Here is an 82,172-nt window from a genome sequence, read left to right on the forward strand (position 1 = left end):
GGACCGGCTGTCAGGCGTGGCCGCCCGGCTCGCCCTCGGCGCGCCACCCGAGCACTGCTGGGAGCAACTGGCCGTCGAATGCCCGCCGATGGCGCCGCTCGCCCGCTGCCTGGTGCGCACCACCCTCAGCGGCGCCCCACCGGCCACTGCGCTGGCCGGCCTCGCCCACTCCCAGCGGGCGGCGGCCGCCCGGGCCGCCCACGCCAGGGTGCGCCGGGCCGGAGTCCTGGCCACCGCGCCGCTCGGACTCTGCTTCCTGCCCGCGTTCGTGCTGATCGGAGTCGTCCCGGTGGTGATGGGGCTGACCTCCACGTTCTCCCAACGCCTGTGACCAGCCCGCGCGTTGGAACCGACCCAGTTGTCCGAACCGCTTTCGAGAAAGGGATTTCCGACCATGACGATCTCCGTGCTGACCCGCCCGTTCCACCCCGCGCTCGCCGTCCGACGCCTGGGTAGCCGGTTGCGCCGCAGGTACCGGGAGGTGACGGCCGGTCAGCGGGATGCCGGGATGAGCACCGCCGAGTACGCGATCGGCACCGTGGCGGCCTGCGCCTTCGCGGCGGTGCTCTACAAGGTGGTGACCAGCGGGACGGTCTCCGGTGCGCTGTCCGAACTGCTCGATCGGGCGCTGCATGTGGTGTGACCGGTGGATCCGCCGTCGTCCGGTGGCCCGGGCCGGGCGGGTGGACGGCGGGATGGTGACGGCCGAGACGGCGGTCGGACTCCCCGCGCTGGTGCTGCTCGCGGCGATGCTGGTGTGGGGCGTGGTGGCGGCCGGTGCGCAGATCCGCTGCGTGGACGCGGCCCGGGTGGGCGCCCGGGCCGCTGCCAGGGGTGACGCCGGTGCGGCGGCGCTGGCAGCAGCCGCGGCGCCGCGCGGGGCCACCGTCTCGGTCTCGCTGGAGGCCGAGGTGGCCCGGGTGACGGTGCAGGCACCGTGCCCCGGCCCCGGGCGTCTCGGCGCCCTGCTGTCGGTGCGGCTCTCCGCGACGGCGGTGGGTGCCCGGGAGGACGTGCTCAGCGCGACCGGGGGAGTGGAGGTGTGAGGTGCGCGGACCGGTCGGGGCCCGGCGGCGCGGACCGGACGGTGGCTCGGCGACGGTCTGGCTGGTGGCGCTGATGATGTTGGGTGTCGCGGTCTTCACCGCCTGTCTGCTGCTCGGCTCGGTGGTCGCGGCCCGGCACCGGGCGGAGTCGGCGGCGGACCTCGCCGCCCTCGCTGCGGCCGACCGGCTGCTGCTGGACGCCGACGGCGGCTGCGGACGTGCGGCACGGCTGACGCAGGCTCAGGGCTCCGCCACGCTGGTGTCCTGCACGGTGTTGCCCGGTCAGGACGCCGTCGAGGTGGTCGTCCAGGTCCCGGTCCACGGCCTGCCCGTCCCCGTCGGCCCGGCCCGGGCACGCGCCCGGGCGGGTCCGATCTGGGCTTGGGGTGAAGGCGAGGTGACGGATGGTCAATTCGCCTGAGGTGATGCGCCGTCGGGTGTCTCGCCTTCGACGGTCGGCTCGCCGTCTGCGTCCGCGTTCCCGGCTGCGGTCGGCGCGGCGGCGAGCAGCACCGTCAGGAGGCGGATGGCGGCGGCCTTGTCGAGGGGGTCGTTGCCGTTGCCGCACTTCGGGGACTGGACGCAGGACGGGCAGCCGCGGTCGCACTCGCAGGCGGCGATCGCGTCGCGGGTGGCGGTCAGCCATTCGGCGGCTCGGCGGAAGCCGCGCTCGGCGAAGCCGGCGCCGCCGGAGTGGCCGTCGTAGACGAAGACGGTGGGCAGGCCGGTGTCGGGATGGAGCGGGACGGAGACACCGCCGATGTCCCAGCGGTCACAGGTGGCGAAGAGTGGGAGGAGTCCGATGGAGGCGTGCTCGGCGGCGTGGGCCGCGCCGGGGAGCTGGTCGAACGGGATGTCGGCGTCGAGGAGTTGGTCCTCGGTGACGGACCACCAGACGGCCCGGGTGCGCAGCGTGCGGGGCGGCAGGTCGAGCTTGCTCTCGCCGAGGATCTCGCCGGTGGCGATCCGCTTGCGCAGGTACCCGACGACCTGGTTGACCACCTCCACCGAACCGAAGCTGAGCCGGGCCTCGCCCCACTCCTCGGTGGTGTCGGTGGCGAGGATCGAGATGGAGGTGACGTCCCGGGCGGAGGTGGTGTACGGCGGGTTGGCGGCGGAGACCAGGGCGACCGAGGAGTCCAGGTCGAAGTCGCGGACCAGGTAGGTGCGGCCCTGGTGGAGGTGGACCGCGCCGGTGTGCACGGTGGTGTGGGCGGCCTCGGCGTCCACGGTGCCGAGCAGTCGCCCGGTGTCCGCCTCGACGATCTGCACGGGGCTGCCGCCGCTGCCGCGCAGGTCGACGCCGTCCACGGCGCGTTCCCGGCGGGTCCAGTACCAGGAGCCGTCCGGTCGGCGGCGCAGCAGTCCGCGCCGCTCCAGCACCGGGAGCAGCGGCGCGGCGGACGGGCCGAACAGCTCCAGGTCGGAGTCGGTGAGCGGGAGTTCGGCCGCGGCGGCGCACAGGTGCGGGGCGAGCACGTGCGGGTTGTCGGGGTCCAGGACGGTGGCCTCGACCGGGGTGGCGAACAGCGCGTCGGGATGGTGGACGAGGTACGTGTCCAGCGGGTCGTCGCGGGCGATCAGGACGGCGAGCGCGCCCTGGCCCTCGCGTCCGGCGCGTCCGGCCTGCTGCCAGAGCGAGGCCCGGGTGCCGGGGTAGCCGGCCAGCAGGACGGCGTCCAGGCCGGAGACGTCGACGCCGAGTTCCAGGGCGGAGGTGGAGGCGACACCGAGCAGCCGGCCGGTCTGCAGGTCGCGTTCGAGGGCGCGGCGCTCCTCGGCCAGGTAGCCGCCGCGGTAGGCGGCGACCCGGGCGGCCAGCGGCTGGCCGAGTTGCTCCTGGGCCTGCAGGGCGACCAGTTCGGCGGCCCGCCGCGAGCGGACGAAGACCACGGTGCGGGTGCCGCCGTGCACCAGGTCGGTGAGCAGGTAGCCGGCCTCGGCGGTGGCGGTGCGGCGGACCGGCGCGCCGTGTTCGCCGACGTTCTCGGTCAACGGTGGCTCCCACAGCGCGAAGACCAGCGGGCCGCGCGGCGAGGAGTCCTCGGTGACCGCGTCCGCGGGCAGGCCGGTGAGCCGGTGCGCGGTGACGGCCGGTTCCGCGGTGGTGGCCGAGGCCAGCACGAAGGTCGGCGACGCGCCGTAGCGGGCGCACAGCCGCCGCAGCCGGCGCAGCACCTGGGCGACGTGCGAGCCGAACACCCCGCGGTAGGTGTGGCACTCGTCGATCACCACGTACGTCAGCGCCTTGAGGAAGGAGGCCCAGCGCGGATGGGCGGGGAGTATGCCGCGGTGCAGCATGTCCGGGTTGGTCAGCACGTACGAGGCGTACTGGCGGACCCACTCGCGTTCCTCGGGCGGGGTGTCGCCGTCGTAGAGCGCCACCCGGACCCGGTCGGGGACGAGTTCGGCGGCGCGCCGGCGCTGGTCGGCGGCGAGCGCCTTGGTCGGGGCGAGGTACAGCGCGGTCGCGCCACGCCCGTTGCGGGCCTCGGTTCCGGTCAGGAGTTCGCTCAGCACCGGGGCCAGATAGCCGAGCGACTTGCCCGAGGCGGTGCCGGTGGCGATCACCGTGGTCCGCCCCGCGGCGGCCAGGTCCATCGCCTCGGCCTGGTGCGCCCAGGGCAGCACCACGCCGAGCTTGGACGCCGCCGCCACCACCTCCTGGCGGATTCCTTCAGGCCAGGGGGCATAGCGGGCCTCACGCGCGGGCAAGTGCTCCGTATGGGTGAGGCGGTCCAACCGGCCGCGCTCGGTGGAAAGGGTCGCGAGCAGGGCCTCGGGCTGGTGTTGACGGGGCGGCATGAAGACCCAGTGTGTCACCGGCGTGACGGAGAATCGCTGTTAACCATCGTGCGGCCATGGTCGCAGGTGGTTGAATGAGCGCGTGACGGCCGCACGGCCGAGGGCCCCGACGCTGAGGCTCCGACCTGCCGGTTTGCCGCGCCCTGGCCCTGCGACCATGCGGTGGCAGCCGCCGGGCTGATGATCGCAATGACGTAGCAAGGCAAGGTGCTGGAGGTTCCGTGGACCTGTCCCTGTCGACCCGTACTGTCGGCGATCGCACGGTCGTCGAGGTTGGCGGCGAGATCGATGTGTACACCGCCCCCAAGCTGCGCGAGCAGCTGGTCGAGCTCGTCAACGACGGCAACTACCACCTGGTCGTTGACATGGAGGGCGTCGACTTCCTCGACTCCACCGGGCTGGGCGTGCTGGTCGGCGGCTTGAAGCGGGTGCGTGCCCACGAGGGTTCGCTGCGCCTGGTCTGCAACCAGGAGCGCATCCTCAAGATCTTCCGCATCACCGGCCTCACCAAGGTGTTCCCGATCCACAACTCGGTGGACGAGGCCGTCGCGGCGACCGACTGACGTCGTCCGATCCGACGTCGGTCCGACCGGTTCGGCCGGACTGACGTCGTCGTACCGAACCGCCTTTCTCGATCGACCGGCTGCCGGTCGGCTCGGCCCCGTGCCCGCCGTCCGGTGGATCGGTGTTCCCGCCTCCGCCGTCCGGAGCGTGTCTCCGGTGGTGGGGAGCAACCCCGGAGGGGAGACATGGCAACCGTCGAACTTCGATTCAGCGCGCTTCCCGAGCACGTGCGCACCGCCCGGCTGGTGGCCGCCGCGGTGGCCAGAAGGGCCGGGGTGGACGAGTCGGTGCTCGACGAGGTCCGGCTCGCGGTGGGCGAGGCGTGCTCCCGCGCGGTGGCGCTGCACCAGCGCAACGCCGTGGACGGAGCGGTCCGGGTCGCGCTGATCGAGCAGGAGAAGCGTTTTCTCATCGAGGTCGAGGACGAGGCCGGCCCGGCGCACCCCGGCGGAGCGGCCGCGGGCGGCGACCCGGAGGACGAGGACGCGCTCGGCCTGGCGGTGATCACCGGCCTGGTGGAGGACGTCGAGGTGGGCAACGGCAACGAGGGTGGCGTGATCCGCATGAGCTGGCCCGTCACTCCCGCCTCGGTCGCGGTCTGACACCACCGTCCGTCGCCCATTGACAGATTGTTGAAGTTCCGGGTTCCCTGCTCTCCGGCGCGACCGGTTGGAATCGAGTAGGGACGGAACTTCCCATGCGGATACGCATCCTGTGGCCCGCCGGCCAGGCCACCGCCGAACTGCGCGCGACCCCGACCGCCGAGGCGCTCTGGGCCGCGCTGCCGATCTCCTCGCAGGCCAGTACCTGGGGCGAGGAGGTGTACTTCGGCACGCCGGTGAGCGTGCCGCGCGAGGCCGACGCCCGGCAGGTGGTGGAGCCCGGGACGGTCGCCTTCTGGACCGACGGGGACAGCCTGGCGCTGCCGTACGGCGAGACGCCGATCTCCCGGGCCGGGGAGTGCCGGCTGGCGAGCCCGTGCAACCTGCTGGGCCGCCTCGACCAGGACCCGCAGGTGCTGCGGACGGTGCGTCCGGGCGACGCGATCCGGGTCGAGCGGGTGGTCGAGCGGGCCGTCGACCGGGTCTGAGGGAGCCCGCGCCGAGTCGTTGCTGAGCTGCGCGGATGGTGCCGGGTCCGGGCTTCGGGTTCGGCGCGTCCGGGCGGGCGTGTAGGTTCGCTGGTCGGCGCCCGGTACCGGGTGTCAGCGACCGAAAGGGCCCCGATGAAGAAGCGACTCGTGACCGTCTCCGCGCTCGGCGCGCTGCTCGCGCTCGCCGCAGTCGGCTGCTCCGCCGACGACTCGGCGAAGCTCGACGGCTGGGCGAAGAACGTCTGCGACGCCGTCCGGGACCCGATCGCGCAGTCCCGGGCGGCGCTCGCGGACACCGGCAACGTCAAGGACGGCGAGGCCCCGGCGGAGCTGCAGAAGCGGCTGTCGGCGGACCTCGCCGCGCTCGCCACCACCAACCAGCAGCTGGCCGACGCGGTGCAGAAGGCCGGCGCGCCGAAGATCGACAACGGTCCGAAGGTCTCCCAGGACGCCGTCAACGAGCTGAAGCAGGTGGCCAAGGGCTACCAGGACGCGCAGAAGAAGCTGGACGGGCTGTCCAGCGCGGACCAGGCCAAGTTCGCGGACGGGCTGCGCAGCGTCGGCGACCAGGTGCAGCAGCTCGCCCAGGTGTCGACGGGCGCGATGGCGATCCTGCAGAGCGGCGACCTCGGCGATGCGATCAAGAAGCAGCCCGGCTGCAAGGCGTCCGGCCCCGCCGCGGCGCCCTCGGCCGGTGCCTCCGCCGGCGCCTCCGCGGGGGGTGACGCGGCCCCGTCGGCCCCCGCGTCCGGCGCGCCGTCGGCTCCCGCGTCCGGTGCTCCGGCATCCACGCCCGCCGCCGGTTCGCCCGCCGCCGGTTCGCCCTCGCCCAAGAAGAGCTGACGCGAGAACGGACGCGAGAGCCGACGTCAGGGCGCTTGCGCGGGCCTGGGGAGCGTCGGACCGGGCCCTGACGGCCCGTCGGCTCGCCGGGTGGCGGCGCTGCGTCGAGGCGGGCCCGCCGGGCGGGGGAGAATGGCGGGGTGACGAGTAGCCCCGTTCTTGATTCTGGCCGGATGGTGGAGCTGCGGGAGGCGCTGCTCAAGGCGTCCTTCACCGCGGACGGCTGCCTGGACCTGCTCGGGCCGACGGCGTACGCCGCCCTGGCGCGCAGCGAGGCGGTCCCGGCGCTGCGGGCGACCCGTGGCGGGTCGCCGTTGGAGACGCTGGTGCGGCTGTTCCTGCTGCAGCAGCCGGTGCCGCGAGCGGCCGCCGCGGCGGCGCTGCCGATCGAGGGGCTGCTGGCGGACGGCTGGCTGCAGCCGGACGGCGAGCAGGTGCGCGCCACCGTGGACGTGCGGCCGTACGCCGACGAGGTGGCGGGCCAGCCCAGCGCGGACGCCTGGGTGGTGTCGGACCTGGGCTGCGCGGTCGGCGGGGCCGGCGGGATCGGCTCCGGGCAGACCGCGGCCGGGGTCGCCCGGCGCGACCTGGTGCTCGGGGTGGGCGGCGCGTCCACCACGCTCGCCAACCTGACGGTGCGTCGGCCGGTGCGCGAGGTGCTGGACCTGGGCTCCGGTTCCGGGGTGCAGTCGCTGCACGCGGCCCGGCACGCCCAGCGGGTGACCGCCACCGACCTCAACCCGCGCGCCCTGCACTTCACCCGGCTGACCGCGGCGCTCTCCGGCTTCGACAACGTGGCCACCGCCGAGGGCAGCCTGTACGAGCCGATCGGCGACCGCCGGTTCGACCTGATCGTCTCCAACCCGCCGTTCGTGATCTCCCCGGCGGGCCGGTTCACCTACCGGGACGGCGGGATGGCCGGGGACGAGCTGTGCCGCAGCGTGGTCCGCGGCGCCGCCGCGCACCTGGAACCCGGCGGCTACTGCCAGCTGCTGGCGAACTGGCAGCACGTCAAGGGCGAGGACTGGCACGAGCGGCTGACCGGCTGGGTGGCCGGCACCGGGCTGGACGCCTGGGTGGTGCAGCGCGAGGTGCAGGACGTCGCGCAGTACGCCGAGCTGTGGCTGCGGGACGGCGGCGACCACCTGGGCGAGGACTACCTGGCCCGGTACGAGCAGTGGCTGGACGGCTTCGAGGAGGCCGGGGTGGAGGGCATCGGCTTCGGCTGGATCACCCTGCGGGCGTCCGGCGCGACCGACCCCGTGGTGCGGATCGAGGACTGGCCGCACCCCGTGGAGCAGCCGCTCGGCCCGCACATCGACGAGTGGTTCGCCCGGCAGGACTTCCTGCGCAGCCGGGACGACGCGGACCTGCTGGCCGCCCGCTTCCTGCTCGCCGACGAGGTGGTCCAGGAGCAGGTCGGCGAGCCCGGCTCGGAGGACCCGGAACACGTGATCCTCCGTCACAACCGGGGCATGCGACGGGCCACCAAGGTGGACACCGTCGGCGCGGGCTTCGTCGGCGTCTGCGACGGCACCCTCGCGGCGGGCGAGATCGTCGACGCGATCGCCCAACTGCTCGGTGAGGACCGGGTGGCGCTGCGCGACCGGGTTCCGGAGTCGCTGCGGCTGCTCACCGAGCAGGGCTTCATCGAGCCGGTGCGCTGAACGCACCGACAGGTCACGGGTGGTAGAGCTCGGTGATCGCGGTGATCTTGCCGGAGGCGTCGGTGGTGATGTCGTACATCCCGCCGAAGCAGGAGTACGGCGCGGCGGGCTCGTGGTGCGCCGCGCAGTCGTTGACGTGCTGGACCAGCGCGGCGACGGAGACCGGGCCGGTGCCCACCGCCCCCGAGACGGTGACCAGTTGGGCGGTCGCACCGGAGGCGAACGAGTAGCTGGAAGCGGCGCCGGTCGCCTGGTAGTAGCCGTCGTTGTCGATGTCCGGGCCGCAGATGAACGTGGTCGCGGTGGCGGTCAGCTTGTCGGCCGTTCCGGCGGTGACGTTGATCACGCGGTGACCGGGCCGCTGGGCCGCGGTGGTGCAGTTCGCCGGCGCGGCACCGGTGTGGCTCGCGGAGGGCTTCGCAGCGGACGGCTTGGCGCTGGTGCTCGCGGTCGGCTTGACGGACGCGGTGGGGGCGGTCGAGGGGGTGGCGCCCGCGGTGGCACTCGCGGTGGCCGAGGCGGTGGCGCCCGGCGCGGCGGGGGCGTCGGAGGGGTCGCAGGCGGTCAGCGTGGCGACGGCGGCGGTCAGCAGGGCGGCGGTGCCGAGCAGGCGACGGGTGTTCATGGCGGTTACCTCTCGTGGGGGCGGTGCCGGTGGTGTCCTTCGGTGGTGGACACGTGCGCACCCCGCCCCGCGGTTTGGTCGGTTTCCCGGCTGTGACGCGGGTTGCCGGACCGTGACGCTCGCGCCCGGACGGTGACATGCCGTCAGGACCCGTCCCCGTCGCGTTCACTGCGAGGTCGCCGTCGGGTCGCCCCCCGTATGCCGGAAGTCCACCGCGGGTTGTCCACCGGATGCCAGGCTGGTCGTCCACAGGCTGTGGACAGCGCGGGGGAGGGCCGGGTGGAGACGCCGACGACGCTGGTGGGCGGGGCGGTCCTGACGATCTTCGGGAGCGCACTGCTGCTGTGGTGCGCCGTGGAACTGCGACTTCGCCACCGGCTGCGTAGGCACGGGGTGGCCGCCACCGCACAGGTGGTGGCCGACCGGGAGCCCGCGGAGGCCCTCGACGGCAGCCCGCTGCTCTCCTACCTGACCGACCCGCACTCCGCCGACCCGCCCGGCGGCCGGCTCGCCGCGGTGCACGAGCTGCGCCCCGCCGGCGCGTTCGCCGAGGACGGCCGGCTGGTGCTGGCCCGCCCGCGCGGACACACCCCGTTGCGCCGTCCGCCGCGGCTGGTGCCGGGCGCCGCCGTCCAGGTCGCCTACGACCCGCGGCGCCCGGACCGGGTGGTGCTGGCCGCCCACCAGGACCTGTCGACCCTGCCCGCCGACCTGTTCTGGGCGGTGCTCGGCAGCTCGGCGCTGGCCGGCGGGCTGACCCTGTTCGCCGTCGCGTTCCGCTGACGAAACGACCCCGCCGCGCTGCTCCGGCCTTCTCCGCACGTGCCGACCCGGCCTGCCCGGGGTCCGGTTCCGGCCGTCCCCCACACCCGCCGCACCGCCCGCCGCCCTGGCCCGCTTGCCGGGGAAAGACATGCCCGAACGCGTCTCATCGGGTTACCGTTCGAGTGGCGTCGGTCGGCCTTGCCGGTGAAAAAGCGGTATCCGTCCGTTTGACAAGGGTGGCCAGGGTACGGTCACACTCCGCTGGTGGGGCCGTCGCGCTGCGGCAGCCCAAGGGCTTAGGTAAACGGCCAGAGCTCAGGTAAACGACCGGGAGAGAAGAGCGAAGGTGTCCCCGAGCAGCGAGACCGCCCACGGCAAGCGACTCGTCATCGTCGAGTCGCCGGCCAAGGCCAAGACGATCAAGGGCTACCTCGGGCCCGGCTACATCGTCGAGGCCAGCGTCGGTCACATCCGCGACCTGCCCGGCACGGCCGCCGAGGTCCCGGACGAGTACACCGGCGAGGTGCGCCGCCTCGGAGTCGACGTGGACCACGACTTCGCTCCCATCTACGTGGTCAACCCGGACAAGAAGTCCCAGGTCACGAAGCTGAAGTCGCTGCTCAAGGAGTCCGACGAGCTCTACCTCGCCACCGATGAGGACCGCGAGGGCGAGGCCATCGCGTGGCACCTGCAGGAAGTGCTGAAGCCCAAGGTGCCGGTGCACCGGATGGTCTTCCACGAGATCACCAAGGACGCGATCCAGGAGGCCGTGCGCAACCCGCGCGACCTCAACCAGCGCCTGGTCGACGCGCAGGAGACCCGCCGCATCCTGGACCGCCTCTACGGCTACGAGGTCTCCCCGGTGCTGTGGAAGAAGGTCATGCCGAAGCTTTCGGCGGGCCGCGTCCAGTCGGTGGCCACCCGCCTGGTGGTCGAGCGCGAGCGCGAGCGGATGGCCTTCACCTCCGCCTCGTACTGGGACCTGGTCGCCACCTTCGGCACCGGCCGCACGGCCGCCGACGCGGCGAGCCCGGAGACCTTCGGCGCCCGCCTGATCACCGTCGACGGCAAGCGCGTCGCCACCGGCCGCGACTTCGGCTCCGACGGGCAGCTCAAGAACGCCGCGAACACCCTGCAGCTCGACGAGCAGGCCGCCCGCACGCTCGCCGCCGCGCTGGAGCAGTCCGCGTTCAGCGTCCGCAGCGTCGAGTCCAAGCCGTACCGCCGCTCCCCGTACGCGCCGTTCCGCACCACCACGCTGCAGCAGGAGGCCAGCCGCAAGCTGGGCTTCGGTGCCAAGCGGACCATGCAGGTGGCGCAGAAGCTGTACGAGAACGGCTTCATCACCTACATGCGTACCGACTCCACCACGCTGTCGGACACCGCGATCAACGCCGCCCGCGCCCAGGTCACCCAGCTGTACGGGGCCGACTACCTGCCGGACGCGCCGCGCACCTACGCGTCCAAGGTGAAGAACGCGCAGGAGGCGCACGAGGCGATCCGCCCGTCCGGCGACCGGTTCCGCACGCCCGCCGAGACCAGCCTCTCCGGCGACGACTTCCGGCTGTACGAGCTGATCTGGATGCGCACCGTCGCCTCGCAGATGAAGGACGCGGTCGGTCAGTCCGTCACCGTCAAGGTCGGCGGGCGCTCCGCGGACGGCCGGGACGCCGAGTTCTCCGCCTCCGGCAAGATCATCACCTTCCACGGCTTCCTGAAGGCCTACGTGGAGGGCGCCGACGACCCCAACGCCGAGCTGGACGACCGCGAGCGCCGGCTGCCCCAGGTCACCGAGGGCGACCCGCTGGCGGCCGAGCGGATCACCCCCGAGGGCCACGCCACCAAGCCGCCGGCCCGCTACACCGAGGCGTCGCTGGTCAAGGAGCTGGAGGACCGGGAGATCGGCCGCCCGTCCACCTACGCCTCGATCATCGACACGATCATCAACCGGAAGTACGTCTTCAAGAAGGGCACCGCCCTGGTGCCGTCCTTCCTGTCCTTCGCCGTGGTCAACCTGCTGGAGAAGCACTTCGGCCGGCTCGTCGACTACGACTTCACGGCGCGGATGGAGGACGACCTCGACCGGATCGCGGCCGGCCAGGCCGAGTCCGTGCCGTGGCTGAAGCGCTTCTACTTCGGTGAGGGCGACGGCGCCGGTACCGCCGCCGAGGCCGGCAACGGCGACGGCGACCACCTCGGCGGACTGAAGGAGCTGGTCACCGACCTCGGCGCGATCGACGCCCGGGAGATCAGCTCCTTCCCGATCGGCGAGGGCCTGGTGCTCCGGGTCGGCCGCTACGGCCCGTACGTGGAGCGCCCCTCCACGGTCGAGGGCGAGCCCGGCCAGCGCGCCGACATCCCCGACGAGCTGCCGCCGGACGAGCTCACCGTCGACCTCGCCGAGGAACTGCTGGCCAAGCCCAGCGGCGAGCGCAGCCTCGGCACCGACCCGGTGAGCGGCAACCCGCTGGTCGCCAAGGACGGCCGGTACGGCCCGTACGTCACCGAGGTGCTGCCCGAGGGCACCCCGAAGACCGGCAAGAACGCCGTCAAGCCGCGCACCGCCTCGCTGTTCAAGACCATGGACCTGGACTCCGTCACGCTCGAGGACGCGCTGCGGCTGCTGTCGCTGCCCCGGGTGGTCGGCGCCGACGCCGAGGGCAACGAGATCACCGCGCAGAACGGCCGCTACGGCCCGTACCTCAAGCGCGGCACCGACTCCCGCTCGCTGACCAGCGAGGACCAGCTGCTCAGCATCACGCTGGAGGAGGCGCTGGCGATCTACGCCCAGCCCAAGCAGCGCGGGCGGGCCGCGGCCGCCGCGCCGCTCAAGGAACTCGGCAACGACCCGGTCAGCGAGAAGCCGGTGGTGGTCAAGGACGGCCGGTTCGGTCCCTACGTCACCGACGGGGAGACCAACGCGACGCTCCGCAAGGACGACGAGGTCGAGACCATCACCCCCGAGCGGGCCTTCGAGCTGCTCGCCGAGAAGCGGGCCCGCGGACCGGTGAAGAAGACCGCCAAGAAGGCCCCGGCGAAGAAGGCCCCCGCCAAGAAGGCCACCACCGCGACCAAGACGGCGGCGAAGAAGACCGCGGCCAAGAAGACCACGGCGGCCACCAAGAAGACCGCGGCGGCGAAGAAGACCACCGCCGCGAAGAAGACCACGGCCGCCAAGGGCTCCGAGGAGAGCTGACGGACACTCCGTAACGGGCCTGTTCGAATCCGGGCGGGCCCGTTAATCTCCGTGCCCGGCACTCGCTACGCTGACCGTATGACGTCCGAGGAGCTGCCCCCCACCGCACGCACCGCCGCACCCGGCCTCCCCGAGGTCGCTCCCGCCGGGACACCCGGCGAGCGGGCCCGTGCGCTGCTGAGGCTGCGGCCCTACCGGAAGCTGTGGACCACCCAGCTGCTCGGCGGGACCGCGGACCGGCTGGGCGTACTGCTGCTCGTCCCGCTGGTGGTGGTCGCCGCCGCGCTCGGCGAGCAGTTCGGGCACGGCTACCGGGCCCTCGCGCTCGCCGTCGCCGCGCTCTTCGCCGCCCGGCTGCTGGCCACCGGCCTGATCGGCGCGGCGCTGCTCGGCCCGGTGCACGCACTGGTCGGCGGCCGGATCGACCGGCGCTGGGCGCTGCTCGGCTCCGACCTGGCCCGGGCCGTGCTGATCGGCCTCGCCCCCTGGTGGGCGATCTGGGCGCCGGGCTCCGCCACCTGGGTGCTGCTCGGCACCGCGTTCCTGGCCGGTGCCGCCGAGCGGATCTGGACCATCGGCAAGGCCGCCGCCGTCCCCGCCCTGCTGGCCGTCCCCGAGCAGCCCGGACCGCCGTCCGCCGCCTCGCTGGACGCCGTCCGCACCCTCGACGCCCGCACCGGCTGGGCCGCGCTGCCGCTCGCCGCCACCGGGTTGGTCGCCTTCACCCTGCTCAGCAACGTGCTCGCCGCGCTCGGCCTGGACTGGCTGCGCGACCACCAGGTCACCTGCGCCGCGCTCGGCGCGGCCGCACTGTTCGTCACCAACGCCGCGCTGCTGTACCTCCAGGAGCTGCCCGCCGGGGCCGACACCCGGCCGCGCTCCCCGCTGCAGGGCCTGCGCGCGCCCACCGACGCGACCCCCGGACCGTCCCTGAAGAAGGGCCGCACCGGCTCCGCCCCGTACTTCACCTTCTCGATCGCCGCCGCGTACGCCACGATGGCCGGCGTCGCCTCACTCGGCCTGCTCACCGCCGTCGAGCACCGCGCCGGGCCGATCGGCTACGGCCTGCTGGTACTGGCCGCCGCCGGCTCGCCCGCGCTCGGCATCCGGCTCAGCCGGGCCACCCTCCCGGGCCTGTCCCGCCGCCGGCTGCTCGCGCTCGGCCTGGTCACCGAGGGCGTGGCGCTGATCCTCGCCGGCCTGGTGCTGGACTTCGTCCTGGTGCTGCTGCTCACCGTGCTGGCCGGCCTCGCCGCCGGCGTGGTGATCGCCACCGGCCGCGGCCTGCTCGCCCAGGAGATCGAGGAGATCCGCCTCGGCAAGGTCACCGAGCACCTGTACGCGGTGCTGCGCACCGTGGTCGGCGCCTCGCTGGTCGCCATGCCGCTGCTGGCCGCCGCCTACGGCGAGGTCGCCTTCGGCCAGGAGCGCACCGGCAGCTTCACCTTCATCCACGGAGGGGCCGCGCTGGCCGTCTCCACCGCCGGACTGCTCACCCTGGTGCTCGCCGCCGTCGTCCTGCTGAAGACCGACGACCAGCGCGGCGTGGTCCCGTTCGGCCGGGAGCTGGCCCAGGCGGTCCGCGGCAACGCCGAGATCGCGCCGCACCGGGCGGCCGGCCAGGGCTACTTCATCGCCCTGGAGGGCGGCGACGGCGCCGGCAAGTCCACCCAGGCGCAGGCCCTCGCGGAGTGGATCCGCGCCAAGGGCCACGAGGTGGTGCTCACCCGCGAGCCCGGCGGCAGCCCGATCGGGCAGCGGCTGCGCGCGCTGGTGCTGGACGTCGGCAACACCGGCCTGTCGCACCGTGCCGAGGCGCTGATCTACGCCGCCGACCGCGCCGAGCACGTCGAGAACGTGATCCGGCCCGCGCTGGAGCGCGGCGCCGTGGTCATCACCGACCGGTACATGGACTCCTCGATCGCCTACCAGGGCGCCGGCCGGGACCTCGCCGCCACCGAGGTCGCGCGGATCTCCCGCTGGGCGACCGGCGGGCTGGTGCCGGACCTGACCGTCGTGCTGGACGTCGACCCGGACGCCGCGCGGGATCGTTTCACCGAGGCCCTGGACCGGCTGGAGTCCGAGCCCACCGAGTTCCACCAGCGGGTCCGGTCCGGCTTCCTGGCGCTCGCCGCCGCCGACCCCGCCCGGTACCTGGTGGTCGACGGCTCGCAGGCCGCCGCCGCCGTCACCACCTCGATCCGCCACCGCCTCGACCGCGAGCTGCCGCTCTCCGACCACGAGAAGGCCGCCAAGACCGAGCAGGAGCGGGTGGCCCGCGAGGCTGCCGCCCGCCGCGCCGCCGAGGCGGAGGCCGCGAAGAAGGCCGCCGAGGAGGCCGAGCGCAAGCGGGTCGCCCTGCTGGAGGACCTGCGGCGCGAGCAGGCCGAGAAGGACCGGCTGGCCGCGGAGGAAGCCGCCCGGGTCGCCGAGGAGGCGCGGCTGCGGGCCGAGGCCGACGCCCGGCGCGCCGCGGAGGCGGAGGCCGCGAAGAAGGCTGCCGAGGAGGCCGAGCGCCGGGCCGCGGACGAGAAGCGCCGGGCTGCCGAGGCTGAGGCCGCACGGCTGGCCGCCGCGGAGGAGGCCGCACGGGCCGAGTTCCAGCGGCAGCGGGAGCTGCAGCGCGAGGAGCAGCGGCGCCGCGCCGAGGAGGCGCTGCAGCGCGCGGAGACGGCGCGGCTGGCTGCGGAGGCTGCTGCGGTGGGTGCTGCAACCGGTGCTGCGGCCGAGTCCGGTGACGCGGTGACGGCGGAGCTGCCGCAGGTGGCGGCGGGCGGCGGTGCGGGCGACAAGGCCGACGGCGAGGTGACCCGGGAGATTCCGGAGGCCGAGCGGAAGGCCGCGGTCGAGGCGGCGAAGCGGGCTGACGCCTCGCCGGCTGACGGTGCGTCGGCTGACGGTGCGTCGGGCGGGTCGACGGCGGTGCTGCCCGTGGTGCCTGCGGTGCCGGCGGCCGACGAGACGGCCGTGCTTCCTGCGGTGCCGGGGACGGAGGAGACCGCGGTGCTGCCTGCGGTGCCGGCCGCCGACGAGACTGCGGTCCTGCCCAAGGCGGAGCCGAAGGCATCGCCGAAGCCCGAGGACGGCGCGGCGGACCGGGTGCCGCCGGGGCTGTTCCGCGACGAGGACGACTCGACCCGTACCCGGGAGCTGCGACCGCGTCCGGACTGGGCGGAGGAGACCCCGATGGACGACCTGCCGAGCCTGACCGACTCGCTGCTCGGCTCGCGCGAGGAGTGGGCCCGCTGGGAGGTCGACGCGCCGGAGCCGGAGCAGGACGAGCAGCCGCGCCGTGGGTGGCGCCGCCGCAAGGACTGACGTCCGAGGCTCAGCGGTGGAGTGCTTGGCGACGGGGGCCTTCCGGGGCCCCCGTTCCCGTTGTCCGGGCGGCCGTGTCCGTCGGCGGCGTTAGGCTCGGTGCCGGTGGACGGCGAGTAGGAGCGCGGCGTGAGTGTGTGGGACGACCTGGTCGGGCAGGACCGGGTGGTCGAGCAGCTGGAGGCCGCTGCTCGGGCCGCACGGGCGACGGTGTCGGCCGGGCGCGGCCAGGTGGCGGGGATCCCGGGTGGGAACGCCTCGCTGATGACGCACGCCTGGCTGTTCACCGGCCCGCCCGGGGCGGGGCAGGTGACGGCGGCGCGGGCGTTCGCGGCGGCGCTGCAGTGCACCAGCCCGGACCTGGAGCTGGGCGGCACGCCGGGCTGCGGGTTCTGCGACGGCTGCCACACCGTGCTGTCCGGGAGCCACGCCGACGTGAAGCAGGTGCGGACCGACGGCCTGTCGATCGGCGTCGGTGACATGCGCGCCCTGGTGCTACGGGCCGCCAGCTACCCGACCGGCGGTCGTTGGTCGGTGATCCTGATCGACGCCGCGCACCGGCTGACCGAAGCCGCGGCGAACGCGCTGCTGAAGGGCGTCGAGGAGCCCTCGCCGCGGACGGTGTGGCTGCTGTGCGCGCCGTCCGTGCAGGACGTCCTGCCGACCATCCGGTCACGCTGCCGACTGCTGGTGCTGCGGACGCCCGAGGCGGAGGCGGTGGCGGACATGCTGGTCCGCCGGGACGGCGTGGAGCCCGGGACGGCCCGGCTGGCCGCGCTGGCCGCGCAGGGCGACATCGACCGCTCGCGCCGCCTGGCGGTGGACGAGCAGGCCAGGTCGCGGCGGTCGGAGGTGCTGCGGATCCCGCTGGAGGTCGCCGACCTGGGCGGCTGCCTGGCCGCCGCGCAGCGGCTGGTGGACACCGCGAAGGCGGACGCCGAGGCGCTCGCCGAGACGCAGGACGCCAAGGAGACCGACGACCTGCGGGCCGCGTACGGCGCCGCCGAGGGCAGCCGGGCGCCGCGCGGGATGGCCGGTGCGGTGAAGGAGCTGGAGAAGCGTCAGAAGAGCCGGGCCACCCGGACCCGCCGCGAGACCCTGAACGTGGCCCTCGGCGACCTGCTCGGCTTCTACCGCGACGTGCTCGCCCTGCAGTTCGGCGCGGGCGGCGCCCTGGCCAACGAGGACCAGCGCCCCGCGCTGCAACGGGTCGCCGAGGACGGCCGCCCGGAGAACACGCTGCGCCGGATCGAGGCGGTGCTGGCCTGCCGGGAGGCGCTGGACCGCAACGTCGACCCGCTGCTCGCGGTGGAGGCGATGACGGTGGCGCTGCGCGCGGGCTAGCGGTGCGGGGGGCTTGGTCTGTGTGCGGGGCGTGCTGGGCCGGTCGCTGACGGGTCGTCGGCTGATGCCGCGTCAGGTCGCTCGTTCGAGTGAACGTCGGGAGTCGCCCGTACCGCCCGGGGGCCTCGGGGCGTGACGTCTTGCACCCTGTGCACTGACCACGCCGTTGCGTCCGGCAGCCGGTCCTTTCCCGAGGTGGTGCGCCCATGCCCCGTCCGCTCCTCGTTCTGTTGTTGCTGGTGGCCGCGGTGACGGGCGGGTGGCTGGCCCGGTCGGCGATGGTGCGGTGGCGGGACCTGCGGGCCGCGCAGCGGTACGAGCTGGCGGCGGAGGTCCGGCCGGTGCTGGTGCGGGCGGGCGCGGCGGCGCTGTGCCTGATGGGCGTGAGCGCGCTGGCGGTGGCGGTGCTGCTGGGCCGCCCGTCCGTGGGCGGGGCGCTGCGCGATGCGGCGGCCACCGTCGGTGCGGAGGAACAGCCGGTGGCGGGCAGCGTGGACCGGGCCATGGAGGTGTCCGGCGGGCCGTCGCCCGGGACCTCGGCACCTTCCGCGTCCGCGTCCCCGTCCGTGGCTGTTTCGGTGACGGCGTTCGGGGTGGTCGGGCAGGTGGCCGGCGGGGAGCTTCGGCAGGGGACGGTGGCCGGTCCGGACGGGCGGCCGCGGACGGTGCGGGTGTGGCTGCCGGCCCAGTACCAGCAGGACACGGCGGCGCGGTTCCCGGTGATCGTGCTGCACTCCGGTACGGCCGGGCGGACCGCCGACGCCGATCTGCCGGACGTCTTCGACGGGGTGGCGTCCGCGGTGAAGCTCGGCAAGGCGCGGCCGTTCGTGGTGGTCGCCCCCGAGGCGCCAAGCGGTACCGGCCACCCGTGCGACCTGGTGGCCGCCGCGCCGCAGGCGGTCGCCGATGACGCGGCGCTGCGGACGGCGGTCGGCGCGGCGTTCCGCACCCTGCCGGCCGGTCCGGGCGGCTGGAGCGTGCTCGGCGTGGACGGAGGCGCCCCGTGCGCGGCCGCCGCCGGGCTGGCCCGCCCCGACCTGTACGGCGCCGCCGCCGCGGTCTCCGGCCGGTACGACGCCGCCGCGCTCACCGCGGCCGCGGCCGAGGCCCCGGAGTCGGCGACCGCGAAGCTGCTGCTGGCCGCGGCGAAGAACGACGCCGACGGGCTGGCCGCCGCGCACAAGCTGCAGACGGCTCTGCGCGGCGGCACCGGTCGGGCGGCGAAGGCCGAGGTGAGGATCTCCGACATCGTGCAGGACTACACGGCGGACCGGGAGCGGCTGCGGCTGGTCCGGGTCGCGGTGCAGTACCTGGCGGAGGGGCTGGCCAAGCAGTGACGGGTCCGCGGGGGTTGTCGGGGTCCGGGCGATGGGGGTAGCGCCGGGCGGGTCAATTCCGGTCGGATGATCGGCCAGGCGGGGGTGGGCGGCCGGGTCGGGTACCGGGTGGCGGCGGGGCGGGCCGCTAGGCTCGGGGTTCCGGCGTCGAGTCGGAGTCAAGGGGAGAGGACCCATCCATGCGAGCTGCCCGGTCCCGTCGGGTCGCGTCGGCTGCCGTGTTGTCCGCTGCCGTGCTGCTGTCCGGCTGCACCTCGGGCTCCGCGGTGTCGCCGACGGGTGTGTCGAGTGACGGCCTGCCGGGTGGGGCGGTCGCGCCGGCGGCCGGGGCCACGCCGCTGGAGCCGCTGCCCGCGGAGATCCCGGCCGGCCTCGCCCCTTACTACGCGCAGCAGTTGAGCTGGCAGTCGTGCAACGGCGACTTCGAGTGCACCACCTTCAAGGTGCCGCTGGACTACGCGCACCCCGGTGACGGCCACGACCTGACGCTGGCCGCGATCCGCCGGCCCGCCACCGACCCGGCGCATCGCCTGGGGTCGCTGCTGCTCAACCCGGGCGGGCCGGGCGGTTCGGCGGTCGACTACGTGCGCGCGGTCGCGCCGGGCTACGACGCCGGGGTGCGCTCCACCTACGACCTGGTGGGCTTCGATCCGCGCGGGGCTGGCCAGTCCGCGCCGGTGACCTGTTTGAGCGGCGACCGGATGGACGCGTACACCGCCACCGACATCACTCCTGACAACCAGTCGGAGATCGACACGCTGGTCGCCGCCGACAAGGAGTTCGCGGCGGCCTGCGCGCAGAAGTCCGGCGACGTGCTCGGCCACGTCTCCACCGTGGAGGCGGCCCGCGACATGGACGTGCTGCGGGCGCTGGTCGGCGACCAGAAGCTCAGCTACGTCGGCAAGTCGTACGGCACCTTCCTCGGCTCCACGTACGCGGGCCTGTTCCCCAGCCGGGTGGGCAAGATGGTGCTCGACGGAGCGGTCGACCCGTCCCTCGACTCCCGGGCCGGGAACCGTACCCAGGCGGGTGGTTTCGAGACGGCCTGGGCGGCGTTCGCGAAGGACTGCGCCAAGCGCGAGGACTGCCCGCTCGGCCACAGCGAACAGGAGGTCGGCGACCGACTCAACGCCCTGTTCACGAAGATCGACGCCCAGCCGCTGCCCGCCGAGTCGGGCCGCAAGCTCACCGAGGCGCTGGCCACCACCGGCGTGATCCAGGCGATGTACACCGAGGCGCTCTGGCCCACCCTGCGCGACGCGCTCACCGCCGCCGAGGCCGGCGACGGCGGGGCCCTGCTCGACCTGTCCGACCAGTACTACGAGCGCAGCGCGGAGGGCCGCTACCCCAACCTGATGTTCGCCAACATGGCCGTGAACTGCCTCGACCTGCCCGCTCCGTTCGCCGACCCGACCGCGGTGCAGACCGCCGTGCCCGACTTCCAGCAGGCGTCCGGGCACTTCGGCCGCGACATGGCCTGGATGGCCCTCGGCTGTGCCTACTGGCCGGTCAAGGCCACCGGCGCCCCGCACACCATCCGCGCCGCGGGCGCCGCCCCGATCGTCGTGGTCGGCACCACCCGCGACCCCGCCACCCCGTACGCCTGGGCCAAGTCCCTGGCCGGGCAGCTCGAGTCGGGGCGCCTGCTCACCTACGACGGCGACGGCCACACCGCCTACGGCCGGCGCAACACCTGCATCGACACCGCGGTCAACCGCTACCTGCTCGGCGGCGAGGCCCCGACCACCGGGACGATCTGCTCCTCCTGAGCGGGCCTCCTCCGGTGGCTGTTCATCCTGGCAGGCCTCGGCCGGTGGCTGTTCCTCGGGCTGTCAGGAGTGTTAACGGGTGACGGGGCTGGCGGATAGCATGGCGCAGCCCCTCCCCGTTTCTGAGCCCTGGAGCCCGCCGTGCTCGGAGTCCACGACCTGACCACGTACGTCATCGGCGCGCTGGTCATCGTCCTGCTGCCCGGACCCAACTCGCTGTACGTGCTGTCCGTCGCCGCCCGCAAGGGCATACGCACCGGCTACCGCGCCGCGTGCGGCGTCTTCCTCGGCGACCTCACCCTGATCAGCCTCACCTCGATCGGCGCGGCCTCCCTGCTGCGGGCCAACCCGGCGGTGTTCGCCGTCGTGAAGTTCGGCGGTGCGGGCTACCTGCTGTGGATCGGCTTCGGCATGCTGCGGGCCGCCCGGCAGTTGTGGCGCGAGCGGCACGTGATCTCCGACTCCGCGACGGAGGAGGACGCCGCCACCGACGCCGAGCGGCCGTTCCGCCGGGCCCTGGTGGTCAGCCTGCTCAACCCGAAGGCGATCCTCTTCCTGCTCTCCTTCTTCACCCAGTTCGTCGACACCGGCTACGGCGCCCCCGCCCTGTCCTTCATCCTCCTCGGCGGCATCCTCCAGACCTTCTCCTTCCTCTACCTCTCCCTGGTGATCTTCACCGGCACCAACCTCGCCAACGCCTTCCGCCGCCGCAAGCGCCTCTCCGCCGGCCTCACCAGCAGCGTCGCCCTCGTCTTCGCCGGCTTCGCCGCCAAGCTCGCCGTCTCCTCCGCCTGATCCACCCGTGATCCACCCGCCGACCCGCCGGTACGGATCACCCCCCGAAACTGTGTAGACTGGCCCGCGTTGCCGATGCGACCCTTGACCCCACCAGGCCAGGGCAAACGTCCGGGCAGCGGTGCCGCCTTAGCTCAGTTGGCCAGAGCAACGCACTCGTAATGCGTAGGTCATGGGTTCGAATCCCATAGGCGGCTCATCGAGGCCCAGGTCAGATACTCTCTGACCTGGGCTTTTTCGTGTACATGATCAATTGTGTGGTCTAGACCATGGCGCGTACATGCCAGGAAATTGCCCGAAAATTGCCCGGAGCTCCAGAGTGCCGTCAAGGCGGACTCGGCGGGGCCTCGGCCGCCGAGCCTCGCGGCATCCATCGCACCCCCGCTGCTCGGTGACGGAGCGTGAAATTTTGCACCGATGCAGCCTCCTGGAACGACAGCGCCCGCCAGGAAGAATCTCCTGGCGGGCGCTGTCGGTGGAGGGTCAGGCGACGACGATGCCGGGCCGAGGGTAGACCGCCTTGCGGCGGGGGACGAGCTTCACGACGGCCTCGGCCGCCTCCCGCGCGATGTCGTCCAGGACGGTCTGGTAGATGTCGCGGGTGATGGCCGTGTCGCTGTGGCCGAGCATCTCCGAGACGACCTTGGGGTCGATGCCCGCCACCAGAGCGAGCGTGGCGGCCAGGTGCCGAAGGTCGTGCAGCCGGACCGGCGGGAGGCCGGCCTCCTCCACCAGGCGGCCGAAGAGGTCGCTGACCTTGCCCGGGTGGAGCCAGGTGCCGTCCTCCTCCACGAACATGCGGCCCGTGTCGGCCCATCCGGGGCCGAAGCGGAGCCGCTCCGCCTTCTGCAGCGCCCGGTGGTGTACCAGGACGCTGGTGGTGTCCAGGTCCAGGGCGACGATGCGAACACCGCTGGCGGTCTTCGGCTCGCCCTCCAAGACGCTCCAGCCCAGCTGCACGAGCTGGGTCTCCACCGACAGGGACCGGTTGTCCTCGTCGAAGTCGACCCAGCGGGCGCCGACGCCCTCGCCCCGGCGCGGGCCCCGGAAGCAGAACAGGTGCCACAGCGCATAGAGCCGGTGGTCGGAGACGTGGTCGAGGAACACGCCGGCCTGGTCCGGAGTCCAGACCATAACCGGGGACGGCCTCTTCCCGGTCCGCTCCCACTCGGCGATGCGGGCCGCCGTCCAGACCAGGGCCTTGGGCTTCGGCGCGGTCGTCAGCTCGACGTGCTGCGCGGGATTGAAGGTGATCAACTGCCGGGTGATCGCGGCGTTCAGCGCAACCCGCAGCGTGGCCTTGATGTGGTGCTGTGAGGACAGCCCCGTGACCCGGCGGAAGGGCGGCATGGCGGCGATGGCCTCGCGGGCGGTCCGGCGCGCCGCCCGGCCCTGGATCAGCTTGAGGTCCGCGAGGGCCTGCCGCCGCTGAGCGTTCTGCTCCAGGATCTCCGCGTTGGTCGCGTCGATTCCCTCGAACATCTCGTCGAGGTGCTCAATGGTCAGCTGGTCCAGTCGCTTGTCGCCGATGCGCGGCTTGAGGTGGCAGCGGATATCAACGTCATAGCGCGTCGATCCCGTAGGCCGGAGCTTCTTCTTGCCCTTGAGCCAGAAATCCAGCCACTCGCCGACCGTGATGCGGCTGGTCAGCTTGACCTTTGCCCGCAGCAGCCGGGCAGTGTTCTCCGGGGTCGGGAGCGGCGAGCGCTCCTTCTGGCACAGCATGATCAGGTCGCTGACGCGGGTCAGCGCATCGGGATCGTCCTCGTCCGCCAGGGCGAGGAGCGCCCGGACCCGGTCCAGCTCCTTCTGCGCCTCCTTCGACGTCTCGAAGCCGGTGCGGCGGAACTGTCGGCGCTTGCCCTCGGCGTCCGGGGCGACCTCCTGGCGCACGGACCACTTGCCGTGCGTGGGAGCCCTGAGCTTGGGGCAGGGGTTTGACGCGGTGTAGAGAGCGCCGGTCTTCGAGTCCCGGCAGTAGCACGTGCGGGTTATGGAGCCCTTCAGTTGGGCACCTCCTCTTCCTGGGCGACAAATGCAAGGTGCTCCGGCAGCGGTGCCGGGTGCAGGCCGAGGTCGCGCATTCGTTGACGGGTATCCAGTAGGCGGCGGCAGTCCTCGCGGGCGATGCGCTCCATCTCGGCCGCCTGGCGGGTCAGCTGGTCGTATCTGTCCGACCCGACGGAGGACCTGCCTGCCTGCTCCCGCCACTCGCGGGCGGCTGTAGTGGAGATCGTCGCCGTCTGCACGTCGACCTCGTGCTCGCGGAACATCGCGAGCGTGAAGCGCGGGCTGCCCTCCGGCTCGTTGCCCGCGCCGCCCTCGCCGGTGATCAGCTGAACGGCCTCCCAGCTGGAGAGGTGCAGGTTCGGCAGCAGGTCGGTGGCGGCCTCCGTCCCGAGCGGCACCAGGAGGGAAGCGACAGGCAGGTTCAGCGCTACGGCGAGCGCGAGAACCTCCTCGATCTTCAGGCTGCCGCGCCCGGCCGTCTCGATCTTGTTGATCGCGGTGGGCGGGATCGGCACGCCGAGGTCGGCGCAGCGCCTGGCGACCTCGGGCGCGGAGAGCCCCAGGCGGGTGCGCGCCTCGCGGACGGCTTCGCCCACACGGCGCGTGAGTGGAGTGGGGACCGGCTTGTTCGTCATGGGAAGCAGCATAACTTGGCTTTGCACTGCTCCGCGAGCAAGTGTGGTAGAAGTTTCTCCGACAGAGAACATCCCGCACGGGGGAGCGCTGCTTTGAACGACATGATTGCGAAGGCGCGGGCCAAGCGCTTCTCCCGCGAGGCCCTGGCGCAGCTTCCCCCCGCGCTGCTCGTGGCCGACGCCAACAGGCTGCTGGACCTCACCCGCAGCACCGGGTACCGCATGATCCAGGAGGGCACCTACCCTTGTGCCGTCCTCAAGGTCGGCGACCAGCACCGCGTCGCCACCGCCGACCTTCTCCGGGTGCTGGAGCTGCCCGACCTGTCGCTCCGCAGGCGGATGGCCAGCCTCCCGCCGGCCATCCGCCTGACTGACGCGAACGAACTGCTCAGCCTGAGCCGCACCACCGGCTACAGGCTCGCCCGGACAGGCCAGTACCCGTGCGCCGTGCTGCGGGTGGGATCCGAGTACCGCGTCCGCAAGCATGAGCTGCAACGGTTCCTGCAGGTGCGTGACCTGCCTGCCGAGGTCGCCGCCTGATGAGCCCTGCGAGTGCGACTGCAATGCGGGCCCATCGCGACGATGCGCGGCCAGGCCCGGGTCGGACAGTAGTACGAACTCGTCGCCTGGGCCGACCCCTCGGACGACTACTGGTCCTGGTCGGCCATGCGGGCCAGGACGAGCCGACCCCGGTCGATGAGCACGGAGTCGTTCTTGATGAGGCCGCTGTTCAGGTACGAGATGCCGAGCCGGGTGGTTAGCAGGTGCAGCAGCCGGTCCTCCTCGGCGGTCAGCGGGCGGCCGTACCCGTCGAAGAACGCTGTCTTGAGGTCGGGGCGCTCCACCCACACCGCGGCGTACAGCCACATGTACTCCTCGGCGGCGAGCCCGGGGGCGGCCATCTCGAAGTCGATCAGCCCGAGGATGCCGCTGGGGCTGTCCCAGAGCCAGTTGCGGGTGGCGAAGTCGCCGTGCCGGTAGACCACAGGCACTTGGCGGCCCAGCTGCGGCAGCTCGTCGGCCACGCATCGCACCAGTGCGCGCTGGGCGGCGTCCAGCTGGTCGCCGACGCTGTCCAGGCACGCGGCGGCCTCGTCGGCCTGCTGCGTCATGGACGCACCGATCGCGTCGCGCTCTCGGTCTGTGGCCGGGGCGGAGGCGTCGTGCCAGCGGCGCAGCGAGCGCCCGGCGAGCTCGTACACCCGCTGCTCGTCCTGGAGGTCCAGGGGCAGGGCGCGCACGACGAGGCCGGGCTGCGGCGAGCTCAGGATGGCCTGCAGGCCGGTGTCGGCGGCCAGGAGCTGAGGCGCACCGTCGGGGTCGAGGGCGTGTTCGGCGTGCTGGTAGCCGGTGATCTCGCGCTGGTAGTCCAGGGCGCTCGGGCTGATCTTCACGTACGCGGCCTGGTCGCCGGCGCTGACGCGCCAGACCTGAGACTTCGCCTTGGGCCAGGACACGTCCGCGACCAGGTCCACGCCTGCCAGGTGCTCGTTGACCCACCGCCGCAGGTCGGAGGGGATGGGGGTGTTCTGGGTCATGTTGAGGTGCTCTCCCATTCGCATGGGTGCAGCGGTGGCCCGGCGGGCGGGTCGCTGCGCGGCGGGTAGCGGCGGTTCACCGACGATACCGCCGTCTGGGCGGGATGCGGACGATCGGGCGGCTGATGCTGGTGCACCGCCGGGATCTGCCGGGTTGCTCTCTGTGGAGGCGATGCGAGTCAGCGGATATCGGCGCCACCCAGTCGGGGTCGCTTAGCGGGCGAGTCAGCCTGCGGGAAGGAAGCCGGGCCCCGGGCCCGGCGGGGGCAGCGGGCCAGGGGCCAGGCGCTCCGGCAGCCGGTCGACGCTTCCGTCGGGCCGGTAGTGCGTGCGGTAGGCGTAGGGGTGCCGTCCACCGGGCAGTGTGGCGACGCCTTCGTCGGTCATGGTGCGGCCTTGGATGATGCTGAGCAGCCGCAGGTCGACGTCGGCGGGCAGGGCTGCTTGCTCGCCGGTGGGCGGGCGGCGGTGGCGGCTGGCCATCTCAGGCCCCGACCAGGGCGCGCAGATCCTCCGAGGCATTCCAGCCGTAGGTGGAGAATCCCCGCCCGTCGCCAGCTAGGTAGGCGGTGAGGGCGGCGTGCGAAGTGGGGAACATGGGGGCGGGCAGCGCCGAGGTGTCCATCCACAGGACGGCGAGGTGCTTGTCCGGCTCGGCGTTCGTGAGCTCGCCCCGCCATGAGGTCGCGGCGAAGACCGAGAGCAGGAATGGGCCTTTGCCGTCCCACCCAGCCTTGACCTGGATGGTGTGGACCAGGCGCAGCTCATCGGCAGTGACGATCAGTCCCGCCTCCTCACGCAGTTCGCGGGCGGCTGCTTCGTCGAGTCGTTCGCCCTCCTCGGCCTTACCGCCGGGGATGGTCCAGGCGGGGACCGTGGACCAGGAGTCGTTGGCGTAGAGGACGCAGGCGACCTTGCCTGCCTTCTCGTCGTGGACGATGACGCAGACGGCCTGACGCAGGGACTGCATGGCGCTCCAACCGATAGAGGAAGAACAGGTGTTCACGCGACGGGGTTCGGGTCGCGCAGCAGATCAAGGACGGTGCGGGCGTAGCCGATGACCTCCTCGTCCCTGTGGTGGTCCAGGGCCCAGCGCAGGGCGGCGGGGCAGTCGATCGCGGCCCACGCCCGGCAAGCGGCCTGCTCCTGCGATGTGAGGTCGCGCCCGTACCCGACGGTGAACGCGGTTCGCAGGTCGGCTCGATGGGGTGTGAGCTGGAGGGTGATGCGCATCAGGTCGCGCCGGGCTGGGGCTTCGACGTGGCTGCGTTCGAAGTCGATCAGCCCGAGAGTCAGCCGGTCGTCGTCGCGGCGCACGAGCCAGTTCCGCGGGCCGTAGTCGCCGTGGCAGTAGGCGAGCACGGTGGCCGGCGGCTCGGTGCGGGTGGCCTCGGCCAGGACCTCGATGTCCTCGTCGGTCAGGCGGGCGTCGCGAGCGCGGGCCAGCGCCCGTGCGCGCTCGTCGGCCCAGGGTAGGTACTTGCCGACGGGCGCTCCGGTCGTCGGCTGAGCGTGAATCGCGGCCAGGAGTCGTCCGGCCTGCTGGTACACCTCCTGCTCCTCGGTGGTGGTGAGGGCGGTGCTGATGACCGGGGTTCCAGGAAGCGCAGAGGTGACGATAAGCAGCGACCGAGGGGCCTCGGCAAGCAGAGCAGGCGCTCGCCCTTCGCCGAGCACCGGCGTGAGCAGCCGGTAGGCCGCAGTTTCCCGCTCGTGCATGAGCGCGTTCTTGTGGCGTTTGGCGAACAGGCGGCGCCCGCTGCCGTCGATGACCTCCCAGACGCTCGGGTGCCCGGCGCGGTCGTGGGAGGGCACGCCCAGCAACTCGTAGCGTCTTGCCGTCTTGCGCAGCAGCCGGTCCACGTCGTGGGGGACGGTGGGGGCGCTCATGCCGGCCAGCCGACGGTGGACAGGGCGCTGCCGCGGGTGATCTGGCCGAGTGCGTGGGCGGTGTAGGGCACGGTGTTGGCAGGGAGTTGGTCGAGCGGCCAGAAGCGCAGAGCGCTGCACTTGTGCGGCTCGACGTTCTGGACCTGGCCGTCGTAGCGGGCGGCCCGGAAGAACAGTTGGAGGCGGCTGCGGCCGTCGTCGGCGTCGAGGTGGTGCAGTGTGTGGACGAGCACGAGGTCCTCCTCGGCGATGAGGATCCCGAGTTCCTCCTTGGCCTCGCGCGTCATCGAGCGGGTCACCGGTTCGCCGGGCTCCATGTGGCCGGAGGGCACGTGCCACAGGCCGTTCGCGTAGCCGGTGTTATGACGACGGCCGAGGAGCACGGTGTCGCCTTCGAACAGGACGAGATGGACGCCGACGACCAGGGTCAGCGGATCCGTCCTAGTGGTGATGCCGGCGGCCTGGCCGGTGTCGTTGTTCACGAAGAGCTCCAGACGTAGCTGGTGTTCGAGTATGCGGAGCCGTTCCAGTCGATGAAGGCGGCGCCAAGGGCGCACTCATGAAACGGAGTTGGACGGGTTCGCGAGAGCTGAGGTGACTGATGATGGTGCTGTTCGAACGCGGCACTCAAGCGGATTCCCTCCGGGCGAGCCCGGGTCGAACGGGGACTTTTCGAGCACCCCACGCGCGTGCTCCAACGCCTCCTCCAACCGGCTCCGCAGGGCCTCCGGCAGGGCGGCGGAGCCCAGTGCGCAGGCGGCGAGAGCCCGTTCGAGTGCCGCGTCCTGGATCGGATCGAGACGGCGGCGGACGCCCTCGTGGGTGAGGAGGTCACGCAGTGCGTAGTCGTCGCCGGATTCACCCGTTCGGCGGTCCCGGGGCGGGGAGGTTCACCCGGCGGGCGTATCGGGGGCGCGAAGCATGGCAGTGACGCGCGCCGGAGTCAGATGCGGGGCCGCGGCCGAAGGGCCGAGCGCGCTGAGAGCGGCTGCGAAGAAGCCGCCGGGGGAGGTGCCCTGGCGACGGGTGGGTGCTGAGGACGTCGGCTCTCTGTGGTCGAAAGGGTGCGGCCCTGGCCCGAACGGCCGCCATGGGGTGAAACGCGGTGGGACTCAGCGGGACCGGCGCGTGCCGGTGCGGTACGAGTCGCGTGGGGGTAGGCGGCGGCTGACCACGCGGTCGACGACTCCGAGGGCGGTCAGGGCAGCCGCGGCGAAGATACCGACGTAGATGGGGCGGCCAACCTCGGTGAGGTGCTCCAGCACGTAGATCGCGGAGCCGCCGAGGAAGACGCCGAGTACGAAGCACACTCCCGTGATCCCCAAGCCTCTGGCTCGGCACTGACGATTCACCGGGCCGCACCTCCTAGCGGCAAGGCGAGCGGTTCGGCCGGCCAGGTGGGTTTGATGTCGCTCAGCAGCACCAGCTGAGCCAGGACGCCGACGACGACGGCCTGGGACTGGGAGTCGGTGTTCAGCTCGGACAGCAGCTCCTTGCAGTAACCGCGCATTGTGGGAAGGGAGATACCGAAGTCCGCGGTCAGCTCAGGTGTGCTCCGGCCTCCCGACCAGCCGCGAAGGATCTGCAGCCGCCTAGGGGAGAGGGTGGGCTTGATGCTCAGTGCGCCGCTGGGGTGCACAGGCTGGGTGACGATTCGGTGGGCGACCGCCCAGGCAGCGAGCTGCAGCGTCGTGCGGGTGCCGGTCGTGACGAGCACCGTCTCGATCGCGCTGCGGACGTCGTCGATGCGAAGCCGTGTCTCCGGATCGGCGGCGATTTGCTGGTTGCTGGCACCGGCGGCGACCAGCACAATCAGCCGGCGTTCCGAAGCGGTGAGGGCAGGCAGCGGATCGGAGGGCACGTGGTCGTCTCCAGCGGAGTGGTTCGGGCTCACAGGTCGTGCGGGATCGGTGCGGCGGGCGCGGCCAGGCGGAGCAGCAGGCGCGGCCCGAGCCGTTCGGCCTGTCCGGTGCCGACGACCAGGACCAGGTCGCCCTCGGAGACCATGTCACCGATCAGCTGTTCAGGGCCCGGCTCGGACGGGCCAGAGAGGACGCGGTGGACCGCACCGTCGCCGAGCCGCTTCCGGGCAGCCTCCTCAATGGCGTCGAGCGGGTCAGGCACGGTGTGCCCGGACAGCGTCGTGGTCACCGGGAGGAGCAGCACCTGATCGGCGCCGCCGAGGACGCCACCGGGTACCGCTGCGTCCGGGCCGCCGAGTGCGCTGCCGATGTCCGTCGCGTGCGTGCTGGCGCGGGCGATGCCGTCGGGCGCCAGGGCGACGATCAGGGATCCTTCGGTCAGCATCCGGGCGGCCTCGACGTCTTGGGCGATCTCGCGGGGGTGCCGGGCCCTGGAGTCGACCACCGTCACCTGGCGCTCGGTGCCGAGGGTGACAAGGGAGCGTTGCACTCCTCGGAAGGAAGCGGCCCGCTCGGCGACGGCCTGCGGGTCCTCGCCGAGCACCAGGGCGGTGGCGATGGCTGCGCACAGAGCGAGGACATGGTGGCGGCCGGCCACCGGGAGGACGAAGGGGTGGTCCGCCTCCTGGTAGCGCAGGACGACGCGGAAGTCCGTGCCGGTCCAGCGCGGAGCCATGATCCATACGGTCGAGGCGGGGTCGGTTCCGACGGTGACCACCCGCTGGCCCTTCGTGGGACGGTCGCTGAGGCGCTCACGCAAGATCACAGTGCTGTTGTCCCAGGTCGGCAGGACGACGATGTCGGAGAGGCGCGCGAGGTGATCAGCGGCGTTGAGACCGGCGATGTTGTCCTCGTAGTGGGGGGCGTTGGCGCTGGTGCACATGATCAGGGCGGCGCTGAACTTCGGCTCGCTGTGGAGGAAGTGCGGGCTTGGCCGGTGCTGCCAGCTGGTGGGCGGGGCGGCCTCGTGGGTCGTGTTGTCCGGGCAGTAGTCCGTGACGACCCGGTGCCCGGCGGCATGCCCGGAGGTGCCCCCGCAGGAGGGGGCGTTGAGAATCCAGCCGGTGTGCCCGTCGTCGAGGAGATGGGCGAGCGCGGCTGCCGCGGTCGTGGTGCTGTGGCTGCCCGCCACGGCCACGGCCCCACTGCCGGCCTGGCGGGAGATGGCCTTGAGCGCGACGGTCCGCGCGAGGATCGGCAGCCGCAGCGTCTGGGCGTGGTCGAGCTCGGGGTGGGGCCCGGTGAAGACGCCCGACCACACCACCGCCGTCCGGTCGGTGCGCACGTGCGCGGCGTCGAATCCGACGAGTACTCGGACGCCGGCCTCGACGAGGGAGGCCACGACTGGGCTGTCCCATTCGGACGAGAGAACGCTGCCGGTGACGTCGGCTCCGGCCTCTACGAGCCAATGGGCCAGGCCCTCCATGCCGGGCGCGCCGATGTCGACGAGGTGCACCGCTGTGAGTAGGGCGGGCAGCGCCGGACGCGCGCTCGTGCCGGAATCGCTGATGGGATGTGCGGTGGGGTCCATGGTGTTCTCCAGCTGGGCGTCAGGTGTGGGGGTGTGGGCCGGGCCGGTGCCGGGGAGGAGGACTCGACCCGACGCCGGCCCGGGGCTCATGCCTGGGCGAAGCCGCGCGCCACTTCGGCGTCGGTGACCAAGGCGGCGTGGTGCTCCAAGTCCATGCGGGCGACGCGGGCCAGGTGCCGGACCACGGGCTCGCCCAGCAGTTCGCCAGCCAGCGAGCTGGTTTCGAGCGCGCCCACGGCCTCCTCCAGGGACTGCGGCACCAGCGGCGCATCACGCTGCTGGTAGGCGTCGCCGCAGGTGGCGGGCGGGGGCTTGAGACCGGCCGCGATGCCGTGCCGGATTCCGGCGCAGACCGCTGCCAGGGCGAGCATCGGGTTGGCATCCGCGCCCGGCAGGCGCACCTCAAGCCGCAGGCTGCGGCCGTGGCCGACCACCCGAACCGCGCAGGACCGGTTGTCCCGGCCCCAGGTGGACCGGGCCGGAGCGAAGGAGTGGTCGGCGAGACGCCTGTAGCTGTTCACATAGGGCGCCCACAGCGGGGCCACTTCGGGCAGCACGGTCAGCAGCCCGGCCACCGCCTGCTCGCCCAGTTCCGACAGCTCCGTTCCGTCCCCCGGGTCGGCGGCCAGCATCGGGCGGTCGTCGAAGTCGGCCAGCGACACGTGCAGGTGCATTCCTGAACCGACACCGGTCGCGGGTGCGGCCATGAACGAGGCCGCCAGACCGGCGTCCTCCGCGACCGTTCTCGCGGCGTGCTTGAACAGCACGTGCTGCTCACACGCTGCCACGGCCTCCCCGTACGGGAAGGTCACCTCGACCTGCCCCGCCGCGCCTTCGCCCTTCACCGCCTCGACCGGCAGACCGGCTCCAGCCAGAACCTGGCGGAGCCTGCGGCCAACCTCCCGCACCGCAAGCGGCTGGTCGAGGGCGTAGTCTCGACCGTCCCAGACAGCGGGGCGAAGTCCCCGCCAGCCGGCTGCCGCTGCGTCGCGGGCGGTTCCCTCGTAGAGGACGAACTCGGTCTCGATGCCCACGGCGGGCACGACGCCAACCTCGGCGAGCCGGTGCAACTGCTCGGCCAACACCGTTCCCGGAGCGAGCGGGTGGGGCCACCCGCCGCTTATCGGCTCGACGAACACCAGCGCGGTGTCCGGCAGCCACGGCAGCACCCGGGCCTTGCTGGTGTCGGGCAGGAGAGCGACGTCACCGAACCCGGTCTGCCAGGAGAACGGCCCGGTCGTCGCCGGGACCATGCCCAGGTCGGTCCCGAGCACGTAGCCACACATCTCCGGGGAGAGCTCCCCCGACCGCAGGCGCTTCACCAGCTGGGCCGCGTCGAACTCCTTGCCCTTGAGTCGCCCCTGTGTGTCGACGGTCGCGAGCAGCACGGTGTCGATGCCGAAGGCGTCGACCAACTGGTCTAGCCGACCCGTCGGCAAGCCGGTGACCATCGCCGTGGGCCTGGCCACGCGGGAGCGGGCGGCACGCACCGTCGGCCTCATACGATCAACGCCTCCGCCCGGGCCAGGTGCGGGTCCGCCACCACCGGCACCTGGAACTTGGAGCCGGCCATCCGCCACCACACCCACGCCAGGGCGAGGACCACGAGCAACGTGACGGGCGCGTAGTTGAACGTCTCAGCAGTCACCGGGGCGCGTTGCGGCAGGCACACAAGGACTGTCAGCACGACCACCCACAGCACTGCGGCGACCCCGATCGGCTTGCTCCACCGGCCCAGATTCCACGGCCCGGGGACGAACCGGTCGCCCTGCCGCAACCGAAGGTAGACCGGGATGATGTAGCTCGGTGTCATACCGATCACGTTCACCGCGGTCACCGCGCCGTACGCAACCGGGCTCCACAGCGAAGGCACGGCCAGCACGAACGCCGCCACGACCGCCAGCCACACCGCCGGCACCGGGACGCCGTTGGCCGCGACCCGGCGCCAGGTCGCCGACCCGGGCAGAGCTCCGTCCCGGGAGAAGGCGTAGATCATCCGGCTCGCGGCAGTAGTCTCCGCGCTGCCGCAGAAAAGCTGGGCGCCGATCACGACCAGCAGCAGGATCTTCGCGCCGGTCGCGCCGAGCGCGTCCAGGAAGATCTGCGCTGGCGGCACCGCGGCAGCGGCCGTCCCGGTGTAGTCCTGCACAGCGAACAGAAGCCCGGCTAGCAGCACGAACCCGGCCAGCAGCGAGACCCAGATCGAGCGGACGATTCCCCGGGGCGCGGCTCGGCGGGCGTCCTTCGTCTCCTCCGACAGGTGCGCGGAGGCGTCGTAGCCGCAGAAGGTGTAGCCGCCCAGCAGCAGGCCGATCGCCGAGACGTAGACCGGGTTCGACCAGCCGGTGCCGTTCTCGAAGTGTGTGAACACCCAGCCCACGGACTGGTGGTGGGAGGGCACGACGGTCAGCAGACCGACGATCAGGGCGACGCCGAGCAGGTGCCACCACACCGAGACGGAGTTGAGCAGGGAGACCACCCGGACTCCGACGACGTTCAGCAGCGCGTGCAGCAGCAGCACTCCCGCGAATATCGCCAAGATCAGTCCCGCCGTCGGGGCGACGCCCCACTGGAGCCCGGCGAACGCGACGATGAACGACGCGGCGCCGTAGTCGATCCCGGCGATCCCGCCCAGCAGACCGAGGAGGTTCAGCCAGCCGGTCACCCAGCCCCACCGCGGGCCGCCGAGCCGCTGGGCCATGTAGTAGAGGCCACCCGAGGTCGGGTAGGCGCTGGTGACCTCCGCCAGTGACATGCCCACGAGCAGCACGGCCAGGCCGACGGCGACCCAGCCCCACATCATCACGGCCGGCCCGCCTGTCACCAGCCCGAACCCGAACAGCGTCATGCAGCCGCTGAGCACCGAGATGACGGAGAACGACACGGCGAAGTTGCCGAAACCACCCATCCGCCGCACCAGTTCGGGCTCGTAACCGAGTGAGCGAAGATGGTCGTCCTCGGGCGCGGGTACGGTGTTCTCGGGCCAGGACATGGCAAAACCTCCGTAGGAGAGTAGCGATGGAGCCCGACACCGTGCCGGGCGACAGGACGAGTGGCGGCGGTTAGCCAGCGGCGGCATAGGACTGCGACATCGCCGTCCGCAGCAGGTCGCCCGGCTGGTGCGACAGGCTCTGCCAGGGCGAAGCCGAGATGAACGGACGCATTGCGGCGAACACCTCGGCCGCCTCCTGGCGGTGCCGGGTGGCCCAGAGCGCGTGGGCGAGGTGGCTCTCGTCGAGGACTGGCCAGTGGCCGCCCTGGCTTCGCGCCGTCTGCCAGTGCGTGAAGGCGCGCATCACGGTGGCGCGGACCGTCTCCTCGTTCGTCCACTGCAGTTCGACCGCGTCCTTGCGCTCGGCTCGGCGGTAGCGATCGACGTACAGGTACAGCGGCAGCGCGTGGAGGGCGGAACCGCCAGGGGCGCTTGGCAGGTAGGCGGCCACGAACTCGGTGGCCGGGCCGTTCTCGCCACGGGATAGCCAGAAGCGGAGCATTCGGTGGAACGCCTCCCGACCCCACAAGTCCGTCCGTCGGGCCTGCTCGAACAAGGCCCAAGGGCCGGGCGGGAGCATCTGGTCGGGGGCTGGAACACGGTGTTCCGGTCGCGCCTGCCTTGGGTCCAGCTGTGCCAGGGTGAGGAGTCCGAGCCACGGCACGGGGTCGCCGGCCAGGACCGAAGCCGCCTGCCAGCACCATTGCCGTGCGGTGTTCTCGAAGGCCGCGGCGTCCTGCGAGTCAGGTTGCCGCTGGCTGGCCAGCAGAGCACGGTCGACGGCGACCCGGGCGTGCAGCGTGTTCAAGCCAAAGGCATCGGGTTCCTCATCACCCCAGCGCTGGAGGACGTTGGTCTGCCCTGCGACCGTCCCGAGAACCTGTGTACGTGCCGCCCACAGGCCAGCGTCGCCCCAGGAACGGGCGAGCAACACGCGGGTCGACCACACCTGTCCCTGCCGCAGTTCCTCCACTGCCGCCCGCAAGGCGCTGTCATGGCCAGCCGGGTGCTGCACGAGCTGATCGGCCCCAGCTGTCGGTGCTGATGGCATGACGATCCCCCTTCGCGAGCTGTCGGTGTGCTTCCGTGACCGCCAGGTGGCCGTGGGCGTCGAATCGCTGGTGAGTGCGACCAGGCAAGCCTTCGGTTGGGCAGCTGGGAAATGTCAGGATCACTTCAGGTGGTGCGCTTCGGTGATCGGTAACTCACTGTCTCGTCATGGCCGAAACATCGCTACGACAGAGGGGCGTCATCTGCGGGCTCGCGAAGTCAGCAACGGATCATCGAGGTGTCATCTCGTCAGATGCCGCGGTAGGGCTTGCCTTTGTCGGGTATTGCTTGAGCCAGGCGCTTCCCGCGTAGGCGGTGGCTGGGCCAGGTTGAGATCACGGGGGCGGAGGCTGCGGCATGGCGAGTAGGACGCTGTTGGGTGCCCTGATCGAGAGGCAGGGATGGGAGTTCCTGGACTTTCTCAGGGAGTTCCGCAGTGCCGGCAACGAGCTGGCTCGCAGCCTCAAGGACACGAGGTTTCGAAACCTGGACATGTCGGAGGCGACGTTCAGGCGCTGGGTCGCTGGAACGGTCAGTCGTCCGACGGGTGTGTTCGTGCAGGTGATTCGGCACATGTTCGACAACAGGCCGATCGCCGAACTCCTGGCGCCACCCCGTGAGGGAGACCCGACCGCACTATCCCGGCAAGACCTTGAAAGAGAACTCGCGATGACTGCACGTGAAGCATCCGACCACGCCGCTTCAGTCGCATCAGCCTTCCTCTCAGACCTGTCCATAGAGCAGGTCCAGGACGAAGTCCGCCGACTCGCCCGCACCTACAACGATCGGGCGCCGTTCGACGTGCTCCGTGAGGCCCGGAAGCTCCGGACGGATGCGGAGGGGTTGCTGGACCGGACGCACATTCCCGAGCAGCGTCAGCACCTGCTGATCGCGATCGGCCAGACCACAGCGCTACTCGCCATGACGGCCTTCGATCTCGGCTCACTGGGCGAGGCCACACGGCTGGCCCGCTCCGCCGGTCTGTACGCCGAGGCCACCCGCTTCAACCCCCTGGCCGCGTTCGCGGCCGGCACGCTCGGCATGCTCTCCTACTGGGAGGGCCGCCCCAGCGAGGCGATCCGCTTCATCCGCCAAGCCCAGTCCTTCTCCGGCGTCGGGGCGACCGGCCGAACGCGCATCGCTGCCATCGAGGCCAGGGCTTACGGACATCTCGGCGACCGGCAGCGGGCGACGGCCGCGGTCGAGCGCGCGCTCGACCTCGACCCCACGGAGGTCGACGAACTCCATGACGAGCTGGCCGGAGAGTTCCTTCACGGCCCGGAACGGATCGCCCGCTCGCACGGCACGACGTTCCTCCTCCTGCGGGACAGCGCCGGTGCCCAGGAACACGCTCGCCGGGTGCTGGAGCTGCAGGCCGCCCTGCCCGAAGCGCAGCGGATCCCCCGAATCGAGGCAGAGGCGCGCGCCGACCTCGCGGCGGCACTGATCCTCGGCGGCGAACTCGACGGAGCCGCCGAGGTGCTGACGCCCATCACGACACTGGCGCCCGAGCGCCGCGCCGCGGGGCTGGTCGAGCGGATCGTCCACGTCGGTCGACTGCTCTCCACGGAGCCTGTCCGGACCTCACCCGGTGCCATCGCGCTCAAGGAGTCGCTGGAGGAGTACACCCGGGTCGCCGCGCCGAGGCAACTCGGGGGCGGCGCCGCTCGGCTGGCCCTCGAGTAGAGCACCACTAAGCCGGTCCGGGGTGGGCCGGTCGTGCCTGCCCACCCCGGACCGATCTGGTCAGCGAGCGGAGCCGACGGCGGCGAGGATCGTCTGCTCGCGTCCGGGGGTGATTCCGTGGGCGGACGCGCGCGGGTGGGGGACGGGGGTGTTGCCGGCCTGAAGCCAGTCCCAGGTGTCCCGCACCGTCTGCTCCAAGGGGCGGCAGGTGAATCCGGCCGCGTAGGCGGGCTCTGAGTCGACCAGCCAGACGCCTTCGTTCGTCCGCCACAGCGGCAGCTCCGTCCACTGCCGCACGCGGTGCTCCAGCAGAACCCCGTCCGGAACCCAGCGGAGATGACCCTGACTGCCGGTAGCCTCCAGGCACGCTTGAAGGAAACTGCCCATCGTGTCCCGGCCGATCGGGGCGGTCACGTTGTGGACGCCACCGCCCGGCCGCTCGGCGACGTCGACGGCGAAGCGCGCAACGTCGCGCACGTCGACCGGCTGGATGGTCTTACCCGCACTGCCAGGGGCGAGAATGTCGCCGCCCTGCTCAGCCCGACGAAGCCACCACGGCAGGCGGCCGACGTACTCGCCCGGACCGAGGATCACGCCAGGCCGAAGCAGCCAGGACCGCTCGGCGCCGAAGGTCTCGATCACCGCCCGCTCTCCGCCAGCCTTCTGCCGCCCGTAGTGGAGATCGGGGCCCAGCCAGCCTTCCGGGTTCCGGCCGTAGTCGCTCCCGGCGTCGGCCGGCCCGTCCATCAGCGGGTCGCCGACCTTGAGCGGGTGGTCCGGCCACCCCGCATACACCGACACTGTCGAGACGTAGACGTAGCGGTCGGTGGCACTCTCCAGCGCCCGCGCACCTGCGAGCACCACCTTGGGCGGCTGCTCGCCGGCCGAGGTGTCGATCACGGCGTCCCACGGACCCTGCGCAGCCAGCCGAGCCAAGTCCTCGGCCGACGTCCGGTCCCCCAGCACCTGCCGTACGCCGGGCAGGACGACTCCCGACCGTCCCCGGTTGAACGTCGTCACACTCCAGCCGCGGCCCAGCGCCTCCTCGACCACGGCCTTACCCAGAAACCAGCCTCCACCGACCACCAAGATGTCCATGCCCGGCATCCTGCCCAGAACCGGTGCCAGCTGGCCACCCCGTCGTAGCGCCCGGGCCAAGTCGCCGCAGGTCGAGGCCATGATCGTGGCGAAGATGACACCCAGATGACACTCGTGTGCGAATCCGCCCGCCGGATGACAGGCGGACGCCATGGTCCTGCCAGTCATTACTCGGAAGACTTGGCCGCTCACCCGCTGCGACATCTTCCGGCGCCCCGGAGGACCGAGCAGCGCCAAGGGGAGAGGAGATCCGATGGAGAGCGCCGCAACTGCGGTCCAGCCGGAGGAAGACAGCGGCCTGCTGGTCGCCGTCCGTGCCATCCGGGCCGCGCGTTCCCGTGCCGACGTGCCGTCCGACAACACCGGCGGCAAGTCCGACCAGAACGACACCTGAGCAGGTAGCCCACGATGCATAAGACCGCCTCGTGGGCGGTGCGCCTGGGTGGGGACCAGTTCCTCACCCAGGCGCTTCACCGCTCCTACGCCGTGATCCCCGCCAAGGGCGCCGACACCGCTCCCCTTCTGTCCTGGGAGGACCTGAACACCATCCTCGCCACCCACCGCATCGACCCGCCGCGGCTGCGGCTGTCGATGGATGGGCAGACCGTTCCCGTCGGCCGGTACTCGACCCCGGCGACCAACCGGCGCGGGGTGGCCTGGAACCGGCTGCACCCCGCGCAGCTCCACGCTCAGCTCGCCGAGGGCGCCTCGCTCGTGGTGGACGCGATCGATGAGATCCACCCGCCGATCCGCACCGCCGCCGAAGCGTTGGAGCGCTTCATCGGCACGCCCGTGCAGACCAACCTCTACGCTTCATGGACGGAGAAGGAGGGCTTCGGCCGGCACTGGGACGATCACGACGTGGTCGTGGTCCAGCAGTACGGGGCGAAGCGCTGGAGGCTGTGGGAGCCGACCCGACAGGCCCCGACCTTCCGCGACGTGGATTCCCCAGAGGAACCCGAGGGCGAGCCGGTCGCGGACGTCGTCCTCCGCCCGGGCGACGTCCTGTACCTGCCGCGTGGCTGGTGGCACAGCGTCACCGCCGACCAGGGCAGCGAATCGCTGCACCTCACCTTCGGACTCGTCGCCCAGACCGGCGCGACGCTCCTGGGCTGGCTGGTCGACGAACTGCACGAGAGCCCCGCCGTGCGGAAGGACGTGCCGCTCCACGCCGGCGCGGACGAGAAGGCCGGATACCTGGACGGCCTGCGGACTGCGCTGTTCACCGCACTGTCGGACCCTGGCCTGATCGACCGCTGGGCCACGGCCTCCGGCACCACCCACTTCGGCCGACCGGCACCGTCCCTGCCCTTCGTGGACGCCCTCCCTGCGGAGCCGGAGATCAAGGTGCGGATCACTGCCCCTCGCGCCGAACTCACCTGCGACCCCACCGCCGGGACCGTCACCCTGTCCGCAGCCGGAACCGCATGGGACTTCTCCGAGCGGGCGGAGCCCGCCCTCCAGGCTCTGCTCACCGGAGACGCGGTCAGCATCGGGGAACTCGCCGACCTCGCCGGCCTGGAGGCCAAGGACGTGGCCAGCATCCTCACCGTCCTCGTTCAGGGCCAGGCCCTCGCCGTGGTCGGAGTCGGACGGTGAGCCCGGACCTCGGCCTGGGAACCTACCGGGTGCGCGCCGCCGGCGAAGCGGCGCGCACCGCCCTCACGGCCGGGGCGAACTGGATCGACACCGCCCCCAACTACGGCCACGGCCGAGCACACCACGACCTGGCCCCGGCACTCGCCGAGCACCCGACCGCCAGGGTGACGACCAAGACCGGCTTCTACCCGGACGGCCACCACAGCATCGCCCCCGACGACGTCCGCGCCCAGACCGAGCAGTCCCTCGCCGTCCTCGGTCGGGCCGACATCGTCTTCGTCCACAACCCCGAACGGTCCGACCACGACCGGCAGCAACTGCACCACAACCTCCGCGCCGCGTTCGCCGTGCTGGAGGAGGTCGCGCAGGCAGGCCGTATCGGGGGGTACGGCGTCGCCACCTGGGCCGGCTTCACCGACCAGGCGTTCACCGTCGCCGAACTGATCGCACTGGCCCACGAGGCGGGCGGGTCGGCGAACCACCACCTCGCTGGTGTCCAGCTGCCGGTCAGCCTCGTCATGGCCGAGCCCATCGCCCAGGCCCTCGACGGAGCCGGGCCGCTCGTCCACGCGCGCGACGCCGGGATCCTGACGTTCGCCTCCGCACCCCTGCACGGAGGCGAACTGCCGGGTCTGATGACACCCGAACTGGTGAACCTGATCCAGCCGGGATCGACCCCGCACACCGCCGCGTTCCAGCTCATCGGTGCCTGCCCCGCGCTGGACGTTGTCCTCACCTCGACCGGCACCCTCCAGCACTGGGAGGATGCCCGGGACGCTCTCGCCCAGCCGATCCCCGACGCACGACTCAGGACGGTGCTCGATGTCCTTTCAGCCGGATGACGACACCCGGCACGACCTGACGGCAGCGCACCACAAGGCCGCTGGATTCCTCCGCCTGGTGTGCACCGGACCCCAGGTCTTCGGCACCTCCGGAACCACTGTCGGCCGCCGGGCCGAGAACGTCTGGCTCCGGGTCTCCAGGAGCAGCCGCCGCAGGGCGCCCCGGCCGACCGGCCAGGGCGCCCTCGGCGCCGAACAGCTCGTCCCCGACTCCGTCCCGCGCCCCAGGCTCCACGACACCCTCGACTGGACCGAGGACGGGTGGTTCTACCAGGCCGATGTCTTCGACCTGGTAGGTCCCGCGGTCTCCTCGACCCCGGACCTCCACGAAGACCCCGGCCTGGATGACGGCTGGTGGACCGGGCTGCGGAACGCGCTGGCCGCCATTGCGGAAGCGCCGCCCACGAAGATCACTCTGCGCCAGGCGTGGGTCGGAGAGGTCTTCCCGAAGTACCTCGGCATCCCTGCCCCGGCCGACGTCGAGCGGACCACCGGGCACGGTGATCTCCAGTGGGCCAACCTGACCGCCCGGCCCCTCAAGATCCTCGACTGGGAACGCTGGGGGCTGGTGCCGGTCGGATACGACCCCGCTGTCCTATGGGTCAATAGTCTTCTTGTGCCGGCCGTCGCAGACCGCGTCCGGATGGAGTTCTCCAAGGTCCTGGAGACCCCCGCTGGACGGGTTGGCCAACTTATCGCTCTCGCAGAGATGCTCCAAGCGGTCGATCGCGGGCATTACGCGGAGCTTGCACCACGTCTGCTCGGCTGCGCGCGTGAACTGACCGGTGTCGCTCCGCCGCAACCACTCGGATTGTCTTAACAGTCACGGCAAGTGAGTGTTACTCAGATACCGCCGATACCCTGGGTCGCTGGTTGGTCAACTTCAACGACTGTGGTGACTCCGGCGATTTCTCGTGCGCGCCGTCACCGCAGCGCCCAAGGGATAGGTGCGACTATGACGGCCCCGGCAACAACGGCCTCGGACTTCTACTGCAACGAGGCACTGAACGGTCATACGCCGGTGAAGGTGGTGGAGGAGACCGACACGGTGCTCGCGTTCGAGCACACGAGGCCGTCCTACCCCGTACACATCGTGGTCGTCCCGAAGCGGCACATCCCGTCGTTGGTGGATCTCGGCGACGGCACGGAGGAGGACCTCGCGGACGTTCTTCGAGTGGTCCGGAAGGTGGCGGCGACGGTACGCGAGGAGTACGGCGCGGTGTGCGTCGTGACGAACGAGGGCGCGTACCAGGAGTCCAAGCACATGCACTGGCACGTGCTGTTCCGCGGCAGCCTTCCGGAGGGCCTGGCCTGAGACTCGGGCTGCTCAGCGGGCGTGCCGGCCGCGCGGGCGGGCGAGAGCGATCGTCCTGGCTGCGATGTCCCGCGCCGTGCGGCGGACGGCCTCGGGGTCGGGGCGGCGGCGGGCGCCGCCGAGTGCGGGCAGCAGCTGCTCGCAGGCGCGCAGGAGGGGCGTTCCGTCGCCCATCTCCTCGTCGTCGACGACGACGCAGGTGGCGCGCCCCGCGTACGCCTTCGCATTGTCGAGCTGGTCGCCGCGGCTGACTGAGGCCGGCAGCGGGACGAGCACGGCCGGCTTGGACAGGGCCCCCAGCTCGGCGAGGGTCGTTGCGCCCGCGCGGCCGATGACGAGGTCGGCGAGCGAGAGGGCGTCGACCATGTCGCCGTGCAGGTACTCCAGCTGCCAGTAGCCCGGCACGGAGGCTAGCGTGTGGTCGAGGTTGCCGCGCCCGCAGATGTGGACGACGGAGAAGTGCGCCGTCAGCGCTCCAAGTTGGCGGCGCACGGCCTCGTTGACGCGCCGGGAGCCGCTGCTACCGCAGAAGACGAGCAGGACCGGCGGTCCGGCCGGGACGCCGAGCCGGACGCGGAGGTCTTCAGGCCGACCATCGGCGAGGTCGTCGCGTAGTGGAAGTCCCGTGACCACCGCCTTGCGCTGGAGCCACCTGGGCAGACCGGGGGTGTCCTCGGCGAGGAAGACCGTGGTGGCGAAGCGGGCGAGGATCCGGTTGGCCAGACCGAGGGTGTGGTCGGACTCGTGGATGGCGAGGGGGATGCCGTTCAGCCACGCGGCGACCCCCACTGGCACCGACACGTAGCTGCCCTTGCTGAAGACGACGTCGGGCCGCTCGCGCCGCATCGCCCGTGAGGCGGCGAACACTCCGCGGGCGACGGTCACCGGCATGGTGACGTTGCTCCAGGACCGGAACCGCTGCAGCCCTGCGGAGGGGACGGCCGCGAGCCGGATCCCGGCCTTCGCGGCAAGGTCCGCTTCGATGCTGTCGGCGCGGCCGAAATAGACCAGCTCGCATTCGGCGCGCCGCAGTTCGGCGGCCACCGCGAGAGCGGGAACAACATGGCCGGCGCTCGCGCCCCCGGTAATTCCAATCTTCAGCGTCACGCGGTGAATCGTAACAGGGTTCGCGGGAAATTCCATCCGGCCGGGGAATCCAGGCTTCTGTAATGCTGGCCGGATTTCCAGCCCGGAGCCGGAGCGGCGCGTTGGGAAGCTCGGCCTTCGACCCAAGGGGTTCGCGGCCCCATTGGGGCAAGCGTTGATGGTGCGGGGGGAGTGGTCGGGCTGGCTGGGTTCGAACCAGCTCCTCGGCAACACTTATGCCGTGCTCTTTCCGTTGAGCTCCAGCCCGTGGTGAAAGAAAGCTATCGCATCGGCGCGCAGCGGGTCAATATCGGATTTCGCGGCCGGAGAATTGAATTTGGGCGTGACAATTCCGGCATCGGGCCTTTCCTCGTCCGATGCCGGAATGGCTGTGGGTGGCCGTCAGGTCAGCTGTTGGTCCTCCGCAGGGTGTGGAGGTTGTCGACGGAGAGGGGGCTGTTGCGCCCGGTCCATCGGTCCACCGTCTCCAGCTCGCCCTCGGCGTGCCGGGGGGAGAGCACGAGGGTGGTGGGAACGCCGAGCGCCTGGGCGTACCGGAACTTCTCCCCGGCCGGCAGGGGGCGGTCGTCGACGAGGAGCCGCAGCCCGAGACGGTGAAGCTGCCGGACGGTGTGGTCGGCGCGCTCCTGCTGCTCAGCCAGGTCGGAGCGCAGGACGACCAGGTGGACGTCGGCAGGGCCGGTGCCGTGCTTCCAGCGCAGGCCCTCGGCGTCGCGGTGGACGCCGGCCAGGGTCTGGATGCAGCGGGTGAGGCCGATGCCGGAGCAGCCCATGAGGGGGGTGTGGGGGGTGCCGTCGTGGCCGGTGAAGGTCAGGCCCATCTTGGCGGAGTACTGGGTGCCGAGTTCGAAGACGTGGGCGACCTCGACGGCTTCGGTGGCGCGGTAGCGGCCGGAGGGGCAGCGTCCGCAGTCGAGGCCGTCGGTGGCGGTGTGGACGTCGGCGGGGTGGAGGTCGAGCGGGGGCAGGCCGGTGGCCCCGGACCACGATGCGCCGGGGCGCAGGTCGTGGGGGCCGTCGGCGATGGTGAAGCGGTCGAGGCCGCTGACGGAGCGGTCGTGGACGACGGCGATCCTGGTGCAGTCCCACGGGGTGAGGGTGCCTGCGTTCTTGCCGAGCAGGCTGGGAAGCTCCTCGGGGTCGAGGAGTTCGATGTGCTGGCTGGGGCCGAGGGCGGCGGCGAGCTTGCGGGTGCTGATGGTGAGGTCGGAGCGGATGCAGACTGCGGTGGGCCTGGTGGTGCCGTCCGGGCCGGTGACGGCGAAGACGATCACGTTGACGACGGGTTCGCCGGAAGTGGTGGTCCCGGGGAACTTGGCGCTGAGGATGGTGCCGTCGCCGCGGTGGCCGCAGTGGTCGCAGGCGAGGATGCTGCTCTGGCCGAAGTCGGCGAGGACGAGGTGCTCGGTGGTCGGGCCGGCGGAGATGGCCCCGCCGTCAGCGGGAGCCTGGAAGACGCCGTGCAGGCCGATGCCGGTGAGGGCGTCGTTGCAGGCCCGGTTGAGCAGGCTGATCGACTCCAGCATGCCCGCCCGGTCGGCGTCGAAGGTGTAGGCGTCGGCCATGGTGAACTCGCGTCCGCGCATGAGGCCGCCGCGGGGCGAGGTCTCGTCCCGGAACTTCGTGGTGTTGAGGGCCAGGCGCACCGGCAGGTCGCGGTGGGAGCGAAGGTGGGGCCGGACGGTGGCGACGGCCATCTCCTCGGAGGTCGGCGCGAGGCACATCTCCGTCCCGCCGACGCGGGTGGTGATCAGCGCGCCCTCGTCGGTGTAGACCTTCCACCGGCCGGACTCCTCCCACAGGGTCCGGCTCTGCAGGGTGGGCAGGGAGACGCTGTTGAAGCCGTGGTGCTCGAAGGCGTCTCGGGTGATCCGGTCGAGTTGGTCGCGTACGCGCAGGCCGAGCGGGAGCAGGGTGTGCACGCCGGCGGCGTCCGTGCGGCCGACGAGGCCCAGGTGTTCGAGCAGCTCCCACGTCGGGGCGGTGGGGTCGGTGGCGCGGGGGCGGGGCGCGGGGAACAACCGGGAGGTGTAAATGGGGGCCGGGGCAGCGGCGGTGCTCATGCAGCAGCTCCGATCGCATCGCGGGTGACGGTGGTGAGCCGTTGGGCGCTGTGGGCAATGTCGTAGCAGGAGGCGTTGGCAAGGCCCGCCGTGCTCAGGCCGGTGCGCAGCGAGTGGTCGGCAGCGAGCTTGTCGATCGCCTCTGCGAGCTGGGCGGCGTCGCCGGGGGCGTAAGGCAGGCCGGCGGCGCCGAGGGTCTGGTTCATGCCGGCGACGTCGGAGTAGACGACGGGCAGTGCGTGGGCCTGGGCCTCAACGGCGATCAGGCCAAAGGCTTCCAGACCGGAGGTGGTGAAGAGGAAGGCGTCGAAGTCCGCGAAGCGCTCCCACAGCGCATGGCGGGGCTGGAACGGCGCGAAGCGGATGCGGTCGCTCAGGCCGAGTGTCCGGCTGAGCTGCTGGAGGGCGTCCCGCTCGGGGCCGCTGCCGATGATGGTGAGTTCATGCCGGTCGCTGGTGAGCGCCATCGCCTCGATGGCAGTGCGGGTGCACTTGTTGGCGTCCAGGCGGCCGGCGTGCAGCAGCCGGAGCGTGTGGGTGTGGGTGGGACGCAGGGGCCGGGCGGCGCGGGCGAGCGGGATGCCCCAGGGGACGAGGACCGTCTTGTCGCTGTAGCGGTGGCCGGTCAGCTCGCCGATCCTCGCGGCGAGGGCCGTGTTCGGGGCGACGACGGTGGTCGCGCCCGCGACGATCTCGGTGAGGACGTCGCGGGCGAGCGGGTCGGCGTCGGCGGCGATGACGTCGGTGCCGTGCGCGATGGCCACGACCGGAATGCTCTGGGCGGCGCGGACGAAGGCGAGGGCGAGACCGAAGCCAAGGTGCTGGGCGTGGATGGCGTCCGGGCGGGCCTGGTCCAGGTGGCGGCGGACCTCGGTGGTCAGGGCGCCGACGTAGGCGTCGAAACCGGGGCCGTAGGGCGCCTTGGCGGCGGTGGCGAGCACGGTCTCCTCGAAGCCGTGCCGCCAGGTGGGGTCGGCGGGCGGTAGCGCGAGGAACGTGGTCCGGGCGTGGTCGGCCATCTCTCCGTAGAGGTCGGAGCAGAAGATCATGGAGCCGCAGGAGGGCTCCAGCGGCAGGTCGATGCCGGTGGCGATCTGCATCCTGTTCATGCGGGCCGTCCTTCCTGTTGGAGGGAGTCGAGGTAGGTGGCGAGGCCGGACCGCAGTAGGGCGGAGGTCCCGGCCCAGCCGATCGCGCTGGCCGCGTCGAGGACGGACAGGTTCGGCGTGAACCCCTGCTGCGGCCACGCCTGCTGGTAGGCCGGGTGACGGGGCAGGTACTCGTTCCAGGTGACAGCGACGCCGTCGGCGGAGAGGTCAGCGGGGTCCAGGTAGCCGCGGGTGCCGGAGCCCGCCCACAGCTCGTCGGCACCGGCCGCGCGGCAGATTCGGACGATCCGCCCGGTGCGGTCCTCCGTTGGCTCGATCGGGAGCCGGGAGGTGAGGGTCAGTTCGGCGGGCGCGCCGAGAGCGGTGGCCAGGCCGGTGGTCAGTTCGAGGTTGAGGTCGAGCAGCCACCGGTACCCCGCGGTGAGCGGCGGGCCGAGGACCTGCAGCACCTCGTCGAGGTGACTGCTGCGGCCGTAGGCCAGCCGCATCCGGCGGAGCATGCCCTGCGGGTCGAAGGTGTCGGCGATCCGCACGTCTTTGATCAGCTGGCCATGGCTCTTGACCACCGGGACGGTCAGCCACTTGACGCCGTCGGGCGTCTTGACCCGGTTGCGGTTCTGGAAGCCGCCGTCCTCGAACTGCACGTTGTCGTACAGGGCAACGGTCCGGCACGCGAACAGGGCCTCACAGAATCCGAGCCACGGCGCGAACGGCGGCTGCTCGATGTAGAGCCGGTGCTTCACCGGGCCTCCTTGCGGGTGAGCAGGGTGATGAGGGAGGTCTCGAACGCCTCGAAGCGGTGACCGTCGGCCGCGCGGGCCGGGGCGAGGGTCCAGCCAGCGTCGGCGGCGCGGTGGCGGGTGTACTCTCCGCCGAGGTACCAGCGGCCGGCCTGGCTCTGGTGCTCCGAGAGGGCCTTGACCTTGTCGGGGAGCAGGTCGGTGATGTCGACCAGCACGGTGGGGTGGAAGTCGCCTCGGGGGGCGTGGGGTTGGCCGTGCAGGATCGTGGAGCAGGTGCCGACGCGGGTCGCGGCGTTGACGGCGGCCTGGGCGACGGCGAGGTGGTCCTGGTGGTCGGGACCGGCGTGCAGGCTGTGGGTGATCAGGACGGTGCAGCCTAGGCGCACGAGTTCCGCCTCGATGCCGGAGACCAACTGGCGGTCAGGCACCAGGGCGCCGTCGGTGAAGCCCAGGAGCAGCAGGTCGATGCCGCTGCCGTCGTAGGAGGCCGCGGATTCGGCAGCCCTTTCCCGGTCGGTGAGGCTGACGCCTCGTTCACGGTCGGCGAGGGAGACGCCGTTGACCCCGGTGGTGACGACAACGACCGTGACCGCCGCACCGTGTTCCTGGTAGCGGCGCAGGGTGCCGTAGCACATCAACTCGGCGTCGTCGGGGTGCGCGACCACCGCGACAACGTGCTCACGCGGCGGCGCCACGGGCGTCCTCCTCCTCGAAGTCGCGCCAGATCTGCGACGGCTCCGGCAGAGTGCTGCCCTGGTACTTGCCGCGGTACAGCTCCCGGCGGCCAGTGGGCACCCAGAACGTCACCTGGCCGATGCGCTGGCCGGGGTAGACCCGGACCGGCTGCACGGCGTGGAACTGCAGCGTCAGGCGGCCGAGCGACCCGAGGTCGATCAGGTCGGCGGTGCAGTGGACGAACAGGCCGGTGCGGGCGGTGGAGGAGCGGGCCCGGATGATCGGCACGAAGTGCTCGGATCCGATCGTCTCGGCGGTGGAGGCGAGGTAGATCCGGCCGGGCCGCAGGACCATGCCCTCCTCGGGGATGGTGGAGCGCACGAACCGGTTGGGGCGGCGGCAGTCGAGGGTGCGGCCTCCCCACCAGCGCCGCCGGTACCAGCCAATGTCCGAACTGAGGTGGAAATCGTAGGAGTTGGGGCTCAGGAGAGCGGTGTCGAAGGGGCTGATGGTGATCCGCCCCTCCTCGACCTCGCCCGCGATCTGGGGGCCGGTGAGGATCACGCGGCGCTCACCTCCGGGAGGAGGCCGACGGCACCGCCGCCGGCCAAGGCGTGGGGAGCGAACGGGGAGGGGTCGCTGAGGGTGCCGTAGTACCCGGCGTACGGCATCGGCTCGCCGACGACGTCCCAGAAGGACACCTGGCCGATGACCATGCCCGCGTACACCCTGAGCGGTTGGGTGACGACGATCTCCAGCGTCCACTGGTGGACCGCGCCGAGCTGGGCGAGGTCGGCGCTGATCTGGGTGAACAGCCCGAGGCGGCCGACGGAGGAGCGGCCGATCAGGCTGGTGACGTAGTGATCGGAGCCGATCCGTTCGACGGTGGAGCCGAGGTAGACCCGGCCGGGCCGCAGCCGGTAGCCGCGGGCCGGGATCGTGATGGTCCGGGTCGGCGGGCTGGTGCGGGGGTCGACGGGGGTGCGGGTGAACACCTTGAGGGTGTCTCCGAGCCGGTAGCCGTGGCTGTTGGGGTTCGTGTGCTGCGGCAGGAACGGGTCGATGGTGATGTGGCCGGCCTTCACCGCTTCGGCGATGGCGGGGCCAGTGAGGATCACCGGGTGCCGCCCTGCACGTAGGTCTGCCGCAGCAGTCGGCGCTGGCCGGGCTGGATCGCTTCCTGGCCTTCGCCGAGTGGCATCCGGCCGTGGGCCCAGCGCAGTTGATCGAAGACCAGCAGCTGCCCGGGGAGGAGCCGGATCTCGACGCGGTGGCGCAGCGCGGCGTCGGCGAGCGCGCCGAACGCGGTCGCCGCCTGCTGCCGTGCGGTGTCGGTGCCGTCGACGAGCTCACCGCTCAGCAGGTGCGGGTGCATCTTGCTGGTGAACCGGATCGGCAGACCGGGCTCCAGCTGCTCGGGCAGGACCGCGAAGCGCTCCAGTCCCCGGCCGACGCCGTGCACGCCCTCGTCGGTCCAGTAGGAGAACACCGGCTGCTGGAGCAGCGACTTCTCGGCGTCGCCGAGTTCGGCGGCGGCGACCCACAGGTCGGACAGGGCCGAGGCCCCGCCGCCGGCCGGGTCGTCGCGCTCGCAGTACAGCGCGATGTAGCGCGGGATGAGGTCGCGGTCGACGAGGTCGACGTGCAGCCGGTTCTCCCCGGTGCCGTGGGTGCGGCCCGGGTCGGCCTCGGTGCGGACCATGAGGCTGCTCCAGCAGCCGTCGGACGGGTAGACGGCCAGGACGGGACCGAGCGCGGACAGCAGGCTCAGCGCGAGTTCCTGGTTCAGGCGGTGGTCGGCGGTGTCGAAGTCGACCAGGACGCGACCGTCGCCCTCGCCGGTGATGTGCTCGGCGAAGCTGTGCGGTGCGACGGGGCCGTCGAGGAACACGGATGCGGGCAGCGACTGCATGGTCATGACCCCTCCTTGACGTGGTCGGTGAGCAGGCCGCGCAGGGTGCGCGGCGGGTCGAGCGGGCTGGCCGGCAGGCCGAGACGGTCGGCCAGGTACGCCGTCGTGGCGACGGCGCCCTGGTCGGGGGTGGCCCCGGCGGTGACAGGGGTCTCGCCCAGACTCTCGGCCAGGGCGGCGATCTGCCCGGCCGTCTGCGGGCCGTCGAGGACGACCAGCTCGGTGTCGAAGGGCGCGGCGGCCACCAGCGCCTGCTGGTCGACCTGCCGGGGCAGCCCGGTGCGCAGGGTGGCGAGGTTGAGCACGAAGGCGTCGGCCCCGGCCGCGCTCCGGCCCCGATCGGCCAGCAGCTCGGCGAGTCGGCGCCGGTCGTCCAGCGGGACGGCAAGGTGTCCGATCGCCGCGCTTCCCCAGGCCCGGAACGCGCCGACGGCTTCCCGCACGTAGCCCGGGACCGACCCGCGCGCGACCTTACGGCCGCCGGTGTAGTCGACGGTGAACGAGGGCCCTGCCGGGCCGAGGTCGATCCGGAGCAGGCCGGCACCGCACTCGGGCGGTTTGGCCACGTACCGCGGCGGGAGCGCCCAGTGGCCCATCGGGCTGTGGCAGTGCCCGGCGACCATGATGTCCAGCGGGCCGTCGGCGAGTTGAAGCGCCACGTCGCTCTCGAAGCCGGTGTGGCTCAGCCCCAGCACCACCTCGGCACCCGCCTCCAGCAGCCGGTCCCGCTCGGCGGCCAGCAGGGCGGCGGTCGGCTCCTCGAACTCGAACCCGGCGCGCTCGGCGGACGGCACCGCCCCGAACGCCTGGGCCCCGAGCACGCCCACGACACCGATGCACCGACCAGCCGCCTCCAGCAGCAGGCCCCGCTCCCACCGCCCGGCGAAGGTCGGCGGCGGTGTCAGGTTCACGCACACCACCGGGGGGAACCGGTCGGGATCGTGCAGCCGCATCAGGTCGGCCAGGTCGTGGTTGCCGGGCACCACTGCGTCGTAGAGGTCGGCCAGCAGCCGCTCCTCCGTGCGCCCCCGGGAGTATTCATGGAAGGCGCTCCCGCCGAAGAAGTCGCCGACGTCCACGACCAGCGCGCCTTGCTCGCGCAGCGCCTGGACGGCAGCGAGCATCCCCGTGCCGTTCGGCACCGCAGAGTGGAAGCAGCCCGTCGCCGCCACCGTCATGGTGTTAGCGGCCAAGTCCCTGTCCACGTTCAGCACCTCGTGATCGACACGACGCGCAGCGGCACGGCGGCCTCGGGCCAGAAGGCGCTTCGCGAGATCCCGTCGACCTCCTCCAGCCGCAGGCCCGCGCCGAACCAGGCCCCGGCTGCGGTGTGATCGGCCGTGACGGCGGGGAGCACCGCCAGGCCCCGCGCCACGTTGGCGGTGGATGCGAACACGTGGGCGGTGATCCCGAAGGCCAGCGTCCAGTCGAACGGGAGGATCGACAGGAACACCGTGCCGACGTGCAGCTCGCCGTCGAGGTCGACCTCGCGGACGTCGGCCAGCAGGGGCCGGGCCCGGTCGCCGTACGGTCCGAGGGCCGCGCACAGTGCCTCGGCCATCCGCGGGTCCTTCTCCACTGCCCAGATCCGGTGCCCGGCCTTGGCCACCGTGGAGGACAGCGTGCCCAGGCCCGCACCGACCTCCAGCACCGCGTCGTCGGCGCGCAGGCCCGCCAGCTCCAGCAGGCGCTCCGCGACTGCCGGGAAACGCAGGAAGTGTTGGCCGAGGTCGGCCCGGGTCCGGAAGTCGCTGTCCCGCAGGTCCGCGACGACCGCGCTCTCCGGCACCTGCTGCGTGGCCGTCGAGGGTGCCGCCGCGGTCTCCGGGCTGCGCGTCCTGACAGAGGTTGCCATGGTTTCCCTTCCACAAGATGTGGGCCGGACCGTCCTCGGAGGTCCTGCTCGCCGACAGCGGGTCCGCGACCGTGGGTGCTCGGCAGCTGAGCAGGCCGGAGTCGCAGCGGCGCCGGGTCGGGCTTCTGATGTGCCAACTACGCTAGGAATCACCGGAGTCGGAGAACACTCACCGGCAGTACGGGTTCGTGTTCCTCCGCGCCGGCGGTGCCGCGCGGATGCACAACGACACACCCTTTGACCGCGGTCGGGCAGGGGCGAAGGCCGCGATCGTCGAGAACTTCGCGTGGCCGGTGTGAAAAGCCGCGAATTCACGCACGCAGCTGCCCGATTGACGTACCGTCGCCGGGTGATGACGCTCGGAGACTCCCAGCTAGGGGCCGAGACGGCACCTTCCGGCGACCGCCCCGGAGCGGTTCTGGTGCAGGCCCTCGGATACGCCAACTGGTCGCCACGCGATCTGGTGCGCGAGATCAACGGACGGCTCGCGGGCCTCGGCGAACGACGACTCGACCTGACCGTCGCCCACGCCTGGAGCCGCGGCTCGGTACCCCGCTCTGAGACGGTCCGCCGCCTGGCCGCCGCGGTGCTGACGGAGAGGACCGGCCGGACCTACACCCAGACCATGCTCTGGGGTACTCCCGAGCCGGGCGCCCGTAGGGACGAGCAGACCGTCACGGACGACCTGGTCGGGCGTCGCTCGCTGGCCGCTGTGCTGGTCACCGCCACCGCCTGGAACGCGACCGACCCCGCGTCCCAGGCCACGGTTCGACCGTCCGGTGACCTGTTCACCGCGGTCTGGGACGCCGACCGCCAGCAGCACCACAGCATCAGCCGGGAGAGCGGCACCGACCACGTCCTGCCGCCGATGATGACGCTGCTGGAATCCCACCTCGCCGACCTGCGCCGCCTCGACGACGCCACGGGAGGGGGCGCCATCTCCCAGCGGTACGTGCGCGTCGCCCTCGACGGCGTGCTGTCGCTCCTGCAGAACAGCCGCTACACGCCGGACATCGGCACCCGGCTGCTGCGAACGGCCGGGGGGCTCGCTCAGCTCGCCGGGTGGATGGCTTTCGACGCGGACCTTTCGGCCTCGGGCCAGCGCTACCAGCTGGTCGCCATCCGACTCGCCCGTGCCAGCGCCGACCACGACACCGTCGCCAACATTCTCGGCATGCTCGCCTACCAGCACGCGGCGGCCGGCAACCCCACTGCGGCGATCCGCTTCGCCGAGGCCGCCGTCGAGACAGCGGCCAGGAGTCTGCCCACCGTCCGGGCTCGCGCCCTCGGACGGCTCGCCACCGCCCACGCCGCCGCCGGCGACATCGACGCCTTCCGATCAGCCACCGACCGCTGCCTCGCGTTCCTCGAGCACCGCCGCGACGACGACCCCCCTGCGCTCTACTACTTCACCGCTGACCAGGTCGCCGCCGAGAACGGTCAGGGCCTGGTGGACCTGGCCGCAGCCAACCCCGGTGCCAGGGGCCGCCGACTGCTAGAGGAGGCGTACAGCCTCCTGTCACCGATCACCGCGCACGGGCCCACCACCGGGTACACCCGTTCCGCCCTCCTGCACGGCGTCCACCTCGCCCGCGCCCACCTCCTCGCCCACGACGGCGAGGCCACCCTCGCCACCCTCGGGGGACTGACCGCCCACCTGCCCGAAGTCCAGTCCGTGCGCTGCCGCAACCTGCTGCTCGGGATCCGCCGGCACGCAGGTACCCGGATCAAGTCGGCGAGCGGCAAGGATGCGCTGACCCGAGTGGACAGGGCACTATCGGGCATATGACGCCGACTGGTCTTGCCCGCCCCGTTGCCGCCGTGCTCTCCGCCGTCCCGTACGACCACCCGGAGGCCCGCCGCCTCACCTCCGCTCTCCACGCGGAGCAGTCCGCCATGTACGGCTTCGCCGACGACCCAGCGGCCACCGAGCCGGTGCTCTTCGCGCCGCCGAACGGTCTCTTCCTCATCGCCCGCCCGGACGGTCAAGACGAGGCGCTCGCCTGCGGCGGCTGGCACTTGGTGGCTCCGGCCACGGTCGAGATCAAGCGCATGTACGTTGCCCCGCCCGCCCGCGGGCTCGCACTCGGCAGCCGGATCCTGCGCGCCTTGGAACATCAGGCGTACGAGCACGGCGCACGGCGCGCCATCCTGGAGACCGGCAGCCGCAACCTGGCCGCGCTCGCCCTGTACGAGCACCTCGGCTACCAGTCGATCCCCTCGTACGCCCCCGGCCGCGACCCGCTGGTGAACCGCGCCATGGCCAAGCAGCTCACGGCGGCGTAGGCACTGCCCCGCCCCGTCAGGCCGGTGCGGACTGCCAGTCGGTGGGGTCGAGGTCGAGAGCCGCGTCGGCGATCTGCTGGGCGGAGGCGGTGAGGAGGGCTGCGCGGCAGCGGTCGATCTTGCCCTGCACCGCGGGGACACCGGCCGCCCGGTACTCGACCGCTCGCAGCACGCAGTCGAGCTTGTCGGCGTCCTTGGCGCAACGGGCCTCGGGGGTGACGCCATCCTCGAACTCGGCGATCACGTCGGTGAAGAGAGCCTGGATGGACGGTGGGGCCGCCGCGGTCTGGTCGGTTGTGACCTTGCGGGGGTCGGCGGCGGTAACGTACCGGCGGGTGAGCGGGGTGAGGTCGCCGGTACGGGCCTCGGGGACGTCGTGGAGGGTTGCCAGCAGGCTGGTGCGGGCCGGGTCGGCGCCCTCCAGGGCGGCGAGGGTGGCGGCGATCACGGCGGTGCGGTGGCTGTGTTCGGCGACGGTCTCGCTGGCGGACAGCGGGATGCCGTCCTGCCGCCAGCCGGTTCGGGGCAGAGCTCGAAGGGAGCCGGCCTCGAAGAGGAGACGGGCAACGCCCGCTGCCTGGTCACCGTCGAGCTGCACCACAGGGTCCTCCTGATTGCATGTCACCCTTCGTTCCGACCGTAGCGCAGGCGGTCCAGGTCGCGTCGGGACGTCGGGGAGATGAGACTCCCGTCGAGGAGCTCGGCCGTGAACGTGCCGAACGCCTGAGCGGCGTCCGGTGCTGCGTGCGGCAGCCACGGGTGCAGGGCCAGCAGGGTGCTGATCGAGTGGACGTACAGGTCGACGGTGCCGGGCGCGAGATGGAACGAGGAGACGAGGGCGCGGAAGAGACGGATCGGATCCCAGGACGCCGGGTCCGGATGGTGCATGAAGCTGTCGTCGGTCTGGTCGGCAGGCATCGCGCCCAGCCACAGTGCCCAGTAGGACAGATTCGCTAGTTCGCCCCGCTCGTCCTCCAGGAGCGCGGTGGAGATGAAGTGCCGCAGCTGGTCCGGATCGCCCTGGCGCGCTGCGACGGTGGCGACGGTGCGGGCCTCGATCGAGCGGGTGCTGTAGCCGCGCTGGCCCAGAGCGGGTCGCATGCCGCGCAGAGCCTGCTCCGACCAGGCGGCGGCATCGGCGGCGGTGTCGTAGCTGGCGAGGTACAGAGTCTGACGGTGCAGCAGGCCGCCATGCCCGTTTACGGTTGCGTGCTCGGCGGTGGTGCGGAGGTTGGCGAAGAAGCGGGCGCGCTCGGGTGCGGGCAGCAGCGGGCCGGGGCGGGCCGGGCCTCGCCGGGGCCGGGAGGCGCGGTCGGCCAGCGCCGGCGGCGGGGTGCCGCTAAGCGCCCAGGCGACAAGGAGAGCGGAGTCGCGGGGCTGGACCCACCCGGCCAGCGGATGGCGGCCGGTCTCGGCCGGCGGGTCGAGGACGGCGGCCAGGACGCGGTCGGCGTCCAGAGCCGAGCCGCTGTGCGCGAGCAGCAGCGGGTCGGCCCCCAGCAGGGCCAGGCGTCGGCGCAGATCCAGGTAATCGCCGGCGCGGGTGTGAGTCAGCGGGCGACGACCGGATTCCCAGCCCTGCACGGTGCCGACATCGACGCCCAGATCCTCCGCCAGCCCTTCCTGGGTGCGCGGGATGCTCTCGCGGGCCAGCCGCAGCAAGTAGCCGGAGACCAGACCGGCCGACGGCGCTTTCGCGGACACGGGCCCCCTCCTTCGCGCGCTCATTCACGGCTTTCACGCCGACGCCACGGAGTTCACGAAGCTCGCGGCGTCCACCTCTGCCCGCCGGCGGACAGAGGGTGTGTCGTTGTGCAACCGAGCGGTCCCGGCCTCGTCGGAGGGTGTGGCAACCCGTACCGCCGGTGAGTGTTTCCCACCACGCCTGATTCCTAGCGTAGTTGGCACATCAGAGGCCCGGCTGGGCAACGCGGCAAAAGCCGACGGACCTGCCTGCCGCGCAGCCGCGGCTCCACACCAACTCCGCTGCAAGAGAAGGGGATGGAACTCGATGAAAGTTTTGGTCACCGGCGGAGCCGGATTCATCGGCTCGCACTTCGTGGACCGCCTGCTGCGCAGGGACGACGTGGAGCACGTGACGGTGCTCGACGCGCTCACCTACGCGGGCAACCTCGCGAACCTGGAGCCCGCCCGGGGCTCGGGCCGCTGCGAGTTCGTGCACGGCAACGTCCTCGACGCCCACCTGGCCAGCGGACTCGTCGCCCAGCACGACGCCGTGGTCCACTTCGCGGCCGAGTCGCACGTCGATCGCTCGCTGCTGGACTCCGGCCGGTTCATCGCCACCAACGTGGCCGGTACCCACACGCTGCTGGAGGCCGCACGTCGGGCCGGGGTGTCCCGGTTCGTTCACGTCTCCACCGACGAGGTGTACGGGTCGATCGAGAGCGGGGCCGCAACGGAGGAGTGGCCGCTCGCGCCGAGCATCCCCTACGCCGCCTCCAAGGCCGCCGGTGACCTGGTGGCCCGCTCCTACTTCGAGACGTACGGAGTGCCGGTGTGCATCACCCGCTCGTCCAACAACTACGGGCCCCGCCAGTACCCGGAGAAGGTGATCCCGCGGTTCGTCAGCAGCCTGCTGCGGGGCAGGGCGGCGACCGTGCACGGCGATGGCGGGCACGTGCGCAACTGGCTGCACGTTGAGGACAACTGCGCCGGCATCGAGCTCGTTCTGGACCAGGGCACACCGGGCGAGGTCTACAACATCGGCGGCGGTCACGACCTCACCACCAGCCAGCTCGCCACCCTGCTGCTCGGCATCCTCGGCGCCGACCGCTCGATGCTGCAGCACGTGCCGGACCGCACCGCCAACGACCGCAGGTACGCGATGGACTGGTCGAAGATCGCAAACCTCGGTTACCGGCCGACCCGCGACCTCGAGCCCGGCCTGGCGGCCACCGTCGCCTGGTACCGGGCGAACCCGGGCTTCTGGCAGCACACCGCCCCCCTCGCCGACGCCCTCGCCCCGGCGTGAGCGCCATACCTCCACCGGCATCGGGGCCGACTACACGGCCAAGGACCCGCACATCACCCTCAACCCGAACCAGGAGAGCCGCATGACTGAAAACTGGCCGCGGAGCGCGCTGCTTGTGCTCGGCGCATCGGAGGAGCACATTCCCCTCTACCAGGAGGCCGGGCGCCGGGGAATCCCGACCATCGCCGTCGACATGCGCCAGGACGCCCCTGCGTTCCCCTTCGCCGACGCGGCCATGCAGGTCTCCACCCGGGACGCGGACGCCATCGCCGAGGCGCTGGGCGACACGCGGCCCGCAGGGATCGTGGCAGGTGCGACCGACGCCGCCCTGCTGACCTGGCGCGTGCTGGGCCTGCGCTACGGCATGCCCTACGTGTACCCGGAGGCGGCCTTGGCCGGCCTCGACAAGGCCGCCTTCCACCAGGTCGTCGCCAACTGCGGCATCGCCGGGTACGGGTGGGTAGCGTCGGACGACCCGGGCAAGGTCTCCGCGAAAGCGGCAGCGTTGCGGTTCCCGCTCATGGTCAAGCCGGTGGACGGATCAGGCAGCAAGGGCATCACCTGTGCCGCCCACCCGGACGACCTGGCTGCCGCCATCGCCCGCGCACGCTCCTACTCCCCCTCGCAGACTGTGATCGCCGAGGAGTTCCTCCCCGGGCGGCAGCTGACCATCGACCTCTTCCTCCAGGGCGGCGCGTCGGTCATGACCTGCGTCAAGGAGCAAGAGCTGGTGGACGGGAGAAGCGTCGTGCGGCGGATCAGCACGACGCAACTCTCTCCTGCAGAGCACCACCACCTTGAGGACGTCGCCGAGCGGCTCTGCGGTGCGCTGGGCATCACCGACGGGCCCGCGAACTTCGATCTCGTCCTGGGCGAGGACGGCCAGGGCCGCATCGTCGAAGCCAACCCGCGCCTGAGCGGGGACAGCATCCCGCGCCTGCACGAGGCCGCCATGGGCGTCAACGTCGTGGGCGCGCTCATCGCACTCGCGCTCGGCGAGCCGTTCGACGCCTACCTGACACCGACCCGCGATGCGCACGCCGGGGTGGAACTGCTCGGCTCCCCCCTCGACGGGGACGGCGTACTGGAGACGTGGGAGGGGGCCGCCGAAGCCCGCAAGGTCCCCGGCGTCACCGGCATCGAGCTGTACGCCCAGCCCGGAGACCGGGTGCACCCGCACGACCAGTCCGGCCACAAGATCGGCATGATCACCGCCGCCGGACCCTCGCCCGCCGAGGTGTCCGTGGCCCTGGACACGGCCAGCTCACTGCTCCGACCGATCATCCGACCGACCCGGGAGGGATCGTGACCACCACCCCTTCGCGGCCCGACGCCGCACGCAACGCCAGCCCGTACCTGTATGGGACCGAACTCGGTGCGCTCGCCGCGGTCTTGGAGAGCGGCCAGTACGGGCACACCGCCGTCACCGAGACGTTCGAGCGACAGGTGGCCGACTTCCTCGGCGTCTCCGAGGTGGTGGCCGTCTCCTCCGGGACGGCGGCGCTGCACTCCGCGCTGGTCGCCGCCGGCGTCGGCGCCGGCGACGAGGTGCTGGTGCCGTCGATGACGTTCTGCGCCTCCGTGCAGGCGATCCTCGCCGCCGGGGCCGAGCCCCGGTTCGTGGACATCGACCCGGTCACGATGTGTACCACCCCCGACCTCGTGCAGGAGGCGCTGACCGAGCGCACCACCGCGGTGATGCCCGTCCTGTTCGGCGGCCGGGCCATCGACCTCGCCCCGATTGCCGACCTGCTCGACCAGCGCGGAATCGCCGTGGTGGAGGATGCCGCCCACGCCTTCGGCTCCCGCACCGCCGACGGCCCGCTGGTTGGGGCGCACGGGCACCTGACCTGCTTCTCCTTCGGGCCGATCAAGAACCTGACCTGCGCCCAGGGCGGAGCGGTCGTCCCCCGCAGCCCCGAGGAGGCCGAGCGGCTGCGGACCCTGCGGCTGCTCGGCATGGTGGAGTCCGCCGCTGACCGCGCCGCCTCCACCACTTACCAGGTCACCGCCGCCGGGTTCCGCTACCCGATGTCCGCCCTCAACGCCGCGATCGGCACCGCGCAGCTCACCCGCTTCGGCGAGGCCGCCGCCGTGCGTCGCGCTCTGTGGTGCACCTACCGCGACGCGCTGGCCGGCCTGCCCGGCGTCGAGCTGGTCGACGTCGACGTCGAGCACTCCGTCCCGCACCTCTGCATCGTCACGGTCCCCGACCGCGACCGCGTCTGGGCCGAGATGCGCGACGCGGGCATCGGCGTCGGCGTCCACTACCCGCCCAACCACCTCCAGCCCGCCTTCGCCTCCTGGGCCCGGCCGTTGCCGGCCACCGAACAGCTCGCCGGGCGCATCCTCACCCTGCCGTTCCACCAACACCTCACCGAGGATGACGTCCACCGCACCGTCGCCGCTCTGCGCGAGGCTCTGACCAACCGAGAGGCCCGATGACCGGTCCCGCCGCGCCCCGGCGCATCCGCGTCGTCTGCGCCCTGCTCATCGAAGCCGGAGCCTCGCGCCACCTGGGCTAAGCGCACGTCGAGCGGCCCTGGTGCTCGCCTTGTTCGAGGGCGGGGGCACCGGGGCCGTTCGGGTTCAGCCGCTGGTGGCTGCGTCGAGCACTACGTCGACCAGGCGCTGGGCCGCGTCCGGGCGGCCGTGCTCGCGGGAACGCGCTGCCATCGCCGCGCGCCGTGCCGGGTCGGCGAGCAGTGGGGCCAGCGCCTCCCGCAGGCCCTCCGCCGTGATGTCGCCGATCAACGCGACGGCCGCGCCCGCGTCCTGGAGGTGAACGGCGTTGTGGGCCTGCTCGTTGCCCGCCGAGGTAGGCAGCGGGACGAACACGGCGGCCTTGCCGAGCGCGGTCAGCTCCGCGAGCGTCCCCGCGCCGCTGCGACTGACCACCACGTCCGCCAGCGCCAGCACGTCCGGCAGCTCCGCCCCCATGTAGCCGGTCAGCAGGTAGCGACCCGCCAGCCGCGGCGGCAGTGCTCCGGCGGGCTCGCGGAGCGCCGCCTCGTTGGCCGGGCCGCATTGGTGGACTACGTTCGCGTGTTCCAGCAGCCACGGCAGGACGGCCGAGACGAGCGTGTTGATCTGCACCGAGCCCTGCGCGCCCCCGGTGACGTACACCGTCGGGAGCGCGCGGTCGAAGCCGTACAGACCCAGGGCGGCAACCGCCTTATCGGCCTGCCCGGTTAGCACCGCCGGCCTTACCGGGTTCCCGGTCACCACGGCGCTGCGACGTGCGGACTCCGGCAACAGCGGCAGGGTGGACTCGGAGGAGACGGCGACCCGGGTTGCCGCCCGCGCGAGGACCTTGTTCGCCAGGCCGAGCCGCACTGTCTGCTCGTGCACCACCAGCGGCACCCCGCAGGAGCGCGCGGCCAGGCCCGTCGGGACCGCCGCGTACCCGCCGGTGGCCAACACCACGTCCGGCGCGAACTCGGCGATCAGGGACCGGGCCTGCGCCGCGCCCAACGGCACCCGACCCATGTCACGCACGTTCGCGGGGGAGACCAGTTTCAACGGGTTGGCTGAGCGGCGGACCTTGCCAGTGGCGACCGGAGCGAACCGGATGCCTTCCGCCGGGGCGACCCGAGCCTCCAGCCCCTCGGCGGTGCCGATCCACAGCACCTCCACTGTCCGTCCCTGCGCCGCGAGTCGCTCCTGCAGTGCCTGCACCGCGGTCAGCGCCGGGTAGGTGTGTCCGCCTGTGCCGCCGCCCGTCACGACCAACCGCAACGGTCGGTCCTGCCCGCTGAGCCCCACGCTCGTCTCCCATCGACCATTGCGCCACGTCCTGGCTGAAGGCCCTCAGCCTACCGACGGGATGGACACTGTCCGTCGTTGCCTGGTTCCAAGGCGTTCTGCCTGGCGGGGCCCGGAGTGCTCTGTCGGATACCAAGCGCCGTACGTTCCCCGTGATGTGATCAAGGTCGCTCGGCGCGAGCTTCACTTGCACCGCGTTCCTGGCTATGGTCCGTCGTCCCTCGGCTGGGACGTGCCCGGCCGCGGTGCCGAGGAGGCTCTCCCTGCGTATCCACCGCAGCCCCCACCCGTCCAACTTCGTGATCGTTCCGAACGCCTTGGCCCAGAACCGGGCGATGTCCTATACCGCCCGCGGGCTGCTGGTGGACCTCCTTTCCCGTCCGGACGACTGGCGTGAGACGTGCCGGCAGATGGCGGACTCCAGCCCGCAAGGGCGCAAGGCCCTGGCGGCGGCGTTGGACGAGCTGCGGGTGTGGGGGTACTACCGGGTGGAGGTGGTCCGCGACCCGTCCGGCAGGGTGCGGTCGGAGGCGCACGTCTTCGACCGCCCGCAGACGGGGCTGCTGCCGGGTGCCACTGCGCCGGGCTCCGGTGAACCGGACTGCGGTGATCGTGGCGTCCTTCCAAAGGACCTGGTGAAAGTACCCTCCCTCCCCCGCGAGGAGGAGACGGAGCCGCTCGCCGAGGCGGCCCCGGCCGACGAGGTGGGAGGGCGGGAGAAGCCCGCTCCCGAACAGATGCCTCGGCCCCGCCGGGCGGAGCCCGCAGCGAGGCCGGAGGACCTGGACCCGGAGACGCTCGCAGCGGTGAACGCGCTGCTGAGAGCGGTTCGTCCGGAGCGGAGACTGCCGTTGGGTGTAGCGGAGGCGGCAGCGCTCGCCCCGTTGGTGCGGGAGTGGATGGACCGCGGGGCCTCGCAGGACGAGCTGCGGCAGGCGCTGCTGACCGGGCTTCCCGAGGTGGTGCACTCCCCGGTGGCGGTGCTGCGGTCGCGGCTGGAGCGGAAGAAGCCCGCTGAACGGCCGGTCGTGCCGCAGCGGCGGCTGGCGGAGTGCGAGCAGTGCCGCGACCCCCTGCCCGAGCCGGGGCTGTGCGCGGGCTGCCGAGGGGCGGGGCGGCCGGATGGTGCGGAGGAGCGCGGAGTCCAGGTGACCGCGCGCGGTATCGCGAAGGTGCGGGCGGCGATGGCCAGTTCGCGGCGGTGAGGCCCGCTGTGAGCCTGTGGCCAGCGGGGTGGAGTTGGTGGACCTGGGAGCCGCGTTCGGGCGACTGTCGGCCCGGTGCGGCCCGCTGTGGCACACGGCCGGGGTCACCGCCGGGTGGTGCTGCCCGGTTCTGCGGGCAGCACCACCAGCGGCTAGAGCTGCACGGGCAGCGCCTCCAGCCCGCGGACGAGCCGTGAGTGCCGCCAGGGCAACTGCTCGGCGGGCTCTGCCAGTTGCAGGTCGGGGAAGCGCTCCAGCAGCAGTTGCAGGACGGTCTCGACCTCGGCTTGGGCCAGCGGCGCGCCGAGGCACCGGTGGATGCCGTGGCCGAAGGCCAGGTGCGAGCGGGCATCGGGACGGTCGAGGTCGAGCCGGTCCGGGTCGGTGAAGCGGGCCGGGTCGCGGTTGGCGGCGCCGGGGCTGACGAAGACCGGGCTGCCCGCCGGCACCTCCGTCTCACCGAGGAAGGTGGCCTTCGGTGCCCACCTCCAGGTCGCGATGCTCACCGGGGAGTCGTAGCGCAGCAGTTCGTCGACCGCCGCGGGGATCCGGCCGGGGTCGGCGTGCAGCAGCGCGAGCTGCTCGGGGTGCTGGAGCAGCGCCAGGACGCTGTTGCCGATCGCCGCGGTGGTCGTCTCGTGCCCGGCGACCAGGAGCAGCACCGCGAGGGAGACCAGCTCCAGCTCGCTGAGCTGGTCGCCGTCCTCGTCGCGGACGGCGACCAGTGCGGACAGCAGGGCCTCGTCGGGCTCCTCGCGCTTGGCCGCCGCCAGGGCGGACATGTAGTCGGCCAGGGCGTGGGAGGCGGCGTCGATCCGCTCGTGGTCGCCGGTGGCCAGCAGGTCCGAGGACCAGCGGTGGACCCTGGCGCGGTCGGCGGCGGGGACGCCGAGGAGCTGGCAGATCACGGTGACCGGCAGCGGCACGGCCAGACCCTCCATCAGGTCCACCCGGTCGCCCGGGGACCAGCCGTCGACCAGCTCCTCGGCGAGGGCGCGCACCGCTGGACGCAGCTGCTGGACGCGCGCCGGGGTGAAGGCCCGGGTGACCAGCCGGCGCAGCCGCGTGTGGTCGGGCGGGTCGCTGTTGAGCATGGTGCTGGCCAGCGCCGGGTGCAGCACGCGGCCGGAGGGCCGGTCGGCGAAGAACGCGCTCGTGTCCTTCGACAGGTGGGGGTCGGCGAGCGCGGCCCTGGCCTGCTCGTAGCCGGTGACCACGGTCGCGGTCCCGGAGCTGCCGCCCATGGGTACTTGGGCGACAGGGCACCGCTGCCGCAGTGCGGCGTAGGTGGGGTAGCGGTCGCGGTAGAAGGCGGGGTCGGAGAAGGGGCTGGCCATGGTGCTCGCTCCTATGCCGCGTCCAGCGCGGGGGGCTGGTGCGCTGCGGCGATGCGGTGGACGATCTCGCTTCCGGTGTACTGCTCGGCCACCAACCGTAGCCAGACAGCCTCCTTCTCCAAATCCGCCTCGCGGGCGGAGCCTTGCTCGGCCAAAGGGGCCGGGTTGCGCTGGGCCCGGGCGCCCCAGCGGGCTGCCTGGATGGCGCCCGCGACGACGGCCGCTTCGACCACGGCCTCCGCCTCGATGCCGGTGAGGCCGGCGGCGGCCACCGCTTCCTCGGCGGCCTGCCGCACTGCCCGGGAGCGGTGCTCCTCAAGGCTGAGGATGCCGTCGGCGATTTCGACGGTGCGCCGGTGCAGCACGAGGTCGGGCTCCGCGCCGTCGCCGAGGGTGTTCAGTACGACGTCGGGGTCCACTGCGGTGATGTCCTGCCACAGAGGAACCATGATCTGGGCGGTCTGCCGCTGCCAGGCGGTGAGCCTGCGCTTGGCCAGTGGCCACAGCATCGCGGGCACGGTCAGTCCGGCGGTGATCAGCAGAACGCCGGTGAGCGGGGCCGTGAAGGAGAACGCGCAGCGGTACGGGGTCACCAGCGAGGTGCACCGGGGACCGCCGGGGAACAGCTCGACGTGCGCGAGGCTGCCCGCGGCGTTGACGACCTTGTAGAGCAGGTAGAGCAGGACGAAGAAGCAGCCGGCGGTGACGGCCTTGAGGCCGACCTTGTGGATCCGCCAGTCCGTCTCGGTGCTGCGCCGCCAGGTCTGGGCGAGCGCGTCGTAGGTGGCGTGGCCCATGAAAGCGACGTAGGCGATGGTGTAGATGGTGAGGGTGGCCGGGGCCTGGCCCCAGTGAGTGTTGGTGAAGGGGCTGCTCCAGCGCCGGTCGGCAGGGGTGGCGAAGAACGCGACGCTCATCACCGCGACGGTCAGGGTGAGCAGCCGCAAGCGGGGCCGCAGCTTGGCGCGCGCCGGTGCCGGGTCGTAGTTGAGGGCGAAGAGGAAGCCGACCACCGCGAGGCTCGCGCCGAGCATCAGCACGTTGCTGATCAGCTTGGCCAGGTCGCGGGTGATGAGGTCAGCGGCGTCTTGGACCGCGGGATTGAACCCCGTGATCGCGACGGCCCAGGCGACGAGCAGTACAGCGGTTGAGGCGGCGTTCGAGGGTCTGGGGGCCCCGCCGGCGCGGGGGCGCATCCAGAAGGCCGCAGCCGCGAGGAGGAAGGCGGGCAGGCCGAAGGTGACGATGGTGATCACGGTGGCGCTGTTCTCTCGTCTTAGGTGTACATGGCGGCCCACCGCTCGGAGGCGGCGGTCGGTCGGGGTGAGGGTGTCTTGCGCTCGCGGACCATCCGCGAGACGAGCAGCGAGCCGAGGTGCTCGGCCTCCTGCTCCTCGGGGGTGTTGTAGGAGGTGCGCGCCGAGACGCCGAGTGCGCCCACCCAGTCGATCTCGGACGCGAGTTGGGCGTCCGTCTTGAAGTCGGCCCGGTTCACGGTGCCGGCGTGGTCGAACAGGATGTGGCCCAGCTCGTGGGCAATGATCTGCAGGCGCAGCAGCGGTGGCGCGCTCTGCTCGTAGAAGACGACCTCGCGGTCGTCGTAGCGCTGGCGCAGGCCGCAGCCGTCGCTCTCCTGCATCGCCTTGGGCTCGCACTCGATGCGTCGGCCGACCAGGGCGGAGACGGCCTCGATTAGCTCGGCTTCGGTGAAGCGGTGAGGCAGTTCCAGCTGGCGCAGGCGGTCCTCGCAAGCGGTGCGCAGCGATTCGGCATGCACGATCCCCTCCCAAGAAATGATCATGAATTCGCTGCCCCGCGCCGGGCATCGGATTTCGCGGCCCGGCATCACAGCGATGTGAGGATGTTAAGCACAACGCATAAAGATCGTTTAAGCATTGATCTTGCCTAATGCTCACATACTGGACGGTATGGGGCCATGCCGTCACGCAGCGTCGCAACCTGATGGCCCCTGACCTGCGACGATTCCTGACGCTTACGGGGGGCTCACAGGCATCACTCAGGTGCTTCACTACCGAAAGTAATAAGCGCAGGGACATGCCAAAAGTAAGAGTGACATGCATCACTCTCTTACCCTTACCGGATTCCTTCGCGGTTTCCCCAAGTAGGGGGATGAATTTCGTCAAGCCGGGGGGGATTGCTCCCCCCGATTGGGGGTCTGCATTCCCTGATGGGGAATCAGGAATGCAGATCGAAAGGTCTTCGCGCGTAGATTTTTGGGCATGCCTGAGCCGCCGGGAGCGAGGGGCTCAGGGTGTCGGCTCGCCCGGTTCCTCGGCCGGAGGCAGGCCCTGCGAGCTGCGTGCCATGTCGATCGACTCCTTGACGAAGCGCAGGCCCTTGGCGTCGAGGCCCTTGCTGCGCAGTGCGATCGACTGGACGCCGGCGTCCTCCATGGCCCGCTGGAGGTCGCGGCCGGCGATCTCCTTCTCCGGGTCGTCCGAGACCCAGTAGGTCGGGGGTACGTCGAAGAAGGCGGCGATCTTCATCAGGGTGTCGATCGTGGGGTTGGTCTTGTCGCCCCGGCGCATGCCCCGGAGCAGGGTGTCGCTGATCCCGGTGCCGGCGGAGACCTCGGCGACGGTGTACGGGCCGCGGTCCGCTGGGCGGCGCTCCTCGAAGAGGCGGTCGAGGCGTGCGGCGATCTGCGCAAGGCCCTTGTCCTTGTCCGCCTGTCCCGCCATGGCCCTGTCCTCCGTGTCAGATCGTCCCACGGACGCACTTTAGTACCCAACAGTGCCCGGATGCACGCCAGGGCCAGAACTTTAGTGTCCCATTCGGGCGAACTCTGGTGTACGTTGATCTCGCCGAAGGGAAACTAAAGTGCAGAATCCCTGGTGGGGGGCGGTATCGCGCCCGCTCAACCGGGGGCTGCCTCCGCTGGCGCGCCGGTCCGACCGGCGGGGCAGCGGCTTCGGCCGCCCTCGGCGGAGGGCCCAGGAGTTGGCGCTCCCGGACTCCTCCGCACGCGAGGACGTCGAACACGTCCGACGCCCGGCCCCCGCATCTCACAACGCGGCCGGACATCAGCCCTGGAGTCTCGCATGTCCTCCTCGATCCGCACAACCGGGACCGGTGACGGCCGCCTGGTCGCCGTCACCTCCGTGGCCTTCGCCGAGATCCTCGCCCGTCTCGCCCCCGGCACCGCGTCGGTGGTCCTGAACAGCGCCGCCGAGGGCGGCCTGCCGCGCACCGCCGAGGCGTACGACGCCCAGGGCCGACCGGTCCCGCAGCCGCTCGCGATCCGCCAGGCCATGGCCCGATGGATCAGCACCGCCTTTCCGCTGGATCGCGGATGCGCCCACCGCCTCGACCTGGCCACCGGGGAGCTGACCGCCCTGGCCGTTGCCGGCGGCGAGGACCTCCCGCTGGCGGCCTGAGCCACCACCTTCACCACGTCCGCCGAGCGGCAGAGCCCGCTGCATCGCGGACCGCGCAGAGCGCAGGCACACCCGCGCCGGGACCGACCGCCCCGCCGCCGGCCGCAGCCGCGCCTTCTCCTGCCCTCACCCGTTCCGCGCTGACGGCACCGCCTGCCCTGGCGACCACTGCCGTGCGCACCAGGCGAAACCTTTCACCTCCATGCCTAGCTCCCTCCTGCCCGCGCGCACCTCCGCCGCGAGCGCGCCGGGCGACCCCGGCCTGCCCGTTCCCCTCGCCGAGCAGTGGATCTCCACCACCGGCTCGCGCATCGCCCCCGACCCGTACACCTGGCTCCAGGCCGTCCACTGGGCCCACGACATCGGCACCCGCACGCCTGTCCGCAGCCACGGCCCGCGGTTCGGTACCACCACCGTGCTGCTGGCCCAGCAGCTCGCCCAGCTCAACCCGTGCCGACCCGGCGTGGACTTCCTCTCCCGCGTGCTCAAGGTCTCGACGCGCACCGTGAAGTACCACCTGGCGATCCTGCGCGAGGCGGGCCTGCTGGCCTACCGGGTCAAGGGCACCCGTGTCCGCCAGGAGCGCGCCAGGGCAAGCGAGTTCGCCCGGACCATACCCGACGCCTTCGACCAGGACCTGGGCCTGCGCACCGCGCCCTCTGACACCTTCATCCGCGCCGTCGTCGGTGTCTCCGAGCAGGGCCGCACCCAGCTGGCCCGGCTCGGCAAGAAGGCCGCCCGCACAGTGCGCCGCAAGGTCCGCAAGGCCAAGAAGCCTTCATTTTCTGGCACTTCGGATTGCACCCCAATGGAGGGTGGTTTCTGCACTGTCTCTCCTGCGGGACTTACCTCTTCTCCCTCTGAGGGCGAACCTCGAAGCGGGAAGCCCAGCAGCACCCCGACGAGAAGAAGAACCCGCAAGGCGCTGAACCAGGTTGGGCGGCGCTACCAGCTCGGCCTGGAGCTGGTGCAGCAGGTCCCGTGGCTGGCCGGAACGCCCGTCGCCCGCGTGGCCTGGGCCGTGCGGCACCTCGCCGACGCGGGCTGGACCGCCCACGAGGTCATCGCCGTACTCGCCCTGCGCGCACCCGCCGACCGGATCCACCGGCCCAGCGGCTTCCTGACCGCCCGCCTGGCCGGGACGGAGCTGCTGTTCGACACCCCGGCCAAGCGGAACAACCTGGTCGCCTGGTGGCGGGACAGCCGCCACGCCTCCCGAGAGCGCCACGCCGAGTGGAACAGCTCGTGGTCCGCACCGCGCAGTACCGCGGTCGCCCGCCTGGTCCGCGACGCCTTCACCGCCTCCAAGCGCCAGCAGCAGCTCGTCGAATTGCCCCTGGAGCCCACGGACGCCGAGCGGGCCGAGGTCCGCACCCTCGCCTGGCGCCAGTACCTCGCAGGCCAGCCCGAACTGGTCGCCTCCGCCGTCGCCCTCGCCGGCCGGGACAAGGCCGAGGAGATCTACGGCGCCGACCTCGTCGAGCGCGTCGTCCGCCTGACCGCCACCACCAGCCACCTCACCGCCGGAGCCACCCGATGAACCCGCAAGACGAGCCCCGCGGTATCGACCTCGCCCGCCTGACCCTGCGCCGCGCCCAGGCCGACGCAGCCAAGCGCCCCGCCGGTGCCGCCAAGGCCCGCGCACCCCGGCGCGCTGCCGTCCGCTCCGCAGACCGCGACCCGGTCGGGCTCGCCGCCGCACTCGGCGGCCTCGTCGAGCAGCACGCCTGGAACGCCCCGCTGTCCGGCGGCGCCGTCACCGACCTGTGGCCCCGCGCCGCCGGCGACCTCGCCGCCCACACCACGGCGGTCGCCTTCGACCACGCCACCGGCCGCCTCGACGTCCAGGCCGACTCGCCCGCCTACGCCACCCACCTGCGCCACTTCGCCGCCCACCTCGTCGCCGAGATCAACGCCCTGCACCAGCAGCCCGCCGTGCGCAGCATCCGCGTCCTGGCCGAGCGCGGCGGCAGACCCACCACCGCCCCCTCGCCCGGGACCGGTACCACCGCACCGGACCGCCGCCCGCCCGGACCGCTCAGAACCCGGGAGAACGCCTCGCCCGGCTACCAGCGGGCCCTCGCCCAGCTGCAAGCCGCCCGCGCCCGTGTCCCGGCCGACCCGCTCGCCGCCCCGGCGATCGAGCAGAAGGTCCGCGCCTTGGCCAGAGCCAGAGCCACACCCGCGCCCGCCACGAGCAGCTGAGCGGCCCCGCCGCCGCTGCGGCCGGGCCCGCCCGCCACCGACCAGCCGCCTGCCGCAGCAGGCCCACCTCGGAGACCACCGCAACCGTGCCCGACACCCTGCCCGCCCCGATCCAGCTCGCCGCCCGCCGCCGCGACCACAACTGGGTCAAGGACGCCGCCTGCGCCGGCACCGCGCAGCCGGACCTGTTCCACCCGCTGCCCGACCAGGCGGAGGAGACCGCCGCCGCCAAGTCGATGTGCCGCTCCTGCGTCGTCAGCCAGCAGTGCCTGCAGGAAGCCCTGGACCTGAACGACCGCGAGGGCATCCGCGCCGGCCTGACCAAAGGCGAGCGTGACGTCCTCCACCGCCGCGCCAACGTCCACCGCTGGGAGGAGCCGCGAATCCGCGAGGCCCTCGCCGGCCGATCCGTCAGCCTGTCCTGGCCGGAGCGCACCTCCGTGGTCACCGTCGCCGCGATCCTCGGCCTGGACGTGAACATCTGGTCGCGCGCCCTCGGCATCAGCCGCAAGTACGCCCTGGAGCTGCTGCGCGACGCCCGCGCCGACATGGAGAACCAGCCGCTGGCCGTGCAGCGCGAACAGCGCATCGCCGCCTCCATGACCACCCGCCGGGCGGTGGCCGCGTGAGCGACGAACAGCGAACCACACCGGGCATGTCCTGGTGGGACAAGGCCGCGATCGGCGCCATGGGCGGCGTCGGCGGCGCCCTGTCCTACGACGCCTTGCAGCAGATGGCCGTCGCCATGCACATCCGGCCCGAACTGACCTACCTGTTCCCCGTCGCCATCGACGGGTTCATCGCCTACGGCACCCGGGCCCTGGTCGTGCTCAAGGAAGCGCCGCTGCGGGCCCGCGTCTACACCTGGTCGGTGTTCGGCAGTGCCACGGCCACGAGCGTCTGGGCCAACTGGACCCACGCCGTGCGCCTGAACGACCTCACCCCGGCCGGCGAGGGACTGCACCTGCCGGACTGGTCCGTCGGCGTGCTCAGCACCATCGCCCCGCTGGTGCTCGGCGGCGCCACCCACCTCTACATCGTGATGTCCCGGCACACCTCCGGCGCCGACGCTGACTCCGCGACCAACTCGAGGACGCAGAAGCCGGCCAAGGCCAACTGGTGGAGTCGGAAGGACACCTCCAGCGAGGACGGCCAGACGAATCCGGCCGTCCGGACCCGGTGGTGGAACCGCAAGCTGACCGAGACCGCTGTCCTCGACAGCGCGGCCTCGGCGACCGCGGACCCGCACCATGAACTGCCCGCCGTCCCCACCCCGTCCCCGGTGTCCCTGACCAAGGCCCCCCAGGAGCCGACCGCCCTCCCGCCGGGACCGGCCGCCACCAGCACCGCCGTCCCCGTCCCCAGCACTGAGCCCGCCGCCACCAGCGGGACCGTCCCCGGTCCCCAGACCCCCGCCGCCGATCCCACCCGCGGGATCGCCCCAGAGAACGGAACGGTCCCCACCGCCGGGACGGTCCCCGTCCCCGGACCCGCCGGGGCCGTCCCCCCGAATCCCGTCCCGGAGCCCGGGACCGTCTCGGTCACCCCTCCGTCCCCGGGACCGGTGAGCACCTCGTCCGGGACCGTCCCCGCCGATCCGTCCGTCTCCGCCCCGCTGGTGCACGCGGCGCCCCCCGCCGTCCCCACGACACCGGTCCCGGTAGCCGAACCCGGTCCCGGCGACGGGGCGGGACCGGTCCCCAACGGCACCGCCGCGAACCGGCTGGGCGAGGCCGCCGGGACCGGCCGGGTCAGCGCCGCCACGGCGACCGCAATCCAGCGCCACCCGGCACCCGCAGCGGCCTCCCCGTCCCCGGTCCCGGCCGTCCCCACCCCGGCCGAAGCCGCGGCGGGCCGTCCCCGCGACCCCGGGACCGTCCCCACCCCGACCGTCCTGCGGGCCGTCCCGGCACCGGGGACCGCGAGCACGGGGACCGGCCCCGAAGCCCGGCCGGGACCGGTCCCCGCGAACGAGGCCGGTCCCCGACGCGGGACCGACCCGACCCCGATCACCTCGACCGTCCCCGGCGGGGACCGACCGGGACCGCCGGCCGTCCCCACGGCCAGCACCACCACCGGGACCGTCCCCGCCGCCCCGTCCCCGGTCCCCGGCGCTGACCCGGGACCGGAGCGCGAAGTCCGCAAGCGCCAGCTGAGCGACGACGAGCTGGAGGCGCTGCTGCCGATCGGACGGACCGTGGCGGCCACCGCCGAGGGACGCCTGACCCGCGAAACCCTGCGCGCCGGCCTCCGCGCCCAGAACGTGCCCATCAACAACACCGCGCTCGGCCAGCTCCTGCGGGAGCTGAAGGACATCGAGGGCAAACCCCCGCCCGCGCGCCGCTGACCTGCCCGAAACCGCCGCACAACCGGCCCCCACTCCACCCTAGGAACCGACTTGACCGCCAAGAGCAACACCGACGAGCACCTCGCCACCGGCCTGATGAGCCTGCTGCGCGAGCAGGGCCTCCTCCACACCGCAGACGGAGCCAGCGACGGCAGCTGGATCGTCCGCCGCACCCGCAGCGGCCCGCAGTTCGTCCTGGAGTCGCCGCCGGAGGTGATCGAGTACGCCGTCGACGTGCTCGTCGACTACCAGCTGGAGGCCGGATCGAGGCCGTGAAATCCGTTGCCGTGGAAGCGAGTTGACCCCGCCGTCCGGGACGGGGACGGGCACCGACGGCGCAGCAAGCTATCGCCTGGGGCAGCCCTACGGGCCGCCCCAGGCACTTGCCCTCGCCCCAGGGGGGCGAGGGACCTGGGCGGAGCCGAGCGAGGGCGCTCGACTCCACCCAGGAATCCGGAGCGAGGGCGCTCCGGGAACCGAGGAAAGGAGAAGCCACGACCACGCCACAACCCCAAGAAGCCGAAGCCGAGTTGACGCCCAAGCGCCGCCCGCGCCGCCGCCACCGCGACGCCCAGCAGCGCCCCCACCGCATCGTCACCCGCTTCAACGCCGCCGAGCGCGACGAGATCACCACCGCCGCCGAGCAGCGCGAGCAGACCGTCTCCCGCTTCGTCGCCACCAGCACGCTCGCCGCCGCCCGCGGCCACAGCAGCGCCCGCGACCCGCAAGACCAACTCGACCGAGCCGTCGACACCCTCGTCTCCGCCCGCGCCCACCTCGCCCGGGTCGGCAACAACCTGAACCAGATCGCGTTCGCCTTCAACGCCGGCGGCCAGGTCCGACCTGCCGACCTCGACGCCACACTCGGCGCGGTCCGCGCCGCCATCGCCACCGTCGACCGCACCGCCTATCAGCTCGCCACCAGGGCCGCCGGTGGTCCCTGACATCAGCCGCGGGTCGAAGACGTACGGACTGCTGGCCTACCTCTTCGGCCCCGGCAAACACGAAGAACACGAAGACCCCCACATCGTCGCCAGCTGGGACGGCTTCGCCCCGGACCCCGGCCGCGACCCGCACGCCACGCTCTCGCAACTGGAGGCCGCCCTCGACCTGCGGGTCAACCAACTCGGCGCCCGCAAGCCGAAGCGGCACGTGTGGCACTGCCCCGTCAGCGCGGACCCCGGCGACCGGCTCCTCACAGACGAGGAGTGGGCCGAGGTCGCCCGCCGCGTGGTCGCCGCCGCCGGCATCGCCGAGCCCGGCGACCCCGACGGCTGCCGCTGGATCGCGGTCCGCCACGACGCGCGCCACATCCACATCATGGCCACCATCGTGCGCGGCGACCTGCGCCAAGCCCGCCTGAACGGCGACGCGACCCGCGCACAGGCCGCATGTCGCCAGATTGAGAAGGACTTCGGCCTCAAGGAGCTGAACCAGGGCGACGGGACCGCCGCCAAGCGGCCCACCAGCGCCGAAGGCCACAAGGCGAAGCGCCTCGGCAAAGGCGAGCCCGTCCGGCTCCAGCTGCGCGACGCCGTCCGGCGCGCCCTCGCTGGCGCTGCCGACGAGCAGGAGTTCCTCGACCGGCTCAAGACAGCTGGTCTCCTGGTCAGCTTCAAGACCGGACCGTCGGGCGACGTGCTCGGATACTCCGTCGCCCACCCGGACGACCGCAACGCCAACGGCGAGCCGGTGTTCTTCGGCGGCTCCCGGCTCGCCCCGGACCTGTCCCTGCCCCGTATCCGCAAGCGCCTGGGCGCCGGACCGGTCGACGCCGCCGACACCGTGCCGCCCGACGGCGCGGCGACGGGCAAGACCCGCACCCCCGGTTCGCGCGCCGCACAGGCCCGGCGCGGTGCAGCCCAGGCGGTCGAGGCCGCCGCCCGGACGATCGACGAAGGCGAAGACGAGCAGGTCGCCGCCCAGCTCACTGGAGCGATCGAGGTCATCGACGTGATCGCCATCCGCGCACCGGCCGACACCCGCGCCCAGCTCCTCGCAGCGGCGCGGGCGTTCGAGCGTGCCTCGCGCAGCCACATCCGCGCCGAGCGCGCCGACAACCGGAACCTGCGTTACGCCGCTCGGCAGATGCTGTCCAGCGGCTACGCCACCAACAGGGGCGAGGACGGCGGCGCGACGGCCATGCTGCTGTCCGCCCTGGTCCTGCTGGCCATCGCCGCCGCCCGCTGGCACTCCGGCCGAGGCCACGCCCAGCAGGCCGCTGCCGCCGACGCCGCCGCCCGCGAACTGCGCGCGGCGTACCGGACGGTTGCCGCCAGGCCCATGGCCGCGATGGCCCACAGCGGCCGGACGCTGCCGACGGCGGTCCGCGAACGCCAGAACGAGATCATCCGCACCCGGCTGGCCGACGCCGAGGGCGCCCCTCGGGAGCAGGAGGGCTGGGACGCGCTCGCCGCGACCCTCGCCGAGGCAGAGGCCGCCGGCCACGACCCGGCCGCCCTGCTGGAGGAGGCCAGGTCATGGCGAGAGCTGGACACCGCCGACTCGGTCACCGCCGTGATGGTGTGGCGGGTCCGGCGGATCGCCGGGCTGACGGCTGCACCCGAGCCCGCCACCGCGAGGCGCGGCACCGGCACCCGGATCGGACAGGCTGCCGCTGCGGCGCCCGCGCCGAGGCGACGCCCGACGCGCTGACCGAACCCGATACGCCGTCGGGTCCGGCACGCTAACGTGGCCTCGCTCTGAGAAAGCAGCACCGAGGACGCCAGCCCCGCAGGGCTGGCGTCCTCGGCGTTTCCGGCACTCGGCCGGAGCGAAGGAAGGAACAGAAAACGAAAATCGAACAGGCGTACGATGGCGGTATGAGCGCCGCCCTCCCGCACCCCCGCCCCGAACGACTCCACCTCGGGGACGACGACGGGGACGCGACGCCCGCACCGGCAGCTCTGCTGACCGGCCCGGGCCGCACCTGGCCGGCGGAGGCCCGCTGGGCGCGGGCGCAGATCCGCGTCGGCGGGCAGTGGCGACCCGCCCGGATCGAACACTGGCGGCTGCGCCTGGGCAGCCTGCGCTGGTCGGCGCAGATCACCTGGCAGGGAGAGGACGGCCTCCCGGTCAGCGGGTGGTACCTATGCAGCCGGTCGACTGTCTCGTTCTGCGGGAGCCCGGTCGGCGCGAGCATCAGCTGACTGCAACCGCGGCGCCGGACGGTCAGACGACTGCTCGGTCAGCCCGAGGCGCGCGATTGCGCAGCCAGTAGTCGGACCATCCCGCCGCCCAGCGGAAGGCCGTCCCCGGGAACGGCTGCTCCAGCGAAGGGAGAGCGTCCCAGCTGGGATCCCACTGCTTCTCCCGCGTCAGCTGGGAGAACAGCTCCAGCAACCGGTCACCGGGAGAGCCATGGCCGCGTTCGGCCAACCCCTCACGAATCCGCTGCTCCGCCTCGGGCGACGCCAGCATGTCGGCGATCTCACACGACCCCGGACCATGTCCGGGGTCGAAGTCGTCCCGGGCGTAGAGCGCGAGGGCGAGAACGTCCAGCGCGGGGACGAACGGGCCGTAGCCGTAGTGCTCGGGCAGGCCCGGCTCGATCAGCGAGGCCGCCTCGCGGACCGCCTGATCCCAACGCCGGGCGAGGTAGTCGCTGGCGGGGGCGAAGCGCTCGGCGTGCCGACCGGCCAGGTACCACAGATCGTTGCTGTCCATCGAAGCGCCTCCTGAGACGAGTGGCTGGGGCTGAGCGTGATCTTGGCCCACGACGTTCCGACTGGTCCAGGCTGCCGCGGCGGCACTACCACAAGATCGGCCGGATGCATCCGGCCGCTCGGCGCGGAATCTGGTGATCCGCCCGCCGACGGACGCGATCGACGCTGCGTCGGCGGGCGCACCACCCCTGTCCCGCGCAGCAGAAGAGAGTGCCCGTGGAGTCCGAGCCCCAGGTGACCGTCCTGTTCACCGAGAAGCCCGACGAGCTGAACGCCTACGTCTACGGCCCCTTCACGCCCAGGCCCCTTGACGCCGCCAGGGTGAGCCGCCGGTACCCGCACATCACCGGCCCGCTCGAACACCGCGGGCTGGAGTGCGTCGAGGACTTCGGACTGAGCGAGTACATCGTCCACGCGCTGCTGCCCGACGGCGCGCACCTGACGATCTCACCGCCGCAGGAGACCGGCGACATCGGCGACTCCATCCCCGGGTTCCCCGACAGCTGGCACGTCACCCGGGACCACCCGGAGGACAGCGACCAGTTCGAGGTGATCTACAACAGCGAGCCCGGAGGCCCGCACGAGCACAACCGGGGCAGCGTGCCCGCGATGCTCGCGGCCGTGTACCAGCGCCTGGAGCAGCTGGGCGTCCCTGGCCGCGACGAACTCCTGGCCACCCAGGCCCGGGCCGAGCAGCTGCTGCGCGAGGCGGGCTTCGTCGACCGCTCCACCACCACGGACGTCCGGTTCCAGCTGCCTCCCGGCGCGACCGGACTCGCCGAGCGAAGCGCCGCGGTCACCCGCGCCGTCCGCTCCTTCCAGGGCCACGACATCGGCTACGTCTGCCCCTCCGCTCTCCTTGACGTGGTCGTCCAGGCCGCCCCCGCGCCGGTGCTGTCATCCACCCGCGACTCGGCCGCCCGCACCACCTCGCCAGCCCTGCCCCCGGCCGCGCCGCCGGCACCGCGCGAAGGGCTGCACCAAGCGGCCACCGGCCAGCCCCACCAGCCGGTCGCCCGCCCGCGGTAGCGCCCGTTCGGTGCGGCGTGCCGCCACAGTGCCTTGCCGGTCCGCCCGCAGCGCAACCCGTTCCCCGCCACGTACAGAAGAAGGAGCGTCGCCATGCTCGTCGTACTCTCCGCCCTCCGCTCCCACCTTGAGGACCTGCTCACCGAGCGCGGGCAGCAGATCCTCGCCGTCGTACCGCCCGCCGTCCAAGACGACCGCCGGGCCAACGGCGTCCCGTACCCGATGCTGACCATCGCCGCCTGGGACGACCAGCGGGAGCTGTCCGCCCTCGCCGACGAACTGGCCGCACTGCCCGTCGAATCGGTGGTCACCACCGACGAGCCCTGCCTGCGGGCCGCCGCTTTCCTGCGCGGTCGGCTGGGCCTGCCGGGCCAGTCCGCGAAGTCCGCCGCAGCCGGAACGGACAAGCACCTCCAGAAGGAGGTGCTCACCGCCGCCGGCGTCCCCGTCGCCTGGCACGTCCCACTGGACAGCGTCGCCGACATCGAGAGCGCTGCCGAGCTGCTCGGCTGGCCGGTCGTCGTGAAGCCCCGCAGGGGGTTCGCCGCGATCGGCACCCTCCTCGTTCGCGACCAAGCCCACCTCGACCGCCTGCGCGGCAGCGACGCCTTCGGCCCCCAGGCGCTGCCCGCCAGCCTTCACGCCTCCGGCATCCACCGGGGACTGGACCACGCCAGCGGCGGCCTCATGGCCGAGGAGGGAATCGACGTCGCCGCCGAGTACCACTGCGAGATCCTCCGCCACCACGGCCGCGAGGTCTACGCCGTGCCGGGCCGATATCCCGGGCCCCTGCTGGGCGCCTCCGTCCTGGGCGCGGTGCTCCTGGGTTCGGGCGACGACTACGCCCAACAGGTCGTCGACCTGGCCCGCGACGCCGCCGACGCCCTCCAGTTGCGCACCGGGTTCGCCCACGTCGAGATCCTGCGCGCACGCTCCGGCGACCTGCTGGTCGGCGAGATCGGCCTGCGGCCCGGCGGCGCCATGCTGCCCCACCTCCTCCGGCTCCGGCACGGCATCGACCCCTGGTCGCTCGCCGCCGACCTGGCCATGGGCCTGACGCCGAAGGCGCAACCGCGCCACGACGGCCCCGCCGTGGCCTGGGCCGCCCCGATCGCCCCACCCGGCTGGATCACCGGAATGGAAGACGCCGACGAACTCCGGAAGCGACCCGGCGTCATCGAGGTGCACCAGCTCGTCCACGTCGGCCAGCAGAGCCCCACCCGCGTCGGCTCGCTCACCCCCGCCGCCCACGTCTTCGCCATCGGAGACACCTCCGAGCAGGCCGAGGCCCGAGCCCACCAGGCCGCCACCGCCTGGCAGATCACCACCAGCGAGCTGCCACCGCACGAAGCCCGACCAGTCCGCTAGACCCCCGCACCGGACCGCCACACCACCCCCATCCGCGTCCCCCCCACACCACCCACCGGAGTGACCCAGCTGATGCACGTCCTCGTCCTGTCCACCGGCAACCCCCTGCTCGAAAACGCCCTCCTCGCCTCCGGCCACACCGTCACCGTTCTCCAGCCGGCCGGGACGGACAGCATCCCCGGCACCACCCGGCACACGGTCGAGCACTGGGACGACCTCGACGCCCTGACCGCGCTGGAACCCGCGCTGCCCGACGTCGACGCCATCGCCACGATCGACGAGCAGGCCATCGTCGCCGCCGCGCACCTGCGGCAGCTGCGCGCACTGCCGGGCCTGACGGTGGACGCCGCCCGCGCCTACACCGACAAGGCGACCATGAAGACCGCCCTCGCCGCCGCCAGTCTTCCCGTCGCCCGCCACCGGGTCGTCCACCACGCCGACGAGGTCGCCACCGCCGCACGCGAGTTGGGCTGGCCCGTCCTGGTCAAGCCCCGAGCCGGGCTGGCCACGCTGAACACGTTCGTCGTGCGCGACCCGGACCACCTGAAGGAACTCGTCGACACCGGAGCGTTCGACACCCGGATCACCGACCCGACCGGCCGCCTCACCGCCGGCCACGTCCTGGACTCCCTGCACGAGGCCCCCCACGGATTCCTCGTCGAGCAGTTCCTCGACGTCGAGGCCGAGTTCTTCTGCGACCTGTACGTCCACCGCGGGACCGTGCTCCTCGCGGTTCCGGGCCGCTACGACGCCCCGCTCCTACAGAGCGTCGGCGACGCCTCCTTCGATACCGTCCTGCCGCCCGACCACCCCGACGCCCGGGACATCGCCGACCTGGCTACCCGCGCCGCCGCCGCACTCGGCGCACAAAGCGGCGCGGTGCACTGCGAGATCCTGCGCGACCGCACCAAGGGCCTGTTCATCGGCGAAGCCGGCGCACGCCCGGGCGGCGGCAGCATCACCGAACTCGCCTCCGTGATGTACGCCTTCGACCTGCCCGCCACCCTGGCCGCCCTCGCCACCGACACGCGCCCGGACCTGGACACCACCCCGCGCTTCCCCGCGCTGACCGCCGTCATGATCCCCGCCCCCGCAGGGACCGTGACCAACGTCGCCGACCAAGACGCCATCGAGGAGCTGCCCGGCGTGCTCCACGCCGACATCCGCCTCACCGTCGGCCAGCCCGCGCCCGCCGGCATCGGCACCATGACCCGCGCCGGCCGGGTGCTCTACGTCCCCGACCACCTCGACACGCTCGACCAGGAGGTCGCCGACTTGCGCGCCGCGCTGGACATCCGCGCCGAGTAGCGCACCACCCCTGACCCTCCACCACCCGAACTCCACAGCCGGAGAAGCCCCTTGACGACAGCTGCCGCCGAAGCCGAACCGACGACCACCCGCCCCTCCAACCGCCTACCGGCCACGTACTGGGTGCTGGTGATCGGCTTCGGCGTCAGCCGCATCGGCGCCGTCCTCGTCCCGTACCTCACCCTGTACCTGGTCACCCAGCTCCACCTGTCGATCGGCACGGCCGGCCAGGTCCTGGCCGCGTTCGGCGCCGGGTGGGTGCTCGGCCAGCCGCTGTCCGGCGTTGCCGCCGACAGGTTCGGCCGCAAGAGCACCATCGTCGTCTCCCTCGCGCTGACCGCCGCGGCGTACGGACTGCTCGCCGCGGCCACCACCGTCACCGAACTGGTCGTCCTGGCCATCGCCATCGGCCTGGTCTTCGATGCGCCGCGCACCGCGATCACCGCATGGATCGGCGACGTCCTCACCGAGCGTCAGCGCGCCCGCGGCTTCGGCCTGCAGTATTGGATGCTGAACGCGGGCGCCGCCGTCGCGGGCATCGTCGGCGGCTACCTCGCCAGCGCCCACATGGGCTGGCTGTGCGCAGTCGACGCCCTGACCTGCGTCGTCTTCGCCCTGGTCATTCTCGCCCTGCCCGCCACCCGCGACCAGCCGGTCACCGCCTCCGACCCCGTCCGGTACCGCAGCGTCCTGGCCGACCGGCGCCTGCTCACGTTCACCGGCCTGTCGCTGGCCACGCTCACCGTGTACCAGCAGATGGTGTACGGCATCCCGCTGGCCATCCACGCCAGCGGCCTCTCGCCCGCGGTCTACGGCGCGGTCAATGTCGCCAACGCCGTCACCGTCCTGGCATTGCAACCCCTGCTCCAGCCGCTGATGGACCGCAGCGCACCCCTGCGGACCACCGCAGCCGGAGCGCTGGCCATCGGCTTGGGCATGGGCGCCAACGGCCTCGCCCACTCCGCCACCGCCTACGTCGCCGCAGCCGCCGTGTGGACCCTGGGCGAGATGGCCTTCTGCGTCGGCGCCGCCGCGTACGTCACCGAACTTGCACCCGACGGGGCACGGGGACGCTACCTCGGCGTCTGGGGTGCCGCGTTCGGCGGATCCGCCCTGGCCGCCCCGCTGCTCGGTGCCCTGGCCCTGGACAACGGACCCGGGTGGCTGTGGACCGGCAGCACCGTCCTGGCCTCGGCGTGCGCCGCCGTCTTCGCCCTCCAGCCCGCCAACCGCCGCCCCGCCCGCGGCTGACCACGCCCGCCACTTCCCGAAGGAGACCTCTATGGCCCCACTGCGCAAGAAGGACCGGACCCGCACCACGCCGGCGCGCCGCCGCGTCGCGACGGTCCTGGCCACGGCCCTCGCCGTCGTCGGCCTGTCCGCCACCCCGGCCCTCGCGGCCACCCACCGCGGGGTCGCCGGGTGCTTCGCCTGGTCCTGGGACGACAGCGGCTGGTTCTCGACGACGGTGTACTGGCACAACAGGTGCTCGACCGCCCATCGGATCGAAGTTGTCTGGGATGGCAACGCCTACGCCCTGACGACCCGCACCGTCCCCGCGAACGGGTCCGGCAGCACATGGACCACCAGCGACGCCGTCGAGCACGTCTACGACCTCGGCCGCGCCTGACCCGAGCCCCCTCGGGCCCGACCGCGTCACCGCGCCACCTCCTGAGCCTCGCAGCCCCGATCGGAAAGACTGCATGCCCCACGCCGCCGACGACACCGTCCTGCTCGTCATCTCCATGGGCAACCCCGCCTACCGCGCCTACTGCCTGGAAAGCGTCGCGCGCCGCCACCGCGTCGTCCTGGTCGACTCCACCGCGCCGACCTGGCAGTTGGCGCACATCGTCGACCACGAGGTCGCCGACCCCCACGACCTGCCCGCCCTGCGCGCAGCGGTCGCCCGCCTCGGGGAGCGCCACACCATCGCCGGAGTGCTCACCTGGGACGAATACTGCCTGCTGCCCGCCGCGCAGATCGCCACCGACCTCGGCCTGCCCGGCCAGTCGTCCGCGACCGCCGCCGCCTGCCGCAACAAGTCCGCCGCCCGCGCCGTCTGGGCGGCCGAGGGCGTGCCCTCCGCGCAGTCGATCCGGGCCACCTCGCTCGTCACCGCGAACACGGCCGCGCGTCGCATCGGATACCCCGTCGTCCTCAAGCCCGCCGCCCACGCCGCCAGCATCGGCGTGATCAAGGTCGAACGGGCCGAAGACCTGCCGGCCGCCTTCGCCTACACCTCCGGGCAGGCCGCCGGCCAGGGCACGGAAGGCTCCGGCGTCCTGGTGGAGGAGTACCTCGACGGGCCGGAGATCTCGGTGGAGTGCGTCACCGCGCACGGCATCACCACCCCGGTCGCCGTCACCCGCAAGGCCCTTGGCCCCGAGCCGCTGTTCCAGGAGGTCGGTCACACCGTCGTCGCCGCGGACCCGCTCCTCGCGCAGGTCGGCCCCATCGCCGAGGCCGCGCTGGACGCCCTCGGCGTCAACGCGGGCGTGTCCCACGTCGAGATGCGGCTGACCAGCGACGGCCCGCGCCTGATCGAGGTCAACGCCCGCATCGGCGGGGACCTCATCGGCCGACTGGTCCAACTGGCCACCGGAATCGACCTGCCCGCCGTCGCCGCGGACATCGCCCTGGGCCGCGAGCCCGACCTCACCCCCACCCGCCACGAGGCCGCGGGGGTGAGCTTCCTGTCGCCCGCTACCTCGGGCACCGTCCGCCGAGCACAGGCTCGAGAAGAGCTCGGCACCCCCGCCTGGCTGGAGCGGCTGTGCTTCGAGCGCGAGACCGGTGAGCAGATCCTCTCCGCAGACCAGGGCGGCAACCTGCACACCGGCCGCCTCGCGCACTTCGTGGTCACCGGCACCGACGCCGACCAGGTCCACGAGCGCCTAGAGCAGGTAGCCGGCCTGCTCGACGTCCAGGTGACCGGGGCCGCCTGAGCCAGCGCCCGACCCGGCGGGCCTGGTTGAGGGCCACGGGGGAGAACAGCCGCCTCAGCTGGGCAGCTTCGCCAGCTGGGGCGGCTGCGCGTGGCTCAGGCGTCCAGGCTCACTAGCTCCAACGGCACCGGATCCGGTGCGGCCAGACTCGCCCAGTGCTGGTGCAAGATCGGCAGGACCGGGGGCCAGGACCGGGGCTCGCCCACCGGCCACAGAGGCGCGAGCTGCAGCGTCGGCGCGAACGGCCTGATAGCGCGCCCAGGAAACGGGCCCGCTCTGAGGATCTGCACCACGAACATCCCGAGGCGCAGTGTGGCGAGGTACCCGTGTCCATCCGGGACCACCAGGGCATGACACGAGAAGTCGCTGGCGAGGGCGACCTGCGCGTTCTCCGGCATCAGCGCGAACCCGGTGCGGGCCACCATCGCCGCGCTCGGTCGACGCTCGCGGTAGAAGTCGGTGTAGTCGCCGGCAGGGATGATCGGCTCGGGCGGGTTGTGCGCCTTCGCCATCATCAACATGGTCTTGAGGCTCCACGCGGCGAGTACCTGCTGCTGCTCGCGGTTGAGGAACACCTGACGCCCGTTGATCATCGCAGGCAGGAAAGGCTTCACTCCGGATTCGAGGCCGCTCATCCACCCGTTGTTGCACGGCTTGCACACGGCCTTGACCGTGCCGTTGAGCAGGCCCTGGGCGTGCTGGTGCGTGGTGGCAGTGTTGGCTCGGTAGTGGAGGCCGTTCACGAGGTCCTCGGGCGCGAAGGCGACGCGCATCCACTGGCCGAGAACGTGTTCCTTGCTCAGCGGGCGACCGCCGCAGAAGGCGCAAGAGCGGGACATGGGAACACGGTAGCCGCAGAAAGATCACGATCAGGTATCGGTCCCTGAAAATGGGAATATTCCAGTCCGACGCCCGGTTAGAGCCACCATCTCTCCAGCGAAAGGGCTTGCAGCTTGTCGGACTCGCCGAGACGCGATCTGAACCCGAACGACCCCTCGAACCTCCCCCCGCTCCCGGCCGACCTGCACATCCCGGACTACGCGGTGATGGTGCCTGAGCCCGCTCCGGGTGGCGCCGTGATCCGTACCGTCGAGTACCCCGCCGAGCTGAACCCGCGGGGCACCCTGGTCGTCTGCGCCTCGTGCCGGGCGAACCGGGACTGGCTGCTCCTGGAGACCCGTCAGCGGGTCTTTGTGCGCTGCCGCTGCGGCCACGAATGGGAGGAGGGGGAGCTGGACTTCGACTTCTTCGAGGCGAACTTCGCCTACGCGGACCGCTCCTGGGATGACGCCGAGCAGGCGATGACCGACCTGGGCTTCGGGGGCGAGTTCGCAGGGATCTACTTCAACTGACCCTGCACCGGCAGGGCGCCGGCCAGGACCCTCCGGTCCGACCGCCGACAAGCCGTGGCAGACCGGACGACGGTCCTCGACCACCCGCTGCCTCGATCCGACGCTGTAAGCGCCGAAGGGCGGTGGGGCACAAGGAAGTTCCTTGTGCCCCACCCCCCCGAGGGCAGTTGCGCGGGGAGGCGAACCCCGCGCCGGAAAACCGCACACCCCCCAACCCCCAGGAGGGAAACC

At 72.3% G+C, this 82,172-nt stretch carries 80 protein-coding genes and 2 tRNA genes (1 of these 82 running past the window's edge); 46 read left to right on the forward strand and 36 right to left on the reverse strand.

What is annotated here, in order from left to right; all coding sequences use genetic code 11:
* The 4 genes from ACWD4U_RS07115 to ACWD4U_RS07130 form a co-directional block, all read left to right on the forward strand.
* A protein-coding gene (locus ACWD4U_RS07115; RefSeq protein WP_363454588.1) for a type II secretion system F family protein crosses the window boundary here: on the forward strand, positions 1-331 show its 3' portion. It extends 455 nt beyond the left edge of the window; the window shows 331 of its 786 coding nt (coding positions 456-786); its start codon lies off the left edge, out of view; it ends in the stop codon at positions 329-331.
* A gap of 63 nt (positions 332-394) precedes the next feature.
* Positions 395-643: a DUF4244 domain-containing protein gene (locus ACWD4U_RS07120; RefSeq protein ID WP_363454590.1), complete on the forward strand. Its 249-nt coding sequence runs from the start codon at positions 395-397 to the stop codon at positions 641-643.
* A complete protein-coding gene (locus ACWD4U_RS07125) occupies positions 633-1,046 on the forward strand; it encodes a TadE family type IV pilus minor pilin (protein WP_363454592.1) in 414 nt (137 codons plus the stop codon). The genes ACWD4U_RS07120 and ACWD4U_RS07125 overlap by 11 nt, the downstream gene beginning before the upstream one ends.
* Position 1,047: 1 nt before the next feature.
* Complete coding sequence (locus ACWD4U_RS07130; protein WP_363454594.1) at positions 1,048-1,467, forward strand: Rv3654c family TadE-like protein; 420 nt, start codon at positions 1,048-1,050, stop codon at positions 1,465-1,467.
* On the opposite strand, the gene ACWD4U_RS07135 is transcribed toward ACWD4U_RS07130, so the two are convergent.
* The gene (locus ACWD4U_RS07135) at positions 1,455-3,851 is read right to left on the reverse strand and encodes a DEAD/DEAH box helicase (protein WP_363454596.1); all 2,397 of its coding nucleotides are present in this window, start codon (positions 3,849-3,851) and stop codon (positions 1,455-1,457) included. The two genes, ACWD4U_RS07130 and ACWD4U_RS07135, sit on opposite strands and share 13 nt — an antisense overlap.
* A gap of 221 nt (positions 3,852-4,072) precedes the next feature.
* Between ACWD4U_RS07135 and bldG the strand changes: the two genes are divergently transcribed.
* The 5 genes from bldG to ACWD4U_RS07160 all read left to right on the forward strand — a co-directional run bounded on the left by bldG (position 4,073) and on the right by ACWD4U_RS07160 (position 8,018).
* Entirely contained in the window at positions 4,073-4,414 is a 342-nt protein-coding gene (gene bldG / locus ACWD4U_RS07140) for an anti-sigma factor antagonist BldG (RefSeq protein WP_014136695.1), read from the forward strand.
* A 186-nt stretch (positions 4,415-4,600) separates the two neighbouring features.
* Positions 4,601-5,017: an ATP-binding protein gene (locus ACWD4U_RS07145; RefSeq protein ID WP_363454599.1), complete on the forward strand. Its 417-nt coding sequence runs from the start codon at positions 4,601-4,603 to the stop codon at positions 5,015-5,017.
* Positions 5,018-5,112: 95 nt separating this feature from the next.
* Positions 5,113-5,505 carry a cyclophilin-like fold protein gene (locus ACWD4U_RS07150; RefSeq protein WP_363454601.1) on the forward strand — a complete coding sequence of 131 codons (393 nt, stop codon included), beginning with the start codon at positions 5,113-5,115 and terminating at the stop codon, positions 5,503-5,505.
* Between the two features lie 135 nt (positions 5,506-5,640).
* Positions 5,641-6,351: a small secreted protein gene (locus ACWD4U_RS07155; RefSeq protein ID WP_363454603.1), complete on the forward strand. Its 711-nt coding sequence runs from the start codon at positions 5,641-5,643 to the stop codon at positions 6,349-6,351.
* 173 nt (positions 6,352-6,524) lie between these two features.
* Positions 6,525-8,018 carry a DUF7059 domain-containing protein gene (locus ACWD4U_RS07160; protein ID WP_363454605.1) on the forward strand — a complete coding sequence of 498 codons (1,494 nt, stop codon included), beginning with the start codon at positions 6,525-6,527 and terminating at the stop codon, positions 8,016-8,018.
* Between the two features lie 13 nt (positions 8,019-8,031).
* Here the strand turns inward: ACWD4U_RS07160 and ACWD4U_RS07165 are convergent, their stop codons facing one another.
* Entirely contained in the window at positions 8,032-8,643 is a 612-nt protein-coding gene (locus ACWD4U_RS07165) for a hypothetical protein (RefSeq protein WP_363454607.1), read from the reverse strand.
* A gap of 279 nt (positions 8,644-8,922) precedes the next feature.
* On the opposite strand from ACWD4U_RS07165, the gene ACWD4U_RS07170 reads away from it, so the two are divergent.
* The 8 genes from ACWD4U_RS07170 to ACWD4U_RS07205 all read left to right on the forward strand — a co-directional run bounded on the left by ACWD4U_RS07170 (position 8,923) and on the right by ACWD4U_RS07205 (position 21,364).
* The gene (locus tag ACWD4U_RS07170) at positions 8,923-9,426 is read left to right on the forward strand and encodes a DUF3592 domain-containing protein (protein ID WP_363454609.1); all 504 of its coding nucleotides are present in this window, start codon (positions 8,923-8,925) and stop codon (positions 9,424-9,426) included.
* Between the two features lie 328 nt (positions 9,427-9,754).
* On the forward strand, positions 9,755-12,604 hold the full coding sequence (gene topA / locus ACWD4U_RS07175) for a type I DNA topoisomerase (protein ID WP_363454611.1): 2,850 nt from the start codon (positions 9,755-9,757) through the stop codon (positions 12,602-12,604).
* 78 nt (positions 12,605-12,682) lie between these two features.
* The gene (tmk, locus tag ACWD4U_RS07180) at positions 12,683-15,922 is read left to right on the forward strand and encodes a dTMP kinase (RefSeq protein ID WP_363454613.1); all 3,240 of its coding nucleotides are present in this window, start codon (positions 12,683-12,685) and stop codon (positions 15,920-15,922) included.
* Between the two features lie 129 nt (positions 15,923-16,051).
* A complete protein-coding gene (locus tag ACWD4U_RS07185) occupies positions 16,052-17,266 on the forward strand; it encodes a DNA polymerase III subunit delta' (protein WP_363454615.1) in 1,215 nt (404 codons plus the stop codon).
* 206 nt (positions 17,267-17,472) lie between these two features.
* On the forward strand, positions 17,473-18,603 hold the full coding sequence (locus ACWD4U_RS07190; protein ID WP_363454617.1) for a hypothetical protein: 1,131 nt from the start codon (positions 17,473-17,475) through the stop codon (positions 18,601-18,603).
* Positions 18,604-18,782: 179 nt separating this feature from the next.
* Positions 18,783-20,372, forward strand: coding sequence for an alpha/beta hydrolase (locus ACWD4U_RS07195; protein WP_363454619.1), 1,590 nt, complete (start codon positions 18,783-18,785; stop codon positions 20,370-20,372).
* 141 nt (positions 20,373-20,513) lie between these two features.
* Positions 20,514-21,167, forward strand: a complete 654-nt coding sequence (gene leuE / locus ACWD4U_RS07200) for a leucine efflux protein LeuE (RefSeq protein ID WP_363454621.1) — start codon at positions 20,514-20,516, stop codon at positions 21,165-21,167.
* A 123-nt stretch (positions 21,168-21,290) separates the two neighbouring features.
* Positions 21,291-21,364: transfer RNA gene (locus tag ACWD4U_RS07205), tRNA-Thr, on the forward strand.
* A gap of 286 nt (positions 21,365-21,650) precedes the next feature.
* Here the strand turns inward: ACWD4U_RS07205 and ACWD4U_RS07210 are convergent.
* The gene (locus ACWD4U_RS07210) at positions 21,651-23,060 is read right to left on the reverse strand and encodes a tyrosine-type recombinase/integrase (RefSeq protein ID WP_363454623.1); all 1,410 of its coding nucleotides are present in this window, start codon (positions 23,058-23,060) and stop codon (positions 21,651-21,653) included.
* Positions 23,061-23,170: 110 nt separating this feature from the next.
* Positions 23,171-23,812 carry a helix-turn-helix domain-containing protein gene (locus tag ACWD4U_RS07215; protein ID WP_363454625.1) on the reverse strand — a complete coding sequence of 214 codons (642 nt, stop codon included), beginning with the start codon at positions 23,810-23,812 and terminating at the stop codon, positions 23,171-23,173.
* 93 nt (positions 23,813-23,905) lie between these two features.
* Between ACWD4U_RS07215 and ACWD4U_RS07220 the strand changes: the two genes are divergently transcribed.
* A complete protein-coding gene (locus ACWD4U_RS07220) occupies positions 23,906-24,352 on the forward strand; it encodes a helix-turn-helix domain-containing protein (protein ID WP_363454627.1) in 447 nt (148 codons plus the stop codon).
* Between the two features lie 107 nt (positions 24,353-24,459).
* On the opposite strand, the gene ACWD4U_RS07225 is transcribed toward ACWD4U_RS07220, so the two are convergent.
* The 11 genes from ACWD4U_RS07225 to ACWD4U_RS07275 form a co-directional block, all read right to left on the reverse strand.
* On the reverse strand, positions 24,460-25,350 hold the full coding sequence (locus ACWD4U_RS07225; protein WP_363454629.1) for an aminoglycoside phosphotransferase family protein: 891 nt from the start codon (positions 25,348-25,350) through the stop codon (positions 24,460-24,462).
* 225 nt (positions 25,351-25,575) lie between these two features.
* Positions 25,576-25,833: a hypothetical protein gene (locus ACWD4U_RS07230; RefSeq protein ID WP_363454631.1), complete on the reverse strand. Its 258-nt coding sequence runs from the start codon at positions 25,831-25,833 to the stop codon at positions 25,576-25,578.
* A 1-nt stretch (position 25,834) separates the two neighbouring features.
* A complete protein-coding gene (locus ACWD4U_RS07235; protein WP_363454633.1) occupies positions 25,835-26,320 on the reverse strand; it encodes an NUDIX domain-containing protein in 486 nt (161 codons plus the stop codon).
* Between the two features lie 32 nt (positions 26,321-26,352).
* Entirely contained in the window at positions 26,353-27,240 is an 888-nt protein-coding gene (locus tag ACWD4U_RS07240) for a phosphotransferase family protein (RefSeq protein ID WP_363454635.1), read from the reverse strand.
* Positions 27,237-27,722: an NUDIX hydrolase gene (locus tag ACWD4U_RS07245; protein WP_363454637.1), complete on the reverse strand. Its 486-nt coding sequence runs from the start codon at positions 27,720-27,722 to the stop codon at positions 27,237-27,239. The genes ACWD4U_RS07240 and ACWD4U_RS07245 overlap by 4 nt, the downstream gene beginning before the upstream one ends.
* A 630-nt stretch (positions 27,723-28,352) precedes the next feature.
* A complete protein-coding gene (locus ACWD4U_RS07250; protein WP_363454639.1) occupies positions 28,353-28,550 on the reverse strand; it encodes a hypothetical protein in 198 nt (65 codons plus the stop codon).
* Positions 28,551-28,588: 38 nt separating this feature from the next.
* Positions 28,589-29,101 (reverse strand): LuxR C-terminal-related transcriptional regulator, encoded by a 513-nt coding sequence (locus tag ACWD4U_RS07255; protein ID WP_363454641.1) that lies wholly within the window; start codon positions 29,099-29,101, stop codon positions 28,589-28,591.
* 29 nt (positions 29,102-29,130) lie between these two features.
* Positions 29,131-30,783, reverse strand: a complete 1,653-nt coding sequence (locus ACWD4U_RS07260) for a Mur ligase domain-containing protein (RefSeq protein ID WP_449787126.1) — start codon at positions 30,781-30,783, stop codon at positions 29,131-29,133.
* A complete protein-coding gene (locus ACWD4U_RS07265; protein WP_363454645.1) occupies positions 30,780-32,108 on the reverse strand; it encodes a glutamine synthetase family protein in 1,329 nt (442 codons plus the stop codon). Before ACWD4U_RS07265 ends, ACWD4U_RS07260 begins: the two co-directional genes overlap by 4 nt.
* Before the next feature lie 83 nt (positions 32,109-32,191).
* Positions 32,192-33,685 (reverse strand): amino acid permease, encoded by a 1,494-nt coding sequence (locus ACWD4U_RS07270; RefSeq protein WP_363454647.1) that lies wholly within the window; start codon positions 33,683-33,685, stop codon positions 32,192-32,194.
* Positions 33,686-33,755: 70 nt separating this feature from the next.
* Positions 33,756-34,736 carry a hypothetical protein gene (locus tag ACWD4U_RS07275; protein ID WP_363454649.1) on the reverse strand — a complete coding sequence of 327 codons (981 nt, stop codon included), beginning with the start codon at positions 34,734-34,736 and terminating at the stop codon, positions 33,756-33,758.
* Between the two features lie 374 nt (positions 34,737-35,110).
* On the opposite strand from ACWD4U_RS07275, the gene ACWD4U_RS07280 reads away from it, so the two are divergent.
* Entirely contained in the window at positions 35,111-36,421 is a 1,311-nt protein-coding gene (locus ACWD4U_RS07280) for a DNA-binding protein (RefSeq protein ID WP_449787127.1), read from the forward strand.
* 60 nt (positions 36,422-36,481) lie between these two features.
* Here ACWD4U_RS07280 and ACWD4U_RS07285 read toward each other — a convergent pair whose 3' ends face one another.
* Positions 36,482-37,519 carry an NAD-dependent epimerase/dehydratase family protein gene (locus ACWD4U_RS07285; RefSeq protein ID WP_363459956.1) on the reverse strand — a complete coding sequence of 346 codons (1,038 nt, stop codon included), beginning with the start codon at positions 37,517-37,519 and terminating at the stop codon, positions 36,482-36,484.
* Positions 37,520-37,772: 253 nt separating this feature from the next.
* Between ACWD4U_RS07285 and ACWD4U_RS07290 the strand changes: the two genes are divergently transcribed.
* The 5 genes from ACWD4U_RS07290 (at position 37,773) to ACWD4U_RS07310 (ending at position 41,275) form a co-directional block, all read left to right on the forward strand.
* Complete coding sequence (locus ACWD4U_RS07290) at positions 37,773-37,913, forward strand: hypothetical protein (protein ID WP_363459957.1); 141 nt, start codon at positions 37,773-37,775, stop codon at positions 37,911-37,913.
* Between the two features lie 14 nt (positions 37,914-37,927).
* Positions 37,928-39,118 (forward strand): cupin domain-containing protein, encoded by a 1,191-nt coding sequence (locus ACWD4U_RS07295; RefSeq protein WP_363459958.1) that lies wholly within the window; start codon positions 37,928-37,930, stop codon positions 39,116-39,118.
* On the forward strand, positions 39,115-39,960 hold the full coding sequence (locus tag ACWD4U_RS07300) for an aldo/keto reductase (RefSeq protein WP_363459959.1): 846 nt from the start codon (positions 39,115-39,117) through the stop codon (positions 39,958-39,960). The genes ACWD4U_RS07295 and ACWD4U_RS07300 overlap by 4 nt, the downstream gene beginning before the upstream one ends.
* Positions 39,941-40,780 (forward strand): hypothetical protein, encoded by an 840-nt coding sequence (locus tag ACWD4U_RS07305; protein WP_363459960.1) that lies wholly within the window; start codon positions 39,941-39,943, stop codon positions 40,778-40,780. Before ACWD4U_RS07300 ends, ACWD4U_RS07305 begins: the two co-directional genes overlap by 20 nt.
* Positions 40,781-40,915: 135 nt before the next feature.
* Positions 40,916-41,275 (forward strand): HIT family protein, encoded by a 360-nt coding sequence (locus ACWD4U_RS07310; protein ID WP_363459961.1) that lies wholly within the window; start codon positions 40,916-40,918, stop codon positions 41,273-41,275.
* 12 nt (positions 41,276-41,287) lie between these two features.
* On the opposite strand, the gene ACWD4U_RS07315 is transcribed toward ACWD4U_RS07310, so the two are convergent.
* The 11 genes from ACWD4U_RS07315 to ACWD4U_RS07365 form a co-directional block, all read right to left on the reverse strand.
* Positions 41,288-42,382 carry a UDP-N-acetylglucosamine--N-acetylmuramyl-(pentapeptide) pyrophosphoryl-undecaprenol N-acetylglucosamine transferase gene (locus tag ACWD4U_RS07315; RefSeq protein ID WP_363459962.1) on the reverse strand — a complete coding sequence of 365 codons (1,095 nt, stop codon included), beginning with the start codon at positions 42,380-42,382 and terminating at the stop codon, positions 41,288-41,290.
* A gap of 172 nt (positions 42,383-42,554) precedes the next feature.
* Positions 42,555-42,629, reverse strand: a tRNA-Thr gene (locus ACWD4U_RS07320).
* Between the two features lie 139 nt (positions 42,630-42,768).
* On the reverse strand, positions 42,769-44,445 hold the full coding sequence (locus tag ACWD4U_RS07325) for a proline--tRNA ligase (RefSeq protein ID WP_363459963.1): 1,677 nt from the start codon (positions 44,443-44,445) through the stop codon (positions 42,769-42,771).
* Positions 44,442-45,554, reverse strand: coding sequence for a glycosyltransferase family 4 protein (locus ACWD4U_RS07330; protein WP_363459964.1), 1,113 nt, complete (start codon positions 45,552-45,554; stop codon positions 44,442-44,444). The genes ACWD4U_RS07325 and ACWD4U_RS07330 overlap by 4 nt, the downstream gene beginning before the upstream one ends.
* On the reverse strand, positions 45,551-46,297 hold the full coding sequence (locus ACWD4U_RS07335; RefSeq protein ID WP_363459965.1) for a WbqC family protein: 747 nt from the start codon (positions 46,295-46,297) through the stop codon (positions 45,551-45,553). Before ACWD4U_RS07335 ends, ACWD4U_RS07330 begins: the two co-directional genes overlap by 4 nt.
* Complete coding sequence (locus ACWD4U_RS07340) at positions 46,294-46,992, reverse strand: PIG-L deacetylase family protein (RefSeq protein WP_363459966.1); 699 nt, start codon at positions 46,990-46,992, stop codon at positions 46,294-46,296. Before ACWD4U_RS07340 ends, ACWD4U_RS07335 begins: the two co-directional genes overlap by 4 nt.
* Positions 46,976-47,536, reverse strand: coding sequence for a dCTP deaminase (locus ACWD4U_RS07345; RefSeq protein ID WP_363459967.1), 561 nt, complete (start codon positions 47,534-47,536; stop codon positions 46,976-46,978). The genes ACWD4U_RS07340 and ACWD4U_RS07345 overlap by 17 nt, the downstream gene beginning before the upstream one ends.
* Entirely contained in the window at positions 47,533-48,090 is a 558-nt protein-coding gene (locus ACWD4U_RS07350; RefSeq protein WP_363459968.1) for a dCTP deaminase, read from the reverse strand. Before ACWD4U_RS07350 ends, ACWD4U_RS07345 begins: the two co-directional genes overlap by 4 nt.
* The gene (locus ACWD4U_RS07355; protein WP_363459969.1) at positions 48,087-48,890 is read right to left on the reverse strand and encodes a TauD/TfdA family dioxygenase; all 804 of its coding nucleotides are present in this window, start codon (positions 48,888-48,890) and stop codon (positions 48,087-48,089) included. The genes ACWD4U_RS07350 and ACWD4U_RS07355 overlap by 4 nt, the downstream gene beginning before the upstream one ends.
* A complete protein-coding gene (locus ACWD4U_RS07360; protein WP_363459970.1) occupies positions 48,887-50,089 on the reverse strand; it encodes a metallophosphoesterase in 1,203 nt (400 codons plus the stop codon). Before ACWD4U_RS07360 ends, ACWD4U_RS07355 begins: the two co-directional genes overlap by 4 nt.
* A gap of 2 nt (positions 50,090-50,091) precedes the next feature.
* Positions 50,092-50,739 (reverse strand): rRNA adenine N-6-methyltransferase family protein, encoded by a 648-nt coding sequence (locus tag ACWD4U_RS07365; protein ID WP_363459971.1) that lies wholly within the window; start codon positions 50,737-50,739, stop codon positions 50,092-50,094.
* A gap of 421 nt (positions 50,740-51,160) precedes the next feature.
* Between ACWD4U_RS07365 and ACWD4U_RS07370 the strand changes: the two genes are divergently transcribed.
* Entirely contained in the window at positions 51,161-52,528 is a 1,368-nt protein-coding gene (locus ACWD4U_RS07370) for a hypothetical protein (RefSeq protein ID WP_363459972.1), read from the forward strand.
* On the forward strand, positions 52,525-53,025 hold the full coding sequence (locus tag ACWD4U_RS07375) for a GNAT family N-acetyltransferase (protein ID WP_363459973.1): 501 nt from the start codon (positions 52,525-52,527) through the stop codon (positions 53,023-53,025). The genes ACWD4U_RS07370 and ACWD4U_RS07375 overlap by 4 nt, the downstream gene beginning before the upstream one ends.
* Positions 53,026-53,041: 16 nt before the next feature.
* Here the strand turns inward: ACWD4U_RS07375 and ACWD4U_RS07380 are convergent, their stop codons facing one another.
* The gene (locus ACWD4U_RS07380) at positions 53,042-53,623 is read right to left on the reverse strand and encodes an HD domain-containing protein (RefSeq protein WP_363459974.1); all 582 of its coding nucleotides are present in this window, start codon (positions 53,621-53,623) and stop codon (positions 53,042-53,044) included.
* A 23-nt stretch (positions 53,624-53,646) separates the two neighbouring features.
* Entirely contained in the window at positions 53,647-54,729 is a 1,083-nt protein-coding gene (locus ACWD4U_RS07385) for an XRE family transcriptional regulator (protein WP_363459975.1), read from the reverse strand.
* Positions 54,730-55,036: 307 nt separating this feature from the next.
* Here ACWD4U_RS07385 and rfbB point away from each other — a divergent pair, with 307 nt between their 5' ends.
* The 3 genes from rfbB (at position 55,037) to ACWD4U_RS07400 (ending at position 58,462) form a co-directional block, all read left to right on the forward strand.
* A complete protein-coding gene (gene rfbB, locus ACWD4U_RS07390; RefSeq protein ID WP_363459976.1) occupies positions 55,037-56,017 on the forward strand; it encodes a dTDP-glucose 4,6-dehydratase in 981 nt (326 codons plus the stop codon).
* A gap of 82 nt (positions 56,018-56,099) precedes the next feature.
* Positions 56,100-57,326, forward strand: a complete 1,227-nt coding sequence (locus tag ACWD4U_RS07395; protein ID WP_363459977.1) for an ATP-grasp domain-containing protein — start codon at positions 56,100-56,102, stop codon at positions 57,324-57,326.
* Positions 57,323-58,462: a DegT/DnrJ/EryC1/StrS family aminotransferase gene (locus tag ACWD4U_RS07400; RefSeq protein ID WP_363459978.1), complete on the forward strand. Its 1,140-nt coding sequence runs from the start codon at positions 57,323-57,325 to the stop codon at positions 58,460-58,462. The genes ACWD4U_RS07395 and ACWD4U_RS07400 overlap by 4 nt, the downstream gene beginning before the upstream one ends.
* 144 nt (positions 58,463-58,606) lie before the next feature.
* Here the strand turns inward: ACWD4U_RS07400 and ACWD4U_RS07405 are convergent, their stop codons facing one another.
* Positions 58,607-59,755 carry a UDP-N-acetylglucosamine--N-acetylmuramyl-(pentapeptide) pyrophosphoryl-undecaprenol N-acetylglucosamine transferase gene (locus ACWD4U_RS07405; RefSeq protein WP_363459979.1) on the reverse strand — a complete coding sequence of 383 codons (1,149 nt, stop codon included), beginning with the start codon at positions 59,753-59,755 and terminating at the stop codon, positions 58,607-58,609.
* Positions 59,756-60,117: 362 nt separating this feature from the next.
* On the opposite strand from ACWD4U_RS07405, the gene ACWD4U_RS07410 reads away from it, so the two are divergent.
* Positions 60,118-60,987 (forward strand): dihydrolipoyllysine-residue succinyltransferase component of 2-oxoglutarate dehydrogenase complex, encoded by an 870-nt coding sequence (locus ACWD4U_RS07410; protein ID WP_363459980.1) that lies wholly within the window; start codon positions 60,118-60,120, stop codon positions 60,985-60,987.
* Between the two features lie 152 nt (positions 60,988-61,139).
* Here the strand turns inward: ACWD4U_RS07410 and ACWD4U_RS07415 are convergent, their stop codons facing one another.
* The 4 genes from ACWD4U_RS07415 to ACWD4U_RS07430 form a co-directional block, all read right to left on the reverse strand.
* Entirely contained in the window at positions 61,140-62,324 is a 1,185-nt protein-coding gene (locus ACWD4U_RS07415; RefSeq protein WP_363459981.1) for a cytochrome P450 family protein, read from the reverse strand.
* An 11-nt stretch (positions 62,325-62,335) separates the two neighbouring features.
* On the reverse strand, positions 62,336-63,580 hold the full coding sequence (locus ACWD4U_RS07420; RefSeq protein WP_363459982.1) for an MAB_1171c family putative transporter: 1,245 nt from the start codon (positions 63,578-63,580) through the stop codon (positions 62,336-62,338).
* 20 nt (positions 63,581-63,600) lie between these two features.
* A complete protein-coding gene (locus tag ACWD4U_RS07425) occupies positions 63,601-64,101 on the reverse strand; it encodes an ImmA/IrrE family metallo-endopeptidase (RefSeq protein ID WP_363459983.1) in 501 nt (166 codons plus the stop codon).
* 490 nt (positions 64,102-64,591) lie between these two features.
* The gene (locus ACWD4U_RS07430; protein ID WP_363459984.1) at positions 64,592-65,026 is read right to left on the reverse strand and encodes a helix-turn-helix domain-containing protein; all 435 of its coding nucleotides are present in this window, start codon (positions 65,024-65,026) and stop codon (positions 64,592-64,594) included.
* A 360-nt stretch (positions 65,027-65,386) separates the two neighbouring features.
* On the opposite strand from ACWD4U_RS07430, the gene ACWD4U_RS07435 reads away from it, so the two are divergent.
* From ACWD4U_RS07435 to ACWD4U_RS07475, 9 genes are all read left to right on the forward strand, one after another.
* A complete protein-coding gene (locus ACWD4U_RS07435) occupies positions 65,387-65,722 on the forward strand; it encodes a hypothetical protein (protein ID WP_363459985.1) in 336 nt (111 codons plus the stop codon).
* A gap of 202 nt (positions 65,723-65,924) precedes the next feature.
* Positions 65,925-67,262 carry a helix-turn-helix domain-containing protein gene (locus ACWD4U_RS07440; protein ID WP_363459986.1) on the forward strand — a complete coding sequence of 446 codons (1,338 nt, stop codon included), beginning with the start codon at positions 65,925-65,927 and terminating at the stop codon, positions 67,260-67,262.
* On the forward strand, positions 67,259-67,927 hold the full coding sequence (locus tag ACWD4U_RS07445; RefSeq protein WP_363459987.1) for a DUF721 domain-containing protein: 669 nt from the start codon (positions 67,259-67,261) through the stop codon (positions 67,925-67,927). Before ACWD4U_RS07440 ends, ACWD4U_RS07445 begins: the two co-directional genes overlap by 4 nt.
* Before the next feature lie 86 nt (positions 67,928-68,013).
* A complete protein-coding gene (locus ACWD4U_RS07450) occupies positions 68,014-68,556 on the forward strand; it encodes a WhiB family transcriptional regulator (protein ID WP_363459988.1) in 543 nt (180 codons plus the stop codon).
* Entirely contained in the window at positions 68,553-70,274 is a 1,722-nt protein-coding gene (locus ACWD4U_RS07455; RefSeq protein ID WP_363459989.1) for a DUF2637 domain-containing protein, read from the forward strand. Before ACWD4U_RS07450 ends, ACWD4U_RS07455 begins: the two co-directional genes overlap by 4 nt.
* Positions 70,275-70,325: 51 nt before the next feature.
* Positions 70,326-70,550: a hypothetical protein gene (locus ACWD4U_RS07460; protein ID WP_363459990.1), complete on the forward strand. Its 225-nt coding sequence runs from the start codon at positions 70,326-70,328 to the stop codon at positions 70,548-70,550.
* A gap of 254 nt (positions 70,551-70,804) precedes the next feature.
* Positions 70,805-71,218, forward strand: coding sequence for a plasmid mobilization protein (locus ACWD4U_RS07465; RefSeq protein ID WP_363459991.1), 414 nt, complete (start codon positions 70,805-70,807; stop codon positions 71,216-71,218).
* On the forward strand, positions 71,208-72,929 hold the full coding sequence (locus ACWD4U_RS07470; RefSeq protein ID WP_363459992.1) for a relaxase/mobilization nuclease domain-containing protein: 1,722 nt from the start codon (positions 71,208-71,210) through the stop codon (positions 72,927-72,929). The genes ACWD4U_RS07465 and ACWD4U_RS07470 overlap by 11 nt, the downstream gene beginning before the upstream one ends.
* 167 nt (positions 72,930-73,096) lie before the next feature.
* Complete coding sequence (locus tag ACWD4U_RS07475) at positions 73,097-73,423, forward strand: hypothetical protein (RefSeq protein WP_363459993.1); 327 nt, start codon at positions 73,097-73,099, stop codon at positions 73,421-73,423.
* 22 nt (positions 73,424-73,445) lie between these two features.
* Here the strand turns inward: ACWD4U_RS07475 and ACWD4U_RS07480 are convergent, their stop codons facing one another.
* The gene (locus ACWD4U_RS07480) at positions 73,446-73,940 is read right to left on the reverse strand and encodes a hypothetical protein (RefSeq protein WP_363459994.1); all 495 of its coding nucleotides are present in this window, start codon (positions 73,938-73,940) and stop codon (positions 73,446-73,448) included.
* 215 nt (positions 73,941-74,155) lie between these two features.
* Between ACWD4U_RS07480 and ACWD4U_RS07485 the strand changes: the two genes are divergently transcribed.
* The 6 genes from ACWD4U_RS07485 (at position 74,156) to ACWD4U_RS07510 (ending at position 80,589) form a co-directional block, all read left to right on the forward strand.
* A complete protein-coding gene (locus tag ACWD4U_RS07485) occupies positions 74,156-74,968 on the forward strand; it encodes a hypothetical protein (protein ID WP_363459995.1) in 813 nt (270 codons plus the stop codon).
* Between the two features lie 93 nt (positions 74,969-75,061).
* Positions 75,062-76,336 (forward strand): ATP-grasp domain-containing protein, encoded by a 1,275-nt coding sequence (locus ACWD4U_RS07490; RefSeq protein WP_363459996.1) that lies wholly within the window; start codon positions 75,062-75,064, stop codon positions 76,334-76,336.
* Between the two features lie 60 nt (positions 76,337-76,396).
* A complete protein-coding gene (locus tag ACWD4U_RS07495; protein WP_449787128.1) occupies positions 76,397-77,644 on the forward strand; it encodes an ATP-grasp domain-containing protein in 1,248 nt (415 codons plus the stop codon).
* Positions 77,645-77,695: 51 nt separating this feature from the next.
* The gene (locus ACWD4U_RS07500; RefSeq protein ID WP_363459998.1) at positions 77,696-78,895 is read left to right on the forward strand and encodes an MFS transporter; all 1,200 of its coding nucleotides are present in this window, start codon (positions 77,696-77,698) and stop codon (positions 78,893-78,895) included.
* Between the two features lie 31 nt (positions 78,896-78,926).
* Positions 78,927-79,274, forward strand: coding sequence for a hypothetical protein (locus ACWD4U_RS07505; RefSeq protein WP_363459999.1), 348 nt, complete (start codon positions 78,927-78,929; stop codon positions 79,272-79,274).
* 73 nt (positions 79,275-79,347) lie between these two features.
* A complete protein-coding gene (locus ACWD4U_RS07510; protein ID WP_363460000.1) occupies positions 79,348-80,589 on the forward strand; it encodes an ATP-grasp domain-containing protein in 1,242 nt (413 codons plus the stop codon).
* Positions 80,590-80,684: 95 nt separating this feature from the next.
* On the opposite strand, the gene ACWD4U_RS07515 is transcribed toward ACWD4U_RS07510, so the two are convergent.
* Positions 80,685-81,428 (reverse strand): hypothetical protein, encoded by a 744-nt coding sequence (locus tag ACWD4U_RS07515; protein ID WP_363460001.1) that lies wholly within the window; start codon positions 81,426-81,428, stop codon positions 80,685-80,687.
* 237 nt (positions 81,429-81,665) lie between these two features.
* On the opposite strand from ACWD4U_RS07515, the gene ACWD4U_RS07520 reads away from it, so the two are divergent.
* Positions 81,666-81,941 (forward strand): hypothetical protein, encoded by a 276-nt coding sequence (locus ACWD4U_RS07520; RefSeq protein WP_363460002.1) that lies wholly within the window; start codon positions 81,666-81,668, stop codon positions 81,939-81,941.
* Positions 81,942-82,172 lie beyond the last annotated feature (231 nt).

The sequence above is a fragment of the Kitasatospora sp. NPDC002522 genome, assembly GCF_053595195.1.

Excerpts from the sequence above, each read along its gene's own strand:
- ACWD4U_RS07120 (WP_363454590.1), top strand. The coding sequence starts at position 395 with ATGACGATCTCCGTGCTGACCCGCCCGTTCCACCCCGCGCTCGCCGTC.
- ACWD4U_RS07125 (WP_363454592.1), top strand. The coding sequence starts at position 633 with ATGTGGTGTGACCGGTGGATCCGCCGTCGTCCGGTGGCCCGGGCCGGG.
- ACWD4U_RS07135 (WP_363454596.1), bottom strand. The coding sequence starts at position 3,851 with ATGCCGCCCCGTCAACACCAGCCCGAGGCCCTGCTCGCGACCCTTTCC.
- ACWD4U_RS07145 (WP_363454599.1), top strand. The coding sequence starts at position 4,601 with ATGGCAACCGTCGAACTTCGATTCAGCGCGCTTCCCGAGCACGTGCGC.
- ACWD4U_RS07150 (WP_363454601.1), top strand. The coding sequence starts at position 5,113 with ATGCGGATACGCATCCTGTGGCCCGCCGGCCAGGCCACCGCCGAACTG.
- ACWD4U_RS07155 (WP_363454603.1), top strand. The coding sequence starts at position 5,641 with ATGAAGAAGCGACTCGTGACCGTCTCCGCGCTCGGCGCGCTGCTCGCG.
- ACWD4U_RS07160 (WP_363454605.1), top strand. The coding sequence starts at position 6,525 with ATGGTGGAGCTGCGGGAGGCGCTGCTCAAGGCGTCCTTCACCGCGGAC.
- ACWD4U_RS07165 (WP_363454607.1), bottom strand. The coding sequence starts at position 8,643 with ATGAACACCCGTCGCCTGCTCGGCACCGCCGCCCTGCTGACCGCCGCC.
- tmk (WP_363454613.1), top strand. The coding sequence starts at position 12,683 with ATGACGTCCGAGGAGCTGCCCCCCACCGCACGCACCGCCGCACCCGGC.
- ACWD4U_RS07190 (WP_363454617.1), top strand. The coding sequence starts at position 17,473 with ATGCCCCGTCCGCTCCTCGTTCTGTTGTTGCTGGTGGCCGCGGTGACG.
- ACWD4U_RS07195 (WP_363454619.1), top strand. The coding sequence starts at position 18,783 with ATGCGAGCTGCCCGGTCCCGTCGGGTCGCGTCGGCTGCCGTGTTGTCC.
- ACWD4U_RS07215 (WP_363454625.1), bottom strand. The coding sequence starts at position 23,812 with ATGACGAACAAGCCGGTCCCCACTCCACTCACGCGCCGTGTGGGCGAA.
- ACWD4U_RS07225 (WP_363454629.1), bottom strand. The coding sequence starts at position 25,350 with ATGACCCAGAACACCCCCATCCCCTCCGACCTGCGGCGGTGGGTCAAC.
- ACWD4U_RS07230 (WP_363454631.1), bottom strand. The coding sequence starts at position 25,833 with ATGGCCAGCCGCCACCGCCGCCCGCCCACCGGCGAGCAAGCAGCCCTG.
- ACWD4U_RS07235 (WP_363454633.1), bottom strand. The coding sequence starts at position 26,320 with ATGCAGTCCCTGCGTCAGGCCGTCTGCGTCATCGTCCACGACGAGAAG.
- ACWD4U_RS07240 (WP_363454635.1), bottom strand. The coding sequence starts at position 27,240 with ATGAGCGCCCCCACCGTCCCCCACGACGTGGACCGGCTGCTGCGCAAG.
- ACWD4U_RS07260 (WP_449787126.1), bottom strand. The coding sequence starts at position 30,783 with ATGAGCCCCGGGCCGGCGTCGGGTCGAGTCCTCCTCCCCGGCACCGGC.
- ACWD4U_RS07270 (WP_363454647.1), bottom strand. The coding sequence starts at position 33,685 with ATGTCCTGGCCCGAGAACACCGTACCCGCGCCCGAGGACGACCATCTT.
- ACWD4U_RS07275 (WP_363454649.1), bottom strand. The coding sequence starts at position 34,736 with ATGCCATCAGCACCGACAGCTGGGGCCGATCAGCTCGTGCAGCACCCG.
- ACWD4U_RS07285 (WP_363459956.1), bottom strand. The coding sequence starts at position 37,519 with ATGGACATCTTGGTGGTCGGTGGAGGCTGGTTTCTGGGTAAGGCCGTG.
- ACWD4U_RS07290 (WP_363459957.1), top strand. The coding sequence starts at position 37,773 with ATGGAGAGCGCCGCAACTGCGGTCCAGCCGGAGGAAGACAGCGGCCTG.
- ACWD4U_RS07295 (WP_363459958.1), top strand. The coding sequence starts at position 37,928 with ATGCATAAGACCGCCTCGTGGGCGGTGCGCCTGGGTGGGGACCAGTTC.
- ACWD4U_RS07305 (WP_363459960.1), top strand. The coding sequence starts at position 39,941 with ATGTCCTTTCAGCCGGATGACGACACCCGGCACGACCTGACGGCAGCG.
- ACWD4U_RS07310 (WP_363459961.1), top strand. The coding sequence starts at position 40,916 with ATGACGGCCCCGGCAACAACGGCCTCGGACTTCTACTGCAACGAGGCA.
- ACWD4U_RS07325 (WP_363459963.1), bottom strand. The coding sequence starts at position 44,445 with ATGAGCACCGCCGCTGCCCCGGCCCCCATTTACACCTCCCGGTTGTTC.
- ACWD4U_RS07330 (WP_363459964.1), bottom strand. The coding sequence starts at position 45,554 with ATGAACAGGATGCAGATCGCCACCGGCATCGACCTGCCGCTGGAGCCC.
- ACWD4U_RS07355 (WP_363459969.1), bottom strand. The coding sequence starts at position 48,890 with ATGACCATGCAGTCGCTGCCCGCATCCGTGTTCCTCGACGGCCCCGTC.
- ACWD4U_RS07365 (WP_363459971.1), bottom strand. The coding sequence starts at position 50,739 with ATGGCAACCTCTGTCAGGACGCGCAGCCCGGAGACCGCGGCGGCACCC.
- ACWD4U_RS07375 (WP_363459973.1), top strand. The coding sequence starts at position 52,525 with ATGACGCCGACTGGTCTTGCCCGCCCCGTTGCCGCCGTGCTCTCCGCC.
- rfbB (WP_363459976.1), top strand. The coding sequence starts at position 55,037 with ATGAAAGTTTTGGTCACCGGCGGAGCCGGATTCATCGGCTCGCACTTC.
- ACWD4U_RS07395 (WP_363459977.1), top strand. The coding sequence starts at position 56,100 with ATGACTGAAAACTGGCCGCGGAGCGCGCTGCTTGTGCTCGGCGCATCG.
- ACWD4U_RS07410 (WP_363459980.1), top strand. The coding sequence starts at position 60,118 with ATGTCCTATACCGCCCGCGGGCTGCTGGTGGACCTCCTTTCCCGTCCG.
- ACWD4U_RS07415 (WP_363459981.1), bottom strand. The coding sequence starts at position 62,324 with ATGGCCAGCCCCTTCTCCGACCCCGCCTTCTACCGCGACCGCTACCCC.
- ACWD4U_RS07430 (WP_363459984.1), bottom strand. The coding sequence starts at position 65,026 with ATGGCGGGACAGGCGGACAAGGACAAGGGCCTTGCGCAGATCGCCGCA.
- ACWD4U_RS07435 (WP_363459985.1), top strand. The coding sequence starts at position 65,387 with ATGTCCTCCTCGATCCGCACAACCGGGACCGGTGACGGCCGCCTGGTC.
- ACWD4U_RS07440 (WP_363459986.1), top strand. The coding sequence starts at position 65,925 with ATGCCTAGCTCCCTCCTGCCCGCGCGCACCTCCGCCGCGAGCGCGCCG.
- ACWD4U_RS07445 (WP_363459987.1), top strand. The coding sequence starts at position 67,259 with ATGAACCCGCAAGACGAGCCCCGCGGTATCGACCTCGCCCGCCTGACC.
- ACWD4U_RS07475 (WP_363459993.1), top strand. The coding sequence starts at position 73,097 with ATGAGCGCCGCCCTCCCGCACCCCCGCCCCGAACGACTCCACCTCGGG.
- ACWD4U_RS07480 (WP_363459994.1), bottom strand. The coding sequence starts at position 73,940 with ATGGACAGCAACGATCTGTGGTACCTGGCCGGTCGGCACGCCGAGCGC.
- ACWD4U_RS07490 (WP_363459996.1), top strand. The coding sequence starts at position 75,062 with ATGCTCGTCGTACTCTCCGCCCTCCGCTCCCACCTTGAGGACCTGCTC.
- ACWD4U_RS07505 (WP_363459999.1), top strand. The coding sequence starts at position 78,927 with ATGGCCCCACTGCGCAAGAAGGACCGGACCCGCACCACGCCGGCGCGC.
- ACWD4U_RS07510 (WP_363460000.1), top strand. The coding sequence starts at position 79,348 with ATGCCCCACGCCGCCGACGACACCGTCCTGCTCGTCATCTCCATGGGC.
- ACWD4U_RS07515 (WP_363460001.1), bottom strand. The coding sequence starts at position 81,428 with ATGTCCCGCTCTTGCGCCTTCTGCGGCGGTCGCCCGCTGAGCAAGGAA.